Source organism: Kitasatospora sp. NPDC036993, assembly GCF_055607525.1.
In genome coordinates this window covers 110,686-226,028 of record NZ_JBVJRP010000007.1, presented here as the reverse complement: position 1 = coordinate 226,028, position 115,343 = coordinate 110,686, and the positions used below count along the sequence as shown (strand labels likewise).

Genomic DNA, 115,343 nt, shown 5'->3' with positions numbered 1-115,343 from the left:
CGGTCTCGCCGCACACGCAGGTGTCCACCACCGGGCCGTGCGGGTGCCCGCCCGGGTACCCGGCACCGGAGGCCGTCGCCCCGGTCACCAGCGCGCAGATCGCCACCACGCCGGCCGCCGCGCCGATCAGCCGCACCTGCCGCCCGGGGGTCGCGCCCCCGCCGCCGTCGGGCGGTATCCGGCGGATCTGCCGAAGCTGGGGCATGGGCTCCACACACCTCTCGGATCGTCCGGGGAGGACGGAACGGGCTCGGGCCGACCGGCCGCGAGGGAATGGGCAGAATGGGCAAGGCCGTCGAATGCGGTCACATTTCCGACAGAAACCCCTTCGGGCACGACCAGAAGTGATCAGAAACGATCAGGCGGACGGCCCGCCTTCGGGGGCGGGCCGTCCGTCATCAGGTCAAACGATCTTCGAGCCGGCCGGTTACGGTCCGCGCCCGCTGTTCCGTGCGCTCAGCTGCGGCGGTTCGCGATCTCCACGTTCTCCAGCACACCGACCGCGTCCGGCACCAGGATGGCGGTCGAGTAGTAGGCGCTGACCAGGTAGGAGATGATCGCCTTCTCGTCGATGCCCATGAAGCGGACCGACAGCGACGGCTGGTACTCGTCCGGGATGCCGGTCTGGTGCAGGCCGATGACGCCCTGGTTGTCCTCGCCGGTACGGATCACGAGGATCGAGCTGGTGTTCTCCTTGGTGATCGGGATCTTGTTGCACGGCAGGATCGGCACCCCGCGCCAGGCCGGCACCTGCTGCCCGCCGAGGTCGACATGAGCGGGGTACAGCCCGCGGGCGTTGAGCTCCCGGCCGATCGCGGCGATGGTCCGCGGGTGGGCGAGCAGGTAGTCGGGGTCACGACGGCGGTTGAGCAGCTCGTCCAGGTCGTCCGGGGTGGGCGGGCCGGACTGCGTCTGGATCCGCTGGTCGAAGTCGGCGTTGTTGAGCAGGCCGAACTCCGGGTTGTTGACGATCTCGTGCTCCTGGCGCTCGCGCAGGGCCTCGATCGTCAGCCGCAGCTGGTGCTCGATCTGGTTCATCGGCTGGTTGTAGAGGTCCGCGACGCGGGTGTGGACCTTCAGGATGGTCTGCGCGACGCTCAGCTCGTACTCACGCGGCTTGAGTTCGTAGTCCACGAAGGCGCCGGGCAGCTCGTACTCGCCGTGGTGGCCGGCCGACATGGCGATCTCGGCCTCGCCGCGCTCGTTCTGCGCCTGGAGCGGCAGGGCGAGGAAGGCCTGGAGGTGCTCCTGGAGGCCAGGCGCGTTGTCCCGGATGGCGGCGAAGTCCGCCCGGGTCAGCGTCAGCGCGACACCGGCGGTGGCGGTCTTGGCCGTGAACTCCCAGACGGCGTCGGGGTTCAGCAGCGCGTCCTCGCCGAACCGGTCACCGTCGCCGGCCACGCCGACCACGGTGTCGTCGCCGTACTTGCCGGTGCCGATCTTGTTGATCTTGCCGTGCGCGATCAGGAAGATCCGGTCGGCGGCCTCGCCCTGGGTGGCGAGCACCTCACCGGGGCCGAAGTCCCGCTGCTGGCAGCGGTCGGCCAGGGCGGTGAGGACGTCCTCCTCCTCGTAGCCGCGCAGCAGGGCCAGCTCACCGAGCTCGGCCGGGATCACCCGGACCTGCGAACCGGTCTTGATGAACTCCACGACGCCGTTGCCGACGGCGTAGGTGAGCCGGCGGTTGACGCGGTAGGCGCCACCGGCCGCCTGCACCCAGGGAAGCACCTTGAGCAGCCAGCGGGAGGTGATCTCCTGCATCTGCGGTGCGGACTTGGTCGTGGTGGCAAGGTTCCGGGCAGCGGCCGTCGCAAGGCTCTGCTGCTTGACCTGCTCTGTCTCCGGGCTCGTGTCCACGGGCATCGGCAGGACTCTCCATTCCTGTGGTCTGGTCACACGCCCGGGGGCACACCGGCCGCCCTGGCGCATGCCGTGACGGATCATCAGATCCGATTACTGGTGGGGGCGCTGGCGAAATCAAGCGAAGAAGCGGCCGCCGTCTCCCGGCGACCCACCCGGAACCCTAGATCACCAAGGCCTCGCCGGGCCCGCACGGAGGCCGACTACCCCCCGATAGGGTGAATCTCGCCCAGTCCACTTCCACTGCGCCGAGGACTGCAGGAACAATCGTTCGCCACTGCGATCCCCGTGCTGCCCAAGGCCTCCCACCCTGGCCACGGCCCTGCCGGAGCACCTGGGAATCCGCCGCCCGGCGTCAACCCGGCGCACACCACCCCGGCGGTTCGCGCCGGTGCCGGCCGGTGCCGGCCGTGTCGCCCGTGGTTCCCGTACCGCCCGCGGCCGCGCGGTCGGCCACGGCCGCGCGAAGGGCCCGTCAGGTGCCGGCACGGGGGAAGCCGGCACCTGACGGGGGATCGGGGGCACGGACGTCGTCGGCCTCGCCGCCCCGAGGAGCGTAGGCGCCACTCCCCCGGGGATCACCCTCCTCGGCCCCGGTCCGTACCGACGCGGGAGCGGCCTGCGGACACCGGGCACCCGGCGGTCGCGTTCCGACCGCGCGGGCGCGCCCGGGGGCCTATCCTTCGCCGCCCTCCCCCGCCGCACTCACCGCCCGCGCAACCCGCGCAGCCCTCAGCCGCACGGCGGCAGGATGTCGCAGAGCGCGGTCAGCGCCGCCTGGTAGGCGTGGTCCGGCGGGGTGGCGTAGCCGACCACCAGGCCGTCGGCGGCGGGCATCAGTTCCTCGCCGATCGCCGGGTGCCGGTAGTCGGCGAGCCCCTCGACGGCCAGGCCCCGGTACGCGGCGGCCTTGAGCACCGAGCGCTCGGTGCCCGGCTCCAGGCGCAGCACCGCGTGCAGTCCGGCCGCGATGCCGGACACCTCGACGTGCGGGGCGCGGGCGGCGAGCGCGGCCACCAGCCGGTCGCGGCGGTCCCGGTACTGGCGGCGCATCCGGCGCACGTGCCGGTCGTAGCCGCCGGAGTCGATGAACTCGGCGAGCGTGAGCTGGTCCAGGGCACTGGCCCAGCCCTCGCGTTCGCCCTTGGCGGCGAGCACCCGGTCCACCAGGTGGTCGGGCAGCACCATCCAGCCGAGCCGCAGCGCGGGGCTCAGGCTCTTGCTGGTGCTGCCGAGGTAGACCACCCGCTCGGGGTCGAGCCCCTGGAGGGCGCCGACCGGCTGGCGGTCGTAGCGGAACTCCCCGTCGTAGTCGTCCTCCAGGACCAGCCCGCCGCGTCCGCGCGCCCAGTCGACCACGGCGGCGCGGCGGCCCGGGTGCAGCGGACCGCCGGTCGGGAACTGGTGGGCGGGGGTGAGCAGGGCCGTCCTGACGTCCCGGTGCCGCGCCAACTCGCCCGTCCGGGCACCCCGTTCGTCGATCGGCAGCGGCACGGTGGCGACGCCGGCGGCGGCCAGCAGCCCGCGGTGGAAGCCCAGCCCGTACGCCTCGACGGCCAGCGGTCCGTGCTCGGCGGGCGGCAGCGCCGGCGCGGCGCCGTCGAAGAGCAGCCGCAGCGCGTGGGCGAAGCCGGAGCAGACGACGATCCGGTCCGGGTCGGTGCGCACCCCGCGGGCGCGGGAGAGGTAGTCGGCCAGGACGGTGCGCAGTTCGCGCCGGCCGTGCGGATCGCCGGGCCCGAAGGCCTCGTTGGGGGCCGCGGTGAGCGCCCGGCGGGCGGCGGCGAGCCAGGCGGCGCGTGGGAAGGAGGCGGCGTCGGGCCGGCCCTGGCGCAGGTCGTGGGTGGGGCCAGGCCGGCGCGAGGGGCGGCGGGCCCGGGCGGGCGGGACGGGTTCGGCCCGCTCCGCGACGGTGGTGCCGGAGCCCTGACGGGCGGTCAGCCAGCCCTCGGCGACGAGTTCGGCGTAGGCCTCGGCGGCGGTGTTGCGGGCCAGGCCGAGGTCGGCGGCGAGGGCCCGGTAGGGCGGCAGCCGGGTGCCGGGGGCCAGTCTGCCGCTGCGGATCGCCTCGCGCAGCGCCGCCATCAGCGCCGCGCGGCGGCCGCCGCGTGCGGGCAGGTCGAGGTGCAGGTCACTGCCGGTCGGGTGGGCGGGCCCGGAGGGGTGCGTGCCCCGCGTGTCCGTCATGGTCACGCACCCTACCGGCCGCCGGGACACGGCCCTGCGGGCGGCCCGGCCCGCAGCCCGGGCCACCGGCTACGGGCTACGGGCTACGGGCTACGGGCTACGGGCTACGGCACGACGGTGACCGGCCAGCGGCCCGCCTTCACCAGCCGGACGGCGACCGACCCGATCACCTTGTGTCCGGCCTGCTCGGAGACCCCTACCACCACGGCGTCGGCACGCAGCTCGTCCGCGAGCTTGGCGAGGCCGGTGTACGGGTCACCGCGCATGGTCAGGAAGCGCCACTCCACCTGCCACACCTCGCGCACCCGGTGCTCGGCCTCGCGCAGCGCGGCCAGCAGCTCCTCGGCGATCTCCTGGGTGGTCTCCTCCACCGCGGCCCCGGCCAGGGCGGTCGCGGCGCCGAGGATCGGCTGGATGTAGGCCACCGCGAGGACGGCGCCCTGCCGGCGGGCCAGTCCGGCGGCGTAGGCGGTGGCGCGCCAGGAGGAGTCGGAGCCGTCCAGACCGGCCAGGACCACCTTGGGGCCGTCGGTGCCCAGCTCGAAGCCCGTGGGCGCGGCCGCGGCCTCGTGGTGCCCGGCGCCGGTCGGCAGCCCGGCCGTGGCAGCCCCTCCCGGGCCGGCCGCCGCCCCGCCCGTACCGGCGGGCGCCTCTCCCGCGTCCGCCGTGTCCGCTGCATCGCTCTCGTTGCTCATGCGCCGAGGCTATGCCCGCCACCGGGAGTGACCGCAGGGGGCACGGCGGGTGAGGGCTGTGGTGCGGGCCACCCCGGTCGCCGGCCGACACGGTGGAATCGGCACCGGCGGCGGGCGGCCCGTCACGCACCGTCGACCGTGTGGGCGGCCTCACAGCGGTTCCGGGGCCGGTTCGGAGTGGCGCGGGCCACTTCCGGGGGTGCTTTGATCTTGGAAATGGGTGCAAATCGGGCGAAATTGGCACATTTCCTTGATCTTTACCGTCGGTAACAGCCCTCTGACGTGGCTAAACCTTCAAATCCTTGAAACCGGCACGACCACCCCCGTAACTTCGAACTCGTTGCACCGAGCGATCCGCTCCGGCCGGGCCTCCGAGGCCCCCGGGCAGGACGGTGCAGGACCACGCGAGTGACGTGTCCCCGAAACCGACGGCCTTCCGAGGGCCTGGTTCCGCGTGCTCGCAGACCCCTCCGAAAGGAACTCCATGACCTTCCGTAACGAGACCGCCGCTGCCACCACCACCGCCACCCCGAAGCGCCGCAACCGCGTCCGGATGGCTCTGATGGCCGGGGCGTTCACCGTCCTGCCGGTGGCCGGCCTCGTCACGGCCACCAGCGCCTCCGCCGCGCCGGCTTCGGTCTGGGACAAGGTCGCCGCCTGCGAGGCGACCGGCAACTGGGCCATCAACTCCGGCAACGGCTTCTACGGCGGCCTGCAGTTCACCTCCAGCACCTGGGCCGCCTTCGGTGGCACCGCCTACGCCCCGCAGGCCCACCAGGCCACCAAGGACCAGCAGATCGCCATCGGCGAGAAGGTCCTCGCCTCGCAGGGCCCGGGCGCCTGGCCGGTCTGCTCCGTCAAGGCCGGTCTGACCAAGTAGGACCGCAGGGCCGTACCGGCCGAGGCCGCCGCACCCCATCGGGGGTGCGGCGGCCTCGTCGCGTTCCACCGGCGTCGCGTTCCATCGGCGTCACGTTCCGTCCACGTCCCGTTCCGTCGGCGGGGCGCGACCCCCCGGCCTCAGTCGTCGGTGCCGGACCCGCCGGTGCGGGCGGCGGCCGGGGCGGGCCGGGGCGGCAGGGGCATCGGGACGGCCGGCAGGCCGTCGATGCTGGTGCCGACCAGTGGCTTGCGCTCGCAGTAGGCGCCGAACTCCTCCTCGCCCTTGCGGTCGAAGTACTGGGCGTGCAGGTCACGGTCGGTGCGGTAGTCCATGAACGGCACCGCGTACCCGCAGGAGTCGCTCACCCGCTCCGCCCTGACCAGCACGATCGCCCGCAGGCCCGAACCGTCGGCGGCCCGGCCGAAGTGGCCGAGCAGCCCGGCGAAGCGCGGGTCGTCCCGGAAGACGGGCTCACCGCGCCCGTGCACCCGCACCACGGTCGGCGGCCCCTCGAAGGCGCACCACATCAGGGTGATCCGGCCGTTCTCCCGCAGATGGGCGACGGTCTCGGCCTGCGAGCCGCCGAAGTCCAGGTAGGCGAGGGTCAGCTCGTCGATCACCACGAGGGTTCCGGAACGCCCCTTGGGCGAGAGGTTGACGTGTCCGTCGGCGGCCAGCGGGGCGGTGGCCACGAAGTAGACCGGCTGACGCTCGATGAACTGACGCAGCCGACCGTCGATGCTTTCGTACTGCTTTCCCATGGGCGCGATTCTGCCCGCTTCCCCACCACCGGGAAAGCGCGATCCGGCCCTTGGGACGCGAGGCCGGGCGCCTCCGTTCGCGCCCGTTCGCGCCCGTACGCCGCCCGGCGCGGCCGCCCGACCGGCGCGGGAGGGCGCCTACCATGGGGCTGCACCTGTCACCCGCCGGTCCCAGCAGGGGAGTTGCGATGATCCGGAGCACCCTCCCGCCCACCGCGCCCGGGACGGTCCTCGGCGTCCCCGCCGCCCCGCTGCGCGGACACGTCCTCGGCTACCGCGGCTACCGGCTGGCCCTGCGGCAGCCGCGGCGCCGGCTGGAGGTGCCGACCGACGTCGTCACCGTGGCGCTCGCCTTCGAGGGCGGCGTGCGCCTCGCCGACGCCGTCTCCCTCGCCCCCGCCGCCGCCTTCGGTTCGGTCGTGGCAGGGCTGCGCCGCACCGCGACGATCGCCGAACACGCGGGCGTGCTGTACGGGTTGGCCGTGTCACTCACCCCGGAGGGCGCGTTCCGGGCGTTCGGGCCGCTGGCCGGCGAACTCGGCGGGCAGTGGGCCGAGGCCGGGGAGGTCCTGGGCCCGCGACTGCGGGCGCTGACCGACCGGCTGGCCCACGCCCCGAGCTGGCCGGCCCGGTTCGCCATGCTGGACGGCTACTTCGGCGCGCTGTTCGCGTACGGGCCTGACTGGGACCCGTCCGTCCACTGGGTCTGGCGGCAACTGCGGCGCTCCCACGGGCTGGTGCCGATCCGCACCCTGGTCGAGGGCACCGGGTGGAGCCGCCGCCGGCTGGAACTGCGCTTCCGCGAGCACCTCGGAGTGGCCCCCAAGCAGGCGGCGGGAATCCTCCGGCTCCAGCACACCCTCACCGCCCTGGCCGCCCACCAGGACCGGCACACCGGCGACCGCCCCACCGGCGCCGACCTGGCCGTGCGCTGCGGCTACTACGACCAGTCCCACCTCGACCGCACCTTCCGCACCATGGTCGGCTGCTCGCCCCGCGAGTTCCTGGCCTCCCGGCACACCGCCGCCGCGGCCCTCCCCGAACCCGCCGACCGGGTCAGCGGGCGGGTGACCAGCGCCGTCCTGGACGCCGGAAGCTAGGGCCGCGGCCGGGCGCTGCGCGTTTGTACAAGACGCGCCGGTGCCCCGCCCGGCATGCTCGGAGGGTCCGGCCGGTACGGGGGTCCGGCCGGTCACCGGGGCGGCGGGGGCGGGGCACGAGGGGTGTCGGCCGGTCAGTGCTTCATGTAGACGCTGTCCATGAACTCGATGATCTGCTGATCGGTCAACCGCTGGCCCTCGCGGTGGCCCATCGCCAGGTCGGCCTCGCTGATCATGCCCACCAGCCGGTCCCCGTCGATCACCGGGATGCGCCGGATCTGGTGCTGCTCCATCTTGCGCAGCACCGCCTCCATGCTGTCCTCGGCCCGCACGCAGTGCAGGTGGCCGGACAGCTCCATGGCGGTCATCGTGGCCGGGTCCTTGCCCTCCGCGATACATCGCAGCACGATGTCGCGGTCGGTGATGATGCCCTTGAGCTTCTGGTCGTCACCGCAGATCGGCAGTGCGCCCACGTTCTTGTCACGCATCATCCGCGCGGCCTCGGCCAGCGTCTGGTGGGCGCCGATGCACTGGGCGCCGGTGTGCATGATGTCTCGGGCAGTGGTCACGGGGACTCCTTCGTCGATGGTTCCCCCCACCAGGTCCCCCCGCCCCCCGGCGGTGCTCCCGGACTCCCGCCGTCGGAGCGGGAGGGGTGTGACCGCGCCATCACCATAAGCAACCCCGCCTCGGCCCGCGACCGCGGCCCGGCGCCGGGCCGCCCCGACCGCCGATACTGGAAGGGTGACCACGGATGCCCGCGAGGCAGTCGACGAGGCCGTCCGGGCCCGGCCCGCGACCGCGCTGCGCCCGTACCTGGCCTGGTACTCCGGCTACCGGCAGCGCGGCCTCGCCCCCGCCCTGCACCGCGGACTGCCCTCCCCGTACCTGACCTTCATCCTCACCCTCGACGAACCGCTGGTGATCGCCGGGCACCCCGACCCCGCGCAGCCGCCCGGCAGCTACCCGACCCTGCTCGGCGGCCTGCACACCACGCCCGCGCTGATCACCCACGACGGCGCTCAGTCCGGGGTGCAGATCGCCGTGCACCCGCTCGCCGCCAGGGCGCTGTTCGGGCTGCCCGCCGGGGAGTTGGCCGGGATCGACATGTCCGCCGAGGAGGTGCTCGGCCGGTCCGCCGAACGGCTCCGGGAGCAGCTGCTGGCGGCCGGCGGCTGGGCGGAGCGGTTCGCCGCACTGGACGGGGCGCTGCTGCGGGCCGCCCGCCCCTCCGGCCGGGTGCCGCCCGAGGTCGGCTGGGCCTGGCGGGCGCTGCGGCGCAGCGACGGCGCCCTGCCGGTGGCCGAGCTGGCCAGGGAGACCGGCTGGAGCGCCCGGCACCTCCAGGATCGGTTCCGCCGGGAGACCGGGCTGACCCCGAAGGCCGCCGCCCGGGTGATGCGCTTCGACCGGGCCAGGCGCCTGCTCTCCGCGGGACCGCCGCCCCGGCTGGCCGAACTGGCCGTGCGCTGCGGGTACTTCGACCAGGCGCACCTGGCCCGTGAGTTCCGCGCGCTGGCCGGGGCGGCACCGAGCACCTGGCTGGCGGCGGAGGGACCGGAGCAGGCGAAGTTCCGAAACGTCCAAGGCGGGGCCCGGGCGGCGGCCGCACAGTGGGAGGCAGAACGACCCGCGCTTTCCGAGGAGTGAGCCATGGACACCACCGAGACCCCCGCCCCGCAGGTCTGGCCCAACCTGCGGGCCACCGACGCCCGGGCCCTGATCCGCTTCCTGGTCGACGCGTTCGGCTTCCAGGAGGTCGTCACCTACGGTGAGGACGAGGTCGTCCGGCACGCCGAACTCGCCTGGCCCGAGGGTGGCGGCGTGATGCTCGGCTCGGTCCGTGAACCGGCCGAGGGCGCCGAGCCCTGGCCGGGCCGGCCGGGCGGCTTCACCGCGTACGTGGTCACCGCCGATCCGGACGCCGTGCACACCCGCGCGGTGGCCGCCGGGGCCAGGATCCTCATGGGGCTGTACGAGACCGACTACGGCTCGCGCGACTTCGCCGCCATCGACCCGGAGGGCAACCACTGGTACTTCGGCACCTACCGGGGCGCGCCCCGGCCCGCCGCCCGCCCGCGGGGGTGACGTCATGCGCACTCCGGTGGAGCGGCTGCGCGCGCTGTGCCTGGCGCTGCCGGAGGTCGAGGAGCGGGTCAGCCACGGGGAACCGAGCTGGTTCGCGGGCTCCGGACGCCGGGCCCGGATGTTCGTGATGGTCTCCGACCACCACCACGACGACCGCCTGGCCTTCTGGTGCGCGGCGCCCGGCGGGGCGCAGCAGCGGCTCGTCGGGGAGGACACCGAGCGCTACTTCCGGCCGCCCTACGCGGGGCACCGGGGGTGGCTGGGCGTGCGGCTGGACGGGCCTGCGCCGGACTGGGGCCGGATCGGGGACCTGGTCGCGGACGCCCACGCGCTGGTCGGCCCGGGGCGGTAGCGCCCGGGGCGGGGCAGACTGGCTGCGGGGGCCACCCACCGGAGGCTTCGGAGGCGGACCGTGCCGCAGATGACGGTGGACGGGCGCACCCTCGCCCTCTCCCACCTCGACAAGGTGTACTACCCGCGCACCGGCACCCCCAAGGGCGAGGTGCTGCGCTACTACGCCGCCGTGCACACCGTGCTGCTCCCCCACCTGCGCGACCGTCCGGTCTCCTTCCTGCGCTGCCCGGACGGGGTCGAGGCGGCGGTGTTCGTCGCCAAGAACCCGCCGCCCGGCACCCCGGACTGGGTGCGCACGGTGGCGGTGCCGAGCAACACCGGCGAGCTGCGCCAGGTGGTGCTGGAGGACGGCGCGGCGCTGCTGGCGGTCGCCAACCTGGGGTGCCTGGAGCTGCACGTCCCGCAGTGGCACGCCGCGGCGCCCGCCCTCGCCGACCGGCTGGTGCTGGACCTCGACCCCGGTGAGGGCGCGGACGTGCTCACCTGCCGGACGGTCGCGCTGCTGCTGCGCGAGCGGCTCGCGGCGGACGGGCTGGCGGCCTGGGTGAAGACCTCGGGTTCCAAGGGCCTGCACCTGCTGGTCCCGATCGAGCCCACGCCGAGCGCCCGGGTCTCCGGGTACGCGAAGGCGCTGGCGGCCGCCCTGGAGGCGGAGCACCCGGAGCTGGTGGTGCACACCATGGCCAAGGCCAGGCGGGTGGGCCGGGTGCTGGTCGACTGGTCTCAGAACAACGCCAAGAAGACCACCGCCGCGCCGTACACCCTGCGGGCCCGGCCGCTGCCGACCGTCTCCACCCCGCTGGCCTGGGCGGAGCTGGCGCGGGCCGGCGCCGAGCGGGACCTGGTCTTCACACTGGCCGAGCTGCCCGACCGGCTGGCCGCGCGGGGTGACCTGCTCGCCCCGCTGCTGGACCCGGCGCGGGCCCGCCCGCTGCCCCCGGCATCCCCGGCGTCCCCGGCGTCCCCGGCACCCTCCGCGCCCCCGGCCTCGTCGGCGTCCTCCGCGCCGGGCCGGGAAGCGCCGCCGCGCCAGGTGCTGCACCCGCCCGTCGAGGTGATGCGCCCGGCCGCCGTGACCGCCGTCCCGCCCACCGACGGCCTGGGCGGCGGGGGCGTGCGGTACGAGCTGAAGCTGGACGGCTTCCGCTGCGTCGCCTTCGCCCGGGGCGAGCGCCCGGCGTACCTCCAGTCCCGCAGCGGCCGCGACCTCGCCCCCGAGTTCCCGGCGATCGCCGCCGCCGTCGCCCGGCTGCCGGAGGGGCTGGTGCTGGACGGCGAACTGGTCGCCTGGCGGGACGGCCGGTTCGCCTTCGGCGAGCTGCTGCACACCCGCCGGGCCCGCGCGGCGGCCCCTGAGGTGGTGCTCGGCCTGATCGCCTTCGACCTGCTGGCGCTGCCCGGCCGCGACGTCCGCCGGCTGCCGCTCACCGACCGCCGCCGGCTGCTGCTCGCCGCCCTCGCCGACGTCCCGCCGCCGGTCCGGCCGGTCATGGCCACCACGGACCGGACGGAGGCGCTGGAGTGGATGGAGCGGCTCGCCGACACCGGTGTCGAGGGCCTGGTCTGCAAGGCCGCCGCCTCCCCCTACCGCCCGCGCGGTGCGGGGCACGTCTGGGTCAAGTACCGCCGCGGCGACACCCTCGACGCCACGGTCCGCGCGGTCACCGGACCGGCCGGCCGGCCGCACGCGCTGATCCTGGGGCTCGACGACGGCCGGGTGTTCCTCACCGCCCCGCGGCTCACCCCGGTGCAGTCCCGCGAGGTCGCCGAGGTCGCGGGCCCGCTGCTCGGCCCGCCCGTCGCCGACCCCGACCACGGCCGGGTCCACCCGCTCACCGCCGTCCTGCGCGCCGAGATCACCCTCACCGGCCGCCCGCCCACCGCCACCTTCGTCCGGCTCAGGGGCGACTGACGGCCGCGATCGCGCGGTGGGCCCGCCCGGCCTCAGGTCCGGCGCCTCCCCGTCGCGTGGGCGAACTCCGTCACGAAGGCGTCGTCGAACAGCGGCAGGTCGGCGGGCTTGCGGCTGGTGACGAGCGGTCCTGGGCCGTCGTGGCAGACGTGGACCGGCTCGTCGACCCAGTGCGCGCCGGCGTTGACCAGGTCGGTGCGCAGGCTGGGCCAGGAGGTGAGGGTGCGGCCGCGCACGGCGTCGGCCTCGATCAGGGTCCAGGCGGCGTGGCAGATCGCCGCGACCGGACGGCCGGCGGCGCAGCAGGCGTGCACGAAGGCGACCGCCGGCCGGTCCAGGCGCAGCCGGTCGGGGTTGGCGACGCCGCCGGGGAGGACCAGCCCGTCGTAGTCGGCCGGATCCGCCTCGGCGACCGGGACGTCCACGGCGAAGGTGTCGGCCGGGGCGTGGTGCCGGACGGCCTGGACCCGGCCCCCGGCGGTGGACAGCAGTCGCGGGGTGCCGCCGGACTCGGCCACCGCCTGCCAGGGGTCGGTCAGTTCGACCTGCTCGGCCCCGTACGGCGCGACCAGGAAGGCGATCGTCCGGCCGGTCAGGGTGGTGGACGGCCAGCCCATGGTCCCCGGCCTCAGCGCGGGTGCGGGGCGGTCAGGTCGACGGCCGCGGGCGGGGCGGAGCTGAGCCTGGCGCGCGGGCAGTCGAGGTGGACGGCGCGGTCGAGGTGGTCGAGCCTGGCGACCAGGCCGGCCGGGACGAGCACCCGGGTGCCCGGCACCCAGGGCTCGGCGTCGACCAGCAGGTGGTCCCCGGCGTCCTGCTCGACCCGGCCGACCGGGCCGTCGGTGGCGTGCACCTCGTACCCGACCAGGGTGACGTCGGCGGCGGGATGGGAGCCAGGGCGGTGCTCCCACAGTTCGGTGGTCATCGCCTCACGCCTCCGGCCGGTCCCAGGGGCGCCGTTCGCGGCGCTCCCGACGTTCCCCGAGGTCCTCCGGGTCCGCTGGTTCGACGCGGCGCCGGGCCGCGCTCCGGCGGCGCAGCAGCTCCGCGGTGGCGACCGCGGCCGCCACCGTGGCCGTCCAGACCACGCCGAGCGCGACCAGCACGGCGGTGGTCGGGGTCCGTACCCCCACCCCGAGGCAGATCACCGTCATCACCAGGGCGGTCAGCACCACCCCCGTGGAGATCCGGCGTCCGATGCCGCGGAGCACGCCCCTGAACCGGCTGGGCGGCTTCTCGCCCATCGTGCTCAACTTGCGGTCGAGCCGTGTGTCCTGGCGCAGATCGGACTCGATCTCCTCAAGGAGCCGCCGCTCCCATCCGCTCAACGCGGGTCCGTCCATCTCGGTCACCTCCGACACCTCCGGTGACGTGCTGGCACCGGGGCGGTTGCCCGGTGCGGGCAGGCGCTAACCGTTCCGGGCACCACCTGTTCCGGCGCCGACCGGCCCGAAGGCCCTGGGGCGGGCGAGCAGGCTGTCGTCCAGGATGCCCAGCAGGGCCGCGGCGTCGCGGTGGACCTCGGCCGCACCCGCCGCCCGCAGCTCCGGGCCCGCGTCCCGGCCGGCCGCCAGGGCGACGCACGGCACCCCGGCCCGCCGCGCCGCCCGTACCTCGCGCACGCTTCCGGCGACGGCCACGGCGTGCCAGGGCCTGCTGCCCACCAGCTCCAGGGCGGCCCGCACCGGGTCGCCCCCGGGGTCGGCCACGGTCAGCGCCGGTGCCCCGGCGGGCCCGGGCCCGGTCAGCACGACCGTCCACCCCCGGGCGGCGCACTCGCGCAGCAGCTCGGCACCGCCGGGCAGCGCGGGCTGCCACCAGTCGGTACCGAAGAGAGCCGCCGAGATCACCGTCATGGCCACCGCTTCCGTTCGCGGGCGCCGCATCGAACGCGCCCTTCCAGGTTAGGCCGCTCCCCGGCCGCGCGCGCAGCCTGCGGCTCCGCCGGTCCGGAGCGTGGGCCGCCGTACCGGCGCGGGGCCCGGGTCCGCGCCGGGACGGCGGCCGCGCGCCGGTGCCCGCCGGGTATCCACCGAATCGCCCGCCGCCCCTCGCGGGTTCACCTCCGGGACCGCGAAACACACTGGTCAGCCATGATCCGCTGGCCCTAGGGTGTCGCTCCGTCCCATTGGTCCAGTCCAGGAGTCCCGCCCCGATGCCTTCCCCCGCCGTGTACCGCTCGCCGAGATCGAGCGCCATCGCCGCCACCGTCATGCTCGCCGTGAGCGGCGCCGTGTCGCTGGTCTCGCTCGGCACATCCGTCAACCTCTACGGGGAGGTCGGCACGTTCGCCGCGGACGTCGACCTGAGGCTGGTCGACGGGTCCGCAGTGCTGGACGCGTACGCGCTGCACAAGAACGTCGGCACGCTCCAGGTGGTGACCCTGGTGGCTTCGGTGGTCGCCTTCATCGTCTGGTTCCACCGGGTCCGGGTGAACGCCGAGATCCTCGACCCGCACGGGCACCGGCTCCGACGCGGCTTCGCGATCGGCGCCTGGTTCCTCCCCATCGCCAACCTCTGGATCCCCCGGCAGATCGCGGGCGACATCTGGCAGGCCGGCGCCCGGCCGGACGGCTCCGGAGTGCGTCCGCGGCTCCCGCAGACCCTGCTCACCCTCTGGTGGGGGGCCTCTCTGGGGGCCGGGGCGCTCGCCCGAATCGGCACCGTGTACACCGATTCGGCGGAGTACCCGGACACATACCAGCAGGGCGTCGCCTGGCTGATCGCCTCCGACCTGGCGATGGTGGCGGCCGCGGTCCTCGCCGTCCTGGTGGTCCGCAGGCTGACGGCCACGCAGGAGCAGCGGTTCGCCGAGGGCGCCACCGCCGCGTACGGGGTCCACGGCGGTACGGTCTGGGGCTGATCCCCGCCCCACGGGCCGGGTCCGGCCCTCAGTCCGTGAACGGGCCCGAGGAGTCCGGGAACGGGCCCGAGGAGTCCGGGAACGGGCCCGAGGAGTCCGGGAACGGGTCCGAGGCCAGCCGGGCGTGCAGGTGCTCGTCCACGTAGTCGCCCCCGCCGTAGGTGTAGGAGCCGCGCAGGGTGCCCTCGTACGGGAAGCCGGCCCGCTCCGCGACCCGGCAGGAGTCCTCGTTGGCGACGGCGTGGTAGAGCTCGACGCGGCGGACGCCGGCCTGCTCCACGCCCCAGCGGGTGACGGCGGCGGCGGCCCTGGTGGCCAGGCCCCGGCCGCGAGCGGCGGCGAGCAGCCAGTAGCCGACCATGGCGATGCCGTCGTCCCGGTTGGTCCACCCCAGGTAGGCGTTGCCGCACAGGCTGCCGTCTGCGGCGTCGGTGACGGCGAAGGAGGCCGCGGTGCCGTCGGCCCAGTGCTCGTCGCAGCGGTCGAGGTAGGTCTCGGGGACGACCCGGCCGCCGGTGCCGAGCGGGCTCCAGCGGGCGACGGCCGGGTCGGCCGCGGCGGCGACCAGGGCGGGCACCACGCCGCCGGGCAGGTCGAGGGCGCGTCCCCACGGGCGCAGCAGGACGTCGCCGAGGTCGAGGACGGTGGGGCGGAAGACGCGTCGGTCGGTGCCGGCATCGCTGATGGTCATCCGGCCTTCCTATCCCCGGCCCCCAGGCGCCCGCCAGCGAATATCCGTGGCGGGCGCCTGGTGCGGCACCGGGCGGAGCCGGGTCAGATCCGGGACAGGTAGCCGTTCTCCACCAGCCAGAGCACGTTCAGCTTGGCCGGGCCGCCGGGCAGCAGGGCGCCGTCGAGCTGGTACTGGAGGCCCCAGCCGGGCTGGTTGAACCACGGCGCGATCGGGCCGGCGTGCACCGTGAAGGCCTTGACCACCTTGTAGTCGTGGTAGTTGCAGGCGGCCGGCGGGTTGCCGTCCAGGCTCTGCGGCGGGATGGCGCGGTTGGCGTAGGGCAGGCCCTCGGGGGCGAGGAAGGCGCCGTACTCGCTGCCGTAGCGGTCGATGTTCTGGTTCGGGTAGAGCGTGAGGTCGAACTCGATCGGGCTGCCGTCGGGCAGGGTGACGTAGCCGTCGGAGGGCGGGTATATCCAGCCGCCCTTGCCGCCGTTGCCGGCCGGGTCGTAGTACTGGCCCAGGAAGGCCTGGTCGCTCGCGCCGCCGGTGCGCTGGTAGCCGGCGAGCTGGCGACCGACCGGTCCCGTGGTCGGGAGGTCCGCGGGGCCGAGGCGGGCGTCGTCGTGGCGGAAGGCGGCGGAGCACTGGTCGGAGGGGGTGGCCGCCGGGGCCGCGCTCGCGGCGGGGGCGCAGACGGCGGTGAGGGCGGCGGCCGCGGCAAGCGGCGCGACGAGCAGGCGAAGGCGAAGGCGCACGGTGTCTCCGTCGAACGGGTCAGCGGTCAGGGGAAGAGCCACGGAGGGGTGCTGTGCTCACCCTCTGTGGCTGGTTCGACACCAGGCAATCGGATCATCTGATCATTCGTCAACATGATCCATGCAACCGCATGTTCGACTCGTCGGATTCGGCCGTATCCGGGACGCCGGGACCGCCCACCCGTCAGGATGAACGGTCCGGTGCGCCTCGCCGCCTCCGGGGCGGGCGTCACTTCCCGGGGGCGACCCGCCCGAGCAGGTGGAGCAGCCGGTCCAGGGCGTCCTTGGAGTTCGGCTCGGTCAGGTTGACCATCAGCCGGAACGCCACCTTCAGCAGCGCCGGGTGGCCGAGCCCGGCGGCACCGGCCGCGCCGAGCAGCCGCGGCCGCCCCAGCAGGTCGGCGGCGAGGCGCCCGAGCGCGAAGTAGCCCGCGTAGGCGGAGCGCAGCGCCTGCGGATAGGCGCGCAGGGCGAGTTCGCGGCCGCGGTCGGTGCGGCGGGCGAGCGCCTGGACGATGGTCTCGGCGGCGTAGCGCCCGGACTCCATCGCGTAGGCGATGCCCTCACCGGTGCCCGGGCTGACCGTGCCGCCCGCGTCACCGACCAGCAGCAGGCCGTCGGCGTAGTGCGGCCGGCGGTTGAGGCCCATCGGCAGGGCGGCGCCGCGGATCGGCTCGGTGACCCCGTCGGGGGTGTAGCCGTACTCCGGCGGCAGGCCGTCGCACCAGCGGCGCAGCAGCTCCCGCCAGTCCACCTCGGTCCTGGCGGTGTCGAGGACCCCGAGGCCGACGTTGGCGGTGCCGTCGCCCATGCCGAACACCCAGGCGTAGCCGGGCAGCAGGCGCCCGGCCGGGTCGCCGGGGTCGCGCAGGTCGAGCCAGGCCTCCAGGTAGCGGTCCTCGTGGCGCGGGGTGGTGAAGTACGTCCGGTACGCGACGCCCATCGCCCGGTCGGTGCGGCGGTAGCGCTTCATCGCCACCGACAGCCGGGTGGAGTTGCCGTCGGCGGCGACCACGACCGGGGCCCGGTAGGTGACGGGCCGGCGCTCCTCCCCCAGCCTGGCGGTCACACCGGTGATCCGGCCGGTCCGCTCGTCCAGCGACGGGCCCGTCACATTGGCGCGTTCGACCAGCCTGGCCCCCACCGAGGCGGCCTTGCGGGCGAGCAGTTCGTCGAAGTCGGCGCGGCGCCGCACCAGCCCGTACCCGGGGTAGGCGGAGAGCTCGGGCCAGTCGAACTCCAGCGAGCGGCGCCCGGAGATCAGCCGCAGGCCCTGGTTGTGCAGCCAGCCGGCCTCCTCGGTGACGTCGATGCCGAGGTCGGTCAACTGCTTGACGGCACGCGGAGTGAGGCCGTCCCCGCAGACCTTCTCGCGCGGGAAGGCGGACTTCTCCAGCAGCAGGACGTCCAGCCCGGTCCGGGCGAGGTGGGCGGCGGCGGTGGAGCCGGCCGGCCCGGCGCCGACCACGATGACGTCGGCGCTCTCCCCGGTCCGCCGCTCACCGGTCCGCCGCTCACCGGTCCGCCGCTCACCGGTCCGCTGCTCCCGGGTCCGCCGCTCACCGGCCTCGACGGTCGGCTCCGGGACGGTCTGCTCTGGGCCGGGCATCGCACTCTCCCACGGGTCGGATCGGCTGTACACGCAACGGAGTCCTCGGACTGGGCGGTTCCGGACGGACGATAGAGAACCGCGGCGCCCGCCGCCGCCCCGACACGCAGACCACCGCCGCGAACCGGCCAATACCGGCCACGCCGGCCACGCCGGCCACGCCGGCCGCCCGGTCCCACCCGGTCTCGCCCGTCGGCCCCGGCGACGAACCGGCCGCACCACACACGTGCGACCGCGTCGGATCGCCCGGGACGCGGCCACCCGTCCACGGGGCGACGCCGGGGCGATTTTCTGACGGACCGTCACCATCGTGGCCTGGCAGGCCTTGAGCAGTTCGGCCCGGTCGGCCCGGTCGCGGGAGATCGATACCCCACGGGGGAAGGCCCGGTGTACCCGCCGGCGTAATCGGCGATATCCTTTTGCGTGACGAGTGGATCGCCGCCCAGGAGCGCGACACTCCGCGCAGCCAGTGCTGCGAGGCTCCCAACAATCAGGACGGGAATCATGACAATCACTGTGGGAATCAACGGCTTTGGCCGCATCGGCCGTAGCTTCTTCCGTGCCCTGCTCGCTTCCGACGCGGACATCCGGGTGGCCGCGGTCAACGACCTGACCAGCGCGCAGGCCCTGGCGAACCTCCTGAAGTACGACAGCGTGTACGGGCCGCTGCAGCAGCAGGTCGTGGCGGAGGGATCGTCGATCAGGGTCGGGGACACCGTGGTCGAGGTCCTCAGCGAGCGCGACCCGGCGCAGCTGCCCTGGCGCCGCCTCGGAGTCGACGTCGTCATCGAGTCGACCGGCGTGTTCAACGACGCCGCCAAGGCCCGGGCGCACATCGACGCCGGGGCCTCGAAGGTGGTCGTCTCCGCCGCGGCGAAGAACGCGGACCTCACCCTCGTCATGGGGGTCAACGACGACCTCTACGACCCCGAGCAGCACACCATCGTCTCCAACGCCTCGTGCACGACGAACTGTCTGGCCCCGATGGTCAAGGTGCTCGACGACGCGCTCGGCATCGAGGTCGGCACCATGACCACGATCCACGCCTACACCCAGGACCAGAACCTCCAGGACGGCCCGCACCCCGACGCCCGGCGCGCCCGTGCGGCCAACCTCAGCACCATCCCGACCACCACCAATGCCGCCAGCGCGATCGGCCTCGTGCTCCCGAACCTCCAGGGCAAGCTCGACGGGTTCTCGGTGCGGGTTCCCGTCCCCGTCGGCTCGCTGACCGACCTGACCGTCCGGGTGGGCCGCGAGACGACGGCCGAGGAGGTCAACTCGCTGTTCCGCAAGGCGGCCGACGGCGAGCTCGCGCGGATCCTGCGCTACACCGCGGACCCGGTCGTCTCGGCGGACATCGTCAGGGACCCGGCGTCCTGCATCCTCGACTCCCTGCTCACGCAGGTCATCGAGGGGCGCCACGTGCACGTCTTCGGCTGGTACGACAACGAGTGGGGCTTCTCCAACCGCCTGATCGACACGACCCTGCTGGTCGGGGGCGCGACGGCGTGACGCTCCGCTGAGCTCGGCACGGCGAGGAGCCGCGCGGGGCCGCAGCCCCGCGGTCGGCCGGGAACCACGGGGGCGGCGGGGCTCCCGTGCCCGCGGCCGTCTGTTTCCCGCCATCGGCGGGGCCGGCCCTCGCCGTGCCGACACCCGGGCAGAGCGGTGAACGGACCGCGCCGACTCGGCGCACCCGTCCGTCACTTCGCGTACGCATCGCCTTTGCCACCGAACGTCGCCGGTGGGGGATATCGGGATGGCACCGGCAATCCGGGCCAGGCCGACGATGCCGAAGAGATCCCGCCCACTTCTCCGGTCCCGGGCCGGACAAACCCGGTTGTCTCAACTGACGAGAATGACCGGGTAGGGCTTGACGGCCCATCGTGACGCAAGTGACCATGATTACATGACGGTACTTCCGCGATTACCATTCGATAACCCGTCCACTATCGGCATCGCGCCGCAGATGCGCGCACTGCAACAGGAGGGGCCGGTCGCCAGGGTGCGGACCGCCGGTGAAGACGCCTGGCTGGTCACCCGTTACAACGAGGTACGGAAGCTCCTCGCCGACCGCCGACTCCGTCTCAGCAACCCCGAGCCGTCGGTCGAGAACACGGCCCGGAGCACCATGGTCGCCCTCATGGCCGGGGACGACCACAACACCGAGCCCGCCCGGCACGCGCAGATGCGCGACCTGCTCGTACCCCGGTTCTCCACCCGCCGAATGCGTCTGATGAAGACCCGGATCGAGCACCACGTGGACGAACTGCTCGACCGGCTGGCCGCCGGCGCCGCGCCGGTCGACCTGCACCGCGCGCTGTCCTTTCCGCTGCCGACCATGGTGGTCTGCGATCTGCTCGGCGTTCCGCTGGCCGACCGGGAACTCTTCGGACAATGGGCGCGAGGCACATTCGACCAGAGTGACGACCAGCACTCGGCGAACACCTTCCAACAGGTCGTCGGCTACATCACGGAACTGGTGGTACGAAAGCGGAAGGAGCCGGGCGACGACATCCTGTCCGAGCTCATCGCCGAGAACGGCGGCACGCTGTCCGATGCGTACATCGCGGACCTGGGCTGCGCGGTATTGCTGTTCGGCTACGAAACCACCATTGTCCGTATCGACCTGGGCACCCTGCTGCTGCTGCGCAATCCGGTCCAGCGCGCCATGCTGACCGAGAATCCGGGACTCGCGCCGGCCGCGGTCGAGGAGATCCTGCGCCTGGCCGTCGGCGGCAAGGGATCCAACGCGCTGATCCCCCGCTACGCGCACGGCGACATCACCGTCGGCGAGACCGTGATCCGGACCGGAGACGTGGTCCTGCTGGCCATCGGCGCGGCCAACTACGACAGCCGGGCGTTCCCCGACGGCGACGCGTTCGACCTGACCCGGGTCAAGCCCAAGTCGCACATGGCGTTCGGGCGCGGCGCCCGGCACTGCGTCGGCCGCACCCTGGCCCGGATCGAGCTGACCGCGGTGTTCGAGCGGCTGTTCCAGAAGCTGCCCGACCTGCGGCTCGCGGTACCCGAGGAGTCGCTGCGCTGGCAGGAGCACCGGATCACCGGCGGGTTCGACGAGATCCCCGTCACCTTCTGAGCGGCATCGCACGAGCGAGCGCACGGCCGTTCACCGTCACGGGCGGCACCCGCCGCAGGGCCGGACCGGCACCCGCCGGTCGCCTCCCGGCGGCGTGGCGGACCAGCGGGACCCGCGTGGCCGGACTCCCCCGGCCCGCCGCTCCACCGTGACCTGACGCTCCTTCCCCCATGCCCGGACGTCACGAGGACAAGGAACCATGACGGACACTTTCCGCCCCTACGTCGACTGCACGCCCCTGCTCGACGACCGTGAGGCCCTGGACCGGTTCTACGACGAGCACGGCTACGTCTACCTCCGCGGCGCCCTGGACCGCGAACTCGTGCGCACCGCCGCCGAGCAGATGCTCGGAGGCCTGATCGCACTCGGCCACGCCGCCCCCGGCACCACGCTCGACACCCTCACCATCGACTCCTACGAGGCGGTCGACGAGGTCGCGATGCACGACCACGTCAGGTACGACGACCTGTGGAACCACCCCTCGACCCTCAAGGTCTGGGAGAAGGTCTTCGGCGAGCCCGTCTTCGTCTTCAGGTCGACGACGATCCGCTACTACCCCTCCGCCCCCGACTCCGCGGAGCCGGACTTCCTGACGCCGCTGCACCAGGACGGCTTCTACATCGGCCCGAACAAGGACTTCCGCACCGCCTGGCTGCCGCTGCTCCCGACGCCCACCGGCACCGGCGGCGTCGCCGTCGCCGACGGGAGCCACCGGCAGGGCCCGCGCGAGCACGTCGTCACCGAGAACTTCCGCCGCTTCGGACACCCCGTGCGCGGCATCCCGGCGGAGGAGCTCGGCGCGGACGAGGAGTTGCTGATCTCGCCCATGGAACCGGGCGACGTGCTCCTCTTCCACGCCTTCATGTGTCACAAGTCCGTCCCCAACGTCTCGGTGGACCCGGCCGGCATGCGGATGTCGATGGACACCCGCATCCAGCCCGCGTCCTCGCACCGCGGGTTCAACGCCCTGACTCCCTGGCCGGAGTCCGCGAAGGACCACTCCAAGGGGATCATGTCGAAGATCACCGGCACCCCCACCACCACCGAGTGACGCGGGTGCTCCCGCACCCGCTCCGACCGTCCGTTCCACAGAAGCCCTGGTAGGCAGCACATGACGAATCGCGAGGGACTCCCCCCGCTGAAGGAGCCCGACGCGGCACCGAAGCCCCCGGCCGGCACGAAGCCGGCCGCCGCGGGGCTCGGTGGCATCGCCCTCGTGGTGGTGCTCACCGGATACGCCCTGTCCATCGTGGACGCGTCCATCGTCAACGTGGCGCTGACCCCGATCAGTGACGACCTCCACGGCGGCCCCGCCGCACTGGAGCTGGTGGTGTCCGGCTACGGCCTCACCTACGCCCTCGGCCTGGTGCTGGGCGGACGGCTGGGCGACGCCTTCGGCCGCCGGCGCCTGTACGCCTACGGGCTCGCGGCGTTCACCCTCACCTCGGCGCTGTGCGGACTCGCCCCGACCATCGAGTTCCTGGTCGTGGCCCGGCTGTTGCAGGGCGCCGCCGCCGCCATGCTCGTCCCCCAGGTGCTGGCGACGATCCAGGCCGCCACCGAGGGCCAGGCCCGCGCCCGCGCGATCGGCATGTACGGCGTGACCGCGGCCCTGGGCATGGTCGTCGGGCAGATCCTGGGCGGGTTGCTGGTCTCGCTGGACGTCGCCGGGATGGGCTGGCGGTCGGTCTTCGCGATCAACGTGCCGATCGGGGTGGCCGCGCTGCTGGCCGTCCGGCGCGTCCCCGCGACCAGGGCCGACACGAAGCCGGGCTTCGACCCGGTGGGCACCGTGCTGTTCGGTGTCACCATGCTCTGCGTCCTGACCCTGGTCGTGGCCGGCCCCGACCTGGGCTGGCCGCTGTGGCTGTGGTCGCTGCTCGCGGTCGCCGCGGCGGGCGCGCTGGCACTGGCCAGGACCGAACGCGGGCTGGAGGCGCGGGGCGGCTCACCACTGCTGTCCCCCTCGGTGCTGTCCCACCAGGGGATGCGCAGGGGGCTGGCGGCAGTGGTCCCGTTCTCGGCCGGCTTCGGCGCCTTCCTGTTCGTCTACGCGCTGATCGCGCAGGGGCACTTCGGCTTCGACGGGCTCGCCTCCGGCGGGGCGCTGGCACCGTTCGCCGTGGCGTTCTTCGCGGTGGCGATGTTCACCCCGAAGATCGCGGCGGCCCTGGGCGCCCGGATCGTCACCCTGGGCGCCCTCGTCCAGGCCCTGGGCCTGCTGCTGCTGGCGCTGGTGATCCGGGTGGGCTGGCCGCATCCCTCCCTGATACTCGTGCTCGTCGGGATCGCCCTCTTCGGCGCGGGCGCGGCACTGGTCGGCCCGACGCTGTTCCGGCTGATCCTCGCCGACGTACCGCCCGCGCAGGCCGGCATGGGCAGCGGTGTGCTGGTGACCAGCCAGCAGATGGCGACCGCGCTGGGCGCGACCGTCGGCGGGACCCTCTACATCTCCCTGGCCGACTGGCTGTCGACGGTGTCCGCGGCCGTGCTCGTCCTCGGTCTGCTGACGTGCCTCTCGGTGACCGTCCTCGTGATCAGCCTGAAGCTCCCCGACCCCCGCTGACGTCCACCCCCTTCGAACGGCGCGACCTGATCCAGACCTTCTCGTTGGCAACGGCGCGCCGTTCTTCGGCGTGCCCGCGCACAGAAGCGGAGACAGCCAAGTGCAGTTACGGACAAGGACAGCCGTGGTGACCGGCGCGGCCAGCGGCATCGGCCTCGCCCTCAGCGCCCGCTTCGCGCGGGCCGGCGCCGACGTGGTCATGGCGGACGTCGCGGGCGACGCCCTGCACCGCCGGGCCGCCGAACTCGCCGCCCAGGGCGCCCGGGTCACCGCGGTGACCGCCGACCTGACCGACCCGGACGCCGTCGAACGGCTCGCGGACACGGCGTTCGGCCTGCTCGGCGACATCGACGTGGTGTGCAACAACGCCGGGGCCCTCGGCCCCGTCGGTCAACCCCTGTGGGAGGTGCCGCTGGAGCGGATGCGCCAGGTCTTCGAGGTGAACCACTGGGCGCACGTCCTGGTGGCCCGCGCCTTCGTCCCCCGGCTGCTGGAGCGCGGCCGGCCCGCCCACCTGATCCACACCGCCTCGATGTCCGCCTTCGTCGTCGGCGCCGGCAGCGCCGCCTACGCCGCCTCCAAGCACGCCGACCTCGCCGTCGCCCGCAGTCTGCGCGCCGATCTGCGGGGCACCGGAGTGCGGGTGTCCGTGCTCTGTCCCGGCCGGGTCGACACCCCCATGGTCCAGGGCCTGACGGCCCCGCGCGGCGCGGGCGGAGACACCTCGGTGAGCGCCGAGGACGTCGCCGAACTCGTCTGGGAGGCCCTCGACTCCGACCGCTTCTACCTCTTCAGCAACTCCGACTCCCCCCTGCGGCTGCGCGACCAGTTCGACGACGTCTGGCGTCATGTTTCCCATCCGCCCCCTTCCCCCGAGGAGGAACTGTGGCCCGCACCGACAGCGACGACCGCAACGACAGTGACGACCGCACCGACGGAACACCGGCCATCGACCTGGAGGCGGTGAGGGAGAAGTACCGGCAGGAACGGGACAAGCGCAACGTCGGCCGCACCTACCAGTTCGCCCGCGGTGACTTCGGCCGCTACGCGCGGGACCCGTACACCGAGCGGCGGGAGCGCGAGCCGCTCACCGACGAGGTGGACGTCGCCGTCGTCGGCGCCGGCATCGGCGGCCTGCTGGCCGGCGCCCACCTGCGCACGGAGAGTGGCCTGGAGCGCATCCGGCTGATCGACGAGGCCGGCGACGTCGGCGGCACCTGGTACTGGAACCGCTTCCCCGGCGTCCGGTGCGACGTCGAGAGCTACATCTACATGCCGCTGCTCGAAGAGGTCGGCACGACGCCCACCGAGAAGTACTCCACCGGGCCCGAGATCTTCGCCCACCTCCAGCGGATCGCCCACAAGTACGACCTCTACCGCGACGCCCTCTTCCAGACCTCCGTCACCGGGCTGCGCTGGGACGAGGCCGCCGGGAGGTGGCTGGTGAGCACCGACCGCGGGGACCTGATCCGGGCCCGGTACGTGGCCATGTCGATCGGTCTGATGCACCGCCCCAAGCTCCCCGGGCTGCCGGGCCTGGAGACGTTCGCCGGGCACGCCTTCCACGCCGGCCGCTGGGACTTCGACTACACCGGCGGCGACAGCACGGGCGGGCTGACCGGGCTGAAGGACAAGAGGGTCGGCGTCATCGGCACCGGCTCGACGACCATCCAGCTCGCTCCGCACCTCGCCGAGTGGGCCGAGCAGCTCGTCCTCTTCCAGCGCACCCCGGCCACCGTCGACGTCCGCGGCAACCGGCCCACCCCGGCCGGCTGGGCGGACGGCCTCGAACCGGGCTGGCAGCAGCGCCGGATGGAGAACTTCCACGCGCTGACCTCCGGCGTCCCGCAGGACGAGGACCTGGTCCAGGACCGCTGGACCCAGACCACGGCCAAGCTGGCCGCGGCGATCCTGCCCACCGGCGACACCGGGGGCGATCCCAGGGAGCGGGCACTCGCGGCCGAACGCGCGGACTTCCTCAAGATGGAGGAGCTGCGCGCCCGCATCGACAGCGTCGTCACCGACCCGGCGACCGCCGCCGCCCTCAAGCCGTACTACCGCGTGTACTGCAAGCGGCCCTGTTTCCACGACGGATACCTCCAGACCTTCAACCGGCCCAACGTGACCCTGGTCGACACCCAGGGGCAGGGCGTGGAACGGCTCACCCCGGCCGGAGTGGTCGCGAACGGCCGGGAGTACCCGGTCGACTGCCTGGTCTTCGCCACCGGCTACGAGCACGAGTTCGCCGTCCCGTACACCGACCGCGCGGGCTACGACATCGTCGGCCGCGGCGGCGTGAAGCTGTCCGAGAAGTGGGCGGACGGGGCGCGCACCCTGCACGGACTCCAGGTGAACGGCTTCCCCAACTGCTTCGTCCTGTCCAAGATCCAGGCCGGCCGGCACGTCAACATCGCCTACATGCTGGGCGAGCAGACCCGGCACCTCGCGCACATCGTCAAGTGCGTGGAGGAGCGCGGCCACCGGGTCGTGGAGGCCTCCGAGACCGGCGAGAAGGAATGGGTCGAGGAGATCCTCCGGCTCGCCTCCAGCGACCTCGGCTTCCTGGAGAGCTGCACGCCGGGCCTCTACAACAACGAGGGCGACCCGGGCGGCATGCCGCTGCTCAACTCCAGCTACGGCGGCGGCTCGGTGGAGTTCGTGAACATCCTCAGGCGCTGGCGCGAGGCGGGCGACCTCGCCGGCCTCGACCTGCGCTGACCACCCCCATCCCCCTGCGAAAGGCGGCAACACCCATGGACGTCACGCCCATACCCGGCGCCGCTCTCGGCGCCGTCGTACACGGCGCCCAGGTCACCGGAGACATGGACAGAACCCAGCTGGAGGAGCTCCGGGCAGCCGTCGACGCGCACCTCGTCCTCGTCCTGCGCGGCCACCGGACCCCCTCCCACGAGGAGTTCCTGGCCTTCGGCCGCCGCTTCGGGCACATCCCGAAGACCGGTCTGACCAGCGGCGCCCACCCCGACCACAACGAGATCCTGATCGTCTCCAACCTGGTGGAGGACGGCCGCAGGATCGGTGTCGGCGACGCCGAGTGGATGGACTGGCACACCGACTACTCCTTCCGCCCCCGGGTCTCCCAGGTCGGCTTCCTGGAGGCCCTGGAAGTGCCGTCCTCCGGCGGCGGCGAGACCCTCTTCACCGACATGTACGCCCTGTACGAGTCGCTCCCGCCCGAGGAGCGCCGGCGCCTGCACTCCTACCGGGTCCGCCACGCCCTGCGCACCGGGTACGAGGAGACCATCGAGGAGGAGCTCCAGGGCGAGGTGTCGCTCGGCGAGAGCACCGGACGGATCCAGCCCGAGGACGGCACCTCCACCGTCCACCCGCTGATCGCCCGCAACCCGCGCACCGGCCGCCAGTCGGTCTACGTCAGCACGCTGAACACCAAGCGGATCGTGGACCTCGCCCCCGACGACAGCCGCAGGCTGCTCGACGAACTGCTGTCGCACGCGGGCAGGCCGCAGTACACCTACGCCCACACCTGGCAGCCCGGGGACATCGTCGTGTGGGACCAGCTCGGCACCATCCACGCCAAGCAGGCCTTCGACCCGGCCGAACGGCGCATCATGCGCCAGGTCGTCAGCATCTTCGACGACCCGACCGCCCCCTGGCGCGCGAAGGTCGCCCCGTGAACGGGCGCGGCGGTCCCGTCGTCGGGAGGCACTCATGAGCGGCGCACCCGCCTGCCTCGGCCACAGCCGGGCCACGATCACCCCGGCGCTGCGCGCCGCCGTCGACCGGCTCGACCGGCACTCGCGCCACCAGGCGGCCTACCACTTCGGCTGGATCACCGCCGAAGGCCTGCCCGCCGACGCCGACGCCGGCAAGGCCGTACGGCCCGCGCTCGCGCTGCTGTCGGCCGAGGCGGTGGGCGCGCCGGCGGCGGTGGCCCTGCCCGGCGCCGTCGCCGTGGAGCTGGTGCACAACTTCTCGCTGGTGCACGACGACCTGATGGACGGCGACGAGGAGCGCCGCCACCGGCGCACGGTGTGGAAGCTGTGGGGGCCCTCCAGTGCCATCCTGACCGGTGACGCGATGCTGGCGCTGGCCCAGGAGGTGCTGCTGGACACCGGGCTGCCGACGGCGGCGCCCGCCGCCCGGCTGCTGGCGCGCACCACCCGGCACCTGATCCGCGGCCAGGTCCAGGACCTGTCCTTCGAACAGCGCTCGCACGTCACGGTGGCGGAGTGCGTCGACATGGCCGCCGGCAAGACCGGCGCGCTGCTCTCGGCGAGCGCCGCGATCGGCGCCGTCCTCGCCGGGGCACCGGAGGCGACGGTGGACGCGCTGGCGCTCTACGGCGACCAGGTCGGCCTCGCCTTCCAGCTCGTCGACGACGTCCTCGGCATCTGGGGCGACCCGGCCGTCACCGGCAAGTCGGTCCACTCCGATCTGCGCTCCCGCAAGAAGTCCCTGCCGGTGAGCCACGCCCTGAACCAGGACGGCCCGCTCAACGACGAGCTGGCCGCCTGGCTCGCCGCCCCCGGCGACCCCGAGGAGGAGGAACTGCGGCGCGTGGCCGGCCTGATCGAGGAGGCCGGCGGCCGGGCCTGGGCGCTCGCCGAGGCCGCCCGCCGACTGTCGCTGGCCGAGGACGCGCTGCGCGGTGCCGAGCTGGACGCCCGCGCCCGGGACGAACTCCTCGCGCTCGGACGGTTCGTCGTCGACCGCGAGGTGTGAGACCCGGCCCGCCCCGTACCCGTACGCCCCGTTCCGCCTCCCCGCTCCCGGATCAGCGCAGCACCCCCGCCAGGGCACCGCCATGCCCGCTGCCCTCCACCACCCACTTCCGAGGACTACCCATGCCCCAGGACGTCGATTTCCACATACCCCTGCCGGGCCGACAGAGCCCGGATCACGCACGGGCCGACGCCGAGCAGCTCGCCTGGCCGCGGTCGCTCGGGCTGATCAACTCCGAGGAGGCCGCCACCCGTCATCTGCGGGGCGGCTACGCCGACCTGGCCTCCCGCTTCTATCCGCACGCCACCGGCGACGACCTGGATCTCGGCGTCGACCTGATGTCGTGGTTCTTCCTCTTCGACGACCTCTTCGACGGGCCGCGCGGCGAGAGTCCCGAGGAGAGCAAACAGCTCACCGACGCGGTCGCGGCGGCGCTGGACGGCCCCCTGCCCGACACCGCGCCGCCGATCGCCCACGGCTTCGCCGACATCTGGCGGCGCACCAGCGAGGGCATGACCCCCGCCTGGTGCGCGCGCAGCTCCCGGCACTGGCGCAACTACTTCACCGGCTACGTCGACGAGGCGCTGAGCCGCTCCGGGAACACTCCGTACGACTCCGCGGCCCAGTACCTGGCGGTGCGCCGGCAGACCATCGGGGTGCAGCCGACGGTCGACCTCGCCGAGCGCGCGGGCCGCTTCGAGGTGCCGCACCGGGTCTTCGACAGCGCCGTGCTCTCCGCCGTGCTCCAGATCGCCGTCGATGTCAATCTGCTGCTCAACGACATCGCCTCGCTGGAGAAGGAGGAGGCCCGCGGCGAGCAGAACAACATGGTCATGATCCTGCGCCGGGAGCACGGCTGGTCCAAGGACCGCAGCATCGCCCACATCCAGGGCGAGGTGCGCGCCCGTCTGGAGCAGTACCTGCTGCTGGAGTCCTGCCTGTCGCGGGTCTGCGACATCTACCGGCTCGACGGGGCCGAGCGCGAGGCAGTGGAGCGCTACCGCCACGACGCCGTGCGCACCGTGATCCGCGGCTCCTACGACTGGCACCGCTCCTCGGGCCGCTACGACGCCGAGTTCGCGCTCGCCGCCGGCGCACAGGGCTACCTGGAGGAGCTCGGCAGCAGCACCCACTAGTGCCGCGCGCACGCCGGCCACCCGCACCCGCGCCCGACCGTCGCGGCGGCACCGCTGCCAACGGACCGGAGCACCTGTCAACAGACCAGTACAGACGGGAAGTTGGAAACCGAATGACCGAGCAGAGCACGTTCACGGCGGGAGCGGCGCCCGGGGCGCTCCCCGTCGTGGGACACGCCGTCCAGATGATGCGTCACCCGGTGAACTTCATGACCTCGCTGTCGGCCCACGGCGACCTGGTCGAGATCAGGATCGGCCCTACCACGGCCTACGTTCCGACCCACCCCGAACTGCTGCGGCACGTCCTGACCAACGACCGCCTCTTCGACAAGGGCGGCGTCTTCTACGACCGCGCCCGGGACATCGCCGGCAACGGGCTGGTCACCTGCCCGTTCGCCGACCACCGCCGCCAGCGCCGGCTGATGCAGTCGGCGTTCACCCGCGGCCAGCTGAAGCGGTACGCCGAGGCCATGCACGCCGAGATCGAGCACACCGCGTCGCGCTGGCAGGACGGCATGGTCGTCGACGCGTTCCAGGAGATGTACGGCATGGCGCTGCGCACGGTCGGCCGCACCCTGTACTCCACACCCGTCAGCCCCGAGCTGGCGGCGAAGGTGGAACGGTCCTTCGACGTCGTGCTCAACGGGCTGTTCCGGCAGATGTTCCTGCCGGCCGCGATCCGCCGGCTGCCGCTGCCCTCCCAGCGCCGCTACAAGAGCAACCTGGCCTTCCTGCACGAGACCACCCAGCAGCTCATCGACGACTACCGCAGCTCCGACACCGAGCGCGACGACCTGCTCGCCGCCCTGATCGCCTCCCGCGACGACGACGGCGGCCGGCTCGGCGACCGGGAGATCCACGACCAGGTCATCACCGTCATGGCGGCCGGCACCGAGACCGTCGCCGGCACCCTCACCTGGGTCTTCTACCTCCTCTCCCGGCACCCGGAGATCGAGGCCGCGCTCTACGACGAGATCGACACCGTCCTGGACGGCCGCGCCCCCCGGTGGGACGACCTGCCGAGCCTCTCCCTGACCGACCGGATCATCTCCGAGACGCTGCGGCTGCACCCGCCGGCCTGGCTGTTCACCCGCCGCACCGCCGCCCCGACCGAACTCGCGGGCCGCCGGCTGCCCACCGGCTCCACCGTCGTCTTCAGCCCCGCCGCCGTCGCCCAGTACGAGGAGGCCTTCGACAACCCCACGGAGTTCGACCCCGACCGCTGGCTCCCGGACCGCATCGCGCCGGCCGCCCGCCACGCCTACGTGCCGTTCGGCACCGGCGCCCGCAAGTGCATCGGCGACCTCTACGCGCGCACCGAGGCCGCCCTGGGGCTCGCCACCATCCTCGGCCGCTGGCGGGTCACCTGCGAGCCCGGCATGGACATCCGCCCGGTCCCGCTGGCCACCGTCTACCACCCGCGCCGGCTGCGCCTGCGGCTGGACGCCCGCACCCCGCACCGGACGGCCTCCGCCGTCCCCGCGCCGGCCGGGGGTGACGCGGCATGAGCGGGGGGAGCGTCGTCCTGGCCCAGCCGCGCGGCTTCTGCGCGGGCGTGCGGCGCGCCATCGGCATCGTCGAGCGGGCGCTGGACCTGTACGGGGCGCCGGTGTACGTGCGCAAGGAGATCGTGCACAACCACCACATCGTCTCGGAGCTGGAGAAGCGCGGCGCGGTCTTCGTCGACAGCGAGGAGGAGGTCCCGCACGGCGCGGTCTGCGTCTTCTCCGCGCACGGCGTCTCCCCCGGAGTGCGCTCCGCCGCCGCCGGCCGGCAGCTCGACGTCATCGACGCCACCTGCCCGCTGGTCTCCAAGGTCCACCAGGAGGCGGTGCGCTTCGCCCGCGACGGCCGCACCGTCCTGCTCGTCGGGCACGAGGGCCACGAGGAGGTCGAGGGCGTCGTCGGCGAGGCCCCGGACCGGATCGTCGTCATCGAGACCGAGGACGACGTACGGCGCCTCGGCCTGCCCGACGACGCCCCGGTCGCCGTGCTCACCCAGACCACCCTCTCGTTCGACGAGACCGAGCGCGTCGTCGAGGCCCTGCGCGCCCGCTTCACCCACCTGATCTCCCCCGGCGACGACATCTGCTACGCCAGCCAGAACCGGCAGAACGCCGTCAAGGACCTCGCCCGCGACCACGACCTGGTCCTGATCGTCGGCTCGCACAACTCCAGCAACTCGCTGCGCATGGTCGAGGTGGCCCGCGACCACGGCGCCGCCGCCCATCTGGTGCCCGACGAGCACCACCTCAGGGCGGCCTGGCTGGAAGGCGTGTCGTCGGTCGGAGTCAGCGCCGGGGCCAGTGCCCCCGAGGTCCTCGTCGACGGGCTCGTCGCCCGGCTCGCCGCACTCGGCTTCGACGGGGCCGAGCTCCAGCGGGGCATCGCCGAGGACGTCGTGTTCTCCATGCCGGGACGGCTGGCCGACCCGGTCACCGGCCGCGTCCCGCGGACACCGCTGGCCGGCGAGATCTCCCCCGCACCCGGTGGGGTGCGATGAATCCGCCACCGGAGAAGGAGGGCCGTGCCATGCCACGCCTGGAGGAGATCCGGGGGCCGGAGGACCTGCGCGCCCTGTCCCCGGCCGCGGCCCGCGCGCTGGCACCGCAGATCCGGCGGCTGCTGGTCGACACCTGCACCGCCAACGGCGGCCACCTCGGTCCCAACCTCGGGGTCGTCGAACTGTCCATCGCCCTGCACCGGGTCTTCGACTCCCCCCGCGACCGGATCCTCTGGGACACCGGCCACCAGGCCTACGTCCACAAGATCCTCACCGGCCGCACCGCGGCCCTCGCCACGCTCCGCCGCACCGACGGCCTGTCGGGCTACCCCAGCCGCGCCGAGTCGGAGCACGACGTCATCGAGAACTCGCACGCCTCGACCTCGCTGTCCTGGGCGGACGGCCTCGCCCGCGCCAACGCCCTGCTCGGGCGCGGCGACCGCGCCGTGGTCGCCGTGCTCGGCGACGGCGCGCTCACCGGGGGCATGGCCTGGGAGGCCCTCAACAACATCGCGGCCGCCCCCGAACGCCCCGTCGTCATGGTCCTCAACGACAACGGCCGCTCCTACGCCCCCACCGCGGGCGCCGTCGCCGGACACCTCGCCGAGCTGCGCGCGGGCGACGCCCCGCAGACCCTGTTCGAGAGCCTGGGACTCCGCTACGTCGGCCCGGTGGACGGCCACGACATCGAGGCCGTGGAGGCGGCGCTGCGCGAGGCCGTCGCCCTGCGCCGGCCCGTGGTGGTGCACTGCGTCACCGAGAAGGGCCGCGGCCACCTCCCCGCCGAACAGGACGACACCGACCGCTTCCACGCCGTGCGCGCCGTCTCCGCCCGCGCCCCGGGGGGCACCCCCAGCTGGACCTCCGTGTTCGGCGGCGAGCTGGCCGAACTCGCCGCCGACCGGCCGGACGTGGTCGCCGTCACCGCGGCCATGCTCGACCCGACCGGGCTCGGCGACTTCGCCCGCCGCCACCCCGAGCGCGTCATCGACGTCGGCATCGCCGAACAGCACGCCGTGACCGCCGCCGCGGGACTGGCCCTCGGCGGGCTGCACCCGGTCGTCGCGCTGTACTCCACCTTCCTCAACCGGGCCTTCGACCAGCTCCTGATGGACGTGGCCCTGCACCGCGCCCCGGTCACCTTCGTCCTGGACCGGGCCGGGGTGACCGGCGACGACGGCCCCTCCCACAACGGCATGTGGGACCTGTCGCTGCTGAACCTGGTGCCCGGCCTGCGGCTGGCCGCCCCGCGCGACGCCGCCACCCTGCGCCGCGCCCTGCGGGAGGCGGTGGCCTGCGACGACGGCCCCACCGCCCTGCGCTTCCCGAAGGGCTCCAGCGGAGCGGACATCCCGGCCGTGGAGGTCCGCGCCGGACTGGACGTCCTGCACCGCGGCGAGCGTCCGGACATCCTCCTGGTCGCCGTCGGCGCGATGGCCGCCACCTGCCTCGACGCCGCCGGGCTGCTGGCCGAACGGGGCGTCGGCGTCACCGTCGTGGACCCCCGCTGGATCAAGCCGGTACCGCCAGGACTGACCGCGCTCGCCACCGGCCACCTGCTGGTCGCCACGGTCGAGGACAGCGGCCGGGTGGGCGGCGCGGGGGCGAGCGTCGCCCAGGCGCTGAGCGACGCCGGGTCGGACCTGCCGGTGCACGTCTTCGGCATCCCGCAGCGCTTCCTGGAGCACGGCTCGCGGGCCGACCTCCTGGAGGCCGGCGGCCTCACCCCCCGCCGGCTCGCCCACGCGCTGCTGGAGGCCCTGCCCTCCGGGTGGCAGACCCGTCGGTCAGCCGCCGTCTCCCTGGCCGTCGGCTGACACCGGGCGCCCCGACGGGCGGTCGGCGGGGCCGCGCCCGCTCCCGCCCCGGCGCCCCTCTCCCCCGCTTCCGCGGCCCGCAACAGCACCCAGCCATCCGCCACAGCCCGGTCCGCCAGGACCGGCCGACCATCTTGGGGACCTGTCATGCCTGTCGCTCTCGGAGTGCCGACGGTACCGCCGAGGCTGGCCCGACGACGTACCAGCCGTCAGATCCAGGTAGGGACCGTACCGGTGGGCGGCGACGCCCCGGTCTCGGTCCAGTCCATGACCACGACCCGTACCTCCGACATCGGCGCGACGCTCCAGCAGATCGCCGAACTCACCGCGTCCGGCTGCCAGATCGTCCGGGTCGCCTGCCCCACCCAGGACGACGCCGACGCCCTGGCGACGATCGCGCGCAAGTCGCAGATCCCGGTGATCGCGGACATCCACTTCCAGCCGAAGTACGTGTTCGCCGCGATCGAGGCCGGCTGCGCGGCGGTGCGCGTCAACCCGGGCAACATCAAGCAGTTCGACGACAAGGTCCGCGAGATCGCGCGGGCCGCCAAGGACCACGGCACTCCGGTCCGCATCGGGGTCAACGCGGGCTCGCTCGACCGCCGGCTCCTGAAGAAGTACGGCAGGGCCACCCCGGAGGCGCTGGTCGAAAGCGCGCTCTGGGAGGCCTCGCTGTTCGAGGAGCACGACTTCAGGGACATCAAGATCTCGGTCAAGCACAACGACCCCGTCGTCATGGTCGAGGCGTACAAGCAGCTCGCGGCGCAGTGCGACTACCCGCTGCACCTCGGTGTGACGGAGGCGGGCCCCGCCTTCCAGGGCACCATCAAGTCGGCCGTCGCGTTCGGCGCGCTGCTCTCCCAGGGCATCGGCGACACCATCCGCGTCTCGCTGAGCGCGCCGCCCGCCGAGGAGGTCAAGGTCGGTCTCCAGATCCTGGAGGCCCTGAACCTCAAGCAGCGCGGCCTGGAGATCGTCTCCTGCCCGTCCTGCGGCCGCGCCCAGGTGGACGTCTACAAGCTGGCCGAGGAGGTCACGGCCGGGCTGGAGGGCATGGACATCCCGCTGCGGGTGGCCGTCATGGGGTGCGTGGTGAACGGCCCCGGGGAGGCCAGGGAGGCGGACCTCGGCGTCGCCTCCGGCAACGGCAAGGGGCAGATCTTCGTCAAGGGCGAGGTCGTCAGGACCGTTCCCGAGTCGAAGATCGTCGAGACGCTCATCGAGGAGGCGTTCAAGCTCGCCGATCTGATGCGGCGGGAGGAGGAGGACGACTCGTCCGGGGCCTGAGCCCCGGCGGGAGCCGCGCACGGACAACCGCACACCGACAACAGCACCGCCGACGACACCGACACCGACCCTGATACCGACACTGATACCGACCGGAGGAAGCACCCGTGACCTACGTCATCGCCCAGCCCTGTGTGGACGTCAAGGACAAGGCCTGCATCGAGGAATGCCCCGTCGACTGCATCTACGAGGGTCAGCGGGCCCTGTACATCCAGCCGGACGAATGCGTCGACTGCGGCGCCTGCGAACCGGTCTGCCCCGTCGAGGCGATCTTCTACGAGGACGACGTGCCCGAGGACTGGAAGGACTACCACCGGGCGAACACCGAGTTCTTCGACGACCTCGGCTCGCCCGGCGGCGCCGGCGGCCTCGGCCTGATCGAGCGTGACCACCCGTTCGTCGCCGGACAGCCGGTTCGCACGGCGTGAACCGGGCCGGAGCGGGCCGCCGGGCGGGGGTCACCGTCCGGGCGCCGGGCAAGGTCAACCTGACACTGTCGGTGGGCCCCCTCCGCCCGGACGGCTACCACGAGCTCTCCACCGTCTTCCTGGCGGTCGGCCTCCACGACGTGGTGCGGATCGCCCCGGCAGCACGGCTCACCGTCACCGTCGGGGGCCCCGGTGCGGCCGGCGTCCCCGCCGGCGACGGCAACCTGGCGGCGCGGGCGGTGCGTCTGATCGCCCGCGCCGCCGGGGCCGACCCGGCCGTCGCCGTCCGCATCGACAAACGCATCCCCGTCGCCGGCGGCATGGCCGGAGGCAGCGCCGACGCGGCGGCCGCGCTGGTGGGCTGCGACGCGCTGTGGGGCCTCGGTCTCTCCCGGGAGGAGCTGCGCCTGCTGGCCGCGGAACTGGGCAGCGACGTCGGCTTCCCGCTGTACGGCGGGGCGGCGCTGGGCACCGGACGCGGGGAGCTCCTCACCCCGCTGGGGACCTCCGGCGCCGGGGCGTTCCACTGGGTCTTCGCGGTGTCCCCGCAGGGCCTGGCCACCCCGGCGGTCTTCCGGGAGTACGACCGGCTGGTCCGGACGCGGCCCGCGCACGGCGAACGGCCCGCGGCGGAGCGGGTGACGGCGGTGGCCGACGCGCTGGACAGCGGCGACGCCGCCCTGCTCGCGGCGGCCGTCAAGGACGCCAACGACCTCCAGGAGGCCGCCCTGTCCCTGCGCCCGGAGCTGGCGGACACGCTGCGGCTGGGACCGGAGCACGGCGCCCTGGCCGGCCTGGTCTCGGGCTCGGGGCCGACCTGCGCCTTCCTCACGGAGTCGGCGCCCGCGGCGGGGGCACTGGCCGGCGCCCTGTCCGCGACCGGCCGCTACCGCGACGTCCTCGTCGCGGCCGGCCCGGCCGGCGGCTGCACGGCGGTCCCGGACTGAACGGGGGGCGGTCGGGCGCCGCGGCGGAGCGGGCCCGGCGTGGAACGCCGGGAGGCCCCTGAGCCCCTGGCCCGCGAGCAGCTGCGGGACCAGGGGCTCCCCGTCGTTCCACGGCGGGAACCCTCTCGGGGGTTCACCGACGGTTGCACCGGGTCCGACGAGGGGCCCTGGCCACGGGGGTGAGCCAGGGCCCTCATCCGGAACCACGGCCACCGCCCTCCGCCGGGTTCACCACGAGCCCCACTGGCCCCACTGCCGACGGCGCCGGACCGCCCCCGGGAACGCCGGAAGCCCCTGGCCGCGCGGGGGAACGGGCCAGGGGCTTCCACTCTCGACTACGGGCGACGGGCCCTCACGGGTTCAGCGCCAGCACCATGTACCCCGCGAGCACCGCCAGGTGCACCGCGCCCTGGAGCGGGGTCGCCCGGCGCGGGATGACCGTGAGGGTGAGCAGCACGATGGTCAGGCTCAGCAGCACCATGTGCGCCGGGTCGAGGCCGAGGACGAGGGGCCCGGAGAGCCAGCTGGAGGCGATCGCGACCGCCGGGATGGTCAGGCCGATGCTGGCGAGCGCCGAGCCGAGGGCCAGGTTGAGGCTGGTCTGCACCCGGTTGCGGGCGGCCGCGCGCAGGGCCGCGATGGTCTCGGGCAGCAGCACCATCAGGGCGATCACCACGCCGACCACGGCGTGCGGGAGCCCGGCGTCGTCCACCGCCTTCTCGATGGTCGGGGACACGCCCTTGGCCAGGCCCACCACCGCGACCAGGGCGACGGCGAGCAGCAGCAGGCTGACCCCGGCGGCGCGCAGGGTGGGCGGGGAGGCGTGCTCCTCCTCGTCCAGCACCCGGCCCTCGGGGGTGACGGGCAGGAAGTAGTCCCGGTGCCGGATGGTCTGGGTGGCGACGAACAGCCCGTAGACCACGAGCGAGGCGGTGGCGGCGAAGACGAGCTGGGTGGTGGAGAACTGCGGGCCGGGCGAGCTGGTGGTGAAGGTCGGCAGCACGAGGCTGAGGGTCGCGAGGGTGGCGATGCAGGCGAGTGCGGCGCCGGTGCCCTCGGCGTTGAAGACGGCCGTCCGGTACTTGACCGCGGCGACCAGGATGGACAGGCCGAGGATGCCGTTGCAGGTGATCATCACGGCGGCGAAGACGGTGTCCCTGGCGAGGGTGGCGGACTTGTCCCCGCCGTCGGCCATCAGCGTCACGATGAGTGCGACCTCGATCACGGTGACCGCCACCGCGAGGACCAGGGATCCGAAGGGTTCCCCCGACCAGTGCGCGATGACCTCCGCGTGGTGCACGGCGGCCAGCACGGCGCCCACCAGGAAGCAGGCGACGACCGCCACCACCCAGCCGGGCAGCTCTTCGTGCCAGGTCAGGGCGAGGACGAGGAACGACAGCACCGGAACGACGACGGTCCATTGCGCGGCACCCGCGCGGAGCTTCGTGATCATGCCGCCGAGGATTCCAGACCGGAGGCCCGTCACCCGGGTGCCCGCGCCGGGATACGTATGGATGTGGCATAACTCATCCCATTTCGACGGCCACCCACCGTAGCCGCCAAGGCACTGAAGAGCTTTGTCGACATATTGCCGAACCTGGCCCGGACATCCCCGGTGGTCGCCACGGTCCTCTCACCGGCGCGGGCCGCCGCCCTCCCCGGGGAGGAGGCGGTTCCTCCTTCCGGCCAGGAGGTCCGGCCGGTCGGCCGAAGCGGCCCGGGAGCGGGCCCTGCCAGGCTCTCCGCCATGGACACCGACTCCCCCTCCTCCCCCTCGACCTCCCCCGCCGGACCGGCCCGGCGGGCACTGCTCGGCGCCTCCGCGCTGGGCCTCGCCGGGGCGGCCGCCACCACGCTGGGCGCCGGACCGGCCCAGGCCGACCCGGCCGGGCGGCGCGCGACCACGGCCGACGCCGGGGAGCGCCAGGACGGGCGCCCCGGGGCACGCTTCGCCGGCCGTGCGGTGCTGATCACCGGCGCCACCTCGGGCATCGGCCGGGCGGCCGCGCTGGCCTTCGCCAGGGAGGGCGCCCTGGTGGGCTTCTGCGGCCGGCGCGCGGCGCTCGGCCGCCAGGTCGAGCAGGAGATCCGCCAGGCCGGCGGCGAGGCCTCGTACTTCCCGGCCGACGTGCGCGACCCGGAGCAGGTCGAGCGGTTCACCGGGCAGGTCGTGGCCCGGTACGGCGGGCCGGACGTCGCGGTCAACAACGCGGGCATCGGCAGTGCCAAGCTGCTGCACGAGCTGAGCGTGGCCGAGTGGGACGACGTGCTGGACACCAACGCCCGCGGGGTGTTCCTGGCGCTCAAGTACCAGATCCCGCACATGCTGAAGGCCGGGCGCGGGGTGATCGTCTGCACCGCCTCCTCCGCCGCCGAGCAGGCCCGGCCGAACGGCGGCGCGTACACGGCGAGCAAAAGGGCGATCCAAGGGCTGGTCAAGGCTGCGGCGTTGGCGTACGGGACGCGGGGCATCCGGGTCAACGCGATCCTCCCCGGCACCACGGACACCGCCTTCGTCCGCCCGCCCGGCATCCCGGACTCGGCGTGGGCGCAGTTCAAGAAGGCCTACGGGCCGCTGAACATCGAGGGGTTGGAGCGGATGGCCGAGCCGGAGGAGATCGCGAGGGCGATCCTGGCGCTGGCCTCGGAGGACTTCGCCTACCAGTCGGGGGCCTCGGTGCCGGTGGACGGCGGTGCGACGGCCGGGCGGCGGATGGCGCTGCCGCCCACGAACTGATCATCCGTCAGGACTGGAGTTGTCCGTGCGCTGAACAGAGGACGAATGGTTGCAGGATGTAGTTGAACGGTCACCATGAGTGTGACGCAACGCACACACCTGACGTCCATGATGTGTGCAAGACTCATCTCAAGGAGTGAGATTCCCTTAATTTCCAAGGAGGTTCGTATCATGCGCGCTCGGATCGCAGCTGTGGCGATGGTGGCGGCAGGGATCGCCGGCCTGACGGCGGCTCCGGCCATGGCGGCCGCGGCGACGTCCGGCACCGACACCGCGGTCTGCGCCACGGTGCTCAACCGGCCCTGCATCTCGCACCAGGCCGACGGCGAGGGCATCGTGGGCGTCGCCCAGGTCAGCGCCGACCCCGGCCAGTTGACGATGGTTCAGGTCGAGGTCCGCACCCAGGCCGCGTGGGGCAGCCCGTGGGAGACGGTCGCCACCGCGACCACCGTGCGGTTCGGCTCCGCCAAGGCGGTCACCCCGCGGGTGACCGCGACCGCCCCCCGCATCATCTGCGCCACCGCCGGACCGGCGCTGGACGTCAGCAAGCAGATCACCACCTGTACCAACCCGTTCTGATCACGGGCCGCTGACGCACCGCACCCGCACCCCGCACCGTCCGTACGACCGGGCAGCCGTCCGGACGGCGGGGAGCGGAAAGCGGCGGACAGCGCCGACGCCGGGGCCGGCCGCCGGGACATCACGTCCCGACGGCCGGCCCCGGCCGTTCCACCAGGCAGAAGGGCCGGCGGCGCAAGATCGCCGGGAACCGGACCCGGGTGGACCTGGGGCACCCGTTCACGGCAAACTGGTCTAGACCTCGGAGGTCTAGACCTCAGAATCGCCTCAGAACGGTGGACCCAGTATGGAAATCGTGATCGTCCCTGACGCCCGGGCGGCCGGCGAACTCATCGCCGCGGCGATCACCGATCTGCTGACCGACAAGCCGGACGCCCTGCTCGGCGTGGCGACCGGCTCGACTCCGCTGCCCATCTACCAGGCCCTGGCCGAGCAGGTCCGTGACGGCCGGCTGGACGCCGCCAAGGCGCGCATCTGCCAGCTGGACGAGTACGTCGGCCTGCCCGCCGGCCACCCGGAGTCCTACCGTTCGGTGGTGCTGAAGGAGGTCGTCGAGCCGCTCGGCCTGACCGAGGACTCCTTCCTGGGCCCGGACGGCAACGCGTCGGACATCGCCGGGGCGGCCATCGCCTACGACCGCGCGCTGGCCGAGGCCGGCGGCGTCGACCTCCAGCTGCTCGGCATCGGCACGGACGGCCACATCGGCTTCAACGAGCCCTGCTCCTCGCTCTCCTCCCGGACCCGGATCAAGACCCTGACCCGGCAGACCCGCGAGGACAACGCGCGCTTCTTCGACAGCATCGACGAGGTCCCGCACCACGTCATCACCCAGGGCATCGGCACCATCCTGGAGGCCCGTCACCTGGTCCTGCTGGCCACCGGCGAGGCCAAGGCCGAGGCCGTCGCGCTCGCCGTCGAGGGCCCGCTGGCCGCGGCCGTCCCGGCCTCGGCGCTCCAGCTGCACCCGCACGCCACCGTGGTGGTGGACGAGGCGGCCGCCTCCCGCCTCAAGCTCGCCGACTACTTCCGCGACACCTACGCGGCCAAGCCGGCCTGGCAGAAGCTCTGAGCACCCCGGGGCAGCGGCCCTGACTGCCGGGGCGCCGGTCACCGGATCATCCCGGTGGCCGGCGCCCCGGCCGTTCGTCGTGCGCGGACGCCGGGCGCGGACGGTGCTCAGCGCCGGCGGAGCCAGTCGCCGAAGGCCTCCAGCCCCGGGCCCGGGTCACGGCGGCCGACGCCGATCCGGAAGCGGTCGGCCGGGGTCGGGGTCAGCTCCGAGCGGAAGATGTCCGCGGGCAGCAGCAGCACGCCCGCCTGCTCGACCAGCGCGGTGCAGAACTCCGCCACGCCGTCCGCGCCCAGGTAGCGCGGGAAGGCGACGCAGCCGCCGTCCGGCGCCCGCCACTCGAAGAGGTCGGCGAACTCGGCGAAGAACGCGTCGAAGAGCGGCAGGTTCTCCGCGATGACGGCCCGGTTGCGGGCCAGGATCCGCTCCCTGGCGGTGATCGCGATCCGGGCCAGCACCTCGCTCGGCGCCGAGTTGCAGATCGTGGTGTAGTGCTTGGCGCGCTCCAGGCGGGAGCGCAACTCCCGGTCGCGGCAGGCGATCCAGCCGATCCGCAGCCCGGGCAGGCCGAGCGACTTGGAGGTGACGTTCAGCGACAGGGCGCGCTCGGAGAGATCGGCGGCCTGCGGCAGGACGCGGTCCCGGTCGCGCTCCAGGCCGCGGTAGACCTCGTCCGAGAAGATCCGGACGCCGCGCTCGTCGCAGAGTTCGGCCAGCCGCACGAAGTCGGCGGCGTCGATCACCTTGCCGGTCGGGTTGTTGGGGAAGTTGACCGACACCACCCTGGTGTTCGGCCGGAGCGCCGCCTCGACCGCGTCCAGGTCCAGCGCCCAGTCCCGGTCCTCGTCCAGCGCGACGCCGGTGACCTCGCAGAGCGAGAGCGGAACGGTCTCGGCGGACTGGTAGCCGGGCGTCAGCACCACCGCGTGGTCGCCCGGCTCCAGCAGCACCTGCATGGCGAGGTTGAGCCCCTCCTGGGCGCCGCCGAAGCAGATCACGTCGTCCTCGCCGACCCGCTCGTACATCCCGGCGACGGCGCGGCGCAGCCCGGGGTCGCCGAAGGTCTCGGTGTAGCCGAGGGCCAGGGTGTCCCAGGCCTCGCGGTCCTCGGGCCCGGCCAGGGCGAGCAGCTCGGCCATCGTCATGGTCTGCGCGTCGGAGGCGGTGAGGTGGTGCCGGGCGGTGAACTCCCAGCGGGAGAAGTGGGTTTCGAGCCGGAAGTCGGGGAGTCTGGTCACTGTCGGCCTTCCTCGGTGGGGCCCGCGGGGTGCTGCTTGAGCTCGGCGAGCAGGCCGTAGGCGGTGGAACGGGAGATCCGCAGCGCGGTGGCGACGACGGGGACGGCGCGCCGGACGGCGAACACCCCGGCCCGGTCGAGTTCACCCAGGACGGCGAGCCGGTCCTCGCGGGTGAAGCGCTCCAGCGGACGGCCCCGGGCGCGGACGTAGCCGCCGACCACGTCGTTGATCCGCTCGGTCCAGTCTCGTTCGAAGAGCGGTTCGGGGCGCGGCGCGGTGGGAGCGGCGAAGCCCGCCAGCAGGGCGGCGGCCTGCTCCAGCGGGCCCCGGTCGAGGTTGACGCAGAGGACGGCGGTGGGCCTGCCGTCGTCGTCGCGCAGCACGGCGCTGACCGAGGAGAGCCGCCGGCCGTCGGGCAGCAGCTTCTCGTACGGGCCGTAGACGTCGGGGGCGGACGGGTCGATCCCGTCCAGCTCGCCGAGCAGCGAGGGGTCACCGGGGACCCGGGGGGTCATCGGGTTCCAGATCGCGAGGACCCGGTCGGTACCGGTGTCGTGCAGCACCACCTCGGCGTACGGGCCGAGCAGCAGTGTCAGCGCGCGGCAGACCGGTGACCAGGTCCGGACGCGCGGGTCGGGGTTGTCCGCAGAGGGCATGACCGGACTGTACGTCCGACTCGGACGCTCCGTCCAGATGGCACGACGGCCCGGGCCGCCGGAAGGTTCCGGCAGGGCCCGGGCCGGGTCCGCGCGGGTGCTACTTGCAGGTGATCAGCAGTCCGAGGACGGAGGTGCAGCTGCGGGTGGCCCGACTGGTGGCGGGCGAGGGGTCGGCGGGTGCCCCGGCGGTGCGGGCCACCGTGACGTCCCAGCTGCGGATCAGGTCGAACAGGCCGACCGTGATCGAGAGGTGTCGGGTGGTGCTCGCGCCCTTGGCCAGCGGGGCGGTCAGCGCGCAGCTGAGCTTCCCGGCGGCGACGGTGCAGTCACCGGAGGTCGCGGTCAGCCCGGCGGGCAGGTCGGCGGTGACGGTGGCGGAGGTGACCGGGTCGGGGCCCTGACCGGTGAGGGTGACGGTGTAGTCGACCCGGTTGGAGAACACCCCGGCCACCGGGGTCGCGGTGAGCGCGACGCCCAGGTGGGCGGCGGGGGCGGTGTAGGTGAAGCGGTCGGCGGCGACGGCCGCGCTGGTGCCTCCGGGCCCGGTGACCCGGACGTCCACCGGTCCGGTGACGGTGGTGGCGGGGGCGGTCGCGGTGCAGCCGGTCCTGGTGCAGCTGAAGGAGGTGGCGGCGCCGGCCGCGCCGAAGGTCACGGCGGTGGCGCCGGCCAGGTCGGTGCCGGTGATCGTCACCACGGTGCCGCCGGCTCCGGAGCCGCTGTTCGGGGCGATCCCGGTCACGGCGGGCACCGGCAGCGGGAAGTCGACCACGTCGACGGCGCCGCCGGTGAAGTCGGCCAGGTAGCCGCGCCGCCCGTCGGCGGTCAGGGCCAGGCTGTACGGACTCGCGCCCACCGGGACGGTCGCGGTGACCGTCCGGCTCGCGGTGTCCACCACGCTCAGTGTGTTGTCGGCGTAGTTCGAGACGTAGGCCGCCGCGCCGTCCGGCGAGAGCGTGACGGCGTACGGCCCCGAGCCGACCGCGACGGTGCCCAGGACGGTGCCGGCCGCGGTGTCGATCACCGCGGCGGTGCCGTCGTCACCGTCGGCCGCCCACAGCCGGGTGCCGTCCGGGCTGAGCGCCAGGCCGAAGACGCCGTGTCCGACGGGGACGGTGCCGCTCACCGTGCTGCTCACGGTGTCGACCACGGTCACCGCCCTGGCGCCGGAGGTGGCGACGTACAGCCGCCTGCCGTCGGCGGAGACGGCCAGCCCGTGCGGTTCGGCGCCGACCGGAACGGTCGCGGTCACGGTGCCGGAGGAGGTGTCCAGCACGCTCACGGTGGCGGCCCCGGCGTTCGCCACGTAGGCGTGCGAGCCGTCCGGGGAGAGGGCCAGGCCCCAGGGCTGGGCGCCGACCGGAACGGTCGCGGCGACGGCCCCGGTGGCGGTGTCCACGACGCTGACGGTGTTGTCGAGGTGGTGCGTCAGGTAGGCGCGGTGCCCGTCGGGCGACACGGCCACGGCGTACGACCCCGTCCCGGCGGTGAAGCTGCCGGACACGGTGTTGTTCGCGGTGTCCAGCACGCTCACGGTGCCGCTGCTCTGACTGGTCACGTAGGCGTGGCCGCCGTCCGGCGTCAGGGCGACGCCCGCCGGGTACGGCGCCACCGCCACGTGCGCGGCGACGGCGGGCGGCGGCGTGACGGCCTCGGCGGTCGCGGGCAGCGACAGCAGCACGGCCGTGGTCGCGGATATCGCGGCCACGGCCGTCAGGGTGCGACGGGGTGTGCGGGTTCTGCTCACGGATCTCTCCAGCTGCTCGGCGATACGGGCGGTGCGGTGGTGCGGTGGTGCCTGGCCGGTTCTGAGCCGGGGGAAGCGTAGAAGCAGTCCTGACGTTCCGTCAGGGAGTGGTGGTTAATGTCGCCAACTGTTCAGTTCCGATCGCGACGCGGACACCGGCCGGCGCCCGGCCCGGGGCGCCCGGCTCCACTCGGACGAGGGGTACGGGGCGACGTGACGAGTGTCTCGATCGAAGTCGTGCAGGAAATTGGAGTCGAGGAGTCGCATTCGGATAGCGTTTCGAACGTGAGGCTGACCAAGAGCACCGACATCGCCCTGCGGATCGCCATGCGACTGGCGGTCCTGGGCGAGGGCGACACCCCGACCACCCGCGAGGTGGCCGAGTCGGTCGGCGTGCCGTACACCCACGCGGCGAAGGTGGTCAGCCGGCTCCAGCACCTGGGGGTGGTGGAGGCCCGGCGCGGTCGCGGCGGCGGGCTGATGCTCACCTTCGCGGGGCGGACCGGTTCCATCGGCCTGCTGCTGCGGGAGCTGGAGGGCGTCGGGGACGTGGTCGGCTGCGAGGACGACCCGCCGTGCCCGCTGCGGGCCGCGTGCCGGCTGCGCGGGGCGCTCCGGGGCGCCCAGGAGGCGTTCTTCGCGGCGCTCGACCACCTCTCCGTCGACGACCTGGTGGCCTCCCCCACCGGGCCCGTCCTGCTCAGCCTCACCGCCCGCCCCACCGCCTGAGCCGTCCCGCCACCTGATCCGTCCCGCCAACCGATCCGCCCGACCGGGGCCGCGCACCATTCCGCGACCTTTAATGCGAATCTCAGATACCAATGAGGAGCTGTCTGATGCTGTCCGCGAAGTCCGCCGAGGTCGTCGAAGCCACCCTGCCCGTCGTGGGCGCCGCCATCGGTGACATCACCCCGCGCTTCTACGACCGGATGTTCGCCGCGCACCCCGCGCTGCTGCGCGACCTCTTCAACCGGGGCAACCAGGCCAACGGCTCCCAGCGCGAGGCCCTGGCCGGCTCGATAGCCGCCTTCGCCACCGCCCTGCTCGCCAACCCGGACCAGCGGCCGGACGCGATGCTCGCCCGCATCGCCCACAAGCACGTCTCGGTCGGCATCAGCGACGACCAGTACAAGATCGTCCACGAGCACCTGTTCGCCGCCATCGTGGAGGTGCTCGGCGAGGCCGTCACCCCCGAGGTCGCCGCCGCCTGGGACGAGGTCTACTGGCTGATGGCCAACGCGCTGATCGCCATCGAGGACCGGCTGCGCGCCGAGGTCGCCGCCGGCGGGGACCAGGCCGACCTGTGGCGCCCGTTCACCGTGATCGCCCGCCACCAGGAGACCGAGGCCGTCACCACCTACCTGGTCCGCCCGGCCGACGGCCGCCCCGTACCGGCCTTCCGTCCCGGTCAGTACGTCTCGGTCCGCACCGAACTGGCCGACGGCGCCCGACAGATCCGCCAGTACAGCCTCTCCGGCGGTGCGGACGGCGCGCTGCGCTTCAGCGTCAAGCGCGAGGACGGCGGCGAGGTCTCCGGCCACCTGCACGACCACCTGAAGGCCGGCGACTCCATCGAGCTGGCGCCCCCGCTGGGCGACATCTCGCTCGCCGACGGCGACGGCCCGGTGCTGCTCGCCTCCGCCGGCATCGGCAACACCCCGATGACCGCGATGCTCGACCACCTGGCCGGCACCGGCTCCACCCGGCGGGTCGTCTCGGTGCACGGCGACCGCGACCAGCTGAGCCACGCCTTCCGGGCCGAGCTGGCGCGGCTGACCACCACGCTGCCGGACGCCACCTCCCACGTCTTCTACGAGCAGCCGCTCGGCGCGTGGCCGGCCGAGCGTACCGGCCTGGTGGACCTCTCCACCGTCGACGTCCCGGCCGGCACCACCGCCTACCTCTGCGGCCCGCTGCCCTTCCTGCGCGCCGTGCGCGAGCAGCTGCTGACCGCGGGCGTCCCGGCGGCGGACATCCACTACGAGGTGTTCGGCCCCGACCTCTGGCTCGGCGCCTGAGAGTCCCTGAACCCCGGCCCGGCGCCCGAGGTCCCACCGCGGCACCGGTCCGCTCGGTACGATCACGAGCGGACCGGTGCCGTTCGGCGTGCGCCCGCACGCGCGTACGCCCTTGCGTCCGGCGGGAGTTCGGCGGGAATCCGGCAGAGGGGAGTCCGCGTGCGGGTCGCACTGTTCGCCACCTGCGTCAACGACGCGCTGTTCCCCGGCACGGCGGTGGCCACCGTCCGGCTGCTGGAACGCCTCGGCGTCACGGTGGACTTCCCCGCGGGGCAGACCTGTTGCGGGCAGCCGCAGTACAACACCGGCTACCGCAGGGCCTGCGAGCCACTGGTCCGGCGGACGGCCAGGGCCTTCGCCGGGTACGACCACGTGGTGACACCCTCGGGCTCCTGCGTGGCGATGGTCCGGGACAACTACCCCCGGATCGGCGCCAGGGCCGCCACCGAGGGCCGGGGCACCGAACTCGCCGACCTGGCCACCGGCCTGGTGCCCCGGGTGGTCGAGCTGACCGAGTTCCTGACCGACGTGCTCGGCGTCGAGGACGTCGGCGCGTACTTCCCGCACACCGTCACCTACCACCCCTCCTGCCACGGCCTGCGCCTGCTCGGCCTCGGCGAGCGCCCGCGCCGGCTGCTGGGCGCCGTCAGGGGCCTGGAACTGGTCGAGCTGCCCGGGGCCGAGGAGTGCTGCGGCTTCGGCGGCACCTTCGCGGTCAAGAACGCGGCGGTCTCGGCGGCCATGGCCGAGGACAAGATCGCCAACGCCCTGGCCACCGGCGCCCGGGTCCTGTGCGGCGCCGACAACTCCTGCCTGCTGCACCTCGGCGGCACCCTGCGCCGCCGGGGCGCACCACTGCGACCGCTGCACCTGGCGGAGATCCTGGCCAGTACCGAGGAGCACCCCTGGAGGCCGTACGCATGAGCGAGCGGAGCAAGCGGACCGGAAGCCCCGCCGGGACCTTCCTCGGCATGCCGGCCTTCCCGCGGGCCGCCGCCGAGGCGGTACGGAACGGGCAGCTGCGCGCCAACCTGCGGCGCGCCACCCACACCATCAGGGACAAACGGGCCAGGGCCGTCGCCGAACTCGCCGACTGGGCGGAGCTGCGCGCCGCGGGGAAGGCGATCAAGGACCACACGCTGCGCCATCTCGACCGCTACCTGGTGCAGTTGGAGGAGTCCGTCACGGCGGCCGGCGGCACCGTGCACTGGGCCGCCGACGCCGAGGAGGCGAACCGGATCGTCACCGGGCTGGTCAGGGCCACCGGCGAGACGGAGGTGGTCAAGGTCAAGTCGATGGCCACCCAGGAGATCGAGCTCAACGAGGCGCTGGCGGCCGAGGGGATCACCGCCTACGAGACCGATCTCGCCGAGCTGATCGTGCAGTTGGGCGACGACCGGCCCTCGCACATCCTGGTGCCGGCGATCCACCGCAACCGCGCCGAGATCAGGGAGGTCTTCGCCGACCGGATGGCCTCCTGGGGCAGGCCGGCGCCCAGCGGCCTCACCGACTCCCCGGCCGAACTCGCCGAGGCCGCCCGGCTGCACCTGCGGGAGAAGTTCCTGCGCGCCGGAGTCGCCGTCTCCGGCGCCAACTTCATGGTCGCCGAGACCGGCACCCTGGTGGTGGTCGAGTCCGAGGGAAACGGCCGGATGTGCCTCACCCTGCCGCGCACCCTGATCTCGGTGGTCGGGATCGAGAAGGTGGTGCCGACGTGGCGGGACCTGGAGGTCTTCCTCCAGCTGCTCCCCCGCTCCTCGACCGCCGAGCGGATGAACCCGTACACCTCGCTCTGGACCGGGACGACCGAGGGCGACGGCCCGTCCGAGTTCCACCTGGTACTGCTGGACAACGGCCGCACCGCCGCGCTGGCCGACCAGGTGGGCCGCCAGGCGCTGCGCTGCATCCGCTGCTCGGCCTGCCTCAACGTCTGCCCGGTGTACGAGCGGGCCGGCGGGCACGCCTACGGCTCGGTCTACCCGGGGCCGATCGGCGCCATCCTGACGCCCCAACTGCGCGGCACCGCGAGCCCGGTGGACGCCTCGCTGCCGTACGCGTCCTCGCTCTGCGGGGCCTGCTACGAGGTGTGCCCGGTGGCCATCGACATCCCCGAGGTGCTGGTGCACCTGCGCGAGCGGGTCGCCGGGCAGGGCGGGCACCCGCTGGAGCGGGCCGCGATGGCGGCCGCCGGGTTCGTGCTGGACCACCCGGCGGCGCTCACCGCCGCCGAGCGGCTGGCCGGCCGCACCCGGTCGCTGCACCCGCGCCGGCTGCCCGGGCCCGGGCGGGCCTGGACCGACACCCGGGACCTGCCGGAGGTCCCGGCCGAACCGTTCCGCGACTGGTGGCGGAGGAACCGCACATGACCGCAGCCGACCACACCGCGTCCGGCCGCACCGGGCCCGGCCACCCGGGGACCGGACACCCGGGGACCGAACGCTCCGGCAGCTCACGGGACGTGATCCTCGGCCGGATCAGGGCCGCACTCGGCGACACCGCCGACGTGGCCGAACAGCCGCTGCCCCGCGACTACCTGACGGCGCACGTGCCGGTCGACGACCCGGCGACCGTGCTCGACCTGCTGCACCGCAACCTGGCCGACTACCGGGCCCTGGTGCACCGCTGCCACGAGGACGAACTGCCGTGGCGGATCGCCGGGTTGCTGGTCGAGCGGGGCAGCAGGACGGTCGTGGTGCCGACCGGCCTGCCGCCCCGCTGGCTCACCGCCGCCGAGGCCGCGGGGGTCGCACTCCTCCCCGACGACGGGACGCTGACCGCCGCCCGGCTGGACACCGTGGACAGCGTGGTGACCGGCTGCGCGCTGGCCGTCGCCGAGACCGGGACGATCGTGCTGGACGCCGGCCCCGGTCAGGGGCGGCGGCTGCTCTCGCTCGTCCCGGACCACCACGTCTGCGTGGTGCGCGCGCCGGAGCAGGTCGTCGCCTCGGTGCCGCTCGCCCTGCCGCGGCTCGACCCGGTGCGGCCGCAGACCTGGATCTCGGGGCCGTCCGCGACCAGCGACATCGAGCTGGACCGGGTGGAGGGGGTGCACGGGCCGCGCACCCTGGAGGTGCTGCTGGTCACGGCCGCGACGGGAGCCGTCACGCCGGCCTGAGCTCCAGGGTGCAGCACTTCGCCCCGCCACCGCCCTTCAGCAGCTCCGAGACGTCCACCGGGACCGGCTGGTAGCCGTGCTCGGCCAGGCGGCCGGCCAGGTTCTTGGCGGCCGTCGGCAGCAGCACCCGGAGGCCGTCCGAGACCGCGTTGAGCCCGAACACCTCGGCGTCGGCCCGGTCGGCGAGGATCGCGTCCGGGTGGAGCGCGCGCAGCACGGAGCGGCTGTCGGCGTCGAAGGCCTCCGGGTAGTACATGACGTGGTCGTCGGCGAGCACGGTGAGCGCGGTGTCCAGGTGGTAGAAGCGCGGGTCGACCAGGGTCAGGCTGACCACCGGGACGCCGAACAGCTCGCCGGCCTCGGCGTGCGCGGCGCGCGAGGTCCGGAAACCGGTACCGGCGAGCACCCGGCCGCCCACCAGCAGGTGGTCGCCCTCGCCCTCGTTGACGTGCCCGGCCCGGTGCACCTCGCGGTAGCCGTGCGCGCGGAACCAGGCCTGGTAGGCCTCCGACTCCGCGGCCCGCTCCGGGTAGCGGAAGGTGGCCACCAGGGCCCTGCCGTCCAGCACGGTGGCGCCGTTGGCGGCGTACACCATGTCGGGCAGGCCGGGCACCGGGTCGATCAGTTCGACGGTGTGGCCGAGCCGGCGGTAGGTCCGGTAGAGCTCCTCCCACTGGTGCAGGGCGAGCGCGGTGTCGGTGGGCTGGGTGGGGTCCATCCACGGGTTGATCGCGTAGTCGACGGTGTAGTGCGTCGGCCGGCACATCAGGTAGCGCCGCGGCCGGGCATGGCGCTCCGGGGTCTGCGTGAGCATGGCTCAACCATCCTTGGGTCGAGGGGAGTCCGTCGCAGGGAGTTCGGGGTTCGCGGGGCCGAACACCTTCGTTCCCAAGGCGGCTGCCCCGATGGCACCGTTCGCACACCCGGGCAGACGCCTCCGACGGTCGCACGCCCCCGCGCACCCGGCGCAGGCACCGGCGCACTGCCCCCTGCGGCGCCGCGCCCGGCCGCGGCCACCACGGACCGTCGCTACCAGCGGTGCGCGCCGAAGTCCACCGGCCGGGGCCGCAGCTTCCGGCACCGCCCGGCCAGCGCGCGCAGCCGGCGGTCCGCCTCCGCCACGGGCATCCGGCGCCGGTCGCCGTGGCCGGGCAGCAGCCACTCGAAGCGCAGCACGCCGAGGCCGCGCTCCAGCGAGGCGGCGAGCTCCTCGATCGAGTACCAGGTCACCGACTCGGCCACCTCGATGTCCCCGGTGGTGCGGGACCAGTACAGGCTGTCGCCGCTGAAGCAGTACCGCTCGTCCACGACGTAGAGCACGCTGCCCCGGGTGTGGCCGGGGAACGGGTGGGCGACCAGGCCGGGCGAGACCTCCGCCGGCCCGGTGCCGCGCAGCACCCGGTCGGCGTCGGGGGCGGCGTCCAGGTCGCCCTCGTGGATCCGGAGCCGGGCGCCCAGCCGGTCGGCGTACGCCCGGCCGTGCGCGGCGTGGTCGCGGTGGGTGAGCAGGATGTCGGTGACCGGGCCGAGCGCGGCGTAGCGGGCCGCGAGGGCCTCGCTGTAGCGCGGCGTGTCGACCATCACCCAGCCGGTGGGGCGGCGGCAGAGGTAGGAGTTGGCGCCCGCGGTGTGGCGGGAGTTGTGGCCGAGCAGCAGCAGGTCGTCGGCGAGGGCCAGCGGGAACGGGTCCCCGGCCGGGTCGAGCGGCCCGGTGCCGGGGCGGACGGACCGGGTCGGGCAGGCGTGGGCGGCGGGCGAGCAGTTGCCGGCGCTCGTCCGCGTCGCGCGGCTGGCGGATCAGCTCCGAGCGGCCCGCGTGCTCGCGGACCAGGTCGGGCGCGAGCTGCCGGGCGACGTCGCAGTTGGTGCACCGGTCGTCGATGAACCAGTTCTCGGGCGGGCCGGCGGGCGGTTCGGTGGTCATGGCTGCCTTCCCCCAGGAGGACGGCGGCCGGCGCGGCCGCTCCCTTCGAGCATCCGCCGGAGCGGCCGGAAAGCGGAAGGGGGCACGGATCTTGCCCTTTTCCGGGGGTGGCCGTCTGCGGGCGGGAGCCGCCGGCGAGGGCACGTGGCCCATCTCACGTGGCGCCGAGGTCACCTACGGTGGCGTAGGTTACTTGATTGGGTGAACTATCTCTTTCATGCCGCATCTCCAGGAGACCCTCGACCTCGATTCGTACGCCGCCATCGGCGACAGCTTCACCGAGGGTGTGGGCGACCCCGCCGCCGACGGCAGATTCGCCGGGTGGGCCGACCGGCTCGCCGGAATCCTGGCCGACGGACGCCCGCCGGGCGCCTTCCGCTACGCCAACCTCGCGGTGCGCGGCCGGTTGCTGGACCAGATCGCCGCCGAGCAGGTGCCGGAGGTCCGCCGCCTCCAGCCCGACCTGGTCACCTTCTGCGCCGGCGGCAACGACATCCTCCGCCCAGGCAGCGACCCGGACGAGGTCGCCGGGCGCTTCGAGGCCGCCGTCGTGGAACTCGCCGAGAACGCCGGGACGGTGCTGATCTGCACCGGCTTCGACACCAAGGACGTGCCGCTGCTGAAGCACCTGCGCGGCAAGATCGCCACGTACAACGGGCACATGCGCGCGGTCGCCGACCGCAACGGCTGCGCGGTGGCCGACCTGTGGTCGCTGCGCGCGGTGCAGGACCGCCGCGCCTGGAGCGAGGACCGCCTGCACCTGTCCGCCGAGGGCCACCAGCGGGTCGCCCTGCTGGCCGCCCGCTCGCTGGGCCTGCGCACCGGGCAGGATCCGGAGGCCCCGTGGCCGGACGCCCGCGTGCTCACCCCCGCCGACCAGCGCCGGGAGAACATCCAGTGGGCCCGCGAGTACCTGCTGCCCTGGGTCGGCCGGCGGCTGCGCGGCGAGTCCTCGGGCGACCACGTCGAGGCCAAGCGGCCGGAGCTGCTTCCGCTCTGACGGTTCGTCAGGAAATCTTGCCGGGTACGGCTCCGGGCGCCGCGTCGGATACGGCGTCGGGTGCCGCGGTCCGGGAGGTCCGCAGGACCCGGTGGAGCACCCCGGCGCACCCCGCGCCGACCAGGTACCAGAGCAGGTCCGGCGGGTTGAAGGTCGAGCCCAGCACCAGCCGGGCCAGGGTGCTGTGCCGCCCCCAGTCGTCCGGCAGGCCGGTGAGCTGGAACAGCTCCACGGCCCAGCTGAGCCCGGCGGCCAGGGCCGCGGCACGGGCGGGGCGCAGCCGTGGTGCGGCCAGCACGAGCAGCGCGTGGAGCAGGACCGTGTAGAGCGCGTCCCCCGCGTACTTGGCGAGGTCCCCGCCCAGGACCGCCCGTACGCCGAGGCCGGCCGTCACCGTCAGCACGGCGGCGAGGCCGGCCGCCGGGCGGGTACGCCGGTGGGCCCGACGGGCGCTCCCCCCGAGATCGTTCATCCGCCCCACGCTACCCCCGCGCCCCACGCGCGCCGCTCCGGCCCCACTCCACCACCGCGCCCCACAAGCGGACCCCCGCCCGCCGGAACCACCGCGCGGCGCCGGACGTCACTCCCCCCGACGAACGTCCGCGCAGGTCGCGGGCGGGGTGAGGACCGGAAGGGACGGGCGGGAACAGTGGCGCACGCGGGTGGGGCCGAGGCGGTCGGGACGCGGCCGACGGCGGCGGAGCGGGAGGAGCGGACCAGGCGCGGGTTCGCGGTGGCCGGGTTCGCCCCGGCGCAGGACGGGCGGGGGCGGGAGCGGGGCAAGGCGCTGCGGACCCGGGTGCCCCGGGAGCGGCACGCGGAGTTCGCGCCCGCGCCCGGCCGGCCGACGGCCGTGACCGCGCTGGAGGCCTCCAACACGGACCGAATAGCCGGGCTGGTGCCGATCCGGGTCGGCCGGATGGCGGCCGGTCCGTTCGCGTTCCTGCGCGGATCGGCCGGGCTGATGGGCGCCGACCTCGCGGGCACCCCGGTGACCGGTGTGGACGCGCAGCTGTGCGGCGACGCGCACGCCGCCAACTTCGGCCTGTACGGCGACGCGCGCGGCCAGATCGTGCTGGACATCAACGACTTCGACGAGACCGTCCCCGGCCCCTGGGAATGGGACCTCAAGCGGCTCGCCGCCAGCCTGGTGCTGGCCGCCCGGGAGACCGGAGCGAGTGAGGACACCGCGCGCGAGGCCGCCCAGCACGCGGCCGGCTCCTACCGCCGGACCGTGCGCACCCTCGCCAAGCTGCCCACCCTGGACGCCTGGAACGCCATCGCGGACGAGCAGTTGGTCTCGTTCGCCGAGGCGCACGACCTCGCGGACGTGCTGCGCAAGGTCGGCGCCAAGGCGCTCGGCAACACCAGCGCCCGGTTCGCCGCCCGCAGCACCGCCCGTACCCCGGACGGCGGTTGGCGCTTCACGGCCGCTCCCCCGGTGCTCACCGAGGTGACCGACGCGACCGCCCGCGCCGTCGCGCACGCGCTCGGCCCGTACGTCGAGACGCTGCCGGCCGAGGTGCGCACCCTGCTGTCCCGCTACCGGGTGCAGGACGTGGCGTTCCGGGTGGTGGGCACCGGCAGCGTGGGCACCCGCTCGTACGTGGTGCTGCTCACCGACCACCGGGACCAGCCGCTGGTGCTCCAGGTGAAGGAGGCCCGCCCGTCCGCGCTGCTGCCGTACCTGCCGAACGCGCCGCAGCCGGCGCCGGACGGGCACGAGGGCCGCCGGGTGGTGCTCGGCCAGAAGCACATGCAGGTGGTCAGCGACACCCTGCTGGGCTGGACCACGGTCGACGGACTCCCGTACCAGGTACGCCAGTTCCGCAACCGCAAGGGCAGCGTCGACCCGGCCGCACTGCTGCCGGCCCAGTTGGACGACTACGCGCGGATCACCGGCGCCCTGCTGGCCCGGGCGCACGCCCACACCTCCGACCCCGCCCTGCTGGCCGGGTACTGCGGCAAGAGCGAGGTACTGGACGAGGCGGTCGCCGCCTTCTCGGTGGCCTACGCGGACCGCACCGAGGCCGACCACGCGGACCTGCTGACGGCGGTGCGCAGCGGGCGCCTGCCGGTCGAGCACGGCGTCTGACCGCCGCACCTCCGACCGCCGCACGGGGGACGGCCCGGCCGCTCACCGGGCCGGGCTCACCTGGTCCGGTGCCGGGCTCACCGGGCCAGGAACGGCGCCACCGCGGCGACGAACTCGGCGGGCCGGGCACCGTGCACCAGGTGCCCGGCCTCGACGGTGACCAGGCGGCAGTCCGGGATCAGCCGGGCGATTTCGGCGATCCGCTCCTGCGGGACGTGGCTGGCCGGGCCTCCGGCGACCACCAGCGTGCGGGCGGTGATCCCGGCCAGCCCCGCCCGCCAGGCCGGGTCGGGGTCGTCGAGCTGGGCCCTGACCGCCCGGACCATCGCCCAGTCGAAGTGCACGTCCGGGTCCTGCTCCTCGGGCAGCGCGGTCGCCGGGCGCGGGTGGAGGGCGGGGATCTCCTCCAGGACCAGCCGGTCGATCCGCTCCGGCGCGGCCTGGGCGAGCAGGTAGGCGACGGCGCCGCCCATCGAGTGGCCGGCCAGGTCGACGCGGGCGAGGCCGAGGACGTCCAGGAAGGCCAGCACGTCGTCCCGCATCGCCTCCAGCGAATAGCCGGCGGTGCGGGCGCTGTCCCCGTGGCCGCGCAGGTCGAGCGCGTACACGTGGTGGGCGGGGGCGAGGCCCGGCAGCACGGTGTCCCAGTCCGCGGCGCGCTCGCCGAGGGCGTGCAGCAGGACCAGCGGCGGGCCTCCGGGCGGGCCGCTCTCGCGGTAGGCGAGCGTCACTCCGGGCAGGTCCACGGTCCGGTTCCGTCCTTCGGTCATGCCGTCACGGTACGCGCCGACCACCGGTCAGCGGACCGGTGTTCGCCCTCGGCTCATCGCGACCGGCGCGCCCTCGCACCGCTCGCGCGCGGTGGCGCGGCCCGCGAACACCGAGGCCAGGACGGCGAGTCCGGCGACCGCGGCGCACACCACGCTCGCGGTCAGGAAGGCGGAGCGGTGCCCGCCGCCCCCGGTGGTCTCCCGCAGGTAGACCCCGGACAGCGCCGAGACCGCGACCGCCGCCGCGATCCGCTGGGTCATCTGCAGGATCGCCCCGCTCACCCCGGCCGCCTCGGCCGGCGCGTGGCGCAGCACGTACGCCTGGTTGGTGGAGCCCATCAGGCCGACCGAGGCGCCGCCGAGCAGTTGCAGCAGCGCCAGCAGCCAGGGCAGCACGGCGTCGGGTGCCCAGGCCGCGAGCAGTCCGCTGAGCAGCATGGCGAGGGCGGAGCCGGCCATCCCCGCGGTGACGGTGCGCCGGCCGTACCGCTGGACGACCCGCCAGGCGAGCGCGGAGGCGACGCCCATCGCCACGGCGGAGGGCAGCACGACCAGCGCGGCGCCCACCGGGGAGAGCCCGAGGCCGTCCTGGAGGAACATGGTCAGGACCAGCGAGGCGGCGAGCGAGGAACCGAACTGCGCCATCGCGGTGGCGGTGCCCAGCGCGTACGGCGCGGAGCGGGTGAGCGCGGGGTGGATCAGCGGGTGGCCGCCCTTCCTGGCGAGGCGGCGCTGCCACCGGGCGAGCGCGCCGAGCAGCAGCAGCGCGGCCGCCGCGAAGGCGAGCCGGCCGCTCCAGCCGGGCGGCCGGACGAAGGGCAGCATCAGGACCAGGGTGAGAGCGCCGACCAGCAGCAGGCCGAGCACGTCGAGGTCGGCGTTCCTGCTGCTGGGGCGGGGCTTCGGCAGGTGGCGGGCCGCCAGGACGACGGTGGCCAGGCCGAAGGGGACGTTGAGCAGGAAGGTCAGCCGCCAGCCGTCCTCGGGGCCGGCCAGGGCGAGCACCGCGCCGCCGATCGGCGGGCCGAGGGCGAAGGCGAGGCCGCCGGTGACGGCGTACATGCCGAGGGCGCGGGTCCGCAGCTGCCCGTCGAAGACGTCCTGGATGGTGCCGATCATCTGGGAGTTGACCAGGCCCGCGCCCGCGCCCTGGAGCAGCCGGGCGACGATCAGCACCCCGGGCTCGGTGGCGGTCGCGGAGACCAGGCTGACCAGGGTGAACAGGGCGAGGCCGGTGACGAAGAACCACTTGCGGCCCAGGACGTCGCCCAGCCGCCCGCCCGGGATGAGCGCGAGGCCGAAGGCGAGCGAGTAGCCGGCGACGATCCACTGGAGGTCGGCCGAGCCGGCGTGCAGGCTCTCGCGCAGGGCGGGGATGGAGGTGTTGAGGACGGACTGGTCGAGCAGCGTGGTGAAGCCGCCCGCGACGCAGACCAGCAGCACCCGGCGCCCGGCGGCGTCGAAGCGCTCCTTGGGCTCCCCGGGCTCCTCGTGCCGCCCGGGTTCCTTCGCTATCGGGCCGGTGGCGGCGCTCACGGTTCGACCACCACCAGCGCGTAGCGGGCCGCGTCCGGGCCGAGGCTGCGGAACCGGCTCGTGCCGCCGACGTAGCGCAGGCAGTCGCCGGGGCCGAGCGGCTGGGCCTCGCCGTCCACGGTCAGCTCCAGGCGCCCCTCGAACAGCCAGAGGTGGTGCTCCCGGCCGGGGGTGCAGGCGCGGTCGTACGCGATGTCCGCGCCGGCCGGCAACAGGCCCTCGATGATCTCCGCCCGCAGCGAGCCGTGCGGCGGCGAGACCGACCGGCGGACGAACCCGCTCTCCTCGTCCCGCCAGATCTGCTGTTCCCCGGCCCGCACCAGCCGGGCCGGGCCCGACTCCACCTCGGCGAGCAGCCGCGACATCGTCCGCCCGTACACGGCGCACAGCCGCCCGAGCAGCGCGGCCGTCGGGCTGACCTCGGCCCGCTCCACCCGGGACAGCGTCGAGCGGCTGACGTCCGCCCGGCGCGCCAGCTCCTCCAAGGTCCACCCGTGTTCCAGCCTCAGCTCGGCGAGCCGCTGCGCCAGCCGTTCGTCGCCGGCCATGTCGATTCCCATATTCGCGATGCTATCCCGGATCTGAGATCCACTCCCGGGACTGCGCCGGCCTCACCGCCCACGGGAGGACCCGGAGGCGCCCTGCGCCGCCGCCGGCAGGTGGCCGGTCCGGTGGTCGCCCTGACGTTCCGTCCGGAGCGGAACGGGCGGGAGCAGGCGGGAGCGGAGCGGAACCGGCAGGTCAGGGCCGACGGCGGCGACGAAGCTCCCGGCCTGCCGCCGGAGGTTCCCCGGTTGGCGGACCCTCGGTCCGAAAGGGCCTGTGATCATATGATGTGCGGCGAATCGTGGCCGGTCGGCGGCCCGTGAGCAAGGGGGACCAGCGTGTTCGGCATCATCAGACCGTGCAGGCATCGATTGTCCGAGCGCCTCCAGACCTCCTGGATGGCCCACCTGTGCGGGCTCTGCCTCGCGCTGCGAGACGACCACGGGCAGCTCGCCCGGACGGCGACCAACTACGACGGCCTGATCATCTCCGTGCTGGTCGAGGCCCAGGCCGCCCGGGAGGACTCCTCCTGGCGCCGCACCGCCGGGCCGTGCCCGCTGCGCGGCATGCGGACCGCCTCCGTCGCCAAGGGCGAGGGCGCCCGGCTCGCCGCCGCCGTCTCGCTGGCGCTCGCCTCCGTCAAGATCCGCGACCACGTCGAGGACCGGGACGGCGTCTTCGCCCGCCGCCCGGTCGCCGCCGGGGCCAGGGCCGTCACCCGGCACTGGGACCGGAAGAGCGCGGGCAGCGCCTCGACGATCGGCTTCGACACCGCCGTCCTGCTGGACGCGGCCTCCCGGCAGGGCGAGCTGGAGCGGTCGCTGCGGCCCGGCGGGTCCGTCCTGCTGGTCACCGAGCCCACCGAGACCGCCACCTCGGCCGCCTTCGCCCACACCGCCGTGATAGCCGGACGCCCCGGCAACGCCGCCCCGCTCGCCGAGGCCGGACGGCTCTTCGGCCGGCTCGCCCACCTCCTGGACGCCGCCGAGGACCAGAGCGCCGACGCGGCCTCGGGCGCCTGGAACCCGCTGACCGCCACCGGCACCGACCGGGCCGAGGCCGAACGGCTCTGCCGCGACGCCGTCCACGGCATCCGGCTCGCGCTGCGCGAGGTCGAACTGAGCGACCGCACGCTGGTCCACGTGCTGCTCGCGCACGAGACCGAGCGCGCGGTCGAGCGGGTCTTCGGCCCGGCCCGGCACACCGCGAGCTGCCGCCACCCCGACGCCGCGGGCACCGCCACGGGCGAGCACCCGCACCAGGCGCCGCCGCGGGAAACGCCGCCCGGCCAGGAGCCGGTGCCGCCGTGGGTGCCGCAGGGCCCGGGCTTCACCCCGCCCGGCCAACGGCCGCCGAACCCCCGCAACCTGCTCGCCGGGTGCGCGATGTGGGCGCTGATGGCCTGCACCTGCCAGTTGCTCTGCTGCGACCACAACGACCCGTTCAGCCGCGAACCCCGCAAGGGCTTCTGCGAGCGGCACGACTGCGACTGCCCCGACTGCTGTGACTGCGACTGCGACTGCGGCTGCTGCGACGGGTGCGATGGCTGCGACTGCTGCTCGTGCGACTGCGGCTGACCGGTCAGCCCTCCGGCTCCGCGCCCTCCCCGCCTTCGCTCCCGTACCGGCCGGCCGCCACCGGCCCGGGGTGCCCCCGCAGCACCCCGGGCCGGTCCGCGGTCCGGCGCTCCCCGTCCTCGCCCCGCCGCCAGAGCGGCAGCACCGCGACCTGCGGTGCCGCCACCACCGGCGGCACCGCCACCGGGCGCAGCTCGGCGCACTCAGGCATCGCGCCCCGCCGCCTTCCGGTCCACCACCAGCGAGTCCTCCAGCCGCGCCAGCAACTGCCGGAACCGCTCGGCGTCCTGCTCCGTCATCCGTCCCTCGGGCAACGCCCCCGGCCGTTCGGCCGCTCTCTCGTTCACGGGCCCGAGGCTAGACGGTGGCGATCAATGGGCGATAAACGCGCGTTCGGGCGAAAAGCGCTTGCCCGGTGCGGTCCGGCCCGGAACCATCACGCCTCATGACGCCCCATCAGCACCTTCCGGCACCCCGACTCCCCCGCCCGGTGGCCCTGGTGACGGGGGTGGGCCGGACGGCCGGCATCGGCGCCGGGATCGCCGGGCCGCTGCGCGGAGTGGCCCTGTTATCTGTGGCAAGGGGAAGTCGATGCCCGTCCTGCTGCTGCCGACCGGGAAGGCGCTGACCGTCCGGACGGCGGCCGACGCTTTCCTCGACTCGCTTGCCAACCCGAACACCGCCCGGAACTACGGCATCGCCGTCGGGAAGACACTGGCCTGGCCCGGCTGTCCTACGGCCGGGCCCGCGCGCTGCTCGACCAGCACACCGCACACGCCGGGCCGGGCACCGGCTGGGACCTGCACGAGTACCGCCACTCCGGCTTGACCCACCTCGGCGAGGCCGGCGCCTCCGAGCTGATGCTGATGGCCAAGTCCCGGCACAAGAAGCCGGAGAACGTGCGCCGCTACTTCAAGCCGTCCCCCGAGGCGATCTCCGAGCTGACCAGCCTGCCGGCCCCCGGCGACGCACGCCGCTGATCTCTCCCTGGGCCTCTACGGGCAGCGCGACTCGGCCGGCGCGTGCTGCGCCTCAGGAGTCCGTGAGACCGGGGCGGCGGCCGCCGCCGCCCGGACGGGCCGAGGTGTCAGCCGGGCGATGAGCACGGCCAGGACGAGGCCGAGCGCGGCGGCGAGTGCGGTCCATGCCGGCAGTGCGCCGGCGCTGATGCCTGCGGCGAGCAGGGCACTGCCGGCCGCCGATCCTGCGGCGGAGCCGAGGTACATCGCGGCCGTCTGGAGGGCGATGACGGTCATCGCCTGTTCGGTCCGGTCGCGCGTGAGTGCCTGTTGCAGGACGGGCACGCTGATCCAGCCGCTTGCGCCCCACACCGCGGTGGCGATCAGCCACGCCGCGGGGTGATCGACGAGCCAGACGACGAGGAAGGAGGCGAGGAGGAACGCGGGGACGATGGGCATCAGCCGGCGGGGCCCCTGTGTGTCGAGGGGTTTGCCGATCAGGCCGGAGCCGAGTACGCCGCCGATGCCCCAGGCCCAGACGAGCGCGAAGCCCCAGCCGCCCAGGCCGCGTTCGTCGGCCATCGGCAGAAGGTAGGTGTAGAGGCCGAGGCTGGCCAGGCCCAGGACGAAGGACAGCGTGATGCCCAGCGCGATGCGCGGGCTGTGGAGCACGGAACGGGTCCCGGTGCCGCGAGCGGCAGGAAGCTGCGGCAGCGTGCCGGAGCGCAGGGCGAGGGCGACCATGCTCAGGACGCCGATGAGGACGACGAAGCCCATCGTCCCGCGCCATCCCACCTGTTCGCCGATCAGCATGCCCAGCGGCACACCGGCCACGGTCCCGGTGGACAGTCCGAAGGTCACCAGTGCCATCGCGCGCCCGCGTTCGTGGTCGGCCACGAGCGCTCCGGCGGTCGCCGTGGCGACCGCGGTGAGCACGCCGGCACCGGCGCCCGCCACGACGCGGGAGGCCAGGAAGACGCCGAGGGTGGGGGCCAGTGCGGTGGCGAGGTTGCCGAGGTTGAAGGCGCCGAGCGCGACCAGAAGGGCCGTTCTGGTCGACCGGCCGGCCAGCACACGAGAGAGGAAGGGGCCCGCCGAACGGCGTAGGCGGCGGTGAAGGCGGTGACGCCCAGTCCGATCGCGCCGGCTGTGGTGGCCAGGGAGTCGGCCATGTCCGGCAGGACGCCCGCCAGGACGTAGGCGTCGATGCCCAGGGAGACCGCAGCGACGACCAGCGGCCAGATCTTCCCGATCACGCGGCACCCCTCTCGGTTTCGGCCGTGCCCTCGTCCTGGTAACCGGCCAGAACGGTCTTCACCAGGCCGGGGAACCGGGCTTCGAGGTCTTCGGTGCGCAGCCGGATCATGCACTTACGTCCTTCGGCGCGGACGAAGACCACGCCGGATTCACGCAGCAGGCTCGTGTGGTGGGTCAGCGTCGAGCGCGGCAGGTCCGGGCCGAGCTCCAGACTGTCGACCTCTCCGCGCTCGGTGAGGATGCGCAGCATCGTCAGGCGCAGGGGCTCGCTGAGTGCGAACAGCACGCGCGGGAGCGCGATGTCGTCCGCGTCGGGATGGTGGTACGTGCGGGCCGCGGCCATCACACCACTCCAATCGTTCGAGAATTCCCGCACAATATAGTGCGGGAATTCTCGAACGATCAACCCCGGGGCCGGACTGACCCGGCGAGCGTGAGCAGTCCGAAGACGATGTCGGAGTAGCTCGCGGTGTCGGTGACGATCATCTCCGGGCACTTGCCGCCGTCACGGTCGTAGAGGACGTACAGGGAGTCGCGTGGGGTGCCGGCCACGACCTTCCCGCCGAGCCCGGCGGCCTGGTCGTAGATCATGTTCAGCCACGTGGCGCCGCCCCGGCGGCCGAAGTACTTCGGGTTCGGCCGCGCGTACACCGACGGAACCGGGACGACGAACCGCATCCCGTCGACCGACGCGACCAGGCCGCCGCCCCACGCGCGTGCGAGGCCGACGGACGCCTGGTGCTCGATGAGGGTGGCGTTCGCGGCCCGGTAGGTCGCGAGCCGCAGGTAGGTCTGGTCGACGTGGGACAGCCGCCCGTACTTCAGCGCGTCGACCCCGCCGATGACGGGGGTGTAGCCGACGTTGCAGTCGTGCGCGACCAGCAGCGCGGCGATCGTGGCGTGCAAGTCCTTCAACCGTGCCTCGCCGCCGGTGACCGAGGTGAACGCCTGGTCGGCGCCGGTCCAGGAGAACACCTCCAGCAGCACCTCGGGCAGGTCGACGCGGGGCAGCATCGCGTTCACCGCCGCCCGCAGATCGAGCAGGGACGCCGGCTCCGGCTCCAGCGCGGCGAAGTGCAGCCGGCCGTCGTCGTCGAAGGCGATCTGCGCGTTGTCCGGCAGGTGCCCGGCGACCTCCCGGTACGTGCCGTCCAGCAGCGCGGCCCGCGCCGCCAGGTGCTTGCCCGCCTCGCCGGGCAGCCCGAGCGAGGCCAGCACGGTCGGCCGGGCCTGCTCCCACGCCTCGCCGTCCAGCAGCTTCGCCCGCGGGTCGCCCCACTTCGAGGAGTTCCTCGCGAAGACCTGCTCGTTCCGTAGCATCCGGTGCAGCTGCTCCAGGACGCAGAACGCGTACGCCTTCCCGTCCACCGTGCCCGGCTCCAGGTGCGGGGCGGAGAGCACCAGGCGCCGCCACGAGCCGACGAGCAGGCCGGTGTCGATCTCAGCCGGGCCGACTGCTGACGAGCAACGGCGGCCTGGCGTAGCGCTCGTCCGACAGTTCCCGCCGGGTGCGCGGGGCTACCGGGCCGGCGTCGTCGCGTCCAGGAGCAGCCGGGCGGCCTCCCTGGCGTCGGCGGCGGCCGTCGGGTCGCCGTGGACGGCGGCGCTGGTGATCGCGCCCTCGGCCAGCAGGGCCAGGTGGACGGCCGTGGCGGGCGGGGCCCCGGCGGCCTCGGTCAGGCCCGCGAGGTAGCCGCCGAACTGCTCCTTGTGGTGCCGGGCTGCGGCCACCACCGCGGGGCTGGAGGCGCCCAGTTCGCCGAGGGAGTTGACGAACGCGCAGCCCCGGAAGCCGGGCTCGGCGAACCACCGGCCGAGCCAGTCGAAGACCGCGAGCAGCTGCTCCCCGGGGGTGCCGCCGGTGCGGGAGACGTACACCGCGAGGCTCGCCCGCCAGCGGCCGTCGCGGCGCAGCAGGTACGCCTCGACGAGTTCGCCCTTGGACGGGAAGTGCTGGTAGAGGCGGCGCATGGTCAGGCCGGAGGCGGCCCGGACGGCGTCCATGCCGACCGCCTGGATGCCCTGCCCGTAGAACAGCTCCTCGGCCGCGTCGAGGATCCGGGTCCGGGGGTCTTCCTGATCCATCTGCCGTGCCCTTTGCGTGAGAACGATGGTTCTCCTATCGTAGCCAGAGCGGCGAGAACGCTCGTTCTCGCCCGCGGAACACCCATTCCCTAGGGAGTCACCCATGCCCGAGACCGGCACCGAGCAGCGCCCGCCCCTGCCCCCGTTCACCGAGGAGACCGCCCGCCGGAAGGTGCGCGCCGCCGAGGACGCCTGGAACACCCGCGACCCGCGGCGGGTCGCCCTCGCCTACACACCGGACAGCCGCTGGCGCAACCGCTCCGAGTTCCTCACCGGCCGCGCGCGGATCGCCGAGTTCCTCACCCGCAAGTGGCAGCGCGAGCAGGACTACCGCCTGATCAAGGAACTCTGGGCGTACGACGGCGACCGCATCGCGGTCCGCTTCGCCTACGAGTGGCACGACGACGCCGGCCGCTGGTTCCGCTCCTACGGCAACGAGAACTGGGAGTTCGACCGCGACGGCCTGATGGCCCACCGGCACGCCTCCATCAACGACCTGTCGATCACGGCCGCGGAGCGCCTGTTCCACTGGCCGCTCGGCCGCCGTCCCGACGACCACCCCGGCCTCACCGGACTCGGCCTCTGAACCCGGGCCCCGAGGCCCGGCGCAGCACCGACACACGACGGGGACACCTTTACCGGACCCTGATCCAACCGATGGACGGATGAGACCCGGTCCACACAGAAGCCTGACGTGCCACGCCTAGCGTGCCGCACATGCCGAAGACACCTGGAACGTCAGCCACCGACCGGACCCTCCCCCGCGGGCTCGCCGCCGTGGGCGCCCTCCTGCTGAGCGCGGCCACGGCGGCGGTGCTGCTGCCGGACACGGCCCTCGCCGCGGAGAGCGAGTCCGTCACCACGCACTCCGGCGCCACGACCGCCGCGGAGCGCGGCCGGATCGACGCCTACTGGACCCCCGACCGGATGAAGCTGGCGGGCGCCCTGGTCCCCGAGATCACGCCCGTGCCCGAGGACGACAACACGCCCGACGACCCGCGGCCGCTGCCCGCCGACACCCCGGACCCCGGAGCCGTGTGGACCCACGGCGGAGCGGTGAACAGGAGCGTCGGCCGGCTCTTCTTCACCTTCTCCGACGGCTACGACGGCAGTTGCACCGCCACCGTCGTCGTCGCCGCGAACCGCAGCACCGTCGTCACGGCGGCCCACTGCCTGCGCGGCGTCGGAGCCTCCGCCACCGACGACACCTGGAACCACAACCTGTACTTCGTGCCCGGCTACCGCAACGGCACGAAGCCGCTCGGCGGCTTCACCGTCAGGAGCGTGGCCACCTCGTCCCGCTGGGACGCCGGCCCGACCTCGGACGCCGTCGCCGTGGCCGGCTTCGACACCGGGGTCCTCGTCGCGAACCGCTCGGCCGACGGACGACGGGTCGCGGACGTCACCGGAAGCCAGCGGATCGCGTTCACCCGGCCCGCCGCGGGCGAGTTCGTCCACGCCTTCGGGTATCCGAAGGAGCGGCTCAACGACCCGAGCGGCAAGTACACCGGTTCACGCATGATCCACTGCGCCGGTCCGGCCGGGCCCGGCACCACGGCACCGGTCCTGTGGGGCGAGGCCTGCGACATGTCGCACGGGGCGAGCGGCGGCCCCCACCTCACGCACTTCGACACCCGGACCGGCACCGGCACCGTCGTCGGCGTCACCACCACCACCGAGGAACTCGCGGGCGGCCCGGCCGGCACGCTCTACGCCACCCGCCTCGGCGACAGTGCCCGCCGCCTCTACGACTGGGCGCAGAGCCGGCCGGTCTGACCGCCCACGGCGGCCCCGCCCGGCCGAGGTCCGGTGGGCCAGGGCTGACACGGCCAAGGCCCATAAGGCCCGGCCCGGGCGGCCCGGGCCCGGGAGGGCGCTACGCCCCGCCCTCCTGAGCCGGCATCACCTTCCGCAGCAGGTCCGCCAGGGTGCGCCGCTCCCGCTCGGACAGCACCCCGAGCAGCCTGCGCTCCTCCCGGCCGACCACGTCCAGCGCCTCCTGCGGCCTCCGACGCCTGGCGGCGGCCGGGCTGGTGACGCCGGTCTGCGCGGGTACGGCGGTGGTGCCCGGGGTGCGGCGGTACGGCACCCCGGGCACCACCGGGACCGTGCCCGGGCCGGTGACCGCACGGCCACCGGCCCGGACCTGAGGCCGGTCTGAAGCCACCCTGCGGCCGGCCCCGGACCCGGACCGTCGGTCAGGACCCGATCACCGCGCTCAGTTCCAGATGCCGGTGATGTCGCTCGCGGAGGCCGCGTTGCCCGCGTGGCCGGTGGTGCCGGCCAGGTCCTCCAGGGTGCGCAGCACGTTGTAGTGGTTGTAGGTGGTGGCGCTGCTGCTGCCCGGCGTCACGTGCGCGCCGTAGATCACGGTCGGGATGCGGTTGCCGGACAGCTTGTTGTCCTCGTCGAAGGTGACGACCAGCAGGCTGTTGTGGGACTGGGCCCAGGTGGCGTACGCGCCCAGGTTGTTCTTGATCCAGGTGTCGCCGGTGCCGACCGAGCAGTCGTGCATGTCGCTGCAGAGGTTGGGCACCACGAAGGAGACGTTCGGCAGGGTGCTGTAGTCGGCCGGGAACTGGGCGAAGGTCTTCGCCGAGCTGAGCGGGACGTTGCCGAAGCCGAACCAGGGGTTGTGCTTCTGCGCGTAGCTGCCGCTGCTGCACACGGTGCTGCCCTGGCTGGGCAGGGACTCGTTGTAGCTGCCCCAGGTCTTGCCGGCGGCGATGACCTCGGAGGCGAGGTTGGCCGCCTGGAAGCCGCCGACGGTCACGCAGCTGTCGTCGACGGTGCCCTGGGTGGAGCCGGAGAACAGCGCGTAGTAGTTCGGCTCGCTCGGGTGGGTGATGCCGAAGGACTGGGTGAGGTTGGCGCCGCCCGCCTTCAGGGTGTTGTTGATGTACGGGGCACTGCTGCTGCCGATGACCTGGGTGTAGGCGTGGTTCTCCATCACCACGACGACGATGTGGTCGGGCGTGGGCAGCGCGGCGGCCTGGGCGGTGGTGGCGGTGGCCGCCCACAGGCCGGCGGAGGCGGCGACCAGGGCGACGGCGGAGCCGATCGCGGTCGCGGTGCGACGGGAGCGGGGATTCAGGGGCTTCGTGGACGAAGTCATGACAATTCCTCGGGTAGCAGACGGCCCGGCGAGGGGGAGCTCCGTCGTCGGTGAGGGGGGAAGCCGGTGCGGCGAGCGCACCGGAGTGCGCGACAGCGCCCGAACAGCATGGGGCGCGTCGCTTGACGCGGGTAGACGACGGCAGGTGAAGCCTTGGCCCCGGAGCGGGAAACGAACGGTGCGGCCGCCGAACCCGGCATCGACAACGGAGAATGCGGGCGAATCGGTTCACATTGCCATGGACCGCCCATGCCGGTGATAGTGATCTCCGAACGGCGCGGTCGGACACCGCGTCAGCTGACGAGAGAGCCGAGAAACATGGCGAAGACCAGTCTTCTGCGTCCCCTCGCGGTGGCCGCCGCCGGCGCCGTCCTGGTGGCGACCGGTGCCCTGCCCGCCGCGGCCGCCGGCCAGGACGCCGCCGACCCGACCGCCCCCGACCTCGCCGGGGTGCAGGCCGCCCTCCAGGCCACCACCGCGGCCGGCGCCCCGGGCGCGTTCGCGGTGATCCGCGACCACGGCGCCGTCGACCGGACCCGCTCGGTGAACGTCGGCCTGGCCGACCTGGACGGGACCCCGATGAACTCCTCGTGGAAGTTCCGGGTCGGCAGCAACAGCAAGATGTTCACGGCCGTTCTCGTGATGCAGCTGGCGGAGGAGGGCCGGATCGACCTCGACCGCCCGCTGCGCGAGTACCTCCCCGAGGGCACCCTGCCGGAGGCCTGGACCATGACGGGCCGCCAGGTGATGGAGCACCGGGCGGGCGTCTACGACCACACCAACGACCTGCTGGAGCAGGCCGGCGAGGAGACCACCAGCGCGTTCGAGGCGCGCATCCGCACCAACGTGTACGACCCGCGCGCGCTGGTGGCGATGTCGGTGAAGCACGGTGTGCAGTACACCCCCGGCACCCGCTACTCCTACTCCAACACCGACTTCGTCCTGATGGCCCTGGCGGTCGAACACCTCACCGGCCAGCCGTTCGCCGAGGTGCTGAACGAGCGGATCATCCAGCCGCTCGGCCTGCGCAAGACCTCCTTCGTGGTGCCCGAGCAGGGGATGAGCGGCGCCCACGTCACCGGTTACCTGACCAACGACGACCGGACCAAGCCGCTGCTGGACTCCACCGCGCAGACCGGCTCCTGGGTGTGGGCCGCCGGTGCCGTCATCTCCACCGCCGAGGACCTCGACCGCTTCCTCGGCGCCCTGATGGCCGGCGGCAACGGCGGGCTCGTCTCGGACGCCTCGCTCCAGCAGATGACCGCCGCCCTGCCCACCCCCACCGCGAAGATCTCCTACGGCCTGGGCCTGCGCCGCATCTCGCTCTCCTGCGGGGACGTGTACGGGCACGGCGGCATCGTGCAGGGCTTCAACACGCAGTCCTTCACGACCCAGGACGGGCGGCGCAGCGTGGTGGTCTTCGCCAACGCGTCGAACAACGGCTCGGTGACGCAGGGCCTGATGAACACCCTGGAGCCGGCCTTCTGCGGCAAGAAGCCCGCCGCCGCTCCGCGGACGGGCTTCGCCCCGGCCTCGGTGCCGGTCGACTCGCTGCCGGTGGTGGAGGACACCAGGATCTGACCCTCCGTCCGGCCTCGCGCCCGCTCCCGGTCCGACCGGGGGCGGGCGCCTGCCGGTTCCGGGGCACCTGCCGTCCCGGGCGCCTCCCGTTCCGGACACATGCCGTCCGGGCGCCGGTCAGTGCCTGGCGCCCGCCGAGCGCGGCCCCTCCGCGCTCAGGTCGGTGAGCGCCTCGGTGAGCAGCTCGCGGGCCTCCTCGGCGCGGCCCTGCTCGATCAGCGCGGTGCCCAGCTCGGTCAGGGTCTTGGTCATGCTGTCCGGCCGGCCCACCTCCTCGAAGTGCACCAGGGCCTGCCGGTAGGCCCGCTCGGCGGCCGGCCAGCGCTTCAACGCCGCGCGGTCCAGGCCGAGTTCGTGCGCCGTCATGGCCGCCAGCAGGTGGATCAGCGGCGAGGACCAGCGCTCCACCAGCTCCAGCGCCTCGGCCAGCGCCCGTCGGCGCGACTCCACCGCCTCCTCCGCCCGGCCGGACTCCCGCAGGCAGTTGGCGGCGCCGCGCAGGGTGACCAGCCGGCCGATCATCGCCGAACGGTTGTCGACCTCGGCGAAGGCGTCCGCCGCCCGGTGGAAGGAGTCGGTCGCCTCGCGGTACCGCTGGAGGTAGCGCAGGCCCGAAGCGAGGTAGGTGAGCGCCCAGCCCTGCTGTTCCCGGTCGCCCACCGCGCGGGCCAGCTCCAGCCCCTCGGTGGCCAGTTCGACCCCGCGCTGGTAGCGGTGCAGGCAGGTGATGTGGGTCCAGGCCAGGTAGTTGACGTGCACCGCCTCGACCCGCCGGTCCCCGATCATCCGGGCGGCGTCCGCCGAGAGCTGGAACACCTCGGCCCAGATGCCCCAGCTCAGCAGCCGGTCGGAGAACCAGTGCATCGCCTCGGCGGTGTCCACCACCTCGCGGTACCGGCCGGCCCGCTGCGCCTGGTACAGGGCGGCCAGCCACTCCGGGTGCTCGTACTCCAGCCAGGCGGCCGCCTCGGTGAGGTGCGTGGTCGCGGAGCCGCCGGTGCCGGCGCCGGTCCCGTCCGCGGCGTGGTCCGGGTCGAACCGCAGCCCGTACCCCGCCGCCCGGCCGAGGATCCGGCGGCCGGCCCGGGTGCGGGCCTCGGCCAGTTCCTCGGCCGTCTCGTCGGCGGCCAGCCGCTCGCCCGCGTAGAGCCGCACCAGGTCGTGCAGGCGGTAGCGGTCCGGGGTGGCCGGCTGCATCAGCCCGGCGTCGACGAGCTGCTCCAGCACCAGCTCGGTGCGGCCCTCCGGCCGGCCCGCGTAGGCCGCGGCGATCTCCGCGGTGAAGTCCTGCCCAGCGGTCAACGCGCAGCGACGGAGGACGAGTTGGGACTCGGCGGGCAGTCGCCGGTAGGACAGCTCGAAGGCCGGCCGGACGGCCAGGTCGCCGGTCTCCAGCAGGTCCAGCCGGTTCTCCTCGGCGGCGAGCTGGCGCACCAGGTGGGCGACCGGCTGCTGCGGGCGGGCGACCAGCCGCTGCCCGGCGATCCGCAGCGCGAGCGGCAGGTAGCCGCAGAGCCTGGCCAGTTCGGCGGTGGCGTCGGGCGCCGCCCCGATCCGCTCCTGGCCGGCGATCCTGGCCAGCAGGCCGGCCGCCTCGGCCGGGGAGAGCACGTCCAGGCTCAGCCGGTGCACCGACTCCAGGCCGGGCAGCACGTTGCGGCTGGTCACGATGGTCACGGCCGGGCCCGAACCGGGCAGCAGCGGGCGCACCTGGCTCTCGTCGGCGGCGTTGTCCAGCACCAGGACGAGTCGCCGCTCGCGGACCAGCGCCCGGTAGAGGCCGGCCCGCTCCTCCGTCCCCGCGGGCACCGCGGCGTCGGCGACGCCCAGGGCGCGCAGCACCTGGCCGAGCGCGTCCCTGGCGGGCAGCGGCTGCGCGGACATCCCGCCGAGGTCCAGGGAGAGCTGGCCGTCCGGGAAGCCCGGGGCCAGGACGTGGGCGGCGTGCAGGGCGAAGGAGGTCTTGCCGAGGCCGGGCTGACCGCTGACCAGCACCACCCGCGGGTGGGCGGGCCGCTCGTCCTCGGCCAGCCGGGCGAGCAGGGCGAGGGCGTCCTCCCGGGCGGTGAAGTCGGCGATGTCCCGGGGCAGCGCGAGGGCGCTCTGGCCGGCCTCGGCGAGGGCGACGGGCGGGGCGTCGGTGTCGCGCGGGGCGGCCCGGCGCGGCCTGGCCGGGTTCCCGGCGGGCGCCGGGCCCGGGCGCGCCCCGCGCGGGCGTCCGGACTGTGCGGCCCGGTCCAGCGCCTCGGCCTGCGGCCCGTCCAGCCCGAGCGCCTCGGCCAGGGCCCGGACGGTGCGCCGCTGCGGTCCCCGGGTGCGGCCGCGCTCCATGTCCCCGAGGGCGCGCAGGCTGACCCCGGCGCCGGCGGCGAGTTCCTCCTGGGTCATGCCCGCCGCCACCCGGTGCCCTGCCAACAGCAGGCTGAACTCGTTCGCCTCGGTCCCCGTGCCGCCCCCGGCCGTCATGCCCCGCCCCCACTCGTTCGGTCCTGCGCAGTTCCGCACTTCTGCCTGAGCCGCCTCCGGCGGATCGCTCAAGGCAGAAGTATGCCCCGGCGGAGGAGTTCCTCCTAGCCCGCCGCTCTCCAGGGTATCCGCCCAGGTCAGGAGGGTTGTGCGCGGGTGGGACCGGCGGGCCGGGGCGGTTGTGCGGCGGGCGGACCGCCGTTAGTTCCGCCTGTGGTTCCGCTGGTCGTTCAGCGGTTTTCCGCCATCGGTGGCCGGGGAACGGCACCCCGGGGCAGGCTCGGCGCAAGGACCGGGCACGGGTCCGGGCGCAGGGCCGGGCGCAAGGGCCCGGGAGGCCGCGCGGAGGCGCCCCGCCGCCGGGCGCTCACGCCGGCCGCCTCGCCTCCGCGCCCTCGGTCGTGCGGCCGAGGGCGTCCAGCAGGTCGGCGAGCAGGCCGTGGCAGCGGACTTCGAGGGCCGGGTCGCCGACGGTACGGCCGAGGGCGACGGCGAGCCGGGCCGAGGACAGCGCCGCGTCCCGGCGGCCGAGGGCGTGCAGGGCGCGGGCCCGGCTGAGAGTGGCGAGGACGGCCTCGGCGCCGCCGGTCCGCGAGGTGGCGGCGCGCACCGCCTCGTCGGCGTGGCGCAGGGCCGGCCCGGGGTCGCCGGCCAGCACCAGCGCGTCGGCGAGACCGGTGAGCGAGCGGACCAGCAGATGGCCGGTGGCCGGGGTACGGGCGGCGGCCACCAGGTCGCCGAGCATGGGCACCGCCCGCTCGTACCGGCCGGCCCGCAGCAGCGCGGCGGCGACCCGGCTGCGGCAGTGGTGGCGCAGCGCCGGGTCGCCGGCCAGGTCGGCTGCCGCGACGGCGCGCTCCAGCCGGTCGGCGGCGGTGCGGTGGGCCCCGCGGTCGACGTGCAGGACGGCGAGGTCGGTGGCGAGCCGGGCGACCGCCGTCTCGTCCCGGTCCGCGTGCGCGGCGCTCAGCCCGGCCTCGACCACGGCCCGCCAGTGCGTCCGGTCGTGGCCGGTGGTCTCGTACAGCAGGCTCGCCCGGTGGGCGAGTCGCCAGGCAGCGGCGGTCCTTCCCGTCTGCTCGGCGCAGACCACGACGGCGCGCAGGGCGCTCTCCTCGCGGCGGAACCAGGCCCCCGCCCGTACGCCGCCGTCGGCCGCCGTGCCCTCGGCCGTCCAGCCGGCGGTGACGTCGAGGTAGTGGGCGATCAGCCGGTCGAGCGCGAGGAACCGTTCGTCGCAGGTGAGTTCGGCGGCCTGCGCCGCGGCGTGGCGGCGGACCAGCTCGCGCCGCAGGTAGCGGCCGGGGCTGGTCTCCTCCAGCAGGTGGACGGCGTCCAGCCGGGTCAGCAGGGAGCGGGTGGCGGCGGGCCCGAGGTCGGCGAGGGCGGCGGCGGTGTCGGTGTCGATCTCCGCGCCGGGGTGCAGGCCGAGCAGGGTGAACAGCCGGGCGGCGGCGGGCGGCAGCGCGCGGTACGTCCGGTCCAGCTCGGTGGTGAGGCCGAGCGGGCCGCGGCCGGTGCCGGAGCCGGAGAGCGCGGCCAGGCCGGTCTGCTCGTCGGCGAGTTCGGCGGCGAGGTCGGCCGGGGACCAGTCGGGCCTGGCCGCCAGCCGGGCGGCGGCCAGCCGCAGCGCGAGCGGCAGGCGGTCGCAGCGCTCGGCGAGTTCGGCGACCGCCTCCGGTTCGGCGGCCGTGCGGTCGGCGCCGAGGGTGCGGGCGAGCAGGGCGGCGGCCTCGTCGGGGCCGAGCGCGCCCAGCGGCAGCGGGATGCCGCCGGTGCGGACCACCAGGTGGCGCAGCCGGCTGCGACTGGTGACGATCGCGACCGGGGCGGGTTCGCTGTCGGTGGCCGGCGGGTCGGGCAGCAGCGGGAGGAGCTGCTCGTAGGAGGCCGCGTCGTCGAGCACCACCAGCATCCGCCGGCCGGCGACCAGCTCGCGGTAGCGGCGGCCGCGGTCCACGGGGTCGGCGGGCAGGGCGTCCGGGGCGACACCGAGGGCGGTGAGGAACTCCCCGAGGACGTCGGCGGGTTCGCGCGGCCCGTCCGGGTCGAAGCCGCGCAGTTCGGCACCGAGGACGCCGTCCGGGAAGTACGCCTCGCCGCACCGGGCCACCCAGTGCCTGACCAGGCTGGTCTTGCCGGCCCCGGCAGGGCCGGTGACCAGGATCGGCCTGCCGTCCCGTGCGGCGGGCAACGCCTGGTCCAGCCGGACGAGTTCGGCGCTCCGGCCGACGAAGCCGCGGTCCGCGGCGGCGGCCGGGGCACCGGACTGCTCGCCGGCCCGGCGCAGTTCGGGGCCGGGCGGCCCGTTGAGCCCGGCCACCGCGCGCTCGTAGCGCTCCCGCGCCTCGGCGCTCCGTCCGCCCTGCTCCAGACAGCGCACCAGCCGGGCGGCCAGCGCCTGCCGGGCGGGGTGGGCGTCGGCCGCCGCGGCGAGTTCGGCGGCCAGCTCGCCGCCCCGGCCGGCCCGGTGCAGGCCGTCGGCCAGCCGCTCCAGGGTGCGCAGCCGCAGGTCGGTCAGGTACGGGAGCGTCCGCTCGCGCAGCAGGGCGGAGCCGCAGTCGGCGAGCGCCGGGCCGCGCCACAGGTCCAGCGCGTCGCGCAGCAGCGGCAGGGCAGGGTCAGGTGCGCCCGCCCGCTGCGGGGCGGCGGGCTCCGGGAGCAGCACGCCCGCCTGCTCGCAGAGCCGGGCGAAGCGCAGCACGTCGACCCGGTCGGGCTCGCCGGCCAGCAGGTACCCGCACCCCCGGGTGCCGAGCTCCAGCCCGGGGCCGTCCAGCAGTTGGCGCAGCGCCGCGACGTGGCCCTGGAGGGCGGCCCGCGCGGTGGGCGGAGCGCAGCCCTCCCAGACCAGCTCGATCAGCTCCTCGGTGGCCACCGTCCGGTTCAGCTGGACGGCGAGCGCGCTCAGCAGCGCCCGGCGCTTGGGGGCCGAGGGCGTCACCGCCGTCCCGTCCTCCCGTCGCACCACCACCGGTCCGAGCAGCTCGATGCGCACGCGACCGTCCTCCTCCCCCGTCGGCGAATCCCCGGCCGTTCGAGGACGAGGATAGGGCCGACCAGGCCCTTCGTGCCGGATCCGGGCCGTCCCGGGGGCACCGTACCGCGCGGGTGGGACACGAGGTTCCGGTCCGTCCGCCCGCCCGTGCAACCTCGGCCCGCCCCGATGGCGTCCACCCGGGGGCGGGTCCTGTGGATCTCGCGCGGACCGGTGGAGGTCCACGGGACGCACCCTGGGGCGGGCGCGGCGGTCCGATGCCGACCGGACACGTTCTCGCACTACACTGCTCCACCCCGAGGGCCGTTGTGGCCGCTTCGGGTGTGATGCGCGCATTGCGGTGAGGTGGGGGGTACTGGTGCGGATTCGGCTGCTCGGGCCGGTGGAGTTGCGGGCCGGGGCGGACGGCTTCGCGAGCGTGGCGGGCGCGCAGCGGCGGGCGGTGCTGGCGCTGCTCGCGCTGCGGCTGGGGCACCTGGTCTCCATGGACCAGCTGTGCGAGCTGCTGTGGGACGAACAGCTGCCGGCCAGTGCCAGGGCGGCGGTGCAGGGGCACGTCGCCGCGCTGCGGAAGGTGCTCGCCGGCACCCCGTTCGAGCTGCACACCCGGGACGCCGGCTACCTGCTGACCGGGCCGTCCGGCCAGGTGGACGCGCTGCGCTTCGAGGAGCTCACCGGCACGGCCGAGGAGCGGGCCGGCCTCGGCGACCGCACCGCGGCGGTCGCCCAGCTGGAGGAGGCGCTGCGGCTGTGGCGCGGCGAGGCGCTGGCCGACCTGCCCGACACCCCGCTGCGCGCCGCAGCGGTGGACCGGCTGAGGCAGTCCCGCACCGCCGCCCTGCTCTGCTGGGCCGGGCTGCGGCTGGGCCAGGGCGCCGGGGCGTCGGCCGTACCGCTGCTGGAGCAGGGCGTGCGGGTGGACGGACTGCGCGAGGAGCTGGTGGCGATGCTGATCCGCTGCCTGCACCAGGCGGGCCGGCCCGCGGAGGCCCTGAACGCCTACCACCAGGCCCGGGTGCGGCTGGACGAGGAGCTGGGAATCCACCCCGGTCCCGCGCTGCGGGCCGCGCTCGCCGAGGTGCTGACCGACGGCCGTGCGCCGGAGCCGCCCGCCGCCGTACCGGCGCCGGGCCCCGCCCCGCAGCAGCACCGGGTGCCGCGTCAGCTCCCCCGCCGGCATCCGGACTTCGTCGGCCGCGTCACCGACCTGGCCCGCCTGGACCGGGCCTGCGGACCGGGCCGCGCCGGGGACGGCCCGGTGCTGGTGGTCGGCCCGGCCGGGGTCGGCAAGAGTTCGCTGGTCACCGCCTGGGCGCACCGGGTCGCCGACCGCTACCCGGACGGTGTGCTCCACGCCGACCTGCACGGCCTCGCCCCGGACGGCCCGGCGCGGCCCGAGGCCGTCCTGGCCGGTTTCCTGACCGCCCTCGGCGTGCCGCGGGACGGCATCCCTGCCGAGCGCTCCGCCCGGGCCGGGCTCTACCGCGAACGGACCGGCGGCCGCCGGCTCCTGGTGCTGCTGGACGACGCCGCCGACGCCGACCAGATCGCCGATCTGCTGCCCGCGGGGCCCGCCGCCACCGCCGTGGTCACCAGCCGGGGCTCGCTGGAGGGCCTGGTGGCCCTGGCCGGGGCCGCGCTGCTGTGCCTGGCCGCACTGCCCGAGGACGACGCGCTGCACCTGCTGGACCGCGCCCTGCCACCCGAGCGGCTGCGTACCGAACCGGAGGCCACCGCCCGGCTCGCGGCCCTCTGCGACCACCTGCCGCTCGCCCTGCGGATCGCCGCGGCCCGGCTGGCCGACCGCCCGGACCGGACGATCGCCGGGCTGGTCGCCCAACTCGCCGACGAGCGGACCAGGCTGACCGTCCTGGACGCCGACGGCACGCTCTCCGTCGCGGCCCAGCTCGACCTGACGCGACGTCAACTTCCCGACACCGCAGCCGAGCTGCTGACCGCCCTGGCCGCCCACCCGGGCCGCGAGGTGGACGCCCAGGCGAGCGCCGCGCTGCTGGGCAGCGACACCGCCACCGCCCACCGGGCGCTCGGCGAACTGGCCTCCCACCACCTGCTCACCGGCACCGTGCCGGGCCGCCACGCCCGGACCGACCTGGTCCGTCTGTTCGGCGCCGGCCTGCTCGCCGAACGGCCGGAAGCGCACCGGCTGCTGCTCCGCGAGCGCCTGTCCGACCACTACCTCGCGGCCCTGCGGCACTGCGGCCGCTTCCTCGACCCCTGCCAGGAGGACACCGCCGCCGAGGACACCGCTGACGAGGACACCGGCCGGGGGGCCACCCGTCAGGGGGCCGCCGGCGTGCCCGCCCAACCGGCGCAGGGCCTGCCCCCCGCCGTCGACATCCGCACCGCGCTCGACTGGTTCGACGCCGAGGAACCCGCGATCAGCGCCCTGATCGCGGACTCCGTCGACACCGATCCGGAACGCGCCTGGCGGCTCGCACTGACCTGCGGCTCGCTCTACTACGGCGCCAGCCGCTTCACCGACTGGCTCGGCTGCGCCCGGCTGGGGCAGCGGGCGGCCGAACGGTGCGGCGACCCGGCCGTGGTCGCGCTGCTGCTCAACTGCCGGGCACAGGCGCTGGTGGCGCTGGAGCGCCGGAGCGAGTCCGCGGAGGCGGCCAGGAGGGCGGTGGCCGCCGCCGAGTCCGCGGCCGGGCCCCGGGCCGCGTCCGCGCGGGTCCGGGCGCTCGCCACCCTGGCGCTGGTCACCGCGATGCTCGGCCACTCCGCCGAGGCCGAGCGGCTGGCGGCCTCCGCCACCACCCTCGCGCTGGAGTCGGGCAACCGCCGGCGGCTGGTCGACGCCAAGGTCCACCAGGGCTGGGTGAGCCTGGCCGTCGGCGACCGGGAGGGCGCCCAGCAGCTCTCCCGCGAGGCCAGGGAGCTGCTGCCGGCCACGCCGGTCACCCAGGTCCACCTCTGGTCGCTGCTGACCGAGGCGCAGGCCCTCGCGCCGACCGTCCGCGACGACGCGGCCGACCTCGTCTGGCACCGGCTGCTCGCCGCGTGCGAGGAGGCCGGCCTGCTGTACCTGCACGCGCTCGCCGAACAGTCCTACGCCGCCCACCTGCTGGCCCGCGGCCGGGAACCCGAGGTGCGCGGCCGGCTGCGCACGGCGCTGGACCGCTTCCGCGCGCACGACCGGCAGGCGGGCTACCTGAGCGGGTTCACCACCAGCCTGGAGGAGTCGCTCGACCTCCGCTCCGGCCGGAGGCCGACGGCCGGCTGAACCCGGCGGCCGGCCCCCGGACCGCCGGTCGTGCGCTCAGCAGGTCATGCGCCCAGCCGTTCGTGCGCTCAGCAGGTCATGCGCTCAGCGGGCGGCCGAGGCCGCCCCGCGCTCCGCAGGCGCGTACCCGTGCTCGGCCGCCAGCACCGGACGAAGCGCCCGGATCGCGTAGAAGTTGCGGGACTTGACCGTCCCCGGCGGCACCCCCAGCCGGGCCGAGGCCTCCAGCACCGAACGGTCCTTCAGGTGCAGTTCGACCAGCACCTCGCGGTGGTGCTTCTGCACCCGGCGCAGCGCCAGCGCGATGTCCCGGGCCACCACCACCTGCTCGTACGGGTCGTCGGAGACCGGCCGGTCCTCCAGCTGCTCACCGATCACCTCCTTGGCGCGGGCGGCGGCCATCCGGTAGTGGTCGATCGCGATCCGCCGGGCGACCGTGAACAGCCACGGCCGGCTCGCCTCGGGCCCGGCCGCCAGGGCCTCGGGGTGCTGCCAGGCACGCAGCAGGGTCTCCTGGAGGATGTCCTCGGCCTTGCCGCGGTCCCCGCCGGTGGCCCGCAGCAGCGCCCGCAGCAGGTAGCCGCCGTGCAGCCGGTGGATCTCGGCGAGCACATCGGGGTCGAGGGTCGGACGGGCCGGGGCGGTGGTGACCGCCGGCGCGTCCGCGGAGCCCTCGGACGGCTGGGTGACGGACGTGGGCTGGGCGTCGGACGGCTTCGACACGTGCTACCTCTCAGGTCGGGCAGGGGGGCACAGCACGGGCACGGCATGCTGGGCAACCCGCCGGACGTTCCCGGGGGCCGCAACCGCACACTGCCGGAGGCCGCCAAGTCCGCGCCAAGGATCGGCCAACGCCCCCGTCGCGGGCACCCGCCCCGGCGTCAGGTGCCGCCGTTGGCGGTCGCCGGCCACCGTTAGCCGGTCGTTAGCGGCCGTGACCTGCGGCGCCGTGCCCTCGGCCGGACGGCGCCCGGCCCCCCGCCGGGCGCCGTCCGGCCCGCGGGCGTCAGCCCCCGGTGAGCGCCAGGAACAGCTCCTGCACCCCGTCCTCGCCCCGGTGCTCGATCAGCACCGCGACCCAGCTCGCCAGCCGCTCCCGCTCCGCCGCCGACCAGCCCGGCGCCGACGGGTGCTCGTCCACCACCAGCGCCGTCGCCACGGCCAGCAGCTCCGGCTCCGGCCGCGGCCACCACCGGCCGTCCGGCACCGCCCGCAACGCCAGCCGCCGGGCGACGGCGATCACCTCCACGGCCGACCCCTCGGGCACCGCCAGCGCCGCCGGGCCGGCGGCGCTGGGCGTCGCCGTCCGCACCAGGGATGCCACGAACTCGCGCGCCTCACGCCCGTCCGCAGCCATCCCGCATCCCTCCCCCGTCCCGTTCACGGGACTTCACGCTCCTCTCGGCCTCGCCGGCACCCGGCGAACGCCGGGTGCCACCGAACGACGGTACCGATCGGTAGCCGATCGAGCGGGGGGTTTTTTCTACGAGACCCCTCCCGATCCGACGAGGGGTGCCACCTGCGCCCTGCCCCGCTCAACGGCCGTTCCACCACCAGCGGTTCACTGAACCGGAGGGGTTGCTTCACCCGTAGTCCCGGCTGTACGGGCCGGACCGGAGGCACCGGTGCGGCGCACCACGGACCGGGAGGTCATCCGATGGCTTTCTCCGACGGCACACCGGGCGCGGGCACCGCCGCCCCGGCCGCGCCCGACTACTCGCCGGCCGCCTGGCCCGAGCCGGTCACCCTGCGGCCCCGGCACCCGCTCGACCCGCTCGGCACCGTCCTCATCCCGCCCCCCGAACGACAGCTGTTCACCCGGCCCCCGGCCGTCGGACCGCCCTCGGCGGCGCCCTGGCCGGCCTCGCCCCCGGCCGTGCCGCCGGCCGGGGGCGAGGGCGCCCGGACGGCTCCCGGACCGCCTCCCGCCCCCACCGCCCCGCAGCCGGGGGCGGACAGCCCGCGCAGCCGCCGGCTCGCCCTCCCCGGCGGTGGGGAGGCACGGCGGCGGCGCCTGCTCGACCGCGTCCGGGTGCCGCTGCGGGCCTGCCACCGGATCGCCGTCCTGGGCGCCCCCGCCACCGGCGTCGCCGGCGTCCTCGGCGCCCTGCTCGCGGAGCACCGGGCCGACCCGGTGCTCGTCCTCTCCACCACCGGGCCCGCCGGAAGCGAGTGCCGGACCGGCGGCCGGCTCGTGCTGCGGTGCGTACCGCCGGACCCGGCCGCCCTGCGCGAGGCCCTCGGCGCGGCCGGCGGCCACTTCCCGGTGATCCTCGCGGACACCACCGGCGCCGACGCCGGGACGCAGCTCGCCGCCGCCGGGCAGGCCGACCAGCTGGTCCTCTGCGAGCAGGCCTCCGCCACCGGCGCCCGCAACACCGACGCCCTCCTCGACCACCTCACCGCCCTCGGCCACGACGGCCTGGCCCGCGGGGCGACGGCCGTCTTCACCCCCGCCCCGCCCAGCGCCCGCGCGGTCGCCGACCGCGATCTCCTCCCCCACTTCCGCGCCCGCTGCCGCGGCGCCCTCACCCTCCCCGCCCACCCCCACGCCGGCCCCGCCGCCCTCCGCCCCCGGGCCCGCCTCGACTACCTCGAACTCGCCGCGCTCATCGGCGACGCCATGGCCGGACGCCCGCACTGACGGTCGTGCCCGGGCGGGTGCCCGGAGCCGCCCCACCGCCGCGTCGGGACCGAAGGGGTTCACTCCGGCGGACACCCGCGCCACGGCACCACCGTGCGGAACGAGGGCGGCACGACAACGCCCGCACCGGAGGAACCGGCGGGGCGGACGGCGGCAGCGGCCACCGAGGCGGTCCGACACCTCGTCAGCCCTCCTCCGCCCGCCCCGGACGCCGGCCCCGGGCACGGGCCCGCGGAGCCACCGCACCCCCCGCCGCCACGAAGGCGACAACCGCGAACGAGGGCGGCACGACAACGCCCGCACCGCCCACCGGGGTCACACCGGCAGGACGGACCCCGGGACACGACGGCAACGGCCGCCGGGGTAGGCCGACGTCCCGTCAGCCCTCCTCCGCCCGCCCCGGGCGCCAGCCCCGGGCACGGGCCCGCGGAGCCACCGCACCCGCCGCCGCCACGAGGGCGATGACGGCGAGCGAGGACAGCGCGACCAGGCCCGCCTGGCCGCCGGCGTCACCGGGGACCGGGGCCGGGGGCATGGCGAGGGCGACCGCCGGGGCGGGCGAGGCGGTGGCGGTGGGGGCGGCGAGCCGGGTGACGGCCGCGACCGGGTCGACGGTGCCGTGGCCGAACTGCGCGTTCGGGCTGCGGTAGGCGGTGGTCTCCAGGCGCCGGGTCAGCTGGTCGACGGTCAGGTCCGGGCGGTAGCCCAGGACGAGGGCGGCGGTGCCGGCCACGAAGGCGGTGGCGAAGCTGGGGCCGGCGCCGGTGTAGTAGCCGCCGGGGGCCGGGCCGGGGCCGGTGACGGCGTCGCCCGGGGCCGCGAGGTCGATCCGGCCGCCGACCTGGACGGCCGAGGTGCCTTCCGGGAGCGCACCGCCGGGGGCGAGGTCGCGGACGGCGAGCACCTCGGGGTAGGCCGCCGGGTAGGCGGGGCCCGGCTTCCCGCCGGACTGGCCGGCGTCGGAGGGGGTGGTGTCGGGGGCGGCCGGGGCGACGACGAGGGCGCCCTTGCCCCGCGCCGCCCGGACCGCCGCGGCCAGCGCGTCGCTGCCGTTCGGCAGCGCGACCCCGACGGCGATGACCCGCGCGCCCCGGTCGGCGGCCGTGGTGACGCCCTGGGCCAGCAGGTCGGCGGAGGCCGTCCCGGCGTCGTTGGTGACGGAGATGCCGAGGATCCGGGCGCGCGGTGCGATGCCGGCGAAGCCCGCGCCCTCGCGCTGGTCGGCGGCGATCAGGCCGGCCAGGAAGGTGCCGTGGCCGACGCAGTCCTGGGCGGAGTCGGGGCCGCCGGGCAGCGTGGCCAGGTCGAGCCGGCCGGTCAGCAGGCCGCCGCCGTCCTTCACTCCGGAGCCGAGCACGGCGACGGTGACGCCCTCGCCCCGGCTGAGCGGCCAGACCCGGTCGGGCCGCAGGAAGGTCTGCGGCCAGGGGGTGAGCTGGGTGCCCTTGGTGGACGCCGGCAGGCAGCCGGCCGGCCGCCCGCTCGCGTCGCGCCGCTGCTGGCTGACGCCGGGCAGCGCGTCCGGGGCCTCGGCCGCGGCGGCGCCCGCGGGGAACAACGGTCCTGTGGCCAGCACCCCCACCGCCAGCACCCCCGCCGCCAGCGACCCGGCCGCCGTCCGGGTCCGGGGCGCCGTCCTCACGTGAGGCCGCCGATCCGCTCGACCGGGATGTCCTGCGGCAGCAGCAGGCTGAGCTCGTCGAGGTCCGCCACGTCCAGCCGGGACAGCCGGCCCGCCTGCCGGGTGATCATCGCCTCCAGCACCTGCCGGGCGAACCGTCCGTTGCCGAAGGAGCGGTCGCGCGGGACGGCGCCGAACAGGGTGCCGAGCGCGGCCAGGGTCTCCGGGGTGCAGGTGTAGCCGGCGGTCTCGGCCTGCACCCGGACGATGGTGACCAGTTCCTCGTCCCCGTAGTGGTCGAAGGTGATCTCCCGGGAGAACCGGGAGGCCAGGCCGGGGTTGGAGGCGAGGAAGCCGCGCATCTCCTCCTGGTAGCCGGCCACGATCACCACGACCTCGTCGCGGTGGTCCTCCATCAGCTTCATCAGGGTGTCCACCGCCTCCTGGCCGAAGTCCCCGCCGGAGCCGTTGCGGGGCGTCAGGGTGTACGCCTCGTCGATGAACAGCACGCCGCCGCGGGCGCGTTCGAAGGCGTCCTTGGTGAGCTGGGCGGTGTGCCCGATGTACCGGCCGACGAGGTCGGCGCGGGCGGTCTCGATCAGCTGTCCCGAGGGCAGCACGTCGAGTTCCGCGAGGAGCCGGCCGTAGAGCCGGGCCACGGTGGTCTTGCCGGTGCCGGGCGGGCCCGAGAACACCAGGTGGTGGCTGATGGTGGCGGAGGGCAGTCCGGCCTCGATCCGGCGCCGGGTCTGCCTGGTCAGGTTGACCAGGTCCTCGACCTGCTCCTTGGCGGCGGCCAGGCCGACCATCGCGCGCAGCCGGTCGAGCAGCCCCGGCTCCTCGTCGCGGCCCTCGCCGGCGGCGTCCGCGGCGGCCTGCTCGCCGACGTCGGCGGGCAGCAGCTTGGTGAGGGCCTCGTTGTCGAAGTGCTCCAGTTCGGCGAGCCGGGAGGCCTGCCGGTCGACCATCTCCTCGAACACCTTGCGGGCCGCCCGGCCGTTGCCGAAGTCGGCGCCCTTGGGCATCCGCTCGAAGTGCGCGGCGAGCGCCTCCCTGGTGCCCTCGGCGAGTTCGTAGCCGTGCCCGCCGGCGGCGTGCTCGACGATCGTGGTGAGCTCGTCGTCGCTGTAGTTGGCGAACTCGACGGTGCGGCTGAACCGGGAGGCCAGACCCGGGTTGGAGGCCAGGAACTCGCGGATCTCGGTCTCGTACCCGGCGACGATCACCACCAGGTCGTCGCGATGGTCCTCCATCAGCTTGACCATGGTGTCGATGGCCTCGCGGCCGAAGTCCGGGCCGGTGCCGCCGGAGCCGGCCGACAGGGTGTACGCCTCGTCGATGAACAGCACCCCGCCGAGGGCCTCCTTGACCACCTCGGTGGTCTTGAGCGCCGTCCCGCCGATGATCGAGGCGACCAGGTCGGCCCGGGCGACCTCGACCAGGTGGCCGCTGCGCAGCACGCCGAGTTCGGCGAGGATCGCGCCGTAGAGCCGGGCGACGGTGGTCTTGCCGGTGCCGGGCGGGCCGGCGAAGACCAGGTGCCGGCTCATCGGCAGGGCGGGCAGCCCGGCCTGTTCGCGGCGGCGGGCCAGCTTGTTGAGGTTGACCAGGGTGGCGACCTGCTCCTTGACGCCCTGCAGCCCGACCAGGGTCTGGAGGACGGCCTGCGGGCCCTGCGGCCCGGCCGGGGCGGCGCCGGACCCCGCCGTCCCCTCGGCCGGGGCGTCCGCTCCGTCGGCGGCGGGGGCGGCACCGGGCTCGGTGGTGGCGACGGCCGCCGCGCCGTGGGCGTCCGGCGAGCGGTTGTCCCGGCTGTCCAGGTTCTCCACCGCGAGGCGGTCGGTGGGCTCGGTCTGCCGCAGCCCGGCGCCCTGGTTCTCGGCGGCCACGCAGTCGGTGAGCCGGACGGGCTCGGTGGTCTCGGAGCGCAGCCCGTCCACCGTGTTGTCGCCGAGCTGGCAGGAGGTCAGCGTGGCACGGGCGCCGGGCAGCAGGTGCAGCCCGTGCCGGCGGTTGGTCCGCAGCCGGGTGCGGGTGGCGGTCAGCTCGCCGCCGTGTTCGACGCTCGCGCCGTCGAGGGTGTTGTCGGTGGACTCGACGTCGCGCAGGGTCGCGATGCCCTCGGCGCCGACCGAGATCCCGCAGGATCCGCTGCCGCGCACCAGGCTGCCGCCGAGGTAGGTGTTGGCGCCGTCGGCGATCCGCACGCCGTGCTTGCCGGCGTCGACGACGGTGACGTCCTCCAGCCGGCCGCGCCCGTCGTGCAGCACCTCGATGCCGTGGCCGCCGGCGGCGGTGACGGTGCTGCGGCGCAGCAGCGGGTTGGCGCCCTCGCGCACCACGATGCCGACGCCGGCCGCGTCGCGGACCTCCAGCCGGTCGAACTCGGCGGCGCTCTCCCCGGTGAGTTCGACGCCGTCGGCCTCGGCGTCGCGCACCACCGCCCGCACCAGGCTGGGCCCGGCCGACTCGCCGACGTGGATGCCGGTCCTGGCGGGGGCGGTGACCTCGCAGTCCTCCAGGGTGCCCCGGGCCCGGTCGGCGATGTGCAGGCCGTGGCCCTGGGGGCGGACGGCGCGGCAGCGGCGCAGCAGCGGGTCGGTGCCGTTGGTGAGGACGAAGCCGTGGCCGCGCACGGCGGTGACGGTGCAGTCCTCCAGCACCACCCGGGCGGTGGAGCCGACGAAGACGCCGAGCGCGCTGTCCCTGATCTCGGTGCGCAGCAGCCGTGTGGTGCTCTGCTCCTCCAGGGCGACGGCGGGCTTGTCGGTGGCGGAGATCTCGCAGTCCTCGACCACGCCGCGCGACTCGCCGTTGGCGCACAGGCCGTTGCCGCGCGCGTCGCGCAGCACGCAGCGCCGGACGGTCGGGTTGGCCCGCTCGCCGATGACCACGGCCGAGGTGCCCAGGTGCTCGATGACGCTGTCCTCGATCACGCTGGTGCCGGTGGAGGTCTCCACCAGTCCGGCGCCGGCCGGGTTGGTCACCCGGCTTCCGCGCATGGCGAGTTCGCCCTGCTGGCGGGTGAGCACGGCGGTCCACGCGTTGCCGATCACCTCGCAGTCCTGCATGGCGAGCTGGCCGCGCGGGACGTCCACGGCGGGCAGGTCGTCGTCCTGCCCCTGGAGCACCAGGCCGGTGAGCTGGACGGCCTCGGTGAGCACCTGGACCACCGAACCGCGGCGGGGGCTGATCCGCACGCTGCCCCTGACGTCCTCCGCGGTGATGCTCACCACCTTGGTGAGCACCAGGTTCTCGTCGTACCGGCCGGGGCGGACCGAGATCACCGCGCCACTGCGGGCTGCCTGGAGGGCTTCGCCGATCGTGCGGTAGGAGCCGGGCTCCCGCTGCTCCGCGCAGACCGTCAGCACCGGGCGCGACATTGCCTGGGGTTCCCTTCGTCGTGGGGCGTTGAGGTTCGGTGGTTCGGTGGGCCGGCGGTTTGGTGGGCCGGACGGGGTCAGGCCGTGCAGGTGGCGCGGACGGCACTGGCCGCGTGGTGGGCGAAGGTCGTGGTGCCGCCCGACCAGTCCAGGCCGCGGCTGTGCAGCGTGACCGAGATCGGGCCGCGGTAGGAGAAGGGCCCCTGGTTCACCCAGCTGCCGCGACTGGCGGTCTGGTTGATGCTGAAGGAGCCGACCTGGCCGCCGCCGCTCTGCACCGTGTAGTAGCTCGGGCTGCCGCCGACCTGCTTCACGTCGCCGCTGGACGGGATGTAGACGGACAGGGTGCAGCTGCTGACCTTGTCCAGGGTGAAGGTCCAGACCACCGAGTTGCCGTTGTCGTCCTTGTTGGCGTCGCCGGACATCGGCATCGAGACGTAGCTGCCGTTGCAGCCGTCGCCGCTGTAGCCGCCGGAGTTGTTGCGCCAGCCCTTGTCGCCCTGGTCGAACCAGCCGTTGGCCTTGTACACGCCGCCGGGCTTGCAGTACGGGCCGGCGACCGCGATGACCGGTGCGGGCGGCTTGGCGGCCGCGGGCGTGGTCTGCTGGGGCGCCGGCTGGTTCGGCACGGGCGGGTTGGGGGCGGGCTGGTTCGGCACGGGCGGGTTGGGGGCCGGGTTGGCCCCGCCGGAACCGCCCGCGCTGCCCGAGCCGCCCGTGGCGGCGCTCGAACCGCCCTGGGACCGGGCCGCCCCGCCGGTGGAACTCCCGTTCGCCGGCGCGGGGTTGGCCGCGCCGGGCTTGGCGGCCTCGCCTCCGCCGCCACCACCGGACCCGCCGGACCCGCCGGCGCCACCCGCGCCGTTCGGGGCCGACGCGGGCTGGTCGCCCGGCGCCGCCGAGGCCGACGTCACGGGCAGCGGGACCGCCGCGCCCGGCTGCCCCTCGGGCGGGGGGCCCGCGGGGTCGGTGCTGCCGCCGTGCTCGTCGAAGCCGGGGACGAAGCCGTTGCCGCCGTCCCCGCCGCTCTGTCCGTAGCCGGGCGGGGCGTCGGCCTGGGCGGGCCCGTGCTTGGGGTCGTTGCCGCCGAGCTGGGTCACCACCACGGAGGTGCCGACCAGGACCAGGCCGACGGCGACGGCCGCGGCGATCATCGGGCGGGAGACCTTGCCGGGGCGCGGCCCGGGGTCCGCGGCGCCCTCGCCGACCGGCTCGGTGGCCTCGACGGCGGCGAGCGCCACGGCCTCGGGTGCGGCGGGCGCGGCCGGAGCCGTCGTGGCGGCCCGGGGCGCGGCGGGAGCGGTGGGCGCGGCCGGACTCGCGGGCCCGGTCGTGGACGCGTTCTCCGGCTCGGCCCCGGCCTCAGACTTGGCCCCGGCCCCGGTGGTCGCGGCGGCACCGGCGCCGGCCCCGGTGGTCGCGGCGGTCCGCGCCCCGGTCGGCGTGGCGCTCGCGGTCCCGGCGCCCGCCGGTGCGGGCAGCACCGCGGTCGCGGCGCTCGCGGACTCCGCCTCCTGCTCCCCGGCGTCCGCCTCGGCCGCCATCGCCCAGTTCACCGCCGGGAGCCGGAAGCCGCCCGGCCTCCGGCCCGGCTCGCCGCGCTGTTCCTCGCCCACCATGCATCCCCTGCGCTCGACGACACTCCCGTGGGGAGGTACGGACGGCGTGACCGAACCGGTTCAGCCGGATCGGCGCAGTTCAGGAGCCGACCGTCCAGACGGGTTCCTCGACCGCCTCCGGCGGGGTCAGCACGAAGGACACCGCCAGCTCCAGCACCTCCGCCGGCGGCTCCGCCCACGGGCCGTCGCCCTGCTCGCGCACGTGCGCGAGCAGGGCGGGGTCGGGTGCCAGCCCGTACTCCTCCAGGTAGTACGCCACCGTGTCGGTCCAGATCCACCGGCCGTCGGTACGGAAGCCCATCGGCACGACGCCGCGCCGGTCCGGGTCGACCACGTCGTCCATCAGCATCGGTGTCAGCAGCACCGCCGCCCCGGCCCGCAGGTACCGGAGGACGTCCTCGCGCTCCGCCCCCGCCGCCAGCCGCGGCCGGTCCGCCGCGAACCCGGGCCCGGTCACCGGATCCACCATGTCGAACACCGCCGCGAGCCGGAACCCGCTCCGTACCGTCTCGGCCATCCCCGCACTCCTCACCGCCGGTCACATCCCTACGCTCCGTCCGACGGGCGGACGGCGCCTCGGGGTTCACCGGGCCCGCCCGTCGGTCCGTCGGTCTTGCCGTCCTTCCGTCCTTCCGCCCTTCCGCCCTTCCGCCCTTCCGCTCAGACGAGACCGGCGCCGAGCGCCAGGGCGTAACGGGAGGGGTCGGCGGGGCGGGTGCGGTCGGCGGGGGCGACGGCGTCGCGGCGGGCGAGCCAGGTACGCAGGCGGTCTGGGCCGGGACGGACCCCGCCGATCTCATGGAGCAGCACCCGGGCCGGGCGGCCCCCGTCCGGGTCCGCCGGCTCGACCTCGACCACCTCGAACTCCGTGCCCGGGGCGAAGATCACCGTCGGCTGGTCGCCCGGTTCGCCGAAGGCCGAACTGCGCCGGCCGCCGACGGACCAGATGGCGAACTCGATCCCGACGCCCTCCCCCAGGTCCGCGCCCGGCGCCGCCAGACCGGTGAGCGGGGCCCGCTCGGACAGCACCGTGCCCGGGGCGTACGCGGCGAGGTCGCACGCCTCCGCCGGGCCCGCGACCAGCACGCCGCCGTAGTGGCTGGGCAGCCGCCGCAGTCCTGCGGCGAGGCACCGCAGGTACGGGCCGTAGCGGCCGGGCGCGTCGGACCGGGCCGCCGCGAGGAGTTCGGCCCGGTCGGCCAGGGGGCTGGAGTCGCCGTGGTGCAGCAGTACGGCGACCAGTTCGGGCCTCGGGTCGGTCTCCTCCGTCCGGGCGCGCAGGGCGGGCAGCCGGGTGGCGACGTCCTCGGCCCGGCGGGCCAGGCGCTGGTAGGCGGAGCCGAGTTGGGTGACCAGGGCCGCGCGGTCCGCGGCGGGGGTGGCGGGTTCCGCGGGTTCCGCAGGCTCCACCACCGGGGGCGTCACGGCGGGCGCCGCGGGCTCGGGCTCGGGCTCGGGTTCCGGAGCGGGTTCGGGCTCCGGAGCGGGTTCCGGAGCGGGTTCGGGCTCCGGAGCGGACGCGACGGCCGGGGCTTCGGGAGCCGGTTCCTCCGCCACCGGCTTCTCGGCGGCGGCCTCAGGGGCCAATATTGTTCCTTCGACCGCTTCCTCGGGAGCCTCCTCCGCGAACGTCCCTCCCGAAGTCGACACCGTGACAGCGGGCTCCGGCACCGGCACCGTCACCGGCCCGAAGTCAAGGTCAGGGTCAGGTACGGCCACCGGCCCAGACTCAGGCTCCGGCACCACCGCAGCCGCCACGACCACCTCGGCCTCGGCCTTCACCGCCACCTCGGGCAACGGCTCCGCACCGACCCCGACCGCACCCCCGGCCGCCTCCGGCCCGACCCAGTCCAGTCCGTACAGCCGCGCGCAGAACCGCCCCACCGCCGCCGACCCGATGTCCAGCGCCCCCGCCACCGCGAGCGCGAGCCGGGCCGGGCCCGGCGGGACCGAGCCCAGCACCGCACCGAGGTGGTCCCAGAGCGTCTCCGGTACCGGCCGGCCCGGCGCGCCCACGACCAGCACCGGCTGCGCCGGGTCCGGCCTGCGCAGCCGGGGGCCGCGGTCGGAGGCGCCGGCGGGGCGGAGCCACAGCCCGGCCGCCACCGCCTCCAGCTCCCAGCCGGGGAAGGCCGGGTAGCGCGCCGTCCCCGGCGCCGCGGGCAGGTCGGGGCGGGTGCGCCAGCCGACGGCGGTGACGGTGCGCTCGCTCGGGCGGGCCACCAGCTCGGTGAGGTACGGTTCCCAGCCCTCGCCCCCGTCCGGCGCGGGCTGGACGTGCCGCGCGCCGAACCCGGACGCCCCCGCCGCGCCCACCGGCACGCCGATCGCCGCCCGCACCTCCTGGCCGAGCGAGGCCGCCAGCACTGCCGCCAGCTCGATGAGTTCGACCGGAGCGGCCCACGGCGCGCTCACCGTCAGGCGCTCCCGCCGCCCGGTCGTGTCCTGCAACAGCGCCGCGGCGTTGGCCAGTTGGACGGCACTGGGCAGCGGTCCCGCCGGACCGCCGAGGATCAGCAGCAGTCCGTCCGGTGGCGCGACCGCCCGGTCCAGCACGGCGGGCCTGACCGGCCCGGTCACCGTCTCGGTGATCCAGTGGGCCCCGCCGCGCAGCGGGGTGACGGTCGCGGCGGCGGGCCAGCGGCCGCCGAGCGGTTCCGCTCCCCCGCCCGGCCGGCAGCGCCACCACGTCCCGTCCACGGCCGGCAGGGTGCCGTCCGGCTCGACGCTCACCACCGCGTCCGGTGCGACGACCGTCAACCCGCAGCGCCTGGCGAGCAGTTCGGCGGGCCGCCGGCCGTCCGGGCCGAGCGCCGCCAGCCCGGAGGCGGCCAGCACCAGCACCTCGGCGCCGCGCTCGCGCGCCGCCCCGGCGAGTTCGTCCAGCGAGGCGAGCAGGACGGGCGCCGCGTCCGCCGCGGCCGCGAGCAGCAGCAGCGCCCGCGGCTCGGCCCGCACCGGCGCCAGCGCCTCGGCCAGTCCGTCCGCCTCCGCGCCGGGCGGCGCGATCACGTAGTGCGGGCCGAGCGCCCGCAGCGTCGAGGCGTTCACCGTTCCCGGACCCTCCGTGGTCGCCGTCACTGCTCGACCTCCACCAGGTGCCCGGTCTGCACCTGCACCGTCCGCCGCCGGGTGATGTACAGCCCGCGCCCGGTCGGCAGCACCCGGGGCCGGATGTTGCCGAACAGGAAGCCCTCCGACGGCGGGCAGGACATCAGCAGCGCGGGCGAGTTGACCTCCTGGAGCTTGCGCACCAGCGGGTCGCCGAGCGCCCGCCCGATGCCGTTGGCGCCGCGGGCGACGACCAGGTGGAGGCCGATCTCGGCGCCCTGCGCCAGGTCCTCCAGCAGCGCGGCGAAGGGGTGGCTGCCGCTGCCCGGGCCGACCAGGTCGTAGTCGTCGACGAGGATGAACAGCTCGGGCCCCGTCCACCAGTCGCGTTCCCTGAGCCGGGAGGGTGCGATGTCGGCGGGCGGGATGCGGTTCTTCATCGCCCGAGAGGCCCCGTCGACGATCTGGCGGAGCTTGTCGACGGCCACGGCGTAGCCGAGCCGGTACTCCTCCGGCACCGCGTCGTAGAGGCCGCGCCGGTAGTCGACCAGCATGATCCTGGCCTCGGCCGGGGTGTAGGCGGTGGTGATGGCCTTGATCATCAGCCGCAGCAGGTTCGTCTTGCCCGACTCGCTGTCGCCGACCACCAGCAGGTGCGGGCTCTCCTCGAAGTCGTGCCACAGCGGCGCGACCTCGGTGTCCTCCAGGCCGATCGGCACCCGCAGCCGGCCCGTGGGGGCGGGCAGCCCGGCGGCGTCCAGGGTGAGCGGCAGCATCCGCACCTCAGGAGCGCGCGGCCCGGTCCAGTGCGCGGCGACGGCGTCGACCAGGTCGGCGACGCCCTCGCCGAGGTCGTCGGTGCTCCCGGAGCCGTCGATCCTGGGCAGCGCGGAGAGGAAGTGCAACTGCTCGTCGGTGAGGCCTCGGCCGGGCAGCTTGGGCACCTTGGCGGCGGCCCGCATGTTGATCATGGAGTCGACGGAGTCGCCCAGGCGCAGCTCGAAGCGGGTCTGCAGCTGGTCGCGCAGGCCGCCGGTGATCTCGCCCCAGCGGGTGGTGCCGATGACCAGGTGGACGCCGTAGTTGAGGCCGCGCTGGGACATCAGGGTGAGCGGCTGGACGAGGTCGTTGAACTCCTGGCGCAGGGTGTTCCAGCCGTCGACCACCAGGAAGACGTCGCCGTGCGGCTCGTCGGGCAGCTCGCCCGCGGCGCGGCGGCGCCGGAAGGACGCGATGGAGTCGATGCCCAGCTCGGCGAAGTACTGCTCGCGGCGGGTGATGATCCCGTTGACCTCGGCCACGGTCCGCAGCACCCGCTCGCCGTCGTGCCGGCCGGTGACCCCGCCGACGTGCGGCAGGGCGCGCAGCGTGGAGAGCGTGCCACCGCCGAAGTCCAGGCAGTAGAACTGGACCTCGCGCGGGGTGTGGGTCAGCGCCAGGCCGGTGATCAGGGTGCGCAGCAGGGTGCTCTTGCCGCTCTGCGGGGCCCCGGCGATGCCGACGTGGCCGCCGGCGCCGGAGAGGTCGGCGGTGAGCAGGTCGCGCAGCTGGTTGAACGGGCGGTCGACCACGCCGACCGGCAGGGCGAGGGCGCCGTGCCCGGCCGCGTCCTCGGTGGTGAGGCCGCGCTCGGGGTGCGGGACGAGCGGCGGCAGCAGCTCGTCGAGGGTCGGCGGGACGCCCAGCGGCGGCAGCCAGACCCGGTGGGCGGGCGGCCCGGCGTCGCGCAGCCGGCCGGCCGCGACCTCCAGCAGCGAGCCGGCCGCGGTCTGCTCCTCCTCGGCCCCGGTCTCCGCCACCGGCCGCTGCCTGGGCACCACGTAGTCGGTGCCGTACGCGACGACCTGCCCGGCGATGGCGGCCTGCTGGGCGGCGCGGCGCTTGGGGCGGTACGGGCCGGAGACGTAGGCGGCCTTGAACCGGGTGAGGGTGGAGATGTCGCTGCGCAGGAAGCCGTTGCCGGGCTGGGAGGGCAGCTGGTAGGCGTCCGGGACGCCGAGCACGCCGCGGCTCTCCATGGCGGAGAAGGTCCGCAGGCCGATCCGGTAGGACAGGTGGGACTCCAGCGCGCTCATCCGGCCCTCGTCGAGCCGCTGCGAGGCCAGCAGCAGGTGCACGCCGAGCGAGCGGCCGAGCCGGCCGATCATCACGAACAGCTCCATGAAGTCCCGGTGCGCTGACAGCAGTTCGCTGAACTCGTCGACCACCACGAAGAGCGTGGGCAGCGGGCGCAGCGCGGTGCCGGCGGCGCGCGCGGTCTCGTAGTCCAGCAGCGAGGCGTACCCGGCGTCGCGCAGCACCTCCTGGCGGCGGACGAGTTCGCCGTGCAGGGCGTCGCGCATCCGGTCGACCAGGGCGGCCTCGTCGGCCAGGTTGGTGATCACCGCGGAGGTGTGCGGCAGGGTGTCCAGGCCGAGGAAGGTGGCACCGCCCTTGAAGTCGACCAGGACGAAGTTGAGCACCTCGGAGGAGTGGGTCACGGCGAGCGCCAGCACCAGGGTGCGCAGCAGCTCGGACTTGCCGGAGCCGGTGGCGCCGATCAGCATGCCGTGCGGGCCCATGCCGCCCTGGGCGGACTCCTTGAGGTCCAGGTCGACGGGCCGGCCGTCCGGGCCGAGGCCGAGCGGGACGCGCAGCCGCTGCGGGATGCCGCGCTGGGCCCACATCCCCTCGACGTCGTGGGCGTGCAGGTCGGGGATGCCGAGCAGGGCGGTGAGGTCGAAGTCGGTGGCGAGCGGTTCGGCGGCGTCGACGCCGTCGGCGATCCGGTAGCGGGCGAGCCTGGCGGCGAGCCGGGTCACCGCGGGCAGGCCGAGCGCGTCGGGCCGGCCGAGGTCGGTGGCCACGTCCTTGCGGTTGCGGTCGGCGCCGACCATGGTGAGCCGGCCGTCCTCTATCCGCAGCCGCAGGGTGGTGCGGGCCGGGCGCCACTCCAGGGAGTCGGAGAGGTCGATCAGGACGGCGTTCCGGTAGCCGGTCAGCGCGGCGCGGCTGCCGGTGTGCGCGCCGGGGCCGTCCAGGACCAGGACGGTGAACGGCTCGTCCCGGTCGGGCACGGCGTCCGGCTCGAAGCCGGGGCGGCCGGTGAACTCCTCGCCGAGCAGCTGCTCGACCTCGCCGAGGCTGCCGGCGACCAGCCGGACCGGGCCGGCGCCGTCGGTGTCGGTCGGGTGCAGGGCGTGCGGCAGCCACTTGGCCCATTCCCACTCGGCCCGCCGCTCCGGGTCGGTGACGACGGCGATGCGCAGCTCGTCCGGGCCGTGCACGACGGCGAGCTGGGCCAGCACCGCCCGGACCAGCGCGCGGGCGGCCCCGGGGTCGTCGGAGCGCAGCAGCAGGTGGGCGAAGCCGCGCAGGTGGATCGCCATCGGCTGGTCGGCGAGCGTGCCGTAGGCGTGGATGAAGCGGCGCAGCGCGTGGGCGCAGAGCGGCTCCAGGTCCTCGACCGGCTTGGTGGCCAGCGGTGCGAGCGGGGTGGCCAGGCGCTGGGCGCCCTGCGCGATCCGGACGTCGCTGAAGTCCGGGTGGGCGGCCCGCCGCTCCCACAGCCGGGTGGTGCCGACCAGCGAGCCCAGTTCGGCCGGGGCCGGGTGCCGCCAGGCCAGGGCCCGGCGCTGGGCGTCGATCGAGCGGCGCACCTGACGGCGCATCTGGGAGAGGTAGCGCAGGTAGTCGCGTCGCTCGGCGCGCAGCTGCTGCTTGCGGTCGCTGGAGCCGCGGATCAGCTGGGTGACCAGCATGCCGACGGCGGACAGCGCCATCATGCCCATCGCGACGTAGCTGAGCATGCCGCCACTGCCCTCGCCACCGCCGGGGTGCAGGAACATGAACACCATCGACAGCGAGCCGAGCGCCATCGGGGCCATGCTGATCACACTGGCCATGCCGCCCTGCTTCTCCGGCAGGCCCGGCGGCTCCTGGAGCTGGACCTCACCGTCCGGCATCTCGGGCCCCGGACGCCGGGGCGTCCGGTTGATCAGCTCCACGCTCACTCAGGGCTCCTCACTGCAACGGGCTGCTCACGGCCCCGGGCTGCTCGGGGCGGCCGGCGCTCCCGCGCCCGAGGCCGTCCCCGTTCTGACCCACGGACGGCACCGTGCCTCCGGTTCACGGGGCCGGTTGAACGCGGCACGCCGGGCAGGCCGTTCATCCGGGCGGAGCAGCGGACCAATCCCACCGAACCGGAGGACCGGCGTGAGCAGCAGTGTCGTGGCAGGACTGTGCCGATTGAGGTTCCACGCGCCGGGGACGGCCTTCGAGCTGGCCGTCCCCGCCGACGTACCCCTGGCCGACCTGCTGCCCGCCGTCCTCGGGCACGCCGGCCCCGGGCTCGCCGAGGAGGGCCTGGAGCACGGCGGCTGGGTGCTGCAGCGGCTCGGCGAGGAGCCGCTGGACGAGGAGCGCACCGCCGAGGCGCTGGGCCTGCACGACGGTGACGCGCTGTACCTGCGGGCCCGTCACGAGGCCCTTCCCCAGGTGCACTTCGACGACCTGGTGGACGGCCTCGCCACCGGCATGGACGAGCGCGGCGACACCTGGCGCCCGGCGCTCACCCGGATCCTGTCGCTGGCCCTGGCGCTGGCCGCGCTCGCGGCCGGCTGGGTGCTGCTCGCCCTGCCAGGACCGGCCGCCCCGCGCGAGGCCGCCGCGGCGGCGGTCGCCCTCCTGCTGCTGCTCGGCGCGGCCAGCGCCTCCCGGGCGATGGCCGACGCGGGCGCGGGCGCCGCGCTGGGCGCCGCCGCCGTCCCGTACCTGGCGCTCGCCGCCCTGCTGCTGCCGAACGGGCCGGGCGGCGGTGAGCTGCTCGGGGCCCGGATCCTGGCGGCCTCCTCGGCCGGGGCCGGAGCGGCGGTGCTGGCCCTGGCGGCGGTCGGCGCCGCGGCGCCGCTGTTCCTCGGGGTGGCGCTGGTCGCCCTGCTCGGGGTGGGGTCCGGGGTGCTGGTGCTCTCCGGGATGACGCTCGCCCAGCTGGTGGCGGTGATCGCGGTGGTGTCCGTCCTGGTCGGCGCCTTCGTGCCCTCGCTGGCCTTCCGGCTGTCCGGGCTGCGGCTGCCGATGCTGCCGCGCAACGCGGAGGAGCTCCAGCAGAACATCGAGCCGGTCCCGGCCTCCGCCGTACTGCCCCGGGCCCTGGTCGCCGACGACTACCTGATGGCCCTGTACTCCGCGATCGGCGCCGTCTGCGCCGTCTGCCTGGCCGTGCTGCCCTTCGCCGACGGCTGGGCGGGCCCGGCGCAGGCGGGCGCGATGAGCCTGCTCCTGCTGCTGCACGGCCGGGCCGTCGGCAGCATCCGCCAGCGTCTGGCCGTCCTGCTGCCCGGTGTCCTCGGCGGCCTGGTGCTGCTCGCCCGTGCCACCACCGACGCCTCCGGCACCGGCCGGCTGCTCCTGCTGGCCGCCCTGCTGACGGTGGCGGTCGCCCTCCTGGTCGCCGCCTGGACCGTCCCCGGCCGCCGGCTGCTCCCCTACTGGGGGCGCCTCGCCGACATCCTGCACACCCTCTGCGCGCTGTCCCTGCTCCCGCTGGCCCTCCAGGCCTGCGGGGTCTACCACACCCTGCGCGGCCTGGCCGGCTGACCACCGCCCCGCCCGGCGGGCCCCGGCCGGACGCCTCCGGCCGGGGCCCGTCCCGTTCTCCTACGGGAACCCGCCGTACTCCTCCAGGCAGCTCCTGAGGACGGCCCGCAGCTGCTCCGGGGACAGCGCGCCGACCCTCTCCTGGGCCGTGTCGGAAACCTCCTTCCGGAAGTCCTTGAGGGCCTTCCCGGTCAGCTCCGGCCTGCCCGCCAGCTCCTTCTCGACGAACGCCTGGACGAGTGCCTTCCGGATCTCGCCGATGAACCTCGTCGCGACCTCCCCGATCGGGTGCTCCGCCGCGAGCGGACCGGGCCCGACCTTCGCCAGGAGGTCGGCCGCCTGGGTGACCCCGAGCGCCGCCAGCCCCCGCTCCGCGAACCCGGCCACGTTCCGTCCGCAGGTTTCGGCGGCCCGCGACTCGTGCGCGGCCGCCGCGTCCTCCGCCTCCATCAGCTTCGGTTCCACCAGCTCCCACACCTCGGGGATCTGGGCCTTGAAGCCCTCGAACTCGCGCAGGTAGGGCAGCGTCCTCCGGGCCAGGTCGAGGCCGGTCATGTCCTGGACGTCCCCCAGCCGGTGCAGCGCCTCGTCCACCTGGCCCGCCTCGTGCGGGTGGGAGACGTGCCGGACGGCCCCGGAGTTCCCGGCGCCGTCGAAGTAGAACTCGATGGCGTCGCGCACCGTGGCGGCGTCCCGGTCACTGAACCGTCCGTCGAAGTGGACCGGGGCGCCGCCCGGTTCCGCGTAGGTGGTGTCCTGCGCTCGCGGGTCGGTGACGAACGCCCGGCCGTAGTACCGCTCGTACGCCTCCTCGAACCGGAGACCGCGGGTCCATCCCTTGGACTGCTTGAGGTTCGGCAACCCGTCCGCCTCGTCGCGGTGCGGGCTGATGTCGATCGAGACGATCTTGATCCCGGCGAAGGCGAGTTCGTCCATGACGCCGCTGCGCATGCCGACCGCACCGACGATGCGGTAGCTGTCCGCGAGGTACCTCAGGAGGGCGAGTTCCTTGCGCCTGTTCCCGACCGACGGCCAGTTCCAGTAGTTCTGCAGGGCCTGCCCGGTCCACCCCTCCGGCTGCTCGCCCATCACGACGACCTTGAAGCGTCCGCCCGCCGCGCCCTCGACCTGGTCGATGATCTGGCGGACCCCCACCAGCCCGGTGTCGAGCGCCGGTGCGTTGGCGCCGGCGCGGTTGCTGTGGCCGCTGTCCCGGTACGTCACGATCACGTAGTCCTGGTCCGGTTCGAAGCGGCCCAGGGCCGGGTGCTCCAGGTCCCGCTGGAAGGCCTCGGCCTCCTGCGGGGTGTAGTGCCCGTAGCTCCGGGCGAGCTCGGCTATCCGGGCCGCCCGCAGTGAGCGGTCGCCGGCCTCGTCCCGGTGCTCCTCGACGCCGGTCTGGAGCCTGTCCAGCTGCCCGGCCAGGAATCCCAGCCGGGGCTCGGCGGTCGCGGGCCTCGGCCTCGGCATGATCTGCTCGACGAACCTCCAGTGGTCGCCGGCGATGCTCCTCGTCATGCGCGTCGCGATGTCCTCCGAAGCCGCCGTCTCGTTCCGCCAGGAATGGGCGGGCAGACTCGTCTCCGTCGTGTAGTGGATCCTTCGCCCCTGGGTGAAGAGGTCGTCGTGGAGGTTGATGATCCCCTCGACCTGCCTCCTGGTCGCCTCGCTGACGTTCCACACCAGCAACGCCCGGTCCGGATGGGCGAGCAGGGCGGCGCGCATGTGGTACATGTCGCCGGAGTTCTCCGCCCTGATGGTGTAGGCGTTCGCCCCGAGCCCGGTCAGCTCCGTCCTCGACACGTGGTCGTTCGACATCGTCACCCACAGATGGGTCTCGGACGTGACCCGGGCCACCTCCCGGGGGGCGGGCGCGGCCGGGCCGTCGGCCTCGCCGGGGACCTCCAGGATCCGGGTGGCCGGCTCCGCCGCGTCGGTGCGGATGGTGACGACCCGGTCGCCCCCGTCCACGAGCCTCAGCGAGCCGTCCGCGTCCCGGCCGAGACGCAGCAGCACGTCCTGACCGTCCGGCCGGGTGAGCGCCACGGTGGCCTCGGTGCCGACGGGGCGCTCGCGCAGCCGGTCCGTCAGCGCCGTGAGGGCGTCCGTCCCGGTCCCGTAGTCGTAGGCCAGCCGCTTCAGGTTCTCCGCCCTGATCGCGGCGGCCGCCGCCACCTCCGCCTCCGTCCGCGGCCCCGGCTGCGGCGCCGGTTCCGGCTGGAGCAGGTCCAGGGCGCGCCCCCGCTGGAGCTTCCAGGTGGGCTGCTCGACCGGCGGCACGACGACCGGCGCCGCGTCCTGCTCCGCCACCGCCTCCTCGCCGATGAGCCGCACCGCCGGCCCCTGGCCCGGGTCGATCGGGTCGTTCCCGGTCGCGAGGGGGACCGGCTGCTGGTCGTCGCGGAGGAGTTCCTGCCCGAGCGCGGTGGCGTGGACCCGGCCGTCCTCGACGCGCAGGCGGTGCCAGTCGCCCGGGCCCTCGACCAGCGGGAGACCGTCGGCGCTGTAGCCGACGTTGCGGGCCACGACGGCCCGGGGGTTCGCTCCGCGGGTCAGGAAGACGGAGCCGTCGCCGGCGACGGCGGTCACGTCGGCGAGCCGGGCCAGGTTGGGGCTGAGCGGCACTCCGGTGCGGTCCGCCTCGGTCCGGCGGGCGGTGACCAGGTCGTGCACGAGGCCCAGGGTCCTGGCCGCGAAGGAGTCCGCCACGCCCTGCCCGGTGTTGCAGGACAGGAAGCGCAGGTCCTCGCCCTGCCACTGGCCGCCCTCGGCGAGCCTGAGCAGCGCGCCCGCGAACTGTTCCGGGGTCACCTCCTCGCCGAGCCAGGTCGGGGCACCGCTCTCCGCCCTGCCGTGGAAGACGACGGTGAAGTGCCCGTCGTCGTGCGGGAGGCCGGCCAGCGCCGCCGACAGGTCCGGCGAGGCGTTCCGCTCGGCCAGGTCGGCGAGCCAGTGCACCCGGCCGCCGGCGCCCTCCACCGGGGTCGCGAGCACCTTGGCTATGGCGTCGGGGACGGAACCCCGGCTGATCCGCTCCCCGCCGGGGTGCAGGGTCGTGAAGAGCACCCGCTGGCTGTCGTCCGAGGTCACCACCTCGGTCCGGTCCCGCGGGACCTCCATCTCGATCGGCACCAGGCCCTTCTCGGTGAGCGTGCGGTCCCCGTCGCGGAAGGTGACCTCGATCTCCGCGTAGCCGGTGTACCGCACGCTCGGGTCGGCGTACTTGGCCCCGGCGACGATCTTGCCGGAGGCACCCGTGGACGCCCCGTCGCGCCACCGCTGCCCGTACCCTCCGGTCACGGTGCCGGTGAGGTCGGTACCGCCCTCCAGGCCGGCCTTCACCCCGGCCTGGACCTGGGCGTTCCACAGGCCCCAGTCCAGCCGGGTGCGCCGCCCGCCGCCGGCCGAGTCGTTGGCGGGGCTGAGGGCGGCCGCCGCGTTCTCCCGCTGGAACTCCAGCTGGACGATCGAGATCCTGGCCGTGATGTCGGCGTCGGCGACGAACAGGCGCCCGCCGGGGGACGGGGTGCCGACGCTCCGGCCGTCCCGCACCATGACGTCACGGTCCGGCCCCCCGGGCTCTGGGGAGGGCAGGACCTCCCGCCCCCGGGAGACCGAGCCGAACAGCGCGGACAGCTGGGCGTGGCTGTGGGTGTTCCGGGCCACGGACTCCAGCCAGGACCAGGTGCGCCCCTTGAAGAAGCTCGACCCGAACACGGTGAGCAGGTCCCGCACGCCGGACGTGTCGTCGATCCAGCGCAGCACCCCGGCCTCGCGCGGCCCCTCGGTGAACAGGGACGCCGGTGGCCGCCGCAGCTCCTGCGCGACGACCGCCTCGGCCGGGCGCAGCGGCGGGAACCCCTCCTTCGGGGCACCGTAGCGCGAGGGCACCACGGGCTGGTCCCGGTCGGCCTCCATCACCACGTCGGCGTGGATCGTGGCCTCGACGACCCTGCGCTCGTAGCGGCCCAGCCCGGTCACCCGGTCGCCGAACCGGCTCAGGCTCCGGTTGATCCTGCCGAGCACCGAGCCGTTCGCGTCCGGGGGCTGCGCCGCCCGGTCGGGACGGATCGCGTCCGACGGGTGCAGCCGGACGAACGGGCTGTGCTCGAAACGGATCCTCAGCAGCACCGCGGCCTCGTGCGCCACGCCGGGGACCTTGCTCTTGACGGCCGTTCCGGCGGCCGAGGAGTCGCTGCCGTGCTCCAGCCGGTCCACGCCCTTCGCCCCGGTGCCGCTGACCCCGCCCACCGCCTTGGGGCCGACCGCCGTCGGGTTGCCGGTGCCGAAGAGGCTGACGGTCACCGCGGTGCCGTGGCCGCCGCCGGTGTTGGTGCCGCCGTCGGCGCTGGTGAGCGAGGTCTGGTGGCCGGTCCCGATGTTGAACTCGACCTGCGGCAGCTGCCCGGTCCGGTTCAGCGTGACCAGCTCGGCGGTGACCAGCGCCTTGCTCCTGCCGTGCTCCACCACGAGCGGGTGGCCGGACATCATCGACTTGAGGTCGATCTGGAGCCGGTCGAAGTCCAGCCTGGTGGCCAGTTTCTCCGCCAGGCCCGACCAGTCCCTGCCCAGGAAGGCGGCGGCGGTGCGGCCGCGGGCGTCGACCGGGGAGTCACCCAGACCGCGGACCAGGTCGTGCACCGTCCCGCTGCGGTCCTGGTTCAGGTGGACGGCGGTGACCACGTCGGAGGAACCGAACCGGTGGTTCGCCGGCATCCGCGGGTCGTTCGGGTCCGGGGCGGTGCGCCGGGGGGCGGCCACCACGGCGGGGACCGTGACGGGATCGGGCGGGGCGATCGCGCCCGACCGCTTGCCCGGCTCGAAGGTGGTCGTGAACACGGCGTCCGCGTCGGTGAACTGGGCCGCCTCGACGCTCTTGCCCCGGCTGTTGGTGCCGCCCGTCCGGTCGATCGAGATGCCCTTGACGTAGTCGCGGGTGTGGGTGGCCTGCACGGCGGCGTCGACCCACGGGAGGGAGATCCCGACCCGGCCGCGGACCCGGATCCGGGTGCGCGAGTCCGCGGTGGTGCCGGTGGTGGTGCGCTGCTGGCTGCCGGACTCGAACTCGAAGCCGGTGACCGGCGTCTCACGCGGCCGGGGACGCTGCAGCTCGCCCCCGACCACGACGGTGCCCTTCCAGCCGTCGAGTTCGACCGGCACCCGGATCCGCCCGCCCCGGGTGAGCCTGGACATCTCGGACTTGAGGCCGTCCGCGTCGATCGACCTGGCCAGCCTCGCCTCGACGTCGGCGGGCACCGGCCTGCCGGTGTGCCCCTCCAGCGTGGCCAGGACGTTGCGCAGCACCGAGGTGTCCCCCCGGCCGAGACTGAGCACCACGTCGGACTGGCCCAGCCGCAGCGGCGCCGGGGCCCCCTCGCCGGCCTGGTGCGCGACGGGCCGCGGCAGCGGCGGGACGGCCTCCACCGGGTTCTGCGGCGGCCGGAAGCCGGTCCGTTCCTGCTCGTCGATCGCGCGCAGCGCGGTGTGCACCTGTTCCAGGCTCAGCTCCGCGGTGAGCACGACGGGCCGGCGGTCCGTGCCGTTGGCCCTCAGCAGCACCTCGAACTCGACCCGGTACAGCTCCTGCGGGCTGGCGTACTTGCCGTTGGCGAAGCTCTTCCCGGACTCCCCGCCGCGCCAGCCATCGCGGACCCGCGACTCCACGGAGCCGGTGACGGTGCCCTGGAGGCTGTCCCCGAACGGCTTGTCCGAGGTGTTCCGCACGTTGTCCCAGGTGTGCACCACCCCCTTGCCGCCGCCCTGGACCTGGCCGTTGAGGGTGTCGGAGCGCAGGTGGCGGGACGAGTCGAAGGTGCTGGTCTCGCGGACCGGGTTGAGCTCGGCGCCCTGCTGGGTCCGCACGTGGGTCATCCGCAGCATCCGCACGGTGGTGGCGAGGTGCAGGTCCCGCAGCGGACCGCCGGTGACCTCGGGGCCGCGCAGCGCGGAGCCGCGGGACATGCCGACGAGGTGGGCGCTCACCGCGGCGTGCGAGTAGGCCTGGAGGACGTCCCCGCGCACCTGCCGCCAGGCCTTCTCGCCGAGCAGCAGCGCGCCGACCCGGTCGAGTTCCCGGTGCAGCGGGGCGACGTCACGCAGGTCCCGCACGACGGTGGTGTCGGGCAGGCCCGACCACACCTCGTCCACCGGGGCCGGGACGTCCCGGTCCAGCGGGTGCACGGGGTCGGCCGGCGGGCCGGGAAGCTCGTGGGCGACGAACTCCGGCGGCCGCGCCCCGGCCACGGCCTGATCGGCCTCGGGGACCGGGACGGCCTCGTCCTGGTCGATCACGGTGCGGAAGCCCAGCTCGGCGTGGGCGGAACGGTCGGCGGGACGGGCGAGCGGACCGCCCTGCCAGCCGAAGGTGACGGTCAGCTCGGCCGTCCCCTCGAACAGCACCGCCGGCCGCTTGGTCTTGGTGCCGCTCCCCAGGTCCGAGCCGGAGCCGACGAGCCCGACGCCGTCCCGCCCGGCCCTGATGCCCGCGCCGCCACCGCCGCCGCCCTTCTTGTCCGTGCCGTTCCCGACCGCCGACGCCTGCCACTCCTTGCTGGTCGTCCGCTGCTCGACGTGCGAACGGGCGGTGGCGGTGGCGATGTTGAACTCGGTGCTCGGCAGCGTGTGGACCTGCCGCATCCGGGTGACCGACCCGCCGCCGATGGTGATCACGGCGGTCGCCCCGGTGAGGCTCTCGTCCGTGATGACCAGCTTCTGACCGGACATCGTCCCCTTGAGCTCCTGGTGCAGGGTGTCGAGGTCGAGCTCCGACAGGATCCTGCTCCGCAGCTCCTCCCAGCGACCGCCGAAGTAGGCCTTCGCCTCGGCCTCGAAGTTCGCCACGAACTTCTCCATGGCCGACGCGTTCGACCGCTCGGCCAGGTTCTGCAACTGGACGTCGCCCTGCTCGTCCACCCGGGGAGCGGGCCGGGGCGGTTCCACCGGCCACACGTCGGTGACGATGTGCGAGCCGGCCAGCCGGCGGTGCCCGGAGACCTCCAGGGGCACCGCGAAGTGGCTCTGCTCCTGCTGCGGGGCACCGGCGGTCTCCCGGCTCGGGACGGCGACGTGGCCGGTGAGCGTGAGTTCGACCGGCTGCGGCGACCGCCAGGTGCCCGGAGCCGCGTGGTGACGGGCGTCCAGGAACTCCACCTTCAGGACGAAGGGGGTCGCGAAGAGCTCGGTCGGCTCGGTGGTCTTGCCGCGGGCCATCGTCCGGCTCGCCTCGGCGGTGGTGCTGCCGTGCATCCAGCCGTGCTGGTAGCCGAGGGTCGCGGTGAGGTCCCCCGAACCGCCGAACTTCGACTTGAACTGAAGACCCATGTTCGCCTGCTTGAGCCGGTCGGCCACGATGCCGACCGTGCTCTGCTGCTCCGAGCCGTACTCGAACTCGAAGCCGGACAGCTGCCTGAGGTGTCGGCCCTGCCCGACCGTGGCGGTGATCCTGACCTGCCCGGACCACCGGCCGGCCTGGAAGTACACCTCCCGGACGTCCCCCCGGGACAGCGCGGACACCGTCGGACGCAGCGTCTCGCCGCCGAACAGGCTCTGCGCGAGCGACCGCGCGGCCTCCTGGTCCCCGTGCAGCGCATCGGCGAACCGGCTGACGAGGGTGTCGAAGTCCTGCGTCCTGGGGTTCTCCAGGTGCACCAGCACGTCGGACGCGGCCAGCCCGCGCTCCGTGAAACGGGTGGGCGGGGCAGGAACAGGCGGCGGGGTCGGAACGGGCAGCGGCGCCTCCTCCGAGACGACGGTCGTCGTCACCGCCGTGACGGGAGCCGGCTCGGTCACGGGGTGCTGGGCGGAGGTGGACGGGTTCAGGATCTGCGTGATCACGTCGTCGAGGGGGACGTGGTGGCCGGGCTGCTCCGGGGCCTCCTGGACGGGCTCCTGCGCCTGCTCGACGTGCTCCTGCCGCTCCTCGACATGCTCCTGCTCGACGTGTTCCTGCTCGACGTGTTCCTGCCGCTCCTCGACATGCTCCTCGTTCTGCCGGACGACGTCCGGCTCGTCCGACCGGGTCGCGGAGTCCATGAACTCCCGGAACCCGTCGAACAGTTGCTCCTCCGCCCCGGTCCGGCTGACCTGGTTGGCCGGCTCCGGACGCTCCGTCCGCGGGTCGCTCCCGAACAGGCGCTCCAGCAGCGGCACCAGCTCGGGCACGTTCTCCCGCACCCACTCGGCCCCGTTGTTGCGCGGCAGCCCGGTGGCCGGGTCACTGCCGTGGTTGTGCCCGAAGTACGCGGTGACCAACTGCGCGAAGAACTCGTGCTCGTTGCGCGCCGAGTAGTTTCCGACCCGGTCGCCGGCACCGTCGCGCAGCCCGCCGTCCGGCCACGCCGTGACGCTCTCCTCGCCGAACAGCTCGGCCAGGGCGTCGGAGACGCTCCGATCCCGGTAGGCCTGCCCGACCAGCTCCCTCTGCGCCTCGGTCATCCCGAACTCGTGGATCGCGTGGGCCAGTTCGTGCGCCGACGTGGAGTAGCCCTCGGCGTACGCCAGGTGCGGCCCCACCGACGTCCGCGCACCGAGCAGGTTCTCCTCCGTGATCAGCACGAGGCCGTCCCCGCTGGAGCCCCGGACCACCGACCAGTCACGCCCGTCACCCGTGCCGTGCCCGGACGCCACGAAGCCGGGGACCTCCGTCATCGGGACGTCCCGCGGCACCACGACGACTCGCGGTCCCGCGGCCACCAGCCGCTCCGCGACCTCCTTGTCCGCCAGCATCCGCGCGACCAGCTCCTCGGCCGTCCGCCGCGCCGCCACCGGCTGGTGGGTCCGGGGATCGACGTCGATCAGCAGCCGCGCCGCCGCCTGCGCGAAGTCCTCCGGCCCCAACTCGGCGCGCAGGCCCGCCATGAAGGCCTCGTCCGCCGCCAGCCGGCGCCGTTCCTCCGAGGACAGGTGCTCCAGCTCCCGCACCCGCTCGTGCAACGACCCGGGCACCGGCATCTCGCCACCGCCCAGCCCGACCGGCGGCCGGCCCACGACGACCTGCCCGTCCTGCCCGGTCGGCGCCGGTGCCGGCCGCATCGACGTGTCCTCCCGCATCGCCGTGTCCGACGCTGCCGGGGCGTCGTCCGTCTCCATCGCGGTGTCCGTGGAGGTGTCCGTGGAGGTGTCCGTCGGCTCCGACTCCGACGACGGATCCACCCTGGGCCTCCGGGCGGGCGGGCCCTCGCCGTCGGCGCCGCCCCCGTCCCCGTCCCCGGCACCGTCCTCACGGCCCCGCTTCTGGGTGGGGACCCACGCGCTGTAGTGGTCCGCCTCCAACTGGAGGTGTACGTCCCGGGTGGGCGCCGGGCCGCTCAGCGGTTCCAGCACGTGGACCGGCTGACCGGTCCGGTGGATGTGCAGCCGCACCCCGAGCGCGGAGGCGACCACCCGCGGCGCGAGGTCCCCGGCCGCCGTGTTCCAGTTGCCGGTGTGGCCGATGGTCCGGGCGAGTTGGCCGACGGTCGTCCCGAACTCCCGGGCGAACCGCCGCACCATGCCGAAGTTCTCGGGCAACTGCATCCAGTCGACGACGCGCCTTCGGAGTGCGGCCGCGTCCGCGCCCTCCGGGGCGAGCACCGCGTTCACGGCGTGGTAGAGGCAGTCTCCGTCCGGCGGCACTTCCTGCAACCGGAAGAGTTCGGGCCGCTGCCGCTCGTCCGACATGTGGTTGTCGAAGGTTCCCTCGATGATCCGGTCGAGGCCCCGCACGGCCGCGTCGGCGCGGCGGTCGTCGGTGGTGGCCAGCTGCCTCTCCCGGAAGAACCGTTCGGACCTGCGCAGGCTCCGCCCGCCGGGCTCGTCGTTGCCGGGCTGGCTCCGGTCGTTGGCCGCGGCGGTCAGGAAGTACGTCTCGCGCTCGACGAAGTAGTGGCTCGCGGCGCCCGTGGGGAAGCCGAGGCCGTCCGTCGTGACCGCGGGGTCTCCGTGGAGCCGGGCCAAGTGGTCGACCACGTCCGCGTACCGGGATCCGAGGTGGGTCGAGGTCCCGACGCCCACGCCCATCAGGGCCATCCAGTGGTCCACCAGCAGCGGCCGGTCGGCCATCGAGGGGTCCATCACCATCGGCACCGGGCTGTCGGCCCCGCTGAGGAGGACGTCGACGGTCACGGCGACGTGGAACCCCCACCGGACCAGCCGCGGCCCGGTCCCCGAGAGCGGCGCCGCCGCGTTCGCCGAGGTGACCTCCAGACCCGCCCCGCCCGTGGCCGTCTGGTAGCGGACGAAGACCTTCTGGTTGGTGACGCCGAGCTCGGTGAGCCGCACGGCCATCAGGTGCGCCCGGTCGAAGCAGCCGTTGTCGGGGAAGTCGAAGGGGATCCGGTGGCTCTGCCCGTCCGCCGCCTCGTAGTGCAGTCGGCTCAGCTGGTGGAAGAGGTCCATCGCGCCCGCCTCGTCGACGACCGGGTGCTCCCACAGCTCGCCGTTCCTGACGTAGGCGTGCAGTTCGGCCGCTTCGGGGAACCGCGTCCGGAGCTCCTCCAGGAGCGGGCGCTCGCCCCCGCGGTCGTAGAAGTCGAGGGCCCGCCACAGGGTCCTGAGGTCCTCCCGCAGCGGCTGGATCGCCGCGAGCACCCGCTCGGACTCCTCGCCGTTGATCAGGGACGTCCGGAGGCGGCCGGACACCGCCAGCTCGTCCGGGTGCAGGAACACGTCGGCGAGGTGCGCGGGCGGGGCGACGTCCGGCCGGCCGAACCGGCCGAGCACCCGGGCCGCGGCCCCTTCACCCAGGAGCCCTTGCTGCGCCGCGTCGTGCAGCACCCGCACGAGGTCCTGGCCGTTGTTCCGTTCCGCGTAGCGGATCACCAGGCGGTCGAAGTTGCCCGGGGCGCCGTCGAGGAGGTCGAGGAGGGTGAAGACGTCCCCGGCGTTCGGCGTCCCGGTGGCCAGGCTTCCCTCCAGTCCCTGGGCCGTCAGGTCGATGAGGGTGTCCTCGGCCGGCACCGGCCCGAGGTTCATGTCCCCCATGACGGTCGACAGGTCCATCGAGAAGAGGCCCGAGAGGTCGCCGAACGGCAGCACCGACTGATCGGCCTCACCGGCGAGCTGGTCCGTGCCGAAGAGGTCCGCGTACGGGTTCACCGGGGGCTGTTCGCCGTTCTCGTCGCCGCCGTGCCCGGGCCGCGGGGCGGTGTCGAGCGGCGGCGGAGCGGGGGCCCGCTCGGTGAACCGCAGCTCCGGGGGCAGTTCCGTGCTGACCTGGTCGGCGTGGACCTCCGAGTAGCCGGCCGGGACCTCCATGGTCGCGGTCGCCATCTGCACGTTGGCGCCCTGGCCCGCGAAGGGCTCGACGACCTCCCAGGTGCCGCCCTCGGCGATCACCGGGAAGCCGTGCGAGTCGTAGCCGACCGAGGCCGAGGAGACGAAGGTCCGGCCGCCGCCGGGATGCGCGGGGTCGTCGGCGTGCCGGGCGGGGAACGGCGCGAACCAGACGTCCTCCCTGGGTGCCCGGATGGTGACGCTCACGTTCCTCATGTAGAGGTGCACCTGGAGTGCGGCCAGGTAGGCGCCGTTCTCCGTCCCACCGAGCCGGCAGGCGGCGAACTCGATCTCGTCCCTGCCGTTCCAGTACCTCTGCTGCCTGAGCGAGAGGATCAGACCGGCCATCTCCTCGGCGGTGACCCGGTGTCCGCCGACCGTCGGATAGCCGTCCGCGTCCGTGTGGACCACGATCTCGTACGTTCGGGCCGATCCCTCGATGTACCCGAACTCCGGCAGCACGCTGCCGTCCAGCACCCAGCCGTGGAACCCTCCCGCGCCGTCCGTGAGCGGCCGGCCCTGCTGGACCCAGTCGGGGCCCGCCAGCCGGTGCGCGGGCGGACCGGGCACCGGCGGCAGGGTCTGCGGCACCGGCGGGGCGGGTGCCTGGTTCTGCTGACCCCCCGCGGCGCTCCCGTCGCCCGGCTGCGGTCCGTGGCCGGAGCCCCCGCCGCCGTCCACCAGGTCGTCCAGCTCGATGATCTGCCCTGCGGGATCCTGCTCCGCCTCGTGCGGCGGCTGGGCCCCGGCCGGGTCCGCACCGGGGTGGGCGCCCCCCGGGGAGAGCGTGTCGACGCCGAGTCCGATGGTGTGCGGCGCCGGACCGACGAGGGCGGTTCCCTCACCGTTGCCCACGTTGAACTCGGTGAACTCGTCCGCGAAGTACGGCCCGACCTCCTCCGGCCGGCTCCCGTGCTCCAGCCAGACCCAGTTCCCGGGGCCGACGTACACCGGCTGCCCGCCGGCGGACAGGCCGACCCGGTCGGCGACCACGAGGTGCGTGGTGCCGAACGGCGAGGTGGTGATCCAGACGTTCCCCGCCGCCGCGTAGGCGACGATCTTCCGGTTCATCCGCCACAGGTGGCTCAGCACCTGGTCGGCGTACGACCGGTGGGCCTCCGACGCCAGGTCGCCGGCCAGCAGGCGCAGCGGCTTGCGGACGTCCCAGCTGCCGTCCTCCACCAGCTTGAACAGGGCGTGCGCGGTCTCGGCCGGGGTGAGGGCGGTGCCGTGCAGGCCGGGGCGCCCGCCGACGGTGTCCAGCACCACGGTGAGGAAGTTGTCCCGGTACTGCAAGGTCGTCAGGAGCGCCGCCAGGGCTTCGTGGTTCGCGGGCCGGTCCCCCAGCAGGTACACACCCGGTTCGCCCGGGGTCACCGGCTCGGCGGCGGCCCGTCCGACGGCCGCCCAGGCCGTGCGCAGGTCGGCCAGGGCCGGGGCGTGGCCGGTGTACTCGACGTCCTGGGCGACCGCCAGGAGCCGGCGCAGGTCGTGGTCGCCCGTCCCTGCCCTGCCGGTCACCCGGTCGGTGAACCGCCGCAGGTCGTCCTGGGTGATCCGGTGGTCCGGCGGCAGCAGCAGCTCGGTGCGGGCCAGGGTGGCGACCAGGGACACGCCCGTGAGCTCGGCGAGGGTGTGCCCGACGGCCTCGTGCAGGGTGGCGGCGATCCGGGCGGCGTCCCACAGGTGCTCGGTCGTCCGGCGGACCAGGGTGGTGTCCGGGGTGGCCGCGTCGGCCCGGTGCGCGTCCGGCAGCCCGAGGTGGGCGCCCGCGGCCTTGGCGAGCGGCCAGAGGTCCTGGTGGAACCGCACCTCGGACGTGTTGGCCAGCAGCGCCACCTGGGACCTGAGCTGCTCGTGGAGCCTCTGCGGCCACTCGGCCGCGTCGTTCCGCCACTCGAACGGCCGCACGGATCCGGTCTCCACGTAGTCGATCCGCTCGTGCGGTCCGACGGCCGTGCTCCCGGTGCCGCTGCCCGTGGCGGTGAGGACCGCACCGGGCCTGATCAGGATCTCCCGTTCCCCGTCCCGGTACCGGGAGAAGGGCGTGATGTCGACACCGCTCTCGCCCCCCAGGCGGATCCGGGCCAGGACCCGGTGGGCCAGGCCGAACCGGTCCAGCTTGACGTCGGGCGGCAGGAACTTCTCGGCCGCCTTCGGCAGCCGGCTGGTGCTGAGCAGCCCCGAACTGCTCATCACGTCCCCGGCCTTGCCGGCCGTGAACACGCTCTCCGGCCCGTCCAGGCGGCCCAGCGCCCAGTCGCCCCGGTAGACGACGCCGGTCACCGCCGGCAGCCGGTCCAGCGCCTCGACGATCATCTCGGCGTGGATCCGCAGTTCCCTCTCGATCTCGGGAAGCAGTTCCCTGGCCATCCGGGAGATCTCCGCGGAGTGCTCGGGCGTCCGGTACCGCGGCTCGGGGCTGGCGATGAGCCCGCCGAGTTCCGGGTGGTTCAGGAGCATCGAGGGCACCGCCGACACCGGTCCGGCCAGCAGCGCGTCGATCTGCCGGCCCAGCGCGGTGTGCAGCCACGGTCCGCCGTCGTACTTCAGCAGCACGTTGATCAGCGGGTACGCCGTCCCGGTGTAGATGTTGAACGCCTCGACGTGGGCCAGGCTCAGCCGCTCGGCGAGCGTGGCCCGCGTCAGCCCGTTGTCGGCCAGCCACTCCCGCTCGTACGGGTACGGCTCCCGGCCCGGCTCGACCATCCGCTGCCACACCCGGCGCACGGATTCCAGGCCCGCCTCCTCGAAGCCGCCGTTGCGGCGTGAGCGGCTCACCAGGGCGTGGTACACCGCCTCGTGCGGGAGCATGCCGAGTTCCCGGCGCAGGGTGCCCTCGGACAGGCCGGGAACGTGGCGGTACATCGCGGCGGCCTCGGTCAGCAGGTGCGACGGCACCGGCGGGAGCTCTCCGGCGAGTTCGGCGCCCTTGAGGATCTCGTAGAGCGAGTGGTCGCCGAGCGGCAGCATCCAGCCGACCAGGGCGAGCAGCATGTCCTGGGCGGGGACGTCCGGGACCTTGAGCGCGCGGAACGCGCCGAGCATCTTCGCCGTGGTCGCCGAGACGCCGGTGCTGAGCTGCATCCCCTTGGTGTTCCGGGTCTCGCCGTACCAGGTGGAGGCCGTGTTGACCTGCTGCCTGACGTTGCCGGGTTCCCAGTGGAGGGCGCGGGAGGAGTCGGTGCGCTGGAAGTCCAGCTCCCGGACGCTCAGCGGCATCCGGACGTTGATGAGCTTTTCGTCCGGCTTCGGCGGATCCGTCTCGGTCCGCGGCGTGCGGGCGTCGGAGCTGGCCCGGTACTCCCGGTGGAGCGCCAGCGGGGCCTGGTGCGCGACCGCGCCGGTGGCGAAGTAGTCCTTGTCGAAGTAACCGAGCCCGCCGGTCAGCTTGTGCGAGACCTTCCGGGTCACGCTGTTGAGGTAGTCCAGCTGCTGCGGCACCCGGGCGGTGTCCAGGCCCAGTTCGCGCAACCGGACGACCGGACTCTCGTGGTCGGCCAGACCGGTCAGCAGCCGCTTGAGGCCGAACGAGCCGGGCGCCTGCACGGCGTCGTGGGCGTAGGCGGCGTTGAAGAAGGCCGTCATCAGCTCGCGGAGGTTGCCCGTCGCCAGCAGCTCGTGGAACCCCTCCTGGGTGAGCTGTTCGCCGACCTGGCCGGCCGAGGTCAGCTCCCCGCTCAGGAAGACCCGGTAGACCTGCTCCCCGGTCGGGTCACCGTGGGCCGCCTTCAGCACCTCGTACAGCCGGTACGCGCTCCCCCGGGCCGCCTGCACCGCCCGTTCGTTCCGGTAGGCGAGCAGGCCGACGGACTGTTCGAAGTTCCTCGCGACGGTCTCGTACTCCGGCGCGTTGTACAGCTGCCTGCGCCCCGCGCCGAACTCGTGCGCCTGCGGGTCCGGCGCGACGATCGGGTGCTCGGGCGTGGCGACCAGCGGCGCGGACTCGCCGTCCAGGTGGGCCGGCAGCTCGGTGGCCACCACCGGGGCGTGCTCGTCCGGGGTGGCGAGCCTGACCCAGTGGCCGCCCGCCTCGACGCGCGGGAGCCCGCTGCTGTCGAAGCCGACCTCGCGGGTGACGATCAGCCGGCGCGAGCCGTCGCCGGCGGCGTGGTCGCGCACCGACCACAGGGTGCCGCCCGGGGCGTCCACCTCGACCTTCAGCGCCGGCCGCTGTTCGCGCAGGGCGGCGACGAAACGGGCCGCGTACGAGTCCGCGCCGCCGCGCCCGGCGTCGCAGCCGGCCAGGCGCAGCGGACGGCCGTCCCACACCCCCCGGTCGTGCAGGTCGAGCGCGGTCCTGGCCAGCTCGTGCGGTGTGACGGGCTTTCCGTCGAGACGCGGTGCGCCGTCGGATCCGGTGCCGTGGAAGACCAGGGTGAAGTGCGACGGGTCGGACGGGAAGTGGGCGAGCGCCTCGTCGGTGGCGCGCGGGTCCGCCCCCCGGTCGGCCAGCCAGTGCACGCCGGGGCGGACCTCGGTGGTGGCCGGCGGGCGGTCGTGGAGGGAGGCCGGGGCGCCGGACGCCGGGCCGAGGGCCGTCGCCAGGTCGTCCCCGCCCGGCTGGTCGGCGGTGTCCCGGGCCCGGACGATCATCTGGCCGTCGGCGGGACCGTGGTCGCCGCCGGTGGTCCTGACCGGCGCCTCCGTGACGTCCGGGTGCCTACCGAAGGCGTCCTCGTGGCCGCGTTGGTGGGCGGACCAGCCGGCCTCGTCGAAGTGGGCGAGCGTCCACAGTTCGCGGTAGCGGGCGACGAAGTCGTCGCCGTACTCGCGCTTGAGGTGGTCGGTCAGGGCCTCGTTGAGGGTGTGGCGCGCCGCGAGCCCGTCGAAGCCCCTGGCGGCCTCGCGCAGGGCGGGGGCCGCGGCCTTCTCGAAGGCGGCGTGCTCGGCCAGTTCCCCGGTGAGTTCGCGGTGGCTCTCCTGCCAGTGCTCCTGGCGGCCCGCGAGGTCCTCGTGCGAGCGGAAGGACTCGTCGAAGGCGCGGGCGATCCGGTCGCCGTGGCCTTCCGTCAGGCGCTCGGAGGCGTGGGTGGACAGGCCGTGCTCGCGGGCGACCGCCTGGGCCTCCGCGGTGGCCTGCCGGCGGACGGCGAGGCGGGCGGCCTGGTGGGTGAGCCGGTCGTGCAGGGCGGCGGGGTCGGTGAGCCGGTCGAGGGCACCGCGGAGCGCGGCCGGCTCGCCGACGCGCTCGGCGGCGGCCCGGTCCAGCTCCCCGGCGAGTTCGCGGAGCACCGTGTCCTTGGCCCGCGGCACGTCGGACTCGCCCGCGCCGAACTTCTCGGCGAACTCCTTGCGCGCGGCGTCCTCGGCCCAGGAGTCGGCCGCCTTCTCCGTCTCCGCGACGGCCCGGCGGATCGCCGCCTCGCGGACCGCCTGTACGGCGAACTCGTGCGGCAGCGCCTGCTCGTGTCCGGCCAGCGACCGGGTGAACAGCTCCACGGCCTCGTCGCGGTCCCGGCGCTTGCCGGTCGCCTCGTCGAGCGGGCCGGCCGCCCGCTCGACGTCGGCGGCGATGCGGTCGCGCAGCCGGTCCCGGATCGCCTGCGTGCTGCTCGACGACAGGTCGGGACGTCCGGTCACCCCGGCCGCGTCGAGCAGTTCCCGGTCGGCCGGGGAGAGCCGGTCGTACCAGTCGGCGGCGGCCCGCTCGACCCGGTCCTGGGCGAGGGCCGCCGCGTTCGCGCGGTCGGTGGCCAGGACGAGTTCGTCGCGCGCGTGCTCGGTGAGCCGCTGAAGGGACTCCCCGGCCCGGGTGTTGGCCTCGGGGGTGAGGCTGTCCGGGTCGGCGTAGATCCGGGCGGCCTCCGCCTCCGCGCGCGCCGTGAAGTCCTGCCGGACGAGGTCCACGACGGCGGCGGGGGTGCGGTCGGGGGTGTGGGCGGTCCCGGTGGCGCCGTCGGTGATCCGCGGGGCGTTCCAGGCGGCGGCCGCCCGGTCGAAGTGCTGCACCGCCACCCGGACGGCCGCCTCGCGGACGGAGGCGACCCGCACCAGGCCGTCGAGGTCGCCGAGGATCCGCTCGCGCTCACCGGGCCGGGCGGCCAGCTCCTCGTACATCATCGCCCGGGCCCGCTCGTGGACCGCCCCGCGCAGGTTCGCCGGCGCCCCTTCGGGGAACCGGCCCGGGGCGTCGAGGGCTTCGTCGAGGAGCCGCTCGGCCTCGTCCTCGCGCCGGTGGCCGCTGCCGTCCGGGTCCGCCCGCAGTTCCTCGGCCGCCTCGGAGAGCTTGGCCTCGTACCGGTCCTGGAGGTCCCGCTGGGTCCTGCGCCACTGCTCCGCCCGCGCGCCGTCCGCCTCGGCGCGGATGTGCTCGGGGGCGTCGGTGTAGTGGTAGGCGTCCGGTTCGGAGTCGGTGCCGAAGCGCTCGGCGCCCTCCATCGGACGGTGGTACTCACCGCCGGGGAGGTACTCGGCCGGCGTCTGCGCGGTGGACCTGGTGACGGTCGGCTCGCCGCCCTCGGGCGACTTGGCGTACTCGTGCCACTCCCCGCCGCCGACGACCGTCGGGCGGCCCTGCGCGTCGAAGCCGACCTTGTCCGCGACGATCACGTGACCGGTGCCGGGGCCCGTCCTCATGGTGTGCGACTCGTTGAACCCGGGGGCCACCCAGACCGGGCCGTTCGCCGCCACCGCTCGCAGGTCGGCGGACTTCGGGTTCGACCAGACCTCGGCCATCACCTGCCGGACGTAGCCGGGGTTCGCGCTGTCGAGGTTGCAGGAGACGAACTCGATCGTGCGGCGGCCGCCCGACAGGTGCCCGAGGCTCTCCAGGCCGAGGATCACGGCGGCGAGGTCCTTGGCCGGCATCGGTTCGCCGTTCCCGTCGGTGTGGATCACGACGGTGTAGCGCGTGGGGTCGACGGGCAGCAGCGAGAGCACGTCGGGGAGGTGGTCGCCCGGCGTGCCCGCGACCCATCCGGGCTGCCGGTTCTCCCCCTCGGGCAGGAAGTTGCCGCGGGTCCACGGGACGTCGCCGGCGTCGCCCGTGAGGAGGTAGTCCAGCCGCTCGTGGACGACCGGCTCGGGCTGGTCCCGGTCCGCGGCCGGCTCCGGGTCGGGCTTCGGCTGTACGTCCGGCTTCGGCTGCGCGTCGGGCTTCGGCTCGTGGTTCTGCTGCCGGTCGCCGTTCCGGTTCCCGTCGCCGGCCGGCTGCTGCGGCGTCCGCCGTTCCTCGGCCGTCGGCACGGGGACCGACGACTCCGTCCTGGGGGCCCTCGCCGACGAGGCGGACCCTTCCGCCGTCCGCTCCGCCGTCTGCTCCGCCGTCCGTTCGGACGTCCGCTCCTGTTCGCGCTTCGGCGCCTGCTCCGGGGTCTCCTTCGGACCCCCGGTCGTGTCGGTGGGCTTCGGCGCCTCCGGCCGCTCGTTGCCGGAGGAGGACTTGGACCCGCCCGGCGACGTCTCCGTCGCCCTGTCCCCACCGGTCGTCCTCGGGGTGCCCGCCGGGGGCCTCGCCGACCTGTCCCCGGACGCCTTGTCCCCCGACGGCTTGTCCCCGGACGACGCCGAGGAGCCGTCGGAGTCCGTCCTCAGGTGCTCCGGCCGCAGGCCGTCCAGCGGGCCGGTCCCGTGCAGCCCGGCGCCGCCCCCCGCCCCCTCCGGGCGGGAGGTCCACAGGGAGGTCGGGTGGCCCATCAGGGTGGACACCACGGCCAGCGGGAAGCGCGCGTAGTTGGGGAGGTGCACGTCCTCCAGCCGCAGCCGCAGCGGGCCGCCGGCGATGTGCCCGAGGTGGCCGAGCGCGCCCATCGCGACGCCGCCGTAGAAGCTCTCGACGCTGACGGTGAACTCGTGGTTCTCGCCGAAGGTCAGGTTGTACGCGCCCTCGCTGACGACGTTCTGGACGCCGCCCTTGAGGTAGTTGCCGACGCCCTCGCCGAACTTGTACAGGAACTGCCCCGCGGTCTGCGGGTGCAGGCCGTCCAGCAGGCTCACCGCGCGCCCCGCGAGGTCCTGGGTGGCCTTGACGGTGTCCCTGAGGTGCTGCTGCTCCGCCTGGAGGAACTTCAGGTTGTGCTCCGCGCCGGACAGCGCGCTGCCGCCGAGCTGCCTCAGCTCGTTCTGCAGGTGGCCGATCTGCCGGGTGACGCCCTGCAGTTCGGCCCGGAGCGTGCCCGACTCCATCTTTCCGCCGGCCGCGACCAGCGTCGACACCAGCTTGTTGACGGCCCCGAGGTCGATCGCGTAGCGGGCACCCTCACTGGCGACCCGTGAGGCGATCAACCGCCCTGCCGCGTTGGAGAGTTCAGCGTCGACGCCCAGCTTGACGAGCTCCCGCTCGAAGGTCTCCCCCATCGTCTGGGTGAGCTTCTCGACCTTGCTGAGGTGCTGGGCGACGTTCTCGATGCCCTGCTCGCCGGCCTCCTTGCCGGCTTGCTTGCCGGCTTCCTTGCCGACCTTCTCCCCGACCTTGTCCGCGAGGTCCTTGAGGGCGTTGTTCCGGACCTTCTTCCCGGCGTTCCCCGCGACTTCCTTGACCGTGTTCTTCCCGACACCCTTGGCGGTGTTCTTCGCGAGGTCCTTGGCGACGTTCGCCTTGGCCTGCGCGATGGCCTCCTTGAGCGTGAGGCTGCCCTCCTTCCGCATCAGGCTGAGGGCTTCCCGCAGCGTGCCGGTCGGGAGGTGCTTCAGCTCGTTCTGCGCCAGGTTCTTGAACTCGGAGCCGGCCAGCGCCTTGAGGTCGGCCTGGAGGTCCTTGCTGAGGCCGCGCCCGAAGATCCGCCCGAAGGCCTTGCCGAGACCGAAGGTGAGCAGTTCCAGCGGACCGGTGAGCAGGCCGTTGATCGCGCCCATCTCGACGGCCTGGATGAAGGACTCCTTCTCCCAGCCGTCCTTGTGGCCCTTGCCGATCTGGATGCCCTGGATGATCCCGTCCATCAGCATGGCGGTGGTGATGGAGAGGAACTCGTGCAGCAGGAGCTGTTTGAACAGCCAGATGAAGACCTGCTTGATCACCGCGCCGGCGGTCTCGTAGGCGACGAAGATCCCCGCGAGCGAACCGCCGAAGGTGATCGGCGACATGGCGATCGCCCAGGCGATCTGGGCCACCAGCTGGATGAGCTGGGCGATGATCATCCACTTCGCGTACTCGACCTGGTTGGCCACCTTGTGGGCGAAGTCCCCGAGCTGTTTGGCCATCACGCCGGCCGCGGTCACGTAGTCGGTGCCGCCTGTTCCGCCGATGAGTGGCAGCATCCGCTCGTAGAACCGGTCGGCCGCCTCACCTGCGAAATCGTCGTTCTCGTGGATGGTGTTCAGCAACCGCCTGAGCTGTTCCCGGAGTTCCGGAATCTCCGCGGCGATGGCCAGGTAGTCGTCCCCGGCCGTGCGCAGCCGGTCCTCGTCGGCTTCCGGCCACTTCATGCCGGTCACGATGCCGAAGAACTTCGCCAAGCCCGGCGGCAGCATGATCGACACGGGGCGCACTCCTGGCGTTCGGGGAGCTCGGGCGGCGCGCGGCCGCGGGCGGGAGCCGGTGGGGACGGTGAGGGGGACGGAAGGCGGGGCGGGGAGCGGGGCGGGGAGCGGGGAGGTGCGGTCGGGCCGGTCAGACCTGGCCCTTGGCGTCGTCCTCCGCGTTCTGCAGGATCACGGAGGTCCGCTGGCCCTTGAGGCCGAGCTTCTCCACCTCGGTGCTCACCTGCCT

The 115,343-nt window shown here is 74.6% G+C and carries 78 protein-coding genes and 5 pseudogenes (1 of these 83 running past the window's edge); 41 read left to right on the top strand and 42 right to left on the bottom strand.

What is annotated here, in order from left to right:
- Nucleotides 1-456: 456 nt before the first annotated feature.
- From ACZ7C5_RS17195 to ACZ7C5_RS17185, 3 genes are all read right to left on the bottom strand, one after another.
- Nucleotides 457-1,863: a family 2B encapsulin nanocompartment shell protein gene (locus ACZ7C5_RS17195; protein ID WP_401084090.1), complete on the bottom strand. Its 1,407-nt coding sequence runs from the start codon at nt 1,861-1,863 to the stop codon at nt 457-459.
- A 729-nt stretch (nt 1,864-2,592) separates the two neighbouring features.
- Nucleotides 2,593-4,047: a MocR-like pyridoxine biosynthesis transcription factor PdxR gene (gene pdxR / locus ACZ7C5_RS17190; RefSeq protein WP_401084088.1), complete on the bottom strand. Its 1,455-nt coding sequence runs from the start codon at nt 4,045-4,047 to the stop codon at nt 2,593-2,595.
- 104 nt (nt 4,048-4,151) lie between these two features.
- The gene (locus ACZ7C5_RS17185; protein WP_401084086.1) at nt 4,152-4,742 is read right to left on the bottom strand and encodes a universal stress protein; all 591 of its coding nucleotides are present in this window, start codon (nt 4,740-4,742) and stop codon (nt 4,152-4,154) included.
- Between the two features lie 484 nt (nt 4,743-5,226).
- Between ACZ7C5_RS17185 and ACZ7C5_RS17180 the strand changes: the two are divergent.
- A pseudogene (locus ACZ7C5_RS17180) lies at nt 5,227-5,619 on the top strand (transglycosylase family protein); the annotation flags it as partial.
- 143 nt (nt 5,620-5,762) lie between these two features.
- Here ACZ7C5_RS17180 and ACZ7C5_RS17175 read toward each other — a convergent pair.
- Entirely contained in the window at nt 5,763-6,386 is a 624-nt protein-coding gene (locus ACZ7C5_RS17175) for a pyridoxamine 5'-phosphate oxidase family protein (RefSeq protein WP_188300272.1), read from the bottom strand.
- 188 nt (nt 6,387-6,574) lie between these two features.
- Here ACZ7C5_RS17175 and ACZ7C5_RS17170 point away from each other — a divergent pair, with 188 nt between their 5' ends.
- Entirely contained in the window at nt 6,575-7,486 is a 912-nt protein-coding gene (locus ACZ7C5_RS17170; RefSeq protein ID WP_470322854.1) for a helix-turn-helix domain-containing protein, read from the top strand.
- A 134-nt stretch (nt 7,487-7,620) separates the two neighbouring features.
- On the opposite strand, the gene ACZ7C5_RS17165 is transcribed toward ACZ7C5_RS17170, so the two are convergent.
- Complete coding sequence (locus ACZ7C5_RS17165) at nt 7,621-8,055, bottom strand: CBS domain-containing protein (RefSeq protein WP_188300275.1); 435 nt, start codon at nt 8,053-8,055, stop codon at nt 7,621-7,623.
- A gap of 175 nt (nt 8,056-8,230) precedes the next feature.
- Between ACZ7C5_RS17165 and ACZ7C5_RS17160 the strand changes: the two genes are divergently transcribed.
- From ACZ7C5_RS17160 to ACZ7C5_RS17140, 5 genes and pseudogenes are all read left to right on the top strand, one after another.
- Nucleotides 8,231-9,136 carry an AraC family transcriptional regulator gene (locus tag ACZ7C5_RS17160; protein ID WP_470322853.1) on the top strand — a complete coding sequence of 302 codons (906 nt, stop codon included), beginning with the start codon at nt 8,231-8,233 and terminating at the stop codon, nt 9,134-9,136.
- Nucleotides 9,137-9,139: 3 nt separating this feature from the next.
- On the top strand, nt 9,140-9,574 hold the full coding sequence (locus tag ACZ7C5_RS17155; protein ID WP_401084077.1) for a VOC family protein: 435 nt from the start codon (nt 9,140-9,142) through the stop codon (nt 9,572-9,574).
- Nucleotides 9,575-9,578: 4 nt separating this feature from the next.
- Nucleotides 9,579-9,926, top strand: coding sequence for an MmcQ/YjbR family DNA-binding protein (locus tag ACZ7C5_RS17150; protein ID WP_401084075.1), 348 nt, complete (start codon nt 9,579-9,581; stop codon nt 9,924-9,926).
- 69 nt (nt 9,927-9,995) lie between these two features.
- Nucleotides 9,996-10,865 (top strand): annotated as a pseudogene (gene ligD, locus ACZ7C5_RS17145) (non-homologous end-joining DNA ligase); the annotation flags it as partial.
- A 120-nt stretch (nt 10,866-10,985) separates the two neighbouring features.
- Nucleotides 10,986-11,840: an ATP-dependent DNA ligase gene (locus tag ACZ7C5_RS17140; protein WP_401084516.1), complete on the top strand. Its 855-nt coding sequence runs from the start codon at nt 10,986-10,988 to the stop codon at nt 11,838-11,840.
- A 32-nt stretch (nt 11,841-11,872) separates the two neighbouring features.
- On the opposite strand, the gene ACZ7C5_RS17135 is transcribed toward ACZ7C5_RS17140, so the two are convergent.
- The 4 genes from ACZ7C5_RS17135 to ACZ7C5_RS17120 are packed head-to-tail and all read right to left on the bottom strand — an operon-like array spanning nt 11,873 to nt 13,696.
- The gene (locus ACZ7C5_RS17135) at nt 11,873-12,457 is read right to left on the bottom strand and encodes a type 1 glutamine amidotransferase domain-containing protein (protein WP_401084073.1); all 585 of its coding nucleotides are present in this window, start codon (nt 12,455-12,457) and stop codon (nt 11,873-11,875) included.
- Nucleotides 12,458-12,468: 11 nt separating this feature from the next.
- Nucleotides 12,469-12,765 (bottom strand): PRC-barrel domain containing protein, encoded by a 297-nt coding sequence (locus tag ACZ7C5_RS17130; RefSeq protein WP_401084071.1) that lies wholly within the window; start codon nt 12,763-12,765, stop codon nt 12,469-12,471.
- A gap of 4 nt (nt 12,766-12,769) precedes the next feature.
- Nucleotides 12,770-13,192 (bottom strand): hypothetical protein, encoded by a 423-nt coding sequence (locus tag ACZ7C5_RS17125; RefSeq protein WP_401084069.1) that lies wholly within the window; start codon nt 13,190-13,192, stop codon nt 12,770-12,772.
- Between the two features lie 57 nt (nt 13,193-13,249).
- Nucleotides 13,250-13,696: an HAD family hydrolase gene (locus ACZ7C5_RS17120; RefSeq protein WP_401084067.1), complete on the bottom strand. Its 447-nt coding sequence runs from the start codon at nt 13,694-13,696 to the stop codon at nt 13,250-13,252.
- A gap of 299 nt (nt 13,697-13,995) precedes the next feature.
- On the opposite strand from ACZ7C5_RS17120, the gene ACZ7C5_RS17115 reads away from it, so the two are divergent.
- The gene (locus ACZ7C5_RS17115) at nt 13,996-14,703 is read left to right on the top strand and encodes a DUF4328 domain-containing protein (RefSeq protein ID WP_401084065.1); all 708 of its coding nucleotides are present in this window, start codon (nt 13,996-13,998) and stop codon (nt 14,701-14,703) included.
- Nucleotides 14,704-14,731: 28 nt separating this feature from the next.
- On the opposite strand, the gene ACZ7C5_RS17110 is transcribed toward ACZ7C5_RS17115, so the two are convergent.
- The 3 genes from ACZ7C5_RS17110 to ACZ7C5_RS17100 form a co-directional block, all read right to left on the bottom strand.
- Nucleotides 14,732-15,394, bottom strand: a complete 663-nt coding sequence (locus ACZ7C5_RS17110; protein WP_470322852.1) for a GNAT family N-acetyltransferase — start codon at nt 15,392-15,394, stop codon at nt 14,732-14,734.
- Between the two features lie 83 nt (nt 15,395-15,477).
- Nucleotides 15,478-16,134, bottom strand: coding sequence for a TNT domain-containing protein (locus ACZ7C5_RS17105; protein WP_401084061.1), 657 nt, complete (start codon nt 16,132-16,134; stop codon nt 15,478-15,480).
- 229 nt (nt 16,135-16,363) lie between these two features.
- Nucleotides 16,364-17,743, bottom strand: coding sequence for a geranylgeranyl reductase family protein (locus ACZ7C5_RS17100; protein WP_470322851.1), 1,380 nt, complete (start codon nt 17,741-17,743; stop codon nt 16,364-16,366).
- A gap of 504 nt (nt 17,744-18,247) precedes the next feature.
- On the opposite strand from ACZ7C5_RS17100, the gene gap reads away from it, so the two are divergent.
- From gap to ACZ7C5_RS17025, 15 genes are all read left to right on the top strand, one after another.
- The gene (gene gap, locus ACZ7C5_RS17095; RefSeq protein WP_401084057.1) at nt 18,248-19,258 is read left to right on the top strand and encodes a type I glyceraldehyde-3-phosphate dehydrogenase; all 1,011 of its coding nucleotides are present in this window, start codon (nt 18,248-18,250) and stop codon (nt 19,256-19,258) included.
- A 397-nt stretch (nt 19,259-19,655) separates the two neighbouring features.
- Entirely contained in the window at nt 19,656-20,846 is a 1,191-nt protein-coding gene (gene penM / locus ACZ7C5_RS17090) for a pentalenolactone synthase (protein ID WP_470322850.1), read from the top strand.
- Between the two features lie 199 nt (nt 20,847-21,045).
- Entirely contained in the window at nt 21,046-21,897 is an 852-nt protein-coding gene (gene ptlH / locus ACZ7C5_RS17085; protein ID WP_401084053.1) for a 1-deoxypentalenic acid 11-beta-hydroxylase, read from the top strand.
- Between the two features lie 60 nt (nt 21,898-21,957).
- Nucleotides 21,958-23,412, top strand: a complete 1,455-nt coding sequence (locus ACZ7C5_RS17080; RefSeq protein ID WP_470322849.1) for an MFS transporter — start codon at nt 21,958-21,960, stop codon at nt 23,410-23,412.
- 70 nt (nt 23,413-23,482) lie between these two features.
- Nucleotides 23,483-24,379, top strand: coding sequence for a 1-deoxy-11-beta-hydroxypentalenate dehydrogenase (gene ptlF / locus ACZ7C5_RS17075; RefSeq protein ID WP_470322848.1), 897 nt, complete (start codon nt 23,483-23,485; stop codon nt 24,377-24,379).
- Nucleotides 24,376-26,130: a neopentalenolactone/pentalenolactone D synthase gene (gene ptlE, locus ACZ7C5_RS17070; protein WP_401084515.1), complete on the top strand. Its 1,755-nt coding sequence runs from the start codon at nt 24,376-24,378 to the stop codon at nt 26,128-26,130. The genes ptlF and ptlE overlap by 4 nt, the downstream gene beginning before the upstream one ends.
- A 35-nt stretch (nt 26,131-26,165) precedes the next feature.
- Nucleotides 26,166-27,065, top strand: coding sequence for a neopentalenolactone/pentalenolactone F synthase (ptlD, locus tag ACZ7C5_RS17065; RefSeq protein ID WP_401084048.1), 900 nt, complete (start codon nt 26,166-26,168; stop codon nt 27,063-27,065).
- A gap of 34 nt (nt 27,066-27,099) precedes the next feature.
- The gene (locus tag ACZ7C5_RS17060; protein WP_401084046.1) at nt 27,100-28,113 is read left to right on the top strand and encodes a polyprenyl synthetase family protein; all 1,014 of its coding nucleotides are present in this window, start codon (nt 27,100-27,102) and stop codon (nt 28,111-28,113) included.
- Between the two features lie 122 nt (nt 28,114-28,235).
- Nucleotides 28,236-29,249: a pentalenene synthase gene (ptlA, locus tag ACZ7C5_RS17055; protein WP_401084044.1), complete on the top strand. Its 1,014-nt coding sequence runs from the start codon at nt 28,236-28,238 to the stop codon at nt 29,247-29,249.
- A gap of 113 nt (nt 29,250-29,362) precedes the next feature.
- Nucleotides 29,363-30,757, top strand: coding sequence for a pentalenene oxygenase (gene ptlI / locus ACZ7C5_RS17050; protein ID WP_401084042.1), 1,395 nt, complete (start codon nt 29,363-29,365; stop codon nt 30,755-30,757).
- Complete coding sequence (ispH, locus tag ACZ7C5_RS17045) at nt 30,754-31,752, top strand: 4-hydroxy-3-methylbut-2-enyl diphosphate reductase (protein WP_470322847.1); 999 nt, start codon at nt 30,754-30,756, stop codon at nt 31,750-31,752. The genes ptlI and ispH overlap by 4 nt, the downstream gene beginning before the upstream one ends.
- Before the next feature lie 29 nt (nt 31,753-31,781).
- Nucleotides 31,782-33,569: a 1-deoxy-D-xylulose-5-phosphate synthase gene (locus tag ACZ7C5_RS17040; RefSeq protein ID WP_401084039.1), complete on the top strand. Its 1,788-nt coding sequence runs from the start codon at nt 31,782-31,784 to the stop codon at nt 33,567-33,569.
- Between the two features lie 147 nt (nt 33,570-33,716).
- On the top strand, nt 33,717-34,856 hold the full coding sequence (ispG, locus tag ACZ7C5_RS17035; protein WP_401084037.1) for a flavodoxin-dependent (E)-4-hydroxy-3-methylbut-2-enyl-diphosphate synthase: 1,140 nt from the start codon (nt 33,717-33,719) through the stop codon (nt 34,854-34,856).
- Between the two features lie 107 nt (nt 34,857-34,963).
- Nucleotides 34,964-35,284, top strand: coding sequence for a ferredoxin (gene fdxA / locus ACZ7C5_RS17030; protein WP_401084035.1), 321 nt, complete (start codon nt 34,964-34,966; stop codon nt 35,282-35,284).
- Entirely contained in the window at nt 35,281-36,231 is a 951-nt protein-coding gene (locus ACZ7C5_RS17025) for a 4-(cytidine 5'-diphospho)-2-C-methyl-D-erythritol kinase (RefSeq protein ID WP_401084033.1), read from the top strand. Before fdxA ends, ACZ7C5_RS17025 begins: the two co-directional genes overlap by 4 nt.
- Before the next feature lie 352 nt (nt 36,232-36,583).
- Here ACZ7C5_RS17025 and ACZ7C5_RS17020 read toward each other — a convergent pair whose 3' ends face one another.
- The gene (locus ACZ7C5_RS17020; RefSeq protein WP_401084031.1) at nt 36,584-37,684 is read right to left on the bottom strand and encodes a calcium:cation antiporter; all 1,101 of its coding nucleotides are present in this window, start codon (nt 37,682-37,684) and stop codon (nt 36,584-36,586) included.
- Between the two features lie 294 nt (nt 37,685-37,978).
- On the opposite strand from ACZ7C5_RS17020, the gene ACZ7C5_RS17015 reads away from it, so the two are divergent.
- The 3 genes from ACZ7C5_RS17015 (at nt 37,979) to nagB (ending at nt 40,616) form a co-directional block, all read left to right on the top strand.
- Nucleotides 37,979-38,968 carry an SDR family NAD(P)-dependent oxidoreductase gene (locus tag ACZ7C5_RS17015; RefSeq protein ID WP_470322846.1) on the top strand — a complete coding sequence of 330 codons (990 nt, stop codon included), beginning with the start codon at nt 37,979-37,981 and terminating at the stop codon, nt 38,966-38,968.
- A gap of 171 nt (nt 38,969-39,139) precedes the next feature.
- Entirely contained in the window at nt 39,140-39,547 is a 408-nt protein-coding gene (locus ACZ7C5_RS17010) for a hypothetical protein (RefSeq protein WP_401084028.1), read from the top strand.
- A 286-nt stretch (nt 39,548-39,833) separates the two neighbouring features.
- Nucleotides 39,834-40,616: a glucosamine-6-phosphate deaminase gene (gene nagB, locus ACZ7C5_RS17005; RefSeq protein ID WP_188299614.1), complete on the top strand. Its 783-nt coding sequence runs from the start codon at nt 39,834-39,836 to the stop codon at nt 40,614-40,616.
- A 107-nt stretch (nt 40,617-40,723) separates the two neighbouring features.
- Here the strand turns inward: nagB and ACZ7C5_RS17000 are convergent, their stop codons facing one another.
- The 3 genes from ACZ7C5_RS17000 to ACZ7C5_RS16990 form a co-directional block, all read right to left on the bottom strand.
- A complete protein-coding gene (locus tag ACZ7C5_RS17000; RefSeq protein ID WP_470322845.1) occupies nt 40,724-41,854 on the bottom strand; it encodes an aminotransferase class I/II-fold pyridoxal phosphate-dependent enzyme in 1,131 nt (376 codons plus the stop codon).
- Nucleotides 41,851-42,510 carry a helix-turn-helix transcriptional regulator gene (locus tag ACZ7C5_RS16995; RefSeq protein WP_470322844.1) on the bottom strand — a complete coding sequence of 220 codons (660 nt, stop codon included), beginning with the start codon at nt 42,508-42,510 and terminating at the stop codon, nt 41,851-41,853. Before ACZ7C5_RS16995 ends, ACZ7C5_RS17000 begins: the two co-directional genes overlap by 4 nt.
- Before the next feature lie 100 nt (nt 42,511-42,610).
- Entirely contained in the window at nt 42,611-44,260 is a 1,650-nt protein-coding gene (locus tag ACZ7C5_RS16990; RefSeq protein ID WP_470322843.1) for a beta-propeller fold lactonase family protein, read from the bottom strand.
- Between the two features lie 285 nt (nt 44,261-44,545).
- Between ACZ7C5_RS16990 and ACZ7C5_RS16985 the strand changes: the two genes are divergently transcribed.
- From ACZ7C5_RS16985 to ACZ7C5_RS16965, 5 genes are all read left to right on the top strand, one after another.
- Nucleotides 44,546-44,989, top strand: coding sequence for an RrF2 family transcriptional regulator (locus tag ACZ7C5_RS16985; protein ID WP_401084019.1), 444 nt, complete (start codon nt 44,546-44,548; stop codon nt 44,987-44,989).
- Between the two features lie 107 nt (nt 44,990-45,096).
- Nucleotides 45,097-46,278 (top strand): globin domain-containing protein, encoded by a 1,182-nt coding sequence (locus tag ACZ7C5_RS16980; protein ID WP_401084017.1) that lies wholly within the window; start codon nt 45,097-45,099, stop codon nt 46,276-46,278.
- Between the two features lie 159 nt (nt 46,279-46,437).
- Nucleotides 46,438-47,202: a (Fe-S)-binding protein gene (locus ACZ7C5_RS16975; RefSeq protein ID WP_470322842.1), complete on the top strand. Its 765-nt coding sequence runs from the start codon at nt 46,438-46,440 to the stop codon at nt 47,200-47,202.
- Complete coding sequence (locus tag ACZ7C5_RS16970; protein ID WP_470322841.1) at nt 47,199-48,644, top strand: lactate utilization protein B; 1,446 nt, start codon at nt 47,199-47,201, stop codon at nt 48,642-48,644. The genes ACZ7C5_RS16975 and ACZ7C5_RS16970 overlap by 4 nt, the downstream gene beginning before the upstream one ends.
- Entirely contained in the window at nt 48,641-49,393 is a 753-nt protein-coding gene (locus ACZ7C5_RS16965; protein WP_470322840.1) for a LutC/YkgG family protein, read from the top strand. Before ACZ7C5_RS16970 ends, ACZ7C5_RS16965 begins: the two co-directional genes overlap by 4 nt.
- Here the strand turns inward: ACZ7C5_RS16965 and ddaH are convergent.
- Together ddaH and ACZ7C5_RS16955 are read right to left on the bottom strand one after the other, a co-directional pair.
- On the bottom strand, nt 49,380-50,207 hold the full coding sequence (ddaH, locus tag ACZ7C5_RS16960; protein WP_188299605.1) for a dimethylargininase: 828 nt from the start codon (nt 50,205-50,207) through the stop codon (nt 49,380-49,382). The genes ACZ7C5_RS16965 and ddaH overlap by 14 nt on opposite strands.
- Nucleotides 50,208-50,422: 215 nt before the next feature.
- Nucleotides 50,423-51,317: pseudogene (locus ACZ7C5_RS16955) on the bottom strand (4Fe-4S domain-containing protein).
- A gap of 217 nt (nt 51,318-51,534) precedes the next feature.
- On the opposite strand from ACZ7C5_RS16955, the gene ACZ7C5_RS16950 reads away from it, so the two are divergent.
- Nucleotides 51,535-52,317, top strand: coding sequence for an SGNH/GDSL hydrolase family protein (locus ACZ7C5_RS16950; protein WP_401084007.1), 783 nt, complete (start codon nt 51,535-51,537; stop codon nt 52,315-52,317).
- A gap of 7 nt (nt 52,318-52,324) precedes the next feature.
- On the opposite strand, the gene ACZ7C5_RS16945 is transcribed toward ACZ7C5_RS16950, so the two are convergent.
- Entirely contained in the window at nt 52,325-52,789 is a 465-nt protein-coding gene (locus tag ACZ7C5_RS16945) for a ribosomal maturation YjgA family protein (protein WP_470322839.1), read from the bottom strand.
- A gap of 177 nt (nt 52,790-52,966) precedes the next feature.
- Here ACZ7C5_RS16945 and ACZ7C5_RS16940 point away from each other — a divergent pair, with 177 nt between their 5' ends.
- Nucleotides 52,967-54,412 carry a DUF2252 domain-containing protein gene (locus ACZ7C5_RS16940; protein WP_470322838.1) on the top strand — a complete coding sequence of 482 codons (1,446 nt, stop codon included), beginning with the start codon at nt 52,967-52,969 and terminating at the stop codon, nt 54,410-54,412.
- Between the two features lie 77 nt (nt 54,413-54,489).
- On the opposite strand, the gene ACZ7C5_RS16935 is transcribed toward ACZ7C5_RS16940, so the two are convergent.
- Genes ACZ7C5_RS16935 through ACZ7C5_RS16925 form a run of 3 tightly spaced genes read right to left on the bottom strand, consistent with a single transcriptional unit; the run spans nt 54,490 to nt 57,278 of the window.
- Nucleotides 54,490-55,182, bottom strand: coding sequence for an alpha/beta fold hydrolase (locus ACZ7C5_RS16935; protein WP_401084001.1), 693 nt, complete (start codon nt 55,180-55,182; stop codon nt 54,490-54,492).
- Nucleotides 55,183-55,209: 27 nt separating this feature from the next.
- Nucleotides 55,210-56,718, bottom strand: a complete 1,509-nt coding sequence (locus ACZ7C5_RS16930; protein ID WP_401083999.1) for an MFS transporter — start codon at nt 56,716-56,718, stop codon at nt 55,210-55,212.
- Nucleotides 56,715-57,278: a helix-turn-helix domain-containing protein gene (locus ACZ7C5_RS16925; protein ID WP_188296282.1), complete on the bottom strand. Its 564-nt coding sequence runs from the start codon at nt 57,276-57,278 to the stop codon at nt 56,715-56,717. Before ACZ7C5_RS16925 ends, ACZ7C5_RS16930 begins: the two co-directional genes overlap by 4 nt.
- Before the next feature lie 324 nt (nt 57,279-57,602).
- Between ACZ7C5_RS16925 and ACZ7C5_RS16920 the strand changes: the two genes are divergently transcribed.
- Nucleotides 57,603-58,841: a DUF5685 family protein gene (locus tag ACZ7C5_RS16920; RefSeq protein WP_470322837.1), complete on the top strand. Its 1,239-nt coding sequence runs from the start codon at nt 57,603-57,605 to the stop codon at nt 58,839-58,841.
- Nucleotides 58,842-58,845: 4 nt separating this feature from the next.
- Here the strand turns inward: ACZ7C5_RS16920 and ACZ7C5_RS16915 are convergent, their stop codons facing one another.
- A complete protein-coding gene (locus tag ACZ7C5_RS16915; protein ID WP_401083994.1) occupies nt 58,846-59,052 on the bottom strand; it encodes a hypothetical protein in 207 nt (68 codons plus the stop codon).
- On the bottom strand, nt 59,045-59,188 hold the full coding sequence (locus ACZ7C5_RS16910) for a hypothetical protein (RefSeq protein WP_188296285.1): 144 nt from the start codon (nt 59,186-59,188) through the stop codon (nt 59,045-59,047). Before ACZ7C5_RS16910 ends, ACZ7C5_RS16915 begins: the two co-directional genes overlap by 8 nt.
- Nucleotides 59,189-59,551: 363 nt before the next feature.
- On the opposite strand from ACZ7C5_RS16910, the pseudogene ACZ7C5_RS16905 reads away from it, so the two are divergent.
- Nucleotides 59,552-59,821 (top strand): annotated as a pseudogene (locus ACZ7C5_RS16905) (site-specific integrase); the annotation flags it as partial.
- 15 nt (nt 59,822-59,836) lie between these two features.
- On the opposite strand, the gene ACZ7C5_RS16900 reads toward ACZ7C5_RS16905, so the two are convergent.
- From ACZ7C5_RS16900 to ACZ7C5_RS16885, 4 genes and pseudogenes are all read right to left on the bottom strand, one after another.
- Nucleotides 59,837-60,874 (bottom strand): MFS transporter, encoded by a 1,038-nt coding sequence (locus ACZ7C5_RS16900; protein ID WP_470322836.1) that lies wholly within the window; start codon nt 60,872-60,874, stop codon nt 59,837-59,839.
- Between the two features lie 178 nt (nt 60,875-61,052).
- Entirely contained in the window at nt 61,053-61,400 is a 348-nt protein-coding gene (locus ACZ7C5_RS16895) for an ArsR/SmtB family transcription factor (RefSeq protein ID WP_401083990.1), read from the bottom strand.
- A gap of 80 nt (nt 61,401-61,480) precedes the next feature.
- Nucleotides 61,481-62,512, bottom strand: a pseudogene (locus ACZ7C5_RS16890) (Tn3 family transposase); the annotation flags it as partial.
- A 63-nt stretch (nt 62,513-62,575) separates the two neighbouring features.
- Nucleotides 62,576-63,142: a TetR/AcrR family transcriptional regulator gene (locus ACZ7C5_RS16885; RefSeq protein WP_401083988.1), complete on the bottom strand. Its 567-nt coding sequence runs from the start codon at nt 63,140-63,142 to the stop codon at nt 62,576-62,578.
- Between the two features lie 103 nt (nt 63,143-63,245).
- Here ACZ7C5_RS16885 and ACZ7C5_RS16880 point away from each other — a divergent pair, with 103 nt between their 5' ends.
- Nucleotides 63,246-63,728, top strand: a complete 483-nt coding sequence (locus tag ACZ7C5_RS16880; protein ID WP_401083986.1) for a nuclear transport factor 2 family protein — start codon at nt 63,246-63,248, stop codon at nt 63,726-63,728.
- Nucleotides 63,729-63,859: 131 nt separating this feature from the next.
- A complete protein-coding gene (locus ACZ7C5_RS16875) occupies nt 63,860-64,918 on the top strand; it encodes a trypsin-like serine peptidase (RefSeq protein ID WP_401083984.1) in 1,059 nt (352 codons plus the stop codon).
- Between the two features lie 100 nt (nt 64,919-65,018).
- On the opposite strand, the gene ACZ7C5_RS16870 is transcribed toward ACZ7C5_RS16875, so the two are convergent.
- Nucleotides 65,019-65,240 carry a hypothetical protein gene (locus tag ACZ7C5_RS16870; protein ID WP_401083982.1) on the bottom strand — a complete coding sequence of 74 codons (222 nt, stop codon included), beginning with the start codon at nt 65,238-65,240 and terminating at the stop codon, nt 65,019-65,021.
- A gap of 120 nt (nt 65,241-65,360) precedes the next feature.
- Complete coding sequence (locus ACZ7C5_RS16865; RefSeq protein WP_401083980.1) at nt 65,361-66,257, bottom strand: alkaline phosphatase family protein; 897 nt, start codon at nt 66,255-66,257, stop codon at nt 65,361-65,363.
- Between the two features lie 318 nt (nt 66,258-66,575).
- On the opposite strand from ACZ7C5_RS16865, the gene ACZ7C5_RS16860 reads away from it, so the two are divergent.
- Nucleotides 66,576-67,838: a serine hydrolase domain-containing protein gene (locus ACZ7C5_RS16860; protein ID WP_470322835.1), complete on the top strand. Its 1,263-nt coding sequence runs from the start codon at nt 66,576-66,578 to the stop codon at nt 67,836-67,838.
- Between the two features lie 117 nt (nt 67,839-67,955).
- Here the strand turns inward: ACZ7C5_RS16860 and ACZ7C5_RS16855 are convergent, their stop codons facing one another.
- Both ACZ7C5_RS16855 and ACZ7C5_RS16850 read right to left on the bottom strand, forming a co-directional pair.
- On the bottom strand, nt 67,956-70,304 hold the full coding sequence (locus ACZ7C5_RS16855) for an ATP-binding protein (protein WP_401083976.1): 2,349 nt from the start codon (nt 70,302-70,304) through the stop codon (nt 67,956-67,958).
- Between the two features lie 367 nt (nt 70,305-70,671).
- Nucleotides 70,672-73,302 carry an AfsR/SARP family transcriptional regulator gene (locus ACZ7C5_RS16850; protein ID WP_470322834.1) on the bottom strand — a complete coding sequence of 877 codons (2,631 nt, stop codon included), beginning with the start codon at nt 73,300-73,302 and terminating at the stop codon, nt 70,672-70,674.
- A 358-nt stretch (nt 73,303-73,660) separates the two neighbouring features.
- Here ACZ7C5_RS16850 and ACZ7C5_RS16845 point away from each other — a divergent pair, with 358 nt between their 5' ends.
- Nucleotides 73,661-76,549 (top strand): AfsR/SARP family transcriptional regulator, encoded by a 2,889-nt coding sequence (locus ACZ7C5_RS16845; protein WP_401083972.1) that lies wholly within the window; start codon nt 73,661-73,663, stop codon nt 76,547-76,549.
- A gap of 84 nt (nt 76,550-76,633) precedes the next feature.
- On the opposite strand, the gene ACZ7C5_RS16840 is transcribed toward ACZ7C5_RS16845, so the two are convergent.
- Both ACZ7C5_RS16840 and ACZ7C5_RS16835 read right to left on the bottom strand, forming a co-directional pair.
- Nucleotides 76,634-77,272, bottom strand: coding sequence for a sigma-70 family RNA polymerase sigma factor (locus tag ACZ7C5_RS16840; RefSeq protein ID WP_401083970.1), 639 nt, complete (start codon nt 77,270-77,272; stop codon nt 76,634-76,636).
- A 283-nt stretch (nt 77,273-77,555) separates the two neighbouring features.
- Nucleotides 77,556-77,906, bottom strand: a complete 351-nt coding sequence (locus tag ACZ7C5_RS16835; RefSeq protein WP_401083968.1) for a hypothetical protein — start codon at nt 77,904-77,906, stop codon at nt 77,556-77,558.
- Nucleotides 77,907-78,206: 300 nt separating this feature from the next.
- Here ACZ7C5_RS16835 and ACZ7C5_RS16830 point away from each other — a divergent pair, with 300 nt between their 5' ends.
- Nucleotides 78,207-79,193, top strand: a complete 987-nt coding sequence (locus tag ACZ7C5_RS16830) for a hypothetical protein (protein WP_470322833.1) — start codon at nt 78,207-78,209, stop codon at nt 79,191-79,193.
- A 379-nt stretch (nt 79,194-79,572) separates the two neighbouring features.
- On the opposite strand, the gene ACZ7C5_RS16825 is transcribed toward ACZ7C5_RS16830, so the two are convergent.
- The 6 genes from ACZ7C5_RS16825 to eccCa form a co-directional block, all read right to left on the bottom strand.
- Nucleotides 79,573-80,835: a S8 family serine peptidase gene (locus ACZ7C5_RS16825; protein ID WP_470322832.1), complete on the bottom strand. Its 1,263-nt coding sequence runs from the start codon at nt 80,833-80,835 to the stop codon at nt 79,573-79,575.
- Nucleotides 80,832-84,197: a right-handed parallel beta-helix repeat-containing protein gene (locus ACZ7C5_RS16820; protein ID WP_470322831.1), complete on the bottom strand. Its 3,366-nt coding sequence runs from the start codon at nt 84,195-84,197 to the stop codon at nt 80,832-80,834. Before ACZ7C5_RS16820 ends, ACZ7C5_RS16825 begins: the two co-directional genes overlap by 4 nt.
- A gap of 77 nt (nt 84,198-84,274) precedes the next feature.
- Nucleotides 84,275-85,816 (bottom strand): hypothetical protein, encoded by a 1,542-nt coding sequence (locus ACZ7C5_RS16815; protein ID WP_401083960.1) that lies wholly within the window; start codon nt 85,814-85,816, stop codon nt 84,275-84,277.
- Between the two features lie 79 nt (nt 85,817-85,895).
- Entirely contained in the window at nt 85,896-86,333 is a 438-nt protein-coding gene (locus ACZ7C5_RS16810) for a hypothetical protein (RefSeq protein ID WP_470322830.1), read from the bottom strand.
- Between the two features lie 143 nt (nt 86,334-86,476).
- Nucleotides 86,477-88,897, bottom strand: a complete 2,421-nt coding sequence (locus tag ACZ7C5_RS16805; RefSeq protein WP_470322829.1) for a hypothetical protein — start codon at nt 88,895-88,897, stop codon at nt 86,477-86,479.
- Entirely contained in the window at nt 88,894-92,859 is a 3,966-nt protein-coding gene (eccCa, locus tag ACZ7C5_RS16800) for a type VII secretion protein EccCa (RefSeq protein ID WP_401083954.1), read from the bottom strand. Before eccCa ends, ACZ7C5_RS16805 begins: the two co-directional genes overlap by 4 nt.
- Before the next feature lie 202 nt (nt 92,860-93,061).
- Here eccCa and eccD point away from each other — a divergent pair, with 202 nt between their 5' ends.
- Complete coding sequence (gene eccD / locus ACZ7C5_RS16795) at nt 93,062-94,444, top strand: type VII secretion integral membrane protein EccD (protein ID WP_470322828.1); 1,383 nt, start codon at nt 93,062-93,064, stop codon at nt 94,442-94,444.
- 60 nt (nt 94,445-94,504) lie between these two features.
- Here the strand turns inward: eccD and ACZ7C5_RS16790 are convergent, their stop codons facing one another.
- Nucleotides 94,505-115,105 (bottom strand): protein-glutamine glutaminase family protein, encoded by a 20,601-nt coding sequence (locus tag ACZ7C5_RS16790; protein WP_470322943.1) that lies wholly within the window; start codon nt 115,103-115,105, stop codon nt 94,505-94,507.
- 139 nt (nt 115,106-115,244) lie between these two features.
- Nucleotides 115,245-115,343, bottom strand: partial view of a hypothetical protein gene (locus ACZ7C5_RS16785; RefSeq protein WP_188296902.1) — the end only. 201 nt of this gene lie beyond the right edge of the window; only the last 99 of its 300 coding nucleotides appear in the window; the start codon falls outside the window, past its right edge; it ends in the stop codon at nt 115,245-115,247.

Coding starts and splice junctions, on each gene's coding strand:
- ACZ7C5_RS17175 (WP_188300272.1), bottom strand. CDS start 6,386: ATGGGAAAGCAGTACGAAAGCATCGACGGTCGGCTGCGTCAGTTCATC.
- ACZ7C5_RS17120 (WP_401084067.1), bottom strand. CDS start 13,696: ATGACGGTGATCTCGGCGGCTCTCTTCGGTACCGACTGGTGGCAGCCC.
- ACZ7C5_RS16945 (WP_470322839.1), bottom strand. CDS start 52,789: ATGAACGATCTCGGGGGGAGCGCCCGTCGGGCCCACCGGCGTACCCGC.
- ACZ7C5_RS16935 (WP_401084001.1), bottom strand. CDS start 55,182: ATGACCGAAGGACGGAACCGGACCGTGGACCTGCCCGGAGTGACGCTC.
- ddaH (WP_188299605.1), bottom strand. CDS start 50,207: ATGCTCACGCAGACCCCGGAGCGCCATGCCCGGCCGCGGCGCTACCTG.
- ACZ7C5_RS16810 (WP_470322830.1), bottom strand. CDS start 86,333: ATGGCCGAGACGGTACGGAGCGGGTTCCGGCTCGCGGCGGTGTTCGAC.
- nagB (WP_188299614.1), top strand. CDS start 39,834: ATGGAAATCGTGATCGTCCCTGACGCCCGGGCGGCCGGCGAACTCATC.
- ispG (WP_401084037.1), top strand. CDS start 33,717: ATGCCTGTCGCTCTCGGAGTGCCGACGGTACCGCCGAGGCTGGCCCGA.
- ptlD (WP_401084048.1), top strand. CDS start 26,166: ATGGACGTCACGCCCATACCCGGCGCCGCTCTCGGCGCCGTCGTACAC.
- ACZ7C5_RS16885 (WP_401083988.1), bottom strand. CDS start 63,142: ATGGATCAGGAAGACCCCCGGACCCGGATCCTCGACGCGGCCGAGGAG.
- ACZ7C5_RS17110 (WP_470322852.1), bottom strand. CDS start 15,394: ATGACCATCAGCGATGCCGGCACCGACCGACGCGTCTTCCGCCCCACC.
- ACZ7C5_RS16925 (WP_188296282.1), bottom strand. CDS start 57,278: ATGGGAATCGACATGGCCGGCGACGAACGGCTGGCGCAGCGGCTCGCC.
- ACZ7C5_RS16830 (WP_470322833.1), top strand. CDS start 78,207: ATGGCTTTCTCCGACGGCACACCGGGCGCGGGCACCGCCGCCCCGGCC.
- ACZ7C5_RS17130 (WP_401084071.1), bottom strand. CDS start 12,765: ATGACCACCGAACTGTGGGAGCACCGCCCTGGCTCCCATCCCGCCGCC.
- ACZ7C5_RS16965 (WP_470322840.1), top strand. CDS start 48,641: ATGACCGCAGCCGACCACACCGCGTCCGGCCGCACCGGGCCCGGCCAC.
- ACZ7C5_RS16980 (WP_401084017.1), top strand. CDS start 45,097: ATGCTGTCCGCGAAGTCCGCCGAGGTCGTCGAAGCCACCCTGCCCGTC.
- penM (WP_470322850.1), top strand. CDS start 19,656: ATGACGGTACTTCCGCGATTACCATTCGATAACCCGTCCACTATCGGC.
- ispH (WP_470322847.1), top strand. CDS start 30,754: ATGAGCGGGGGGAGCGTCGTCCTGGCCCAGCCGCGCGGCTTCTGCGCG.
- ACZ7C5_RS16860 (WP_470322835.1), top strand. CDS start 66,576: ATGGCGAAGACCAGTCTTCTGCGTCCCCTCGCGGTGGCCGCCGCCGGC.
- ACZ7C5_RS16895 (WP_401083990.1), bottom strand. CDS start 61,400: ATGGCCGCGGCCCGCACGTACCACCATCCCGACGCGGACGACATCGCG.
- ACZ7C5_RS17155 (WP_401084077.1), top strand. CDS start 9,140: ATGGACACCACCGAGACCCCCGCCCCGCAGGTCTGGCCCAACCTGCGG.
- ptlH (WP_401084053.1), top strand. CDS start 21,046: ATGACGGACACTTTCCGCCCCTACGTCGACTGCACGCCCCTGCTCGAC.
- ACZ7C5_RS17140 (WP_401084516.1), top strand. CDS start 10,986: ATGCGCCCGGCCGCCGTGACCGCCGTCCCGCCCACCGACGGCCTGGGC.
- ACZ7C5_RS17195 (WP_401084090.1), bottom strand. CDS start 1,863: ATGCCCGTGGACACGAGCCCGGAGACAGAGCAGGTCAAGCAGCAGAGC.
- ACZ7C5_RS17185 (WP_401084086.1), bottom strand. CDS start 4,742: ATGAGCAACGAGAGCGATGCAGCGGACACGGCGGACGCGGGAGAGGCG.
- ACZ7C5_RS16820 (WP_470322831.1), bottom strand. CDS start 84,197: ATGTCGCGCCCGGTGCTGACGGTCTGCGCGGAGCAGCGGGAGCCCGGC.
- ACZ7C5_RS16875 (WP_401083984.1), top strand. CDS start 63,860: ATGCCGAAGACACCTGGAACGTCAGCCACCGACCGGACCCTCCCCCGC.
- gap (WP_401084057.1), top strand. CDS start 18,248: ATGACAATCACTGTGGGAATCAACGGCTTTGGCCGCATCGGCCGTAGC.
- ACZ7C5_RS17170 (WP_470322854.1), top strand. CDS start 6,575: ATGATCCGGAGCACCCTCCCGCCCACCGCGCCCGGGACGGTCCTCGGC.
- ACZ7C5_RS17040 (WP_401084039.1), top strand. CDS start 31,782: ATGCCACGCCTGGAGGAGATCCGGGGGCCGGAGGACCTGCGCGCCCTG.
- ACZ7C5_RS17015 (WP_470322846.1), top strand. CDS start 37,979: ATGGACACCGACTCCCCCTCCTCCCCCTCGACCTCCCCCGCCGGACCG.
- ACZ7C5_RS16995 (WP_470322844.1), bottom strand. CDS start 42,510: ATGCCCTCTGCGGACAACCCCGACCCGCGCGTCCGGACCTGGTCACCG.
- ACZ7C5_RS17020 (WP_401084031.1), bottom strand. CDS start 37,684: ATGATCACGAAGCTCCGCGCGGGTGCCGCGCAATGGACCGTCGTCGTT.
- ACZ7C5_RS16950 (WP_401084007.1), top strand. CDS start 51,535: ATGCCGCATCTCCAGGAGACCCTCGACCTCGATTCGTACGCCGCCATC.
- ACZ7C5_RS17135 (WP_401084073.1), bottom strand. CDS start 12,457: ATGGGCTGGCCGTCCACCACCCTGACCGGCCGGACGATCGCCTTCCTG.
- ACZ7C5_RS17150 (WP_401084075.1), top strand. CDS start 9,579: ATGCGCACTCCGGTGGAGCGGCTGCGCGCGCTGTGCCTGGCGCTGCCG.
- ACZ7C5_RS16815 (WP_401083960.1), bottom strand. CDS start 85,816: ATGGTGGGCGAGGAACAGCGCGGCGAGCCGGGCCGGAGGCCGGGCGGC.
- ptlI (WP_401084042.1), top strand. CDS start 29,363: ATGACCGAGCAGAGCACGTTCACGGCGGGAGCGGCGCCCGGGGCGCTC.
- ACZ7C5_RS16970 (WP_470322841.1), top strand. CDS start 47,199: ATGAGCGAGCGGAGCAAGCGGACCGGAAGCCCCGCCGGGACCTTCCTC.
- ACZ7C5_RS17080 (WP_470322849.1), top strand. CDS start 21,958: ATGACGAATCGCGAGGGACTCCCCCCGCTGAAGGAGCCCGACGCGGCA.
- ACZ7C5_RS17010 (WP_401084028.1), top strand. CDS start 39,140: ATGCGCGCTCGGATCGCAGCTGTGGCGATGGTGGCGGCAGGGATCGCC.
- ACZ7C5_RS16790 (WP_470322943.1), bottom strand. CDS start 115,105: ATGCTGCCGCCGGGCTTGGCGAAGTTCTTCGGCATCGTGACCGGCATG.
- ACZ7C5_RS17115 (WP_401084065.1), top strand. CDS start 13,996: ATGCCTTCCCCCGCCGTGTACCGCTCGCCGAGATCGAGCGCCATCGCC.
- ACZ7C5_RS16865 (WP_401083980.1), bottom strand. CDS start 66,257: ATGACTTCGTCCACGAAGCCCCTGAATCCCCGCTCCCGTCGCACCGCG.
- ACZ7C5_RS17100 (WP_470322851.1), bottom strand. CDS start 17,743: ATGCCCGGCCCAGAGCAGACCGTCCCGGAGCCGACCGTCGAGGCCGGT.
- ACZ7C5_RS17060 (WP_401084046.1), top strand. CDS start 27,100: ATGAGCGGCGCACCCGCCTGCCTCGGCCACAGCCGGGCCACGATCACC.
- ACZ7C5_RS16855 (WP_401083976.1), bottom strand. CDS start 70,304: ATGACGGCCGGGGGCGGCACGGGGACCGAGGCGAACGAGTTCAGCCTG.
- pdxR (WP_401084088.1), bottom strand. CDS start 4,047: ATGACGGACACGCGGGGCACGCACCCCTCCGGGCCCGCCCACCCGACC.
- ACZ7C5_RS16835 (WP_401083968.1), bottom strand. CDS start 77,906: ATGGCTGCGGACGGGCGTGAGGCGCGCGAGTTCGTGGCATCCCTGGTG.
- ACZ7C5_RS16880 (WP_401083986.1), top strand. CDS start 63,246: ATGCCCGAGACCGGCACCGAGCAGCGCCCGCCCCTGCCCCCGTTCACC.
- ptlA (WP_401084044.1), top strand. CDS start 28,236: ATGCCCCAGGACGTCGATTTCCACATACCCCTGCCGGGCCGACAGAGC.
- ACZ7C5_RS16915 (WP_401083994.1), bottom strand. CDS start 59,052: ATGCCTGAGTGCGCCGAGCTGCGCCCGGTGGCGGTGCCGCCGGTGGTG.